The following is an 82081-nucleotide window of genomic DNA, read 5'->3' as shown; positions in this document are numbered from 1 at the left end:
ATTCCCGGGCGCTGGGCAACAAACCGCTCAGGTCGGGCAATGAGGTCTGCTATGCGAAACTCGAAACTGAAAACTCTTTTAGCGCCGACGCTGCTCGGGCTGGCGATTTTCGCCGGCACCGCGCAGGCCGCCGCGCCACTGCGTCCACCTCAGGGCTACTTCGCGCCTGTGGATAAATTCAAGACTGGCGATAACAGCGAAGGCTGCGATGCGATGCCGGCGCCGTACACCGGGCCACTGCAATTTCGCAGCAAATACGAAGGCTCAGACAAGGCCCGTTCGACGCTGAACGTGCAGTCGGAGAAAGCCTTCCGCGACACCACCAAAGACATCACCACGCTGGAACGCGGCACCGCCAAACGCGTGATGCAGTTCATGCGCGACGGTCGTCCGGAGCAACTCGATTGCACGCTGAACTGGCTGACCGCGTGGGCCAAGGCTGATGCGTTGATGTCGAAAGACTTCAACCACACCGGCAAGTCGATGCGCAAATGGGCGCTGGGCAGCATGGCGTCTTCTTACATTCGTCTGAAATTCTCCGACTCGCATCCGCTGGCGCAGCATCAGCAGGAAGCGCAGTTGATCGAGGCCTGGTTCAGCAAAATGGCCGATCAGGTGGTCAGCGACTGGGACAACCTGCCGCTGGAAAAAACCAACAACCACTCGTACTGGGCTGCCTGGTCGGTGATGGCGACTTCGGTCGCGACCAACCGCCGCGACCTGTTTGACTGGGCGGTGAAGGAATACAAGGTCGGCGCCAATCAAGTCGATGCCGACGGTTACCTGCCGAACGAACTCAAGCGCCAGCAACGCGCCCTCGCCTATCACAACTACGCCCTGCCGCCGCTGGCGATGATCGCCAGTTTCGCTCAGGTCAACGGTGTTGATTTGCGCCAGGAAAACAACGGCGCGCTGAAGCGTCTGGGTGATCGGGTGTTGTCAGGGGTGAAAGACCCGGATGAGTTCGAGAAGAAGAACGGCAAAGAGCAGGACATGACCGACTTGAAAGAGGACATGAAATTCGCCTGGCTCGAACCGTTCTGCACGCTCTACACCTGCGCGCCGGATGTGATCGAGAAGAAGCACGGCATGCAGCCGTTCAAGACTTTCCGGCTTGGCGGCGACCTGACCAAGGTCTACGACCCGTCGCATGAGAAGGGCAACAGGGGTTCTTGAAAGGCGAAAAGCAAAAGCCCCTCACCCTAACCCTCTCCCGGAGGGAGAGGGGACCGACCGAGGTGCTTTTGAGAAATCCGCCGACCTGATACATCAAGTCGATCTCGATATTGGTAGCACCAGAGATCAGGCTCCCTCTCCCTCCGGGAGAGGGCGGGAGGTGAGGGAAAGATTTCAAGGCCCTGCACAACCCTGACAGAAACACCGTTTCACCCCTCCACGACCACGGGGGGTTTGGGGGGGCTTTGGCCCTTGACTGTTGGTTCAAACATGGAGAGATCGGGATGGTATTTTCATCCAACGTGTTCCTGTTTCTGTTCTTGCCGATCTTTCTCGGCTTGTACTACTTGAGCGGGCAACGCTATCGCAACCTGCTGCTGCTGATTGCCAGCTACGTGTTCTACGCCTGGTGGCGTGTGGACTTCCTCGCGCTGTTCGCTGCGGTCACGCTGTGGAACTACTGGATCGGCCTAAAAGTCGGTGCCGCCGGTGTGCGGACCAAACCGGCGCAGCGCTGGCTGCTACTCGGTGTGGCAGTCGATTTGTGCATCCTCGGCTACTTCAAGTACGCCAACTTCGGCGTCGACAGCATCAACGCGATGATGACGTCGGTCGGTCTGTCGCCGTTCATCCTCACTCACGTGCTGCTGCCGATCGGTATCTCGTTCTACATTTTCGAATCGATCAGCTACATCATCGACGTGTATCGCGGCGACACCCCGGCCACGCGCAACCTGATCGACTTCGCGGCGTTCGTGGCGATCTTCCCGCACTTGATTGCCGGCCCGGTCCTGCGTTTCCGCGACCTCGCCGACCAGTTCAACAACCGCACGCACACCCTCGACAAGTTCTCCGAGGGCTGCACGCGGTTCATGCAGGGTTTCATCAAGAAGGTCTTCATCGCCGACACCCTCGCGGTGGTCGCCGACCATTGTTTCGCCCTGCAAAACCCGACCACCGGCGATGCCTGGCTTGGCGCGCTGGCGTACACCGCGCAGCTGTATTTCGACTTCTCCGGTTACAGCGACATGGCCATCGGTCTGGGCTTGATGATGGGTTTCCGCTTCATGGAAAACTTCAAACAACCGTACATCAGCCAGTCGATCACCGAGTTCTGGCGTCGCTGGCACATCAGCCTGTCGACCTGGCTGCGCGACTATCTGTACATCACCCTCGGCGGTAACCGTAAAGGCACGCTGATGACCTATCGCAACCTGTTCCTGACCATGCTCCTCGGTGGTCTGTGGCACGGCGCGAACATCACGTACATCGTCTGGGGCGCCTGGCACGGCATGTGGCTGGCGATTGAAAAAGCGCTGGGCCTGAACACTTCGCCGCGCAGCCTCAACCCGATCCGCTGGGCGCTGACCTTCCTGCTGGTGGTCATGGGCTGGGTGATCTTCCGCGCCGAGAACGTGCACGTTGCCGGGCGCATGTACGGCGCGATGTTCAGCTTCGGCGACTGGTCGCTGTCGGAACTCAATCAGGCCAGCCTCACCGGTCTGCAAGTGGCAACTCTGGTTGTGGCGTACGTGACGCTGGCGTTCTTCGGCCTGCGCGATCTGTACACCAATCAACCGCCAGCCAAAACCAAACCCGAAGTCAACGTCGAGGCCAACGGCCCTGCCACCGCGACCCCGGGAATGATCAAGGCCGCGCCTGGCGAAAATCCGGCAAGCATCCACGAGCCTGGCTACACCGTCGGCGTCGAAGCCCAGGTGCAACCGGCCTACTGGAGCGCGGACTGGTCCCGCTACGTGATGCGCGGCTTGATCCTGCTGCTGTTCATCGCCTCGATTCTCAAACTCTCGGCGCAAAGCTTTTCGCCGTTCCTTTACTTCCAGTTCTGAGGGATCTGACATGACCCGCTCATTACGCATCTTCTACATCGCCCTGTTCCTGGTGACCCTGTTGGTCTTGGGTCTGTGGTCGGTTCGCAGCTTCTTCGGCTTCAGCACCAACGCCGACGCGACGGTGCTCAACGGCCGCTGGACCAAGGCTGTGGAAACGCACTACGACGATGAGTTCCCGATTAAGCGTCTGGGCACCAACCTCTGGGCCGCGCTGGATTTCAAACTGTTCAACGAAGGTCGTCCGGGCGTGGTGCTCGGTCGCGATCAGTGGTTGTACAGCGATGAGGAATTCAACCCGATCGTCAACGAAGAGCTGAACCTGCAAGGCAACTACGCGCTGGTCGAAGGCGTGCGCCAGACCCTGAAAGCAAAAGGCGTGAAACTGGTGATGGCGATCGTGCCGGCCAAGGTTCGTCTGTACCCGGAGCATCTGGGTGAAGTGAAACCGGCGAGCATTCACGAAAATCTCTATCAGGATTTCCATGCTCGTGTAGCCGCCGACAAGATCCTCGCCCCTGACTTGCTCAAGCCGTTCCAACAGGCCAAGCAAAGCGGTCAGCAAGTGTTCCTGCGCACCGATACGCACTGGACGCCGGAAGGCGCGGAGATTGCCGCCAACACCTTGGCGAGAACCATCGCCGACAAGTTCCCGCTCAGCGGCGAGCCGCAACGCTTCGTCACCACCCCGGCGGAGAAGGTCACGCACAAGGGCGATCTGCGCTTGTTCCTGCCGCTCGATCCGCTGTTTGAAAACCTGATGCCGGCACAAGAGCCGCTGCAAAAGCGCAACACCGTCGCGGCCGGCGATCAGCCTGCCGGTGACGACGCGCTGTTCGCCAGCAACGAAGTGCCGGTGGCACTGGTCGGCACCAGCTACAGCGCCAACCCCAACTGGAACTTCGTCGGTGCGCTGAAACAAGCGCTGCACAGCGACGTGGTGAGCTACGCCGAAGATGGCCACGGCCCGATCCTGCCGATGCTCAGCTACCTGAAAAGCGATGACTTCAAGAACAGCCCGCCACAGGTGCTGATCTGGGAGTTTCCTGAACGATATCTGCCTGTGAACAACGAAATCGGCGACGCCGACCCGCAGTGGGTCGCAGAGCTTAAACAAGCCGGCGCGCGCCAACAAAACGTAGCAATCAACACTAAATCCGAGACGCCCGATCGGGCGCAAAACTGAAAGAGAGGTACACCATGACTTTCACTACTACTCCTCGTCGTCTCGCTAAAAGCTTCGCTCTGGTTGCTGGGCTCAGCGTGCTTTCCGTCCCTGCGTTTGCCGGTGGCGATGCCGCGCTCTACGGCCCGACCGCACCGAAAGGCTCGACCTTCGTGCGTGTCTACAACGCCAGCAACGCTGAAGTCAGCGCCACTGTCGGCAGCACCAACCTGAGCGATGTTGCGCCACTGGCCAGCAGCGACTTCAGCTTCATGCCGGGCGGTGATTACAGCGCCAAGGTCGGCAGCCAGACCCTGCCGGTGAAACTCGCCGGTGACCATTACTACACGCTGGTCAACAACGCTTCCGGCGCGCCGCAACTGATCGAAGAACCGCCGTTCAAAAACAAGCAGAAATCCTTGGTGCGCGTGCAGAACCTCAGCGACAAGCCGCTGACCCTGAAGACCGCCGACGGCAAGACCGACGTGGTCCCGAACGTGGCCGCCAAGGGCCGTGGCGAACGTGAAATCAACCCGGTGAAAGTCAGCCTGGCGCTGTACGAAGGTGACAAGAAAGTCGGCGACGTAAAACCGGTCGCCCTGGAGCGCGGTGAAGCCGCAGTGCTGTACGTCACCGGCAGCGGCAGCAGCCTGTCGCCAGTCTGGGTGAAACGCCCGGTGTCGACCCGCTAACAAATTTCCCGATGAGACGCTGATCCCTGTAGGAGCTGCGGCACGCTGCGATCTTTTGACTTTGCTTCTAAAAATCAAGATCAACAGATCGCAGCCTTCGGCAGCTCCTACAGAGACCGCCTCTCGGTACGAGACAAAAACAAGAGTGAAACGACACAGCGTTCGTGCCTCTAACCAATCGATTTTATGGAGTAAACAATATGATTCCGGTGATCTTGTCAGGTGGTAGCGGTTCGCGTCTCTGGCCGCTTTCGCGTAAGCAGTTCCCTAAGCAATTCCTAGCCTTGACGGGCGAACACACCCTATTCCAGCAGACCCTCGAGCGCCTGGTGTTCGAAGGCATGGACACACCGATCGTGGTCTGCAACAAGGATCACCGCTTTATCGTCAACGAGCAGCTGAGCAACCGCAATCTGGAAGTGCAGCGCATCCTCATGGAACCGTTCGGCCGCAACACCGCGCCAGCCGTGGCGTTGACCGCCATGATGCTGGTCAATGAAGGTCGTGACGAACTGATGCTGGTGCTGCCGGCTGACCACGTCCTCGAAGATCAGAAAGCCCTGCAACGCGCCCTCGCTCTTGCCACCGTTGCCGCCGAAAACGGCGAAATGGTCCTGTTCGGCGTGCCAGCGACCAAACCGGAAACCGGTTACGGCTACATCAAGTCCACCGGCGATTCGCTGCTGCCCGAAGGCGTCAGCCGCGTCTCGCACTTCGTCGAAAAACCTGACGTCAAACGCGCCACCGAATACGTCGCGTCCGGCGGTTACTACTGGAACAGCGGCATGTTCCTGTTCCGCGCCAGCCGCTTCCTCGAAGAACTGAAAAAGCACGATCCGGACATCTACGACACTTGCCTGCTGACCCTTGAACGCAGCGAGCAGGATGCCGACACCGTGACGCTGGACGAAGCCACCTTCGCCTGCTGCCCGGACAATTCCATTGACTACTCCGTCATGGAAAAGACCCAGCGTGCCTGCGTCGTGCCGCTGACCGCTGGCTGGAGCGACGTCGGTTGCTGGTCGTCGCTGTGGGAAGTCAACGAGAAAGACGCCAACGGCAACGTCACCAAGGGCGACGTGGTGATTCAGGACAGCAAGAACTGCATGATCCACGGCAACGGCAAACTGGTGTCGGTGATCGGTCTGGAAAACATCGTCGTGGTCGAAACCAAAGACGCGATGATGATTGCCCACAAAGACAAGGTTCAGGGCGTCAAGCAGATGGTCAACACGCTCAACGAGCAGGGCCGCAGCGAAACCCAGAACCACTGCGAGGTCTATCGTCCGTGGGGCTCATATGACTCGGTGGACATGGGCGGGCGTTTCCAGGTCAAGCACATCTCGGTGAAACCGGGCGCGTGCCTGTCGCTGCAGATGCACCACCACCGCGCCGAACACTGGATCGTGGTCAGCGGCACTGCCGAAGTGACCTGCGATGAAAACGTGTTCCTGCTCTGCGAAAACCAGTCGACCTACATCCCGATCGCCTCGGTACACCGCCTGCGCAACCCGGGCAAGATCCCGCTGGAAATCATCGAAGTGCAGTCGGGCTCGTACTTGGGTGAAGACGATATCGAGCGCTTCGAAGATATCTACGGTCGTTCCACCCCGATCGAGCGCGGCGTGTCGGTGAAAACCATCGCGCAATAACTGATCGATAAAACAAGAAGCCCCCGTCCAACCCGCTGCGTCCCCTATCCGCAGCGGGTTGGGCGGGGGCTTTTTTAGAAGCGAAAGATCGCAGCCTTCGGCAGCGCCTACAGGGCAAACGCGTTCCAACTGTAGGAGCTGCCGCAGGCTGCGATCTTTTGACTTTGCCCTTCCCATCGCCAACCTCACCTACGCTTAGGTAGGATGACCCTCTCTCTCCTCGAGGTTGTGCGCATGTTCATCGGCATTCTGCTGGTCATCACCTGGTTGATCCTGCTGTTGCGCTATCCGGCCAAGGCCTTGCCGGTTTCGGTGGCGGCGGCGATTGGCCTGGGTTTTGTGGCCATGTGGGTGGTGTGGCTGGACAACCGCGAGGTCAAGCAACTGGCGCGCCTTGAGATGCGCATCAGCTATGCCCCGGAACAATGCCCGGCGGATCGTCCGCTGCAACTGAAAATGAAAAACGGCAACGACGTGCCCCTGACTGAACTGCGCTGGCGTATCGCCGCCTACGCGCCGGGCGATACGGTCAACTTGGCCGACAATCAATACACTGCCCCGCGCTATCGTGGCCCCGGCGAATTGCAGGCCGGTGGCGACTGGGAAGACTGCCTGCCGATGCCGCCGCTACGCCCCGGTTACCGCCCGCAAACCCTGGAGTTTCGCGCCGAGCGCTTGCAGGGTAGTTTCTCCGACTGATCCCCCCTTCCCCACTCTTTTGCACAAGGAATGCGCCATGCCCGTTGCGTTGATTACCGGTTGTTCCAGCGGCATCGGCCGCGCCCTCGCCGATGCGTTCAAAGCCGCCGGTTTCGAAGTCTGGGCCAGTGCGCGCAAGGCTGAAGATGTGGCGTTGCTGGCGTCTTCCGGGTTCACCGCCGTGCAACTCGATGTCAATGACAGCGCGGCGCTGGAGCAACTTGGCGAGCGGATCAACCAGCAACACGGCGGCCTTGATGTGCTGATAAACAACGCGGGGTACGGCGCCATGGGGCCGCTGCTCGATGGCGGTGTCGCGGCCATGCAGCGCCAGTTCGAAACCAATGTATTTTCGATTGTCGGCGTCACTCGCGCGTTGTTTCCGGTACTGCGCCGGGCCAAGGGGCTGGTGGTGAATATCGGCAGTGTGTCGGGTGTGCTGGTCACGCCGTTTGCCGGTGCTTACTGCGCTTCGAAAGCGGCGGTGCATGCGTTGAGCGATGCACTGCGCATGGAACTGGCGCCGTTCGGCATTCGCGTGATGGAAGTGCAGCCGGGGGCGATCCAGTCGAGCTTTGCCAAAAACGCCGGGCAAGCGGCCGAGCAATTGATCAATGAACAATCACCGTGGTTTCCGCTGCGTGAGGGCATTCGCGCGCGGGCCAAGGCGTCGCAAGACAAGCCGACGCCGGCCAGGGAGTTTGCTGCTGAGCTGCTGAAGGCTGTGCAGCAGAGCAAGCCGCCAAGGTTGATCCGCATTGGCAACGGCAGCCGCGCGTTGCCGTTGTTGGCGACGTTGTTGCCCAAGGGCTTGTTGGAGTCGACGTTGATGAAGCGCTTCGGGCTGCGTGGGAAGCTCTGATTCACTTCGGTGAAATTGCCAAATCAGCCGATCAACGTAGAATGCGCCGCACTTGAAGCAGCCAATGCTTCAAGTGAACCGGATAGCGTATGGAATCGCTGGCGCATGCACCGAAGCAAGGGAATTGCTGAACACTGATATCCCCCTCCCCCGACCTTTCTTTGCGGAAACGTCGCTGCTTTGTTTGCCTGCCTGACGTCGCCCTGCGTACGCTTCAATTCAGATCAGGACCAACTTTTGAAAGTTCTCAACGTATTGCCTGTGGCATTGCTCGCATGGCTAGCGGGCTGTTCCACTCAAGAAGTGCCCCTCAACGACACCCTGCCGAAATTGACCGCGCAAGCGCTCTTGCCAGCCGTCACTGCAAACGAATACTGCAATCCGCAGATGGACAGCGACATTCTGTTTGGCACAGGTTTGCTGATGTTCGAAGACGGATCACGCGATGTCGCCCAGACTTGCCTGGTCATGGCAGCGCCGAAACACCCTCGGGCGTTTTGCTACCTGTCCAGAATGGTGATGCAGTCCGGTGACCTGAGCAAAAACAAAGACCTGGTCTTCAACTACACAGGTTATGCGGCAAAGCAAAATGACTGGTGCGCGGAGTACGGCATGTACGATATGTACAGTTCCGGCACTCTCGGGGCGAAGAAAGATGCCGCAATTGCCATGCGTTGGCTGCTGCGCTCCTCGCAACACGGTTATCCCGATGCCCGGAAGCAACTGATCAAGCATTACGAAGAACAGGGCAATCTGGCCGAAGCATACGCGTGGAGCAAATTCCTCACCGACGCAGAGGACGCCCGCATCGGTGCCACACTCAAAACCCGGATGTCTGCGGCGCAAATTGCCGAGGCCGACAAACGCTACAACGAGCTCGTCCCCCAGGTCGCCAGCAAGGCTGCCTTGGATGCCGAAGAACGGGCAGAGGACGTCGCCCGCTACTCCGCCCAGATCTATCAGGATTATCCGGATACCTTCAAGGGCCTGACGTCCGCCGAACGTTATGCCTACATGAGTCAGTCGATCGGCGATGCCATGGACCTGCCATTCATCAGGAACCGTGATCATGTATTGATTTACATCGTGATCAATCGCGCCGCTCAGTTGAAAAAACCTGACGCAAACATCGCCAATGACCAGCGGATTGTCACCCTGATTGAAGACAAACGGTTAACAGTCGATGAGACCATCGAGTCTGGACTGCGGGTGGTCAAAACGTTTTACCGATAACTCCGATCGCGAGCAGGCTCGCTCCTACAGAGGATCTTCGGTGCAACACCGATCCGATGCAGGAGTGAGCCCTGCTCGCGATTCAGTCAACGCGGTCGGTCAGTTATCCACAGCATCCTGCTTCACCACCACCGTGCAAGTAATCCCTGCCGCCAACAGAACGCCTTCCGGCACTTCATCAATGTGAATCCTTACCGGCACTCGCTGCGCCAGCCGCACCCAGTTGAACGTCGGGTTCACATCGGCGATCAGCTCGCGGCTTTCCGGGTTGTCGCGGTCATAAATGCCGCGCGAGATGCTCTCCACGTGGCCCTTCAAGACTTCGCCGCTCATCAACTGCATGTCGGCTTTGTCGCCGACTTTCACGTGGGGCAGTTTGGTCTCTTCGAAGAAGCCGTAAACCCAGAACGAGTTCATGTCGACCACGGCCATTTTCGCCTCGCCGATGCGCGCGTAGTCACCGCGATGCACGTTGAGGTTGGTCACGTAACCGTCGACCGCCGCGCGCACTTCGGTGCGTTTGAGGTTGAGTTCGGCAGCTTCCAGTTGCGCCTGCGCGTGTTGGTAATCGGCGAGCGCGGCATCGGCGATGTTGCTGGCGTCGTCACGGTTTTCCTTGGAGATCACCAGGTTGTCCAGATCGGCGCGGCGATGGGCGTTGACCTTGCGCATCTCCCACGTCGACTTGCGCGAAGCGACCAGCGACTGCGCCTGTTTGACCGCGATGCGGTAGTGCTCGGGGTCGATCTGCATGAGCAAATCACCCTTCTTCACCCGTTGGTTGTCGCGCACCGGTACGTCGACCACTTCACCAGTGACGTCGGCGGCGACGTTGATGATGTCGGCGCGAACCCGACCATCTCGGGTCCACGGCGTGTTCATGTAGTGCTCCCACAACGTGCGGCCGATCCACAACGCCAGGGCCAGCACCAGCAGGGTTGCGAGCAGGCTGAAAAACTTTTTCATCACGATGTTCTCAACGGTAGACAGTCAGCGCCATGGCGCCGAACAGACAGGTAAACAGACTCAGACGCAGCAGCGCCGGGTGCCAGAAGAAGCGGTACAGATCGAACCCGGACAAAAACCGGTCCACCGCCCAGGCCAGCGCCGCAGCGATGAAAAACATCAAAGTCATGGTCGGCATGTACACGCCGTGGAAGGCGATTTCACGAGGCATGGGCAAGTCCTTCGGGCTTGGCGATGGCGTAGGCGGCGAGCGGTGATTGCGGGTCGAGCAACGAGGTGCGGATGAAGTGCAGATAGCTCTTCACCCGACGCAGCGCCGAGGTATCGAAGTGCGGGGCGAACGGCTCATCGGTGGCCGCGACTCGGCTGATTGCGTGATCGACAGCGACCAGTGCGCGTTCGAGATTGCTGGTGTTCGGTTGCAGAAACAGTCGCACAAGCGCGCGGCCCATCACGCGAATGGCTTGTCGCCACGGCTGTGATTCGGCATAGGCCGGGTGCACCGGCAAAATCGCCTGTTCCTTGCGCAACTCGATGATCGCGTGGCCGACTTCGAGCACCACGAACATCCAGCGCAGCAGATTCTTTTGCACCTTTGGCTCACCGGCCGCGAGACCGTAAGCCTGATGCAGCAAATCGCGGGTGCGACTCTCGAAACTGGAGGCCAGGCCTTTGAGTTTGCCGCTGATCGCATAGACCACCTGGCCGCGCAGATCCTGCTCCAGACGCTTCCACAACCAGCGGCTATTCGGCGGCAAAATAATTGCCCCGGCGGCGGCACAGACCAACATGCCCATGACCATGGCGATGTAGTCGTTGATGAAGGTGTAGGGGTTGTAGATGGTCAGGTTATCCGGAACCGAACCGGTGCTGAAGAAGATCAGCAAACCGAGGCCGACACCGGCGTATTGCGGCCGCGACGTGAGGAACGAGCCGAGCACGATCACCGGCGCGAGCATCACGCACAGCAACGGAAAACCGTCGATCCACGGGAAGATGAAAAACATTTCGACGAAGCCGATCAGCGCGCCGAGGAAGGTCCCGCACGCCATCTGGAACGCCATGCGTTTCGGGTTCGGCGTAGCCGCCGAGAGGCCCACGGTGGCGGCAGCGATCAGCGTCATCGTCGCGCCGCTTGGCCAAGCAGTGGCGACCCAGTAACTGCCCAGTACAACCAGAATGAACGAGGCGCGAATGCCGGACGCGGCGGCGGCCCACCAGTTGGTTTGCGGGGTGAACGGTTCGTCCCAGCGCTCGCGTTCGTGGCGGTGATCGGCCAGGGAAGCGTGGGTCTGTGCATAACTGTGCAAATCATCGACGAAGCGATAGAGCAGTTCGTACGCGGTGTGGAAATCCAGTTGTTCGGCGTCGCTTGGGGCGGTTTCCTGGAAGATGGCGCGCAGGCTGCGCACCCGTGCCGGCAGGCCTTCCTTATAGCTCGCCAGCGCAGTCGCCAAGCGCGCGGCATCGGGGCTGGTCAGGGCGCGACCACTGAAGCCGTCGAGTACTTCGGCGAGATCCTGCAGGCCCGGTCTGATCGCTGCCACGACGTGCTCTTCGCCATTGCCACGCAAGCGCTCGAGCAACTGATGCAGGGCATTGAAGCGCGTGGTGATGCCCATGAATTCGCTGTTCAGACGACTGAGCCGGCCGTTGCGCCGACGCATGTGCGGGTCCTCGAAAACGGTCACGCTGCGCAAGCCTTCGAGGCCCACGGCTTCGGCGATGAAGCGCACATTGCTCGCCTCGAAAGACTCGGCCTTGCTGCGCCCGCGCAAGCCATCGGTAACGAACAATGCGAATACGCCGAAACGCTGATACAGGGCATTGCGCATGGCGGCGCTGGCGGTTTGCGGCAAGATCGCGCCGCTGATCAGGGTCGAGCAGAGAATCCCCAACGAGATCTCCAGCACGCGCCAGACTGCCGCCATGAACGCGCCGTCCGGGTGCGCCAGCGCGGGCAAGCCGACCATCGCCGCGGTGTAACCGGCGAGAACAAAACCGTAGGCGCGGAAGTTGCGACAGCGCGCAGCACCGGCCGAGCAGATGCCGACCCAGATCGCCAGCGAACCCAGAAACAGTTCAGTGTTTTGCGCAAATAATGCGATCAGCGTGACCATCATCGCCGACCCGGTCAGCGTGCCGAGGAAGCGATAGAAGCTCTTGGCAAACACCTGGCCGCTCTGCGGCTGCATGACGATGAACACGGTGATCATCGCGGTGCGCGGTTGCGGCAATTCCAGGCGCATGGCCAGCCACAGGGTGAGGAACGCGGCGAGCAACACCTTGAAAATGTAGACCCAGGTCACGCCATCGCTGCGCGCCCAGTCGAAAAAACCCCGGCGCCATTCCAGGGAGTAGAGCCAGCGCAGGGGTGCGGGCAAGGGAGTCATTTAATTGTGCTCAAAGAGATTCGGTCTGGTCGCAGAACCTGTGGGAGCGAGCCTGCTCGCGAATGCGTTTTAATATTCAACGTTGACGTCGACTGATAAACCGCTTTCGCGAGCAGGCTCGCTCCCACATTGGGTTGTGTGTTCAACGCAGGAGAACCGGGGTTTTCGGGGCTTGGGTTTTCTCGGCGGTCGGCACGTCGTTGCCGGCACCCAGCCCTCCACCCAGCGCAGTCACCAGTTCGGCATGCGCACTCAACCGCGCCGCCTGCACCTGCTGCTGCACCTGCTGCTGTTTGAACAGCAAGGTCTGCGCATTGAGCACGTTGAGGTAATCGGTGAGGCCGCGTTGGTAAGCGATCATTGCGATGTCGTAAGTCTTCTGCGCCGCGGCCACGGATTCGGCGGCGAAGCCCTGCTGCTTGTCCATCGACTCGCGGCGGATCAACTGGTCGGAAATGTTCTTCAGCGCGTTGACCAGCGTCTGGTTGTAGTGCGCCACGGCGATGTCGTAACCGGCGGAGGCCTCACCCAGCTCTGAGCGCAATCGGCCACCGTCGAAGATCGGCAAAGAGATCGCCGGGCCGACGTTGTAGTTGAGTTTCTTGCCGGTCAAAAACTCCAGCGCGCCACCGCCGGTGGCCATGTAACCGAGGCTGCCAACCAGATCGACATTGGGATAAAACCCGGCATGCGCCACATCGATTCCACGCGCCTGCGCCGCGACCTGCCAGCGGCTGGCGACCACGTCAGGACGCTGACCAAGAAGTTCGGCGGGCAACGCCGACGGCAATTTCAGCGCGGCACCGAGGGACAGAGTCGGACGCAGCAACAGCGCCCCCTCCCCCGGCCCTTTACCCGCCAGCGCTGCAAGTTGATTGCGACTGAGGGCAATCTCTTCATCCAGCGCATCGATTTGCCGATGGGTTTCCGGCAGCGGCGTTTCCGCCTGGCTGACTTCAAAGTGCGTGCCGATCCCACCGTTCAAACGTTTCTGCGCCAGATCGAGAATCTGCTGTTGCTGCTTGAGCGTCGCCGCGACGATGTCGCGTTGCGCGTAGTGCAGCGACAGTTCGATGTAGGCGCGGACGATGTTGTTCTGCAATTCCAGCTGCGCCAGTCGCGCCTCAGCGGCGCTCATGTGCGCCAGATCCACCGCGCGCTCGCTGGCATTGCTTTCACGACCCCAGAGGTCGAGGGCGTAGCTGAAACCGAGCGCGGCATTGTTGTCCCAGGTGGTGGTGTTGGCCAACTCGCCCGGGCCGTAGAACTGATCGGTTGGCCAGTTGTGCCGCTTGAGCGTCGACTCGCCATTGATCTGCAATGACTCGGCGGATTCGGCGACGCCAGCCATGGCTTTGGCCTGCCGTACACGCGCAGCGGCCATGGCCATACTCGGGCTGCCCTGCACGGCGAGGTCGATCCAGCGATTGAGTTGCGGGTCGCCGTAGGCTTGCCACCATTGCGCGGTGGGCCAGTTGGCGTCACGGGCGGCGTGGGCGATGGCATCGTCGGTGGCCAGTGTATTGGCCTCCAATGCCTTGCCCCGTGGGGCGATTCCCTCCGTTGAGATGCAGCCGCCAAGACCCAGGGTAAAAGCCAGAACACTGAGCGGCAAAAGCGCTCTGTTGATGCGACGCGGCACAGCTGCGAATTCCTGAGAGAGGGGTAGATCGAGGACCCGTGTAGGAGCTGCCGCAGGCTGCGATCTTTTGATCTTGATTCCCTTAAAACAAAATCAAAAGATCGCAGCCTTCGGCAGCTCCTACACGGATCGGCGCAATTCTATGGAAGGCCCTGTACGGCGATAAGCTGGGATTTCTGTGAATCTTTGTTACGGTTAACGAGATAATCCCTTGGTCGGGGGTCTCGCCCCGGAAACTTCGTGTCACAATTTGCCATCTCCCTTGAGAGCACCCCATGGACACTTTGCAAAACATGCGCGCCTTCAGTTGTGTCGCCGAAGCCGGCAGCTTCACCGCCGCCGCCGTGCAACTCGACACCACCACCGCCAACGTCTCGCGCGCGGTCTCCAACCTGGAAGCCCACCTGCAAACCCGCTTGCTCAACCGCACCACGCGGCGCATTGCCCTGACCGAAGCGGGCAAGCGCTACCTGCTGCGCTGCGAACAGATCCTCGCCTACGTCGAAGAGGCCGAAGCCGAAGCCAGCGACGCCCACGCACGCCCGGCCGGGCAGTTGAAAGTGCACACCATGACCGGTATCGGCCAGCACTTCGTCATCGACGCCATCGCCCGCTACCGCAAGACCCACCCGGACGTGACCTTCGACCTGACCCTGGCCAACCGCGTACCGGACCTGCTCGACGAGGGCTACGACGTGTCCATCGTGCTCGCCAGCGAATTGCCTGACTCGGGTTTTGTTTCGCAACGGCTGGGCATCACCTACAGCATCGTCTGCGCCTCACCCGCCTACGTGAAAGCCAACGGCGCCGCGCAAAAGCCCAGCGACCTGCTCAACCACGCCTGCCTGCGCCTGGTCAGCCCGGTGATCCCCCTGGAGAAGTGGGCGTTCGACGGCCCGGAAGGCCAGGAAATGGTCACCATCAACAGTTCGCCGTTTCTGGTGAACTCCGCCGACGCGATGAAAACCGCGATCACCAGCGGCATGGGCGTGGGCGTGTTGCCGGTGTATGCGGCGATCGAAGGCTTGCGCAACGGCACGCTGGTGCGGGTCATGCCGAACTACCGCTCGCAAGAGCTGAATCTGTATGCGATCTACCCATCGCGGCAATATCTGGATGCGAAGATCAAGACGTGGGTTGAGTATTTGCGCGGCTCGTTGCCGGAAATTCTCGCGGCGCATCAGGCCGAACTGGCCGCCTACGAATTAAGCGGCAGCCTTGCCGGCGTGCGTGTTGCCAACTGATTTTTAAACACAATGCGTCTTCTGTAGGAGCCGCCGCAGGCTGCGATCTTTTGATCTTGCTGTTTAAAAATCAACAGATCGCAGCCTACGGCAGCTCCTACGAAAACGGCGATTTCGCGGATGTTTCCGACAGGTTTTGACGGTTGTTCGTCGGAAGTGCGGTGGCTAGGATTTGGGTGTCGCTGACGAATCAGCGACCGGACTTGGTCGTCCGGGTTTAGAATGGCGCACTTTTCAGCTTGCCTAATGGCGAACTGTGCGAGGGAGGGCTTTGGCCCTGCCGGGTTTCCATTCCCTGGTCGACCAACCCGCGTACAGTTCGCCACCCTACTGCTTGGTCGCAGTACGTGACGAACTCCACATCCCGAATGGAGTTTCACAATGTTCAAACCAACGCCTAATCCACCCGAAACCGACGACACCACCCCCTACGAATTCCCCGGCTCAAAGAAATTCCACGAAGCCGCCGAACGCGCCCTCGACCACTACCTCAAACCCAACGCCCTCACCCTGCGCTTCCACAAACCCAGCACCATGTTTCAGGTCGCCCCGGAACAGGACAGCGAAAGCCTGCTGGTCCACGCCTGCGAATCACTGGCACAAGCCAGCCTGATGACCAGCGACATCGCCGCCTACATCGACCTGCCGCAACGACGGACGATTCTGGCAATTCAGCAGATCATCATGCTCGCCGAACTGGCGGTGAACCGCGTGCTGGATAACCACGAAATCCCGCAATCCCCGGCACACAACTAAAAGCCCCTCACCCTAACCCTCTCCCGGAGGGAGAGGGGACTGACTGTGGTGTTTGGCAGAGTTACGCCGACGTGCGATACCGCGTTGAACTCAGATTCTGAAATGCCCACAAATCGGCCCCCTCTCCCTCGGGAGAGGGCTGGGGTGAGGGGAAAATCCACCACAAATCCAAAGCCGACCACGTCCCGCTCTTCACCACTCAATAGGCCGAGTGTCAGCTCGCCTGCTTTTGATCTTGATCTTGATCTTGATCCACGGGCGACGTCGGAAGGCTGAGTGGAGGGATTGATCCGGGCGTGGGAGCGCAGCGACCGTTTGGCGCAGCCAAACACAGCGAGAGGAGGTGCAGCGAAGCAAACCGTAGGCGCTGCGCCCGGATCGATCCCGCAGCGAAGGAACCCCGAGCCCCAGCGAGCGGGCCGCACGCAGGAGCAAGCGTTTTTTTGCTTACTTTTTTTAGGCGTTTGTAAAAAAAGTGAGTCGCCGTCAGGGCGAAACCCTAAGCCGCCGTTACCGAAGAAACGGATATACACCCCGAACAACCACAACATGGTCGGCCCAGAGGCCGCCAAGACAACCCCAAGCCAGAAATGTTAGCGTGCTTGGTATCAAGCCCGAACAAGAGCCAACAACGATGAAAAAGACCGTCCTGGCCTTCAGCCGCATCACCCCGCCCATGATCGAACGCCTGCAACAGGAATTCGACGTCATCGTCCCCAACCCAAAAGCCGGCGACATCAACGCCCAGTTCAACGAAGCCCTGCCCCACGCCCACGGCCTCATCGGCGTCGGTCGCAAACTCGGCGAGGCCCAACTCGAAACCGCCACCAAACTCGAAGTGGTCTCCAGCGTCTCCGTCGGCTACGACAACTACGACCTCGACTACTTCAACCAACGCGGGATCATGCTCACCAACACCCCCGACGTCCTCACCGAAAGCACCGCCGACCTCGCCTTCGCATTGATCATGAGCAGCGCCCGCCGCGTCGCCGAACTCGACGCCTGGACCAAGGCCGGCCAATGGCAAGCCAGCGTCGGCGCCCCGCTGTTCGGCTGTGACGTCCACGGCAAAACCCTCGGCATCGTCGGCATGGGCAACATCGGCGCCGCCGTCGCCCGCCGTGGCCGCTTCGGTTTCAACATGCCGATCATCTATAGCGGCAACAGCCGCAAGACCGACCTGGAACAGGAACTCGGCGCGCAATTTCGCAGCCTCGATCAACTGCTCGCCGAAGCCGATTTCGTCTGCCTGGTGGTGCCGCTCAGCGACAAGACCCGCCACCTCATCAGCCACCGCGAACTGGCCCTGATGAAACCAGGCGCCATCCTGGTCAACATCTCCCGTGGCCCGGTTGTCGATGAGCCGGCATTGATCGAAGCTCTGCAAAACAAGCGCATTCGTGGCGCCGGCCTCGACGTTTACGAAAAAGAACCACTGGCCGAATCGCCGCTGTTCCAGTTGAGTAACGCCGTAACCCTGCCGCATATCGGCTCGGCGACGAATGAAACCCGCGAAGCCATGGCCAATCGTGCACTGGCCAATCTGCGTAGCGCCTTACTCGGCGAACGCCCGCAGGATCTGGTCAACCCGCAAGTCTGGCGCCGATAAAAGAATACGGGCAAGTGCACCACTGCACTTGCCCGTTAGTTACGCCAATACACAACTTGAAATTGAACAACAAACAAAATCAAACAACAGCATTATAAGCTCTGCCTGGCCATCGAATTATCGACAAGCGCTATGGAGAGCAAAAACCTTGAACACCCTGACCACCGACAAACTTATACGTTACAGCAAAGTTATTTTGATGGCTTACATCAGTTTCTTTGGCGTGCTGGTGATGATCCACAACTTCACCGACTATGATTCAAACTACACTTACGTGGCGCACATCCTGAGCATGGACACCACCACCGCCAGTGAAACCATCAAGTACCGAGCCATTGAATCACCGATGATTCATCACCGGATCTACTGGTTCATCATCACACTGGAAGTCACGTATACCGTGTTGTGCCTGATCGGCACCTATCAGCTGTATCGCAACATCAACGCCTGCGCAGAAGTATTCCATGAGGCGAAGAAGTTTTCGATCATGGGAATACTGGCGGCCATCTTCATTTATTACGTCTGCCTGCAAACCGTAGGTGTCGAATGGTTCGACATGGACACTTCGCAATCATGGAATGCCAAGGACTGGGCGCGACATATCGTTGACTTCATCTTCCCGGTGATGATTTACATCACCTTGAAAGTCGAGCGCTGAAGTTCAGCGCTCGTTTATTTCAAGCCAACTTCCCCTGCACTGGCGTTACCACCACCTTCGGTTTGCGAAACACCAGCACATTGCCCAGCATCACCAATACCAGCCCGACCAGCGCCGGCGCTGTCCACTGATAACCTTCGGCAAACGCCGAGACGTTCAGCGCCACCACCGGAAACAGCACCGTGCAATACGCCGCGCGCTCCGGCCCCATGCGCCCGACCAGCGTCAGATACGCGGTGAAGCCGATGACCGAACCCGGGATTACCAGATACAGCAGCGCACCGACGTAGCGCGGGCTCCAATCCATGTCGAACGCAATGCCCTTGACCAGGCACCACACCGACAGCATCGCCGCGCCATAGGCCATGCCCCAGGCGTTGGTGGTCAGCGGTCTGAGTCCGGCCTTCTGCTGCAGACTCGAGAGCATGTTGCCCGCCGAGAAACACAAGGTGCCGCACAAGGCCAGGCCAAGCCCCAGCAAGGTCTGCGGGCTGGCCTGATGCCCGGCCAACTCCGGCCAGAACAACAGGCCCAGGCCGAACAGGCCCAACGCACCGCCCATCAGCACATTGCGCGCAATACGCTGGCCGAAGAACACCCGTGCATTCAGCGCGTTCCACAACGTTGCGGTCGAAAATACTACCGCGACCAGACCGCTGGGGATCCACTGACTGGCGGTCAGAAAGCACATGAAGTTGACGCAGAACAAACACAACCCTTGAGCCACGCAGATCAAATGCCCACGGCGGTTCATCGGTTGCAGCCGGCGACTGAGCAGCAACAACGCAAACAGCACTAGCGCGGCGAGACCGAAGCGATAGACAATCGACACCGGAATCGCCACCACACCCAGTTGCCATTTCAGGGCGATCCAGGTGGTGCCCCAGATCAGCACGGTCAGCAAATACAACGACAGGTTCATGGCACACACTCCTCGATAGGCCTTGAGTGTCTGCCCGGATCTGGTTTGTGCGCTTGCAGATTCTTGCGCTTTTGTCTGGCGGCAGGCTGGCAGCGCGGCGTCTACGGAGTAGGATGCAAGGCGTTGAAGAGAACCGATCATGGCCGCCATCGATACCCTGCAAGTCTTTCAAGCGCTAAACAGCTCGCCGAACGCACGCCTTCTGCACAGCGCCGAGCTCGGTGACGGCTTGTCTGCCGCTTTGTGGACCAACCACCACGATGCGCAGGATTATGAAGCGCCGAGCCATCACACCCTGTCCTGCTACATCGCCGGAGGTACCGGCACATTCCGTCGCGATCAACCCGGGCAGAAAGGCGGGCCGGACAAGCTCTGTATCCTGCCGGCCGATCACGAGTCGGGCTGGGTGATCAACGGCGATATCCGGCTGGCGCATCTGTATTTCAGCGTTGAACAATTTGCCCTCGGTTGCATCACGCTGCTTGATCGCGAACCCCGCGAGATGCAGTTGCGCGAGCAGACCTTTCTCGAAGATCCGCAACAGGCTCAACGCTTCCGGCAGTTGCTGACGCTGAATTGGCAAGAGCCTGCTGAGCGTCTGCTGACCAGCAGCCTCGCCCATGAATTGATCAGCCACACCTTGCTCAGTCAGGTCGGCGCACGCCAGGGTTTGCGTTTGAAGGGCGGACTGGCACCACACCAGCGTCGGCAACTGGTGGAGTTCATCGACAATCAGTTGGCCGAGCCGATCAGCCTCGGTCAACTGGCCGGGTTGTGTGCGCTGTCGGAATACCATTTTGCGCGGATGTTTCGCACCAGTTTCGGCCTGCCGCCGCATCAATACGTGCTGGCGCGGCGCTTGAGTCGGGCACGGGAATTGTTGCGCGGGACGGCGTTGCCATTGGGTGAAATTGCGCTGGCGTGCGGGTTTGCCAGCGCGAGTCATTTCACCAATCGGTTCAAGCAGGTTTTGGGTGGGACGCCGGGTGAGTATCGGCAGGCGTTTTTGCGTTGAGCCCTTTTCCCCTCACCCCAGCCCTCTCCCAGAGGGAGAGGGGGCCGATTGGGGGATGCTCAAGCATTACACCGACCTGAAAGTGCTTTTCTGAATCCATAATCGATTCAATGTTTCAGGTCGACGTATCGCGCAAGGCACCTCGGTCAGTCCCCTCTCCCTCGGGGAGAGGGTTAGGGTGAGGGGCTTTTGATCTTGCCCTAGAACTCCAAAGTGCTCGACAGCGAAACCTGCCGCGAATCCCCCATCGACACAAAGAACCGACTCGCAGCCGAAGTGTAGTAGGTGCGATCAAACAGGTTCTTCACATTGAGCTGAAACTTGACCTTCTGCCCTTCGACTTTGGTGTCGTAAGTGGCAAACGCATCGGCCACGGTGTAGCTCGGCAAGTCAAAATCATTCACCGCGTTACCCGCACGTTCACCGACATAGCGCGCTCCAGCCCCCACGCGCAACTGGTCACCACCGATCACACTGCCGAAGTCATACACCGCCGACAACGAACCGGAATTCTTCGCCACGTTTTGCAGACGCTTGCCTTTGTAGTCCGGGTCTTCGGTGACTTCGGCATCGGTGTAGGCGTAGCTGCCGATCATGCTCCAGCGCTCACTCAGTTGACCGGTCAGGTCCATTTCCAGACCGCACGAGCGCACCTCACCGGCGGCGCTGTAAATCGTCGTCGGGCCTTCAGAGTTGGCCACCAGCACATTGCGCTTCTTGATGTCGAACAAGGCGATGTTGCCGGTGACACGCCCCGGCATGTCCAGCCGCGCGCCCAGTTCCCACGACTTGGCTTCTTCCGGTGCGATGCTGCCGTCGAGCACGGTGCTGCTGCCACTCAGCGGGGCGATGGTCGAGTTGGGTTTGAACGATTCGGTGTAGCTGCCGTAGAACGACAAGGCATCGGTGTAGCGATACACCAGACCGGTGCGCGGGACGAACTTCTGGCCGTTGCTGTCGGTGTTGGCCTTGAACGGCACGCCTTTGCCGGCGTACTGGTCGTACTCCTGGAAGCGCCCGCCAGCGACCAGAATCCACTGGTCGTTGAGGTGAATCGAGTCCTGCATGAACACCGAATCACTGCGCAGCTCATCGGTCTGCGCGCTGTCGGGGGCGCTGACGGTCGTGCCGGCAACTTCACGACCGTAGACCGGATTGACGTAGCTGAAGGTGGTCAGGCTTTTCTGGCGGATCAAGTCTTCGCGGTAGATCTTGCGGTATTCGTCATCGACGCCGAACACCAGGTCATGCTGCATGCCCAGCACATTGACCTTGCCTTCGAGGCTGGCGGTGGTGAAACGGTCGGTGCTGATCGCGTTTTGCGTGCCGTCCATGCTGCGGGTCAGCGTACCCTTTTTGGTGTCGATGGCGGTCACGCGGACCTGGCTGGCGTCGTAGGTCTCACGGTTCCAGCTGTAGCCGAAGTGGGCTTTCCAGTCGTCGTTGAGCTCGTGATCGGCTTCGAAATGGTAGAGATCAGAACGGCCTTCCATGTTGTTGAACGGCTCGTCCAGGCGTTCTTTGCGCGAGATGTCCAGCGGGTGATTGGTGCGCGGATCGATCAACGTGCCACGGTCGAACGGCGTGAGAAATTCACGGTGCTCGTAGGCGAACAACAGCTTGGTGCTCTCGCCAAACCAGGCCAGCGACGGGGCGATCAGGGTTTCGCGGTGGGTGCCGAAGTTGCGCCAGTAGTCTTCGTCTTCGTGGTCGAGCACCATGCGATAGGCCAGCCCGGAATCGCCCAGCGGGCCGGTGCTGTCGAGGGTGCCGCCGCTGCCGTTCTTGCCGTCACCGTAAGTCGAACCGCGCAAGGTCAGCGCATTGTATTGCGTCAGTTCAGGCTTCTTGCTGACCAGGTTGACCACGCCGCCCGGGTCTTGGATACCGTACAACAGCGAGGCCGGCCCCTTGAGCACTTCGACGCGATCAACCGTGGCGTTCATGCCGCGGCCCTGCACGATCGGCATGCCGTCGCGCATGATCGAGCCGTTGCGGTTGTCACCGAAGCCGCGAGTCATCACCGAATCCTGAGTGCTGCCCAAGGTGTTGCCCTGGGTGATACCGCTGACGTTGGCCAGTGCGTCATCAAGATTGCGCGGCGCCTGATCGCGGATGACCTGCGCCGGGATGACGTTGACGGTCTGCGGGACTTCCTGCAACGACGCCGAAGAGCGCATCACCGAACTGGTTTGCGGTGGCTGATAGCTCATCGACTCGTCGCGCATCGAAGTGATGGTGGTGGCACCGAGGTTCAACGCGCCTTCGGTCGGCTTCGGTTCCAGTGCCAAGGTGTGGCTATCGGTGCGGCGGAAACTGAGGCCGGAACCGCTGAGCAGACGTTGCAGCGCTTGCTCGGCACTCATCTGGCCATTGACTGCCGGCGCCGTGAGGCCGTACGGCGCTTCGTCGGTGTAGACCACGCTCTGCCCGGTGACGCGGCTGAAGTCGCTCAAGGCTTGTGGCAGCGGTTTGGCGGCCAGGGAAAAATTGAACTGCTTTTGCGTCTGGCTGCTGACGGTTTCAGCGGCGAGCGCCACGCTTATCGGCAACAACGCCAGTGCCGAAAAACTCAATGCCGATACGCTTAACCACTGTTTGACCGAACCCGATTTTGCCCTGGACTTCATGACTCAATGACCTGTGTAGAACCGCAACGGATGCGAATGACTCGCAGTTTCAGTCACTACACGGATGGGGCTCGGGTTTACCTCACCATAAATTGAAAATATTTTTGCAGATCAAAAGATTGCAGCCTTCGGCCGCTCCTGCATTGGAATGCGATCCCTGCAGGAGCTGCCGAAGGCTGCGATCTTTTGACGTTGCCTCAACGCAAAATAATCAGATGCCCCAACACCTGATGCTGCTCAAACCCCAACACCCCTTGCAGGGAACTGAGCACCGCTTGCGGATCCTTGCTCGGAAAACTGCCACTGACCTTGCGCGCCGCCAGCTCATCGTTGAGCAGCACAATCCGCCCCGGGTAATAGCGCCGCAGATCCTCCACCACATCAGCCAGCGTCGACTTGTAATACGTCAGCCAGCCCTGACGCCAGGCCAACTGTGCCTCAGCGTCCGCCGCGTGCAGTTTTTCTGCCGTGCCTTCAGCGTAAGCAACCTGCTGGCCGGCGGTGAGAATCTGCTGTTCGCCACCACGATTCGCGGTCACGCCAACGCGCCCGGACAACACCGTCACCTGCGCGCCCTGCGGTTGCAGACGCACTTCGAACTGCGTCCCGAGCACCCGCGCCTCGCCCTTTTCGGCCTCGACCACAAACGGCTCGCCGGTGTGCGTAACCGTGAAAAACCCGGCACCACGACGCAGCTGAACATGCCGCTCGCCACGGTTGAAATCCACGGCAATCGCACTGTCGGCATCCAGCGTTACTTGCGATTGATCAGCCAGGGTCACGGTGCGAATTTCCCCCGGCGCTGAAACGTAATCCGCGCCCAGATCATCGATCCAGCGCTGCGGCTGCCAGCCGGTGCCGAGGCTGACCATCAGCAGCAGACACGCCGCCATTGCCAATGCCCCCGACCAACGCAAAAGCTGCGGACGACGCGGGCGATCCATCGCATCGATATAGCCCTGCAACGCCGAAGCCTCTTCATCGGCCAGCATGCGCGCCGGGCCTTCACTCAGTTCCCAGAGCACCTGCGCCTGCGCATAAGCCTCGGCATGCGCCGGATCAGCGCGCAGCCATTGGCTGAATGTAAGTTGATCGCCAGCGCTCGGCCCATCATGTAACAGGCTCAGCCAGGCAAAAGCGGCCTGCTCTTGAGCGGGCGTCGGGGTGACGTAATCGGATGGCTTCACGGTGCTTTCCCTGGCAGGCGTGGCGCGGGTTCGCGCAGGCTGGCCTTGCAGGCCTCGAGGGCGCGCATCATATGTTTTTCCACGGCACTTTGGGACAGGCCCATGGCCTTGGCGATTTCCGCGTACTTGCGGCCGTGGATGCGATTGAGCAAAAAGATCTGCCGGGTGCGCTCGGGCAACGCACGCAACGCCGCTTCGACATGGCGCAGATCATTGCCCGCTTCGAGCGCTGCTTGTGGTTCGCTGCCGTGGCTGTCCGGCGCGTCCGGTTGCCAGCCTTCGTTGACCCGCGTACGGGTGCCTTCACTGCGCAGATGATCGATGGCGATATTGCCGGCGCAACGCAAAAGATAGGTGCTGAGCTCTTCGACCTGCACCAGCGGCCGGCGCCAGAAACGCAGAAACAAATCCTGCACCAGATCGGCCGCCGTCGCTCGGCATCCGACGCGTCGGTTCACCAGCGCTTCCATTTGCGAACGCTGGGACAGAAACACCTGAAGAAAATGCGCACGCGCGCCACGCGGCTCGTCGTCGCGGGATTCCGGCGGCAGACCAATCAGCACCTCAGCACTGCGCCCATGCGGCGACCGGGCTGGCCAACAGGCTGACCCCGGCCAGCGTCAATGCGAAACGTGGGCGATACGGCAGCAACAAGACCAACGCCAGGGCGCTGAGCATCAGCACGGCGAACCAGTCGACCAGGCCGAAACTCCAGCCGTTGGCAGAAACGGCAGCCCACAGCGACAGACTCAGCATCAACCATCCGGCCAGCGTCAGACCCTGACGGCGGCGCGCGGAAGGTTTGTGGCCGAGCAATTCATCATGGTGACGTGGCATCGCCAGGCACAACGCGGTGAACCCGGCGTAGGTGAGCAACAGTGGCAACAGCATCAATTGGCGCCTTGCTCAAGGTTGATCGGCCGAGCCTTTTCGCGCCGTGGCTGTTTAACGCTGACGGTATTGCCGGCGCGCTGCATTTTCCACGCCGCCCAAGCCAGAAACAGACCCGTTGCGAGACACGTCAGATCAACCCCGGCCAACGCCCAATCGCCCTGCATCAGGGCGGCGCCGAGATTCCAAGGGGTGGTCAGTGCATTGACCAGCGGCACCGCGACAAACAATGCCGCGCTCAGGGTGAGTTGCTCAACCCAGGCCTTTCGTCCCGGGCGTAGCAGCGCGTGCAGCACACTCAAAACCCAAGCGATAAAGAACGCGTTCACTTCCCAATCGGCGCGCCCGACGAGACTCACCGGCAACAGACGATTGGCCAGGAAGAACACCGCCACCGCCGACAGCAGCCCGGCCATACTGGCGATATTCAGCACTTCCACCAGCCGCAGCTCGAACGGCATCACGCCGCTCTTGGCATGTTTGAGTTGACGCTTGCCGAGCCAGATCACCAGCCCGGTGCCGATCATCGCCGTACCCGCCAGCCCACAAATGAAATACAGCCAGCGCAACACCGGACCGGCGAAGTGGCCCATGTGCAAACCATAGAACGCTCCACCCACCGCCATCGCCATCGGCTGTTCCGGTGTGCTGCCGAGCATATGCCCGGTCACACCGTTGAAGGTCACGGCGCGGCCGAAATCATGCACCACGCGATCGCCCGCGCGGGACAACACCACGGTGGCATTGGCATCGCCCGGATTGCTCACCGACAGACGCGCCGTGTGGCCGCCCGACCATTGCTCGCTGGCCGTGCTCAACAGCGGCGCCATGGCCGCCAATGGCGCAGCGATATCGGCGCGTTCCGGGGTCTTCGACGCCGGGAAAACTTCGTCATAGAACTTGCGCACGTCATTGCCGTACGACGCGACGATGCTCGCCGGCATGACCATCGACATGAAAATCACCAGGCTGCTGTAGGTGATCATCAAATGAAACGGCAGCACCAGCACGCCGACTGCGTTATGCCCGTCGAGCCAGGAACGCTGGCCCTTGCGCGGGCGGAAGGTGAAGAAGTCCTTGAAGATTTTTTTGTGGGTGATGATCCCGGTGATCAGCGCGACGAACATCACCATCGCGGCAATGGTCGCCATCCAACGGCCCCACGGATAGGGCATTTGCAACTGGAAGTGGAAACGATAGAAGAACTCGCCGCCCATGCTTTCGCGGGCCTGCACTTCGGCGCCGGTTTGCGCGTCGAGGGTTTTCGATTCGAAACGCCCGCGCTCGCCGGGATTGGCCGGCGCTTGCTGCCAGCGCACGGTCAGGCCGGGGTCACGGGCATCGGGCAAATCGATCAGCCAGCGTGAGGCACCTGCCGCGTGTTGCTGCAGATAATCCTGGGCCAGCGTCAGGCTCGTCTCGGCGCTCACCGATCGTGCGGGAATTTCCGGCTGCATCCAGTGGCTGATTTCATCCTTGAAATACGCCAGCGTCCCGGTCAGAAAAATCGCGAACAGCAGCCAGCCGAACAGCAGCCCGGCCCAGGTGTGCAGCCAGGCCATCGCCTGACGAAAACCCTCTTTCATGCCAGACCCAAGCCGCGCGCCGCGCCGGAGATGGTTGCCAGAATCACACTCGGCACCAGCAAGCCGACCCAGGCGGACCACGCCGTGCGACAGGCAAAACACCACAACACAGCCACCAGATAGACCAGAAAGGAAATGGTCATGCCGGTCACCACCGCTTCGGCTCGGCTCAACGGCAGCCACAGTGTCAGGGTGACACTGGCCAGCGCCGCGACGAGATAGCCGCCAAACACCGCGGCCAACACCCGTGAGGTGACGGCCAGACGATAGGACATGGGAAGTGTGGCGAGTTTGCCTTTCATGTTTCGACCCTGAAACGAAAAACGTCCGACCGATGAGCCGAACCTACAGGCGAGCAATATTAATGATAAATATTCTCATACGCAAAAGCATCTGATTGCCGGCTGAGCACCTAGCCCCCTACAATGCGAACAGTTCTTGTTCTCTAACGCATACTCTCTACCGCGTCATCAGGCGCCCGGGGTAATACCGTTGTCCTCCGCCCATACCGTCGAATCGCTCTATCAGGCCCATCACGGCTGGCTCACCGGCTGGCTGCGGCGCAAGCTCGGCTGCCCGGACAGCGCGGCGGACCTGGCCCAGGACACCTTCATCAAGGTGCTGACCGCCCGCGAGGCGCCGGTGATCATCGAGCCGCGCGCCTTTCTGACGACGCTGGCCAAACGTGTTCTGTTCAATCATTACCGCCGTCAGGATCTGGAACGCGCCTACCTCGACACCCTGGCGCAGATGCCGGACATGGTCGCGCCGTCGGAAGAACACAAAGCGATCATCCTGCAAACCCTGATGGAGCTGGATGAGTTGCTCGACGGTCTGCCGCGTCAGGTCAAGCGCGCCTTTCTGCTGGCGCAGGTCGATGGCCTGAGCTATCCACAGATCGCCGCCGAACTGGGCATTTCCGTGGCCACAGTCAAACGTCATCTGAACAAAGCGGCCATGCGCTGCTATTTCGCCCTATGAACCGCGCGGCGGATTTTTCCTCTCAGGTGGCTGAGCAGGCCGTGCACTGGTTGATGGAGATGCAGCAAGGCGCACTCAGTCCGCGCCAGCAAATGGCGATGCAACAGTGGTTGGATGCGCACAGCGAGCATCGGCGGGCGTGGGAGCATATTCAGCGAGTCAATCAGCGTCTGCGCGGTGTGTCGTCGCCGTTGGCACACGCGGCGTTGAACGGGCCTAAGTCCGGCAACCGTCGTCAGGCACTGAAACTGTTGCTGATTCTCGGCGCCGGTTCGGCGGTCACTTGGGGCATGCGCGAGCACAATCCGTTGCCATCGCTCCTCGCCGATTACCGCAGCCCGATCGGGCAACGGCGCAAGGTGGCGCTTGGTGCCGGCGATCAGTTGCAGCTCAACACCGCCAGTGCGGTGGATGTCGACACTTCGGTGCGACTGATTCGCTTGCTCGAAGGCGAAATCCTCCTGACCGCCGCGCAATCGTTCGAAGTGCGCACAACTCAGGGGACGCTGAAAACTCAGGGCGCGCGCCTCAATGTGCGCCAATTTTCTGATCGCACGCAGGTTGCGCTGTTTGAAGGCCGCGTCGAACTGAACAGCAATGGCCGCGCGCCGATGCTGCTGCCGGTCGCGCGCGAATTGAGTTTCACCTCGATATCCGTCAGCGAAGCCAAACCGCTGGATGCCAACAGCGGTGCCTGGGCCGACGGCATGCTGGTGGCTGCGCACATGCGCCTGGGCGACTTCCTCGATGAACTCGGCCGCTATCGTCGCGGCCAACTCAATTGCGACAAAAAAGTAGCCGACCTGCTGATCTCCGGGACTTATCCACTGGACGACAGCGAGCGGATTCTCGATCTGCTGGAAATCAGTTTGCCGGTGAAAGTGAAGCGCTTTACCCGCTACTGGGTAACCGTCGAAGCGCGGGTTTGAAAAAAATCAGAAATTGATGAGCCGTTTTTCAGATCTGGCGTGACAGAGAAGGAAAGCCCCCTTGATTCAACCTTCTCAGGATCATCCACCATGCACCCCACTCGCCTCACGCCATTGGCTCGCAGCCTGCGTAATTTCGTCCTCGGCGCCAGCCTGAGTTTCAGCGCCCTGCCCGCCGCGTGGGCCGCCGATGCCAAGGCGTATCACATCGCGCCATCGCCGCTGGAAAACGCCCTCAACCAGTTTGGCCGTGAAGCCGGGGTCTTGATCTCTTTTGGTTCACAAGTCACCAGCGGCGTGCAAAGTCGTGGCCTGGAAGGCAGTTACACCCCAGAGCAAGGTTTGAATGCACTGCTTGAAGGCACCGGCCTGCAGGCGCGCGCCGAGGGCAACAATGCGTTCAGCCTGCAACCGGTGACGGACGCCGCGCTGGAACTGGACACCTCGAAAGTCGTCGGCGACTGGCTGGGCGACGCCGCGCAAATCAACGTGTTCGAACATCCCGGTGCTCGCGACGTGATCCGCCGCGAAGAATTCGAACGCCAGGGCGCGACTCAGGCGCGTGATGTGCTCAATCGCATCCCTGGCGTCAACGCCCCGGAAAACAACGGCACCGGCAGCCACGACATGGCGCTCAACTTCGGCATTCGTGGTTTGAATCCACGCCTGGCCGCGCGCTCGACGGTGTTGATGGACGGCATCCCGGTGCCGTTCGCACCTTACGGTCAGCCACAACTGTCGTTCGCCCCGATCAGCATGGGCAACATGGATGCCGTGGATGTGGTGCGCGGCGGTGGCGCCGTGCGTTACGGCCCGCAGAACGTCGGTGGCGTGGTCAACTTCGTGACCCGGGCGATTCCCGACGAGCCAACGGTCAAGGGCGGCTTCCAGACGGAAACCAGCCCATCGTCGAGCCATGACGGCTTCAAGACCAGCGCCAACCTGCTGGCCGGTGGCACCAATGCCAATGGCCTCGGCGGCGCGCTGCTGTACTCCGGCACCCGCGGCGGCGACTGGCGTGAGCACAGCGACACCGAGATCGACGACCTGATCCTCAAGGGCAAATACCAGCTCGACGAAGCCAACAGCTTCAACGCCATGGCGCAGTATTACGAAGGTAAAGCCGATATGCCCGGCGGTCTGAACGTCGCTGATTACGACGCCGATCCGTATCAATCGACACGCCCAAAAGACCAGTTCTGGGGCCGACGCACGATGTTCAATTTCGGCTATCGCTATCAGGAAGATCGCCGCGAATTCACCGCCAACACCTTCTTCACCAAGACCCTGCGCAGCGGCTATCTCGATCAGGGCACATTCCTTTCGCTGTCGCCGCGCGAGTATTGGGTACGGGGTCTGGAAACCCGTTTCGCCCAAGGCTTTGACCTTGGCCCGACCAGCCATGAGGTCGGCGTCGGCTACCGCTACATCAACGAGGCTGGTCACGAACTGCGCTATCGCACGCCGATCAGCAGCAACGAATACCCGACCACCGGCAGCCGCAATGACCGCGACACCCGTGGTGGCACCGAGGCCAATGCTTTCTTCGTTGACGACCGCATCGACATCGGTAAATGGACGATCACTCCGGGCGTGCGTTACGAGATGATCGAATCGCAGCAGACCAACAACCTGACCAACGTCAAATACAAGGGCGACTACAACACCGCGCTGCCGGCGCTGAACGTGCTTTATCACCTGAGCGACAGCTGGAACCTCTACGCCAACACCGAAGGCTCGTTCGGCAGTGTGCAATACAGTCAGATGCCCAACCGCGTGAGCAGCGGCGAAGTGAAACCGGAAAAGGCGCGCACCTGGGAACTCGGCACACGCTATGACAACGGTGCGTTACGCGCGGAGATCGGCGCGTTTCTCATCAACTTCGACAACCAGTACGAAAGCAACCAGACCAACGATTCGGTGATTGCCCGTGGCGAAACCCGTCATCAAGGTATCGAGACCAGCATCAATTACGCGCTGGATGACTTGAGCCCGGCGCTCGCGGGTTTCGACGTGTACGCGACCTACGCCTATGTGGACGCGACCATCCGCGAAGACGGGCCGAACAAGGGCAATCGCGTACCGTTCTCGTCGAAACACAAAGGCACGATTGGCGTCGGCTACACCGAAGGCCCGTGGAAACTGAATCTGGATAGCAGCTTCCAGAGCGACCAGTTCGCCGACAACGCCAATACCTCCAAGGAAAGCGCCGACGGCAGCACCGGCAAGATCCCGGGTTACATGCTGTTCAGCAGCCGCGCCGGGTATGACTTCGGCCCGCAGTTGTCGGATTTGAACGTGGCGGTGGGCGTGAAGAACATCTTCAACACGCAGTACTTCACGCGTTCGTTTGATGACAATAACAAGGGCAAGTATGTGGGTGAGCCGCGTACGGTGTATGTGCAGACATCTGTAGCGTTTTGAGGATTGAAAAGCCCTCACCCTAACCCTCTCCCAGAGGGAGAGGGGACTGATTGGGGGATGCTTGCGAGCTACGCCGACCTGAACGTGCTTTGCCGAATCCATAATCGACTCGACCTGAAACCGCTTTGCCGAATCCATAATCGACTCGGTATTTCAGGTCGATGTACCACGCCAGACACCTCGGTCGGCCCCCTCTCCCTACGGGCGGTCCGACGTTTCGGGAGGGCTGGGGTGAGGGTTCTCAGCTACAGTGAAATATCAAACCCACTTCACAAGGATCGTGAAGCATGCAAACTCGCCCCAACCTCGCCCAATTTGCCCGCCAGTTACGCGTTAATCAAACCGACTGTGAACATCTGCTCTGGCAAAAGCTTCGCTCCCGGCAAATCGCCAATCTGAAATTTCGTCGGCAGTTTCCCTGCCGGCCTTACGTCCTGGATTTTTATTGCGCTGAGCTGAAATTGGCGATTGAGCTGGATGGAGGTCAGCATTATGAAACGCCGGGATTGACGTACGATCAGCGCCGAACAAACCATCTGTACCAGCAAGGCATTCAGGTCGTACGTTTCAGCAACCTGGAAATACTTCAGCAGATGGACAATGTCCTAGAGCAGATCATACGAATTGCGTCAGTTCGAAGATTGCCCTCACCCTAACCCAGAGGGAGAGGGGACTGATTGGGGGATGCTCATGATTTCCGTCGACCTGAAATTGTTTTGCTGAATCCATAATCGACGCCGTCTTTCAGGTCAACGTACCTCTTCAGACACCTCGGTCGGCCCCCTCTCCCTCCGGGAGAGGGCTGGGGTGAGGGGCTTTTCTGCTACAAACAAAAAACGGGCCTGCTTCCGCAGGCCCGTTCTCATTGGGTGGCTTGTGAAATCAGCGGATCAACTGTTGATCGCTGCCTGTTCATTCTCGTCAAACTCTTCCGCCAACAGCTTGTCATTGGCTTTGCCGGTGAACGGCACCACAGCGGCCCGTGGTTTACCTCGCAGTTTGCCGAAAAGGTGCTCCAGGGCGTGCTCGAGTTTTTCGGCAGCACCGTCGATCGCCTGTTCCAGCGAATCGGCCTTGTGGGTCACGGAAATCGGTTGATGGCCTTTTGGCCGCGCTTCCAGTTGGCAGCGCAAGTCATGGGGACCTGGTTTGTCACCGTTCTCGTCGCTCAGGTGGACTTCGACACGGGTCAGGTCTTCTTCATAACGTTCGAGCGTGCTCTCAATGGTTGTACGTACCCACTCCTCCAGTCGTTGACTACTTTGAATATGGTTATCGCTGTTGACTTGGATTTGCATAGTTCATCCCTTATTTCAGCTAGCTCGTGAGAGGCCTTGAGTTGAATTTCCTGACCTCCTGGTTACAACAATCGGCCCGACTGGCGAACATTTCAACCCCTGGAAAAAGATAAATATTCATTCGCAAAAAAAGCCGGACAACCGAGCAAAGCGCTGGTAAGGTCGGGAGTTGGGTCGCCTTGCAACCCAGCAAAATCCGCTCACAATTGCCCGTCGTTCAACGGGTGCAAACCGCGAAATATCCCCGCCTCCTCGACCAGCCAATCATGCACCGCACGCACGCCCGGATGGCTCAAGGCCCCCGGCGCATACAGCAACACGTAGCGTTTGTGATTGGGCACCGACAGGCCGAACGGCACAATCAACGTTCCCCGCTCCAGCTCATCGTTAAGCAAGGTGCGGCGGGCAATCGCCACGCCCATGCCAGCAATCGCCGCTTCAATGGTCAGGTGATTGCGGTTGAAGGTGTGTCCGCGCCGTACGTCGGCGCCCTCAAAGCCGATCGCATTTAAATAGAATTCCCATTCCGCGTATTCATAACTGCCACGCCACGCAGTGATGTCATGCAACAACGGAAAATGCACCAGATCCGCCGGCCCATGCAGCGGCGGCCGCCCGCGTAGCAGGCTCGGCGCGCACACCGGGAAAATCTGCTCGTCGAGCAAGGCTGTGGATAACAGTCCCGGGTAGCTGCCGTCGTTCAAATCGATCGCCAGATCAAAGTCGCCTTCGTGCAACGGCACGCTGCTGTCCTCGGCGACGAGCCGCAACTGAATATCCGGATAGCGCTGTTGCAGGCGTGGCAAACGCGGCGTCAGCCACTTGCTGAGGAACGACGGAATCGAGCGCACACGCAAAATCCCGCTGATCATTCCGGCATCAAGTCGACGCAATTCCGCATCGATGCTGCCATACGCCTCATTGACGGTAATGGCCAACCGCTGCCCTTCTGCACTCAATTCCACACCGCGCGCACGTCGGTGAAACAGGCGAAAGCCGAGGCGTTCTTCCAGTTGGCGAATCTGCTGACTGACCGCCCCCGGGGTGATGTGCAGTTCCTCGGCACACCGAGTGAACGACAAATGCCGGGCGGCACAGGAAAACACCTGCAGCCAGACATAGGTCTGGGCATGCAATTGACGACTCATCGTTTAGTCCTGCTAAAGGCTTACTTAGGAAGTTTCGTTAGTCACGTAGGACCGAGGTAGGCAGTATCGCCGACATTGCGCTTGTCCTACAAAAAATGGCAGCGATTCCCACTCCATTGCTTGTAAGGGTTTAGCATGGCTATCAGTGTTTTCGATCTATTCAAAGTCGGTATCGGCCCGTCCAGTTCTCACACCGTCGGCCCGATGCGGGCAGCGGCGACTTTCGCTCAGGCGCTGATCGATCAACATCTGTTGAACGATGTAAGCCGTATGGAAATCCGTTTATACGGCTCGCTGTCGGCCACCGGCGTCGGTCACGCCACTGACCGCGCCACGGTGATGGGCCTGATGGGCGAATGGCCGGACAGCATCGATCCGGCGACCATCGATCCCCGCATCCAGCAACTGCGCGAGACAGGCCAACTGTCCCTCGCCGGTCAAAGAGTAATTGCCTTCGACTGGCAGCGTGATCTCCTGCTGCTCGACGAGAGCCTGCCCTACCACCCCAACGCCATGTCGCTGACAGCCTTTGGCGAAACCGCCCAGCTGTTCGAGCAAACGTACTACTCGGTCGGAGGCGGTTTCATCATCGAAGCGGCGGAAGCCGAGTCCGGTGTCGCCCCGGCCGGCGACGTGGTGTTGCCGTACGATTTCTCCAGCGCCGCCGAATTGTTGTCGCTGTGCAAACAGCACAACCTGCGCGTTTCCGAACTGATGATGGCCAACGAGCGCGCCTGGCGCACTGACGCGGAAATCCGTCAGGGCCTCCTGCACATCTGGTCGGTGATGCGTGAATGCGTTGAACAAGGCCTGCGCCACGAGGGGATTCTGCCCGGCGGCCTGAACGTGCCGCGCCGCGCGGCGAAATTGCACCGCAGCCTGTTGGAAATCGGCAAACCAAACGTGATCAGTTCAACGCTGTCGGCGATGGAATGGGTCAACCTGTTTGCCCTCGCCGTCAACGAAGAAAACGCTGCCGGCGGGCGTATGGTCACCGCGCCGACCAATGGTGCAGCAGGGATCATTCCGGCGGTGCTGCACTACTACATGAAATTCAATCCGGACGCGTCTGACGATGATGTCGTCAATTTCTTCCTGGGCGCGGCCGCCGTCGGCATTCTGTGTAAGAAAAATGCCTCGATCTCCGGCGCCGAAGTCGGCTGTCAGGGTGAAGTCGGTTCGGCCTGCGCGATGGCCGCTGCGGGTCTGGCGGACGTGCTCGGCGCCACCCCGGAGCAATTGGAAAACGCCGCCGAAATCGGTCTGGAACACAACCTCGGCCTGACCTGTGACCCGGTCGGCGGCCTGGTACAAGTGCCGTGCATCGAGCGCAACGCCATCGCTGCGGTGAAGGCGATCAACGCCACGCAAATGGCCCTGCGCGGCGACGGCAAACACTTCATTTCCCTCGACCGGGTCATCCGCACCATGCGCGATACCGGCGCCGACATGCATGACAAATACAAAGAGACTTCACGGGGCGGCCTGGCCGTGAGCTGGGTGGAATGCTGAGGCGCATTCCCTGACCGCCCCGGCAGACCGCACCCGACGGTCTGCCAACCGTGAGCCCGAGCAAAAATAATAACGAGGCGATACCGATGACCGATGTACGTACACCTGCTGCCGAAAATCCCGCTGTAGACCGCACACGCAATGCAGAAACGGCCCACAAGGGCTGGAACAAATTCGACACCACCTGGATGCTCGGCCTGTACGGCACCGCGATCGGTGCCGGCACCTTGTTCTTGCCGATCAATGCCGGCGTCGGCGGTTTCTGGCCGTTGCTGATTCTGGCTGTGCTGGCCTTCCCGATGACGTTTTTTGCCCACCGGGGCCTGACCCGCTTCGTGCTGTCCGGGCGCTCCGGGGACATCACCGAAGTGGTCGAAGAGCACTTCGGCATCGGTGCCGGCAAGCTGATCACGCTCCTGTATTTCTTTGCAATCTTCCCGATCCTGCTGGTGTACAGCGTGGCGCTGACCAACACCCTGAGCAGCTTTCTCGAGCACCAACTGCACATCGCCCCGCCGCCACGGGCGATCCTCTCGCTGGTGTTGATCCTGGGTCTGATGGCCATCGTCCGTTGCGGCCAGAGCGTGATCGTCAAAGCCATGAGCGTGCTGGTTTATCCCTTTGTTGCGGCGTTGCTGCTGCTCGCGCTCAGCCTGATTCCAAACTGGAACGGCGCGTTCTTCGCGAGCGCCAGCGACGCGATGCCGATGTCTGATTTTTTCAAGACGCTGTGGCTGGCAATCCCGGTGATGGTGTTCTCGTTCAACCATTCGCCGATCATCTCCGCGTTTGCCGTTGATCAAAAACAGCGCTACGGCGAACAGGCGGAACGCAAGAGCAGCGGCATCCTCGCCATGGCTCACGGCATGATGGTCGTGACGGTGATGTTCTTCTGCTTCAGTTGCGTGCTGGCGTTGTCGCCAGCCGATCTCGCAGCGGCGAAAGCGCAGAACATTTCGATCCTGTCGTACCTGGCCAACCACTTCCAGACCCCGGTCATCGCATACGCCGCGCCGCTGATTGCACTGGTGGCGATCACCAAATCCTTCCTCGGCCACTACATCGGCGCCAGTGAAGGCTTTCAAGGCATGATCGTGAAAAGCCTGCGCAGCCGTGGCCGGGTGATGTCGGCGAGCTGGCTGAACCGCGCGACCGCTGTGTTCATGATTCTCAGTTGCTGGGCCGTGGCAACATTCAACCCGAGCATCCTCGGGATGATCGAGGCTTTCGGTGGGCCAGTGATTGCCTGCCTGTTGTTCTTGATGCCGATGTACGCCATCCGCCGCGTGCCAGCCTTGCGCCAGTACTCTGGCCAAGCATCCAACGTGTTTGTGGTGTTGATCGGCCTGATTGCACTGTCAGCGATCATCTACCTGGTTCTGCCCTGAAAACGGGCCATTAAAAAAGGCGAGCCCTGTGGCTCGCCTTTTTTATCCCCGTGTTCATTGTTCGACAATTTTCCCGGCACAGCCCTTGCTACACCCCTGTAGGAGCTGCCGCAGGCTGCGATCTTTTGATCTTCATGACATTCATGAGCTCATGACCGAAATCAAAACATTGAAGAGCAAAAGATCGCAGCCTGCGGCAGCTCCTACATGAGTAACCAGTACAGGACACGGAATGGCCGATGGTCTGGTATGGCGAACCAACCCGATCATGGCCGGTCAACAACTGCACGTTCAATCAGGCGGTGACGCATCATGGACAATCCTTTTCAGATCATTACCGATGCCTTCGCGCCGGACTATCAGATCAACCTGAGCATTCAGGGCCTGGACGGCAGCATCATGCTGACCCTGTCCAACAGCGGGCGAATTGTGGCCAAACGCATGATCAGTGCCGAACAGCGCAACGATCCCGCGCGGCTCAAACGGCTGGTGCAAAGCATCCAGTTCGGCATCGCTATCGAACAGGGCCACAGCGCCATGGCGATTCTCGAAGCGATGACCAGTGGCGCCGGGCTGACCCCGCCACCGCCAAGCGTCAACGGCCAGCCCCGACCAGCGGCCGGGCTTTAAAGCTCGCCTTTCTCGACCTCGGGATGCTCGCTGGAACCGGCGCCGAGTTTGCGTTGCGGTTTCTCGATCTTCACCGAGGGAAATTGTGACGAGGCGTAACGCACCACCAGAATCGAGAACGCCAACAGCAGAATGCCGCCGCACAGGTAGATGATGCCCATGTCTGGCGGGTTGTGGTGCGAGACGTTGGAGATCAGCAGGCGGGTCAGCGCGGTGATCGCCACGTAGATCAGAAAGCGCACCGGCATGTGGTTGGTCTTGAAGTAAATCCCGACCATCGCGCCCAGTTCGAGATAGATGAACAGCAACAGAATGTCATCGATCTTGATGTGGCCTTCTTCGAGCATCCCGAGAAACTCCATCACCGCGGCCCACGCCGTCACCGCACCGATGGCGAACAGCGCCAGATAGTGGAAGGTTTCGACGAACAGGTTGCCCAGGGACTCGGCCAGTTGATGCACGTTTTGCCGCAGTTTCTCGGCCCAGTTGATTTTCACGATGATGTTCCTTAGCTCGAATGCGAGCGGATGATGCGTGTTGGACGTGACGGTTTTCTGCACGTAACGGTTTTCATGCAGAAAAGAGGCCACGCCATCATGGCGAGCCGCCGCCAAACCCGCGCCGTGGCGTTTGGTCGCAGGTGTAAGCTTCGCGCTGAACCTGTGGGAGCGAGCCTGCGCGCGAATGCAGACGATAAGGTCCATCTGACAAACCCGAAATCCGGTCTACATTGAAAAGCCACTACCCATGGCGCAGGGATTCGCTTATCCTTTTCGCTGTATATGGATACAGTAGTCGTCAAGACAACTTAATGTGAAGGCATGTGAGGTGGTGAATGGCCGTCGAAGTGGTATACCGCAGCAGCCGAGATCTGGAGCGTTTGTTCATGGATAAAGCCGAAGCTGACCGTCATGACAAAATGCTCGAACTGGCCGAATATCTGGCCGATGTGCTGCAAAAAGCCGTTCCGTCGCTGACTGAACAGCAAGTGGAAGAAGCCGGGATCTACATGGCGAAGAATCGCGATGTATTCGCCCGGGCGTTCAAGAGCCAGCCGGATGCACTGTCCGAGCTGCTCAATGCACCGGCAGAACCTGCTGAACAAGCTGAAGTGGCGGAACCTGCTGAAGCACCGGCCAAACCTGCCAAAGCGGCAAAAGCTGTAAAGTAAGCGATGACCGAATTGAATAGGCCCTGAGTCGAATGGCTCAGGGCCTTTTTCATGCCTGTGAAACTCAGCGATACAAAACTTTCTCCGCCAACTCATCCGCCACCCGCGCCGGTGAACGTTTTTCGGCCTGTGCATGGGCAAATACTTCGGTGAGTCGAGAGCTGATCTTCGACAGATGCGCGGTAATGGTGGTCAATTCTTCGCCGCGATGCTTGAGCGAAACGTAGATAAGGCCTCCCGCATTGATCACATAATCGGGGGCATAAAGAATCCCGCGTCGCTCCAGCTGATCGGCCACGTCCAGATGTGTCAGTTGATTGTTCGCCGAGCCCGCCACCGCCGAGCAACGTAATTGCGTGACGGTATGGCTGTTGAGCACTCCGCCCAGACCGCACGGCGCAAGAATGTCGCACGGTGTACTGAGTAATGCATCGTTGGCAATCGGATGCGCGTTGAGCTGTTCCATCGCCAGTTGCACCTTGCCGTGGTCGATATCGCTAACCAGCAGTTCAGCCCCGGCGGCGTGCAGTTGCTCGGCCAAGGAAAAACCGACATTCCCCAGGCCCTGAATCGCAATGCGCAAGCCTTCGAGGTTATCGCTGCCCAGCCGGGCCATCGCCGTTGCGCGAATGCCGGCAAACACGCCCATGGCGGCATGTGGTGCCGGGTCGCCAGCCGATGTCGTGCTGGTGACATGTTGGGTCTGCTGGGCGATGCAATCCATGTCCGCCACCGAGGTACCGCTGTCGATGGCGGTGATGTAGCGACCATCGAGCTGATTGATGCAACGGCCAAACGCTTCGAACAGTGCGCCGCGGTTTTCCACATGTACCGGACGCACGATCACTGCAACGCCACCGCCTTGCGGCAGCCCCGCCAGCGCGGCTTTGTAGCTCATGCCCTGAGCGAGACGAATGGCGTCCTCGACGGCGGACTCGTCATTGGGATAGGCAAGGTAACGACATCCACCCAAGGCTGGCCCGAGGCGACTGTTATGGATGGCAATGACCGCCTTCAACCCGGAGACCGGGTCAACGCTAAGGTGCAGCGATTCCAGGCGAGTGCTTTGCATGAGCGCAAACATCGTTGGGCTCCCGAATCACTTCTTGTAGAACGCCAGTATAGGCCTGCGCCTGAAAATTGCTGGAGCACACAGGAATAAGCGCCCGCGCAGACAATGGCTTTGCGGCATAACCCGACACTCTCGTAGCTGGGCACTGGACGAATCTCGCGCACGGGGCTAAAACGAGGCATTCCACGGAGATTTCAATGAGTGCGCGTCAACGTTTTTTCGAATGCCTGCACCGTTCACCGCCCGCGCTGTTCGAAGCCGCGCTGTGGATGGCGGCCGAGCACGAAAAAGCGGTCGATCCCGACGCGTTGTTGCAGGACTTCAAAGACCTGCAACAACGGGTCAGCTACGGCTTGCCGATGCTGCCGGTGAGTGAGCTGGCGCAACCGTTGTTACGCCGCATGACCGATCTGGGTTTTGCACAGGACGATTTTCTGCCACTGCGCCCGCAGGCGGCGCTGCTGCACAAAGTGTTGCAAACCCGTCGCGGCCAGCCACTGGCATTGGCGTTGATTGCCCTGGAACTGGCGCGGGGCCTGGAGATTCCCCTGGTCGGGGTCAACTTCCCCGGACACTTCCTGTTGCGGGTGCCCGGGGCCGATCATTTGCTTGATCCGTGCGGAGGCCGGCGTTTGTATCCCAATGACTGCCGCGAATTATTGCAGCGCCAATACGGGCCGAACATGAAACTCAATGCCGAGCATCTACTGACCGCCTCACCCCAGCAGATGCTTCAGCGATTGTCGCGCAACCTGCGGCAGTTGTACCTGACCCATGATGATTTCATTGCCGCGCTGATCGACGCCGAACGCGTGCTCGAACTGGGTGACGCTGGCGTCGCTGATTATCTGGCCCGCGCCAGCCTGTATCAGCGGCTCGACTGCCCGAATGCCGAGCGCTTCGATCTGGAGCGCGCCTTGTTGCTGAGTGACGACCCGATTCAACGCCTGCGCCTGACTGAGCGCCTCGGTCACCTGCCGCCCAACTCCGTCGTCCACTGAAAACGCTCGCGATAGCGGTGTGTCAGGCAACGAATGTACTGACAAAAACACCGCCTTCGCGAGCAAGCTCGCTCCCACAGGTTTGGTGTGGACCTAAATTATCGGCTCGGCACACATCACTGTGGGAGCGAGCTTGCTCGCGAAGCAGGCGACTCGGTCTTTCAGTTAAACCGCGTTATCGTTCTTCCCGAGCAGGCTCGCTCCCACATTAGATAGGCGTGTGTCATTGGGTGAGCGCACCTGAATGATCAACAGTGCAGCCATCACCGCCGGAATCGCACAGAAGAAGAAAATCTGCGCCACCGGAATGTGCATCGCCAGCAGCAGGCTGCCAAACAGCGGCCCGAGAATCGAACCAAAACGCCCCACACCCAACGCCCAACCGGTGCCCGTCGCACGCACATGCGCCGGGTAGAAATTACTGGCAAACGCATTCAGCGTCAGTTGCCCGCCGATGATGCAGAACCCGGCGGCGAAGACACAGGCCACCAGATAACGCGGATTGTCGTGATTGAGCCCAAGCACAATCGTGCACAGTGCCGCCCCTGCCAACACCGCGGACAACAGACGCACCTTGCGTTTCAAACGATCGGCAAACCAGGCCATGCAGATCGCGCCCAACGTGCCGGCGAACAGGAACATCGACGTCACCAGATTGGCTTCGTTGAGTTTCAGACCGCTTTCCAGCAGCAGCGTCGGCAACCAACTGATCATGAAATACAACAGGATCAGGCTGACGAAAAAAGTCGCCCAGATCAGCAAGGTCGGCCGCGCGTAGCCATTGCGGAACAGTTCGACCACGGTCAGTTTGCTGCCCTGCTCACGTTCGTTCTGCTCGACAGTCGCCACCGGCGGTTGCCAGTCCGGCAGCATGCGTGCGGTGACTTTGCGCAGGCGCGCATACGGTGGCGCATCACGCAGCAGACGAGGCAGCGATTCCGGCAGCATCCACCAGAGAAACGGAAACAGCAGCAACGGCGTGACGCCACCGGCGAGGAACACCGCTTGCCAACCGAACTGGTCGATGAAACCGGCGGCGACGAAACCACCCGCCGCACCACCGAACGAGAAGCCACAGGCCGCCAATGTCACCATCAAAGTGCGTAAACGCGGGGGCGAATATTCCGACATCAACGCCATGGCACTGGGCATCGCCCCGCCCATGCCGATGCCGCAGATGAAGCGGGCAATCATCAGCGTGTTCAGCGAGTCGGCGAAGACCATCAGCACCGTCAGCGTGGCGTAAATCAGTACGCAGGCGAGCAGAATCCGTCGCACGCCAAAGCGGTCAGCCAGCGGTGTGACTGCGAGCGAACCGAGGGTGAGGCCGAGCAGGTTGGCGCTGAAAACCGGGCCGAACGCAGACTTTTCAAGCCCCCAGTCCTGTGCCAGCGCGGGCACCACGTAACCGAGCACCTGGGCGTCATAGCCGTCGGTGACCAGCAACAAGGCGAGCAGGATCAAGAGCAACCACTGATAGCGGGACACAGGACGGGCGTCGAGTGCAGCCCGAAAGCTGGCAATCTGGTTGTGCATCGCAAGGTACCTGTTTTGTTTTTATGATTTTTTGCTGTGGCAACCGGATCGTTCCCACGCTCCGCGTGGGAATGCCGCCGGGGACGCTCTGCGTCCACTGTGACGCAGAGCGTCACGGGATGCGTTCCCACGCAGAGCGTAGGAACGATCAGTTACGGGGTGTCTGATTGATTGGCCGGATGCGCCTTGATGAACGCCGGATGTTCAGCTGCCAGCGCGGCAACGCGACGGACTTTCGGGTAGGCATCCAACGAGACATTGAACCGCTCTGCCGCATACAACTGCGGTATCAGGTAAACATCCGCCACGCACGGCCACTCGCCGAAACAGAAACCCTCGTCGCCAATCAACTGCTCCACCGTCGCCAGCCCTTGGCTGATCCAGTGACTGATCCACTCCACCACTTGCGACTCGTCGTGCCCCAGTTGTCGCAGCCGATTGAGCACGCTGACGTTGTGCAGCGGATGCACATCGCAACCGATCACCGCCGCCACACCCCGCACTTGCGCACGGGCAAGCAGATCTTCAGGCAGCAACGGCACCTGTGGATAACGTTCCTCGAGGTACTCGATGATGGCCGGCGATTGAATCAGCAAACCGCCTTCGTCTGTGCGCAAGGCCGGCACCCGGCCCTGTGGATTGATTGCCAGATACGCCGCTTGCCGATGCTCGCCACCCGGCGGAGCGATCAGGTTGACCGGCAGTGCCTCGTAGTCCAAACCTTTGAGCGCCAGCGCAATTCGCACCCGGTACGACGAGGTCGAACGGTAATAGGTATAAAGATCCATAACCCGCTCCTGTCAGCGCGCCGCCAGCACTTTGCCACGGCATTCGCCGAAGCCGATCGAGGCAAAACCTTCGCGAGCGCAACGTGCGCGCAGGATGATTTCGTCGCCGTCCTCGAGGAATTTACGCACCTCGCCAGACGCCAGCTCAATCGGCTTTTTGCCGCCTTCGGTAATTTCCAGCAGGCTGCCGAACTGACCGTTTTCCGGGCCGGACAGCGTGCCGGAACCAAACAGGTCACCGGCCTGCAACTGGCAACCGTTGACGCTGTGGTGCGCGACCATTTGCGCGACAGTCCAGTACATGTAACGGGTGTTGCTCAGGGTCAGGCGATGGGCGGGCAGGTTCTGCTCGCGCATGGCGTCGGTGAGCAGCAACACCTCCAGTTCGATGTCGAAGGCACCGCCCTCCTGATCACGCTTATCGAACAGGTAAGGCAGTGGCTGCGGGTCACCTTCAGGACGCTTCGGTTGCGCGGTGCGGAATGGCTCCAGCGCTTCGGCGGTGACCACCCACGGCGAGACGCTGGTGATGAAACTCTTCGACAGGAACGGCCCCAGCGGCTGGTATTCCCAGGCCTGGATATCCCGCGCCGACCAATCGTTGAGCAGGCAGAAACCGGCAATGTGCTCAGCCGCGTCACCGATGGCGATCGAGTCACCCATCTCGTTGCCCTGACCGATCCAGATGCCCAGTTCCAGCTCATAGTCCAGGCGTGCGCACGGACCAAAAGTCGGCTCGGTCTGACCGGCCGGCAAGGTCTGGCCTTTCGGACGGCGCACGTCGGTGCCGGAGGCTCGCACAGTGGAGGCGCGACCGTGATAGCCGATCGGCACGTGCTTATAGTTCGGCAGCAGCGGGTTATCCGGACGGAACAGTTTGCCGACGTTCTGCGCGTGCTCGATGCCGACGTAGAAGTCGGTGTAATCGCTAATCCGCGCCGGCAAGTGCAGTTGGCAATCGCTGGCCAGTGGCAACAGTTTTGCGCCTTGGGCTTCGATGCTGCCACGGTGCGTGCTGCCTTCACTGAACAGTTCCATCAGACGTGCGCGCAGCGCCACACGCGCCTCGCGACCAAGGTCGAAGAACGCGTTCAACTGGCCGCCGTGCATGGCCTCGACGGCACTGCGTGCGACGCCGTCGAACAGCCCGGCCTCCAGCGCTACTTGCAGATCGAAGATGTGTTCGCCAATCGCCACGCCAGCGCGCGGAACCGAACTGTTGCTGCTGAACACGCCCAATGGCAGGTTCTGCAAAGGAAAATCAGCATGGCCGTTGGCCGAAGCGACCCAACTGCGGGTGATGGAATTCTGCGTCATGGGTTATCTCCGGGTCGGGTCGAACGTGGCGGGCAACGTGGCCCAGCAGGCGTCGTAAGTGGATTGCAGTTGCGGGCAGTCGAGGGCGAAACGGCTTGGGCGCAGCACCTGACTGGTCTCGAACATGAAGGCCATGGTGTTGTCGATCTTCGCCGGTTTCAGTTCGGCGTTGATCGCTTTGGTGCAGGTTTCGCCATCCGGGCCGTGGGCGCTCATGCAACTGTGCAGCGAGGCGCCGCCGGGCACAAAACCTTCGGCCTTGGCGTCGTATTCGCCCTGGATCAGGCCCATGAACTCGTTCATCAGGTTGCGGTGGAACCACGGTGGCCGGAAGGTGTTTTCGGCGACCATCCAGCGCGGCGGGAAGATCACGAAGTCGAGGTTGGCCAGACCGTGCACGCTGGTCGGCGAGGTCAGTACGGTGAAGATCGACGGATCGGGGTGATCGAAGCTGACGGTGCCGATGGTGTTGAAACGGCGCAAGTCGTATTTATACGGTACGTTGTTACCGTGCCAGGCGACCACGTTCAGCGGCGAGTGATTGAGTTCGCTGGCCCACAACTGACCGAGGAACTTCTGCACCAGTGTGGTCGGTTGCTGGAGGTTTTCGTAAGCGGCGACCGGGGTCAGGAAGTCGCGCGGATTGGCCAGACCGTTGCTGCCGATCGGCCCCAGATCCGGCAGGCGCAGTGGCGCGCCATGGTTCTCGGCGATATAGCCGCGTGCCTGCGCGTCGAGTAATTCCACGCGGAATTTCAAGCCACGCGGCAGCACGGCGATTTCCAGCGGAGCGACTTCCAGCACGCCCAGTTCGGTGGCGATGCGCAGGCGGCCGAGTTGCGGTACCAGCAGCAGTTCACCGTCGGCGTTGAAGAACACGCGCTCCATCGAACGGTTGGCGACATAGTTGTAGATACTGATCCCTGCGGGTTTTTCCGCGCCGGAATTGGCCGCCATGCTCACTAGTCCGTCGATGAAATCGGTTGGCTCAGCGGGAATCTCCAAAGGATTCCAGCGCAGGCGATTAGGCGTCACTTCACCCAACGGGCCACCGGCCAATTGCCGTTCCAGTTTGACGAAAGCCGGGTGATTGGCCGACGGCTGAATCCGATACATCCAGGTGCGCCGCGCTTCACTGCGGGTCATGGTGAACGCGGTGCCGGAAAACAATTCGGTGTAGAGACCGTACGGGGCTTTTTGCGGGGAGTTCTGGCCGACGGGCAGCGCGCCGGGCAACGCCTCAGAGCTGAATTCGTTGCCGAAACCGGACTGATATGCCAGCGCCTGGGCGGTTGAATCGAGGTTCATGGAGCCTCCTGAACAGGGAGTCGGCAGTGGCCCATCGCTCTGGCTCAGAGGTTTCGGCACGCCGGGGTTGTTATTATCGTAATTCGATTACGCATAACGTAATTTGCTCGCTATCCAGCGTCAAGTTATAAAGACGCCCATTCGTTTCGGAACCCGGCCGCACCATGGAAAAAACCAGCGACAGCAACGGCAAACAGAAAGTCCGCTCCGCCGAAGTCGGCACCGACATCCTCAAGGCTCTGGCCGAGTTGTCGCCATCGACGTCGTTGTCGCGCCTGGCCGAACATGTGCAGATGCCGGCGAGCAAGGTCCATCGCTACCTGCAAGCGTTGATCGCCTCGGGGTTTGCCGAACAGAACGCCGCCACCAACCACTACGGTCTCGGCCGTGAAGCGTTGCGCGTGGGCCTGGCTGCACTCAACAGTATGGACGTGCTGAAAGTCGCCGCCCTGCCGCTGGCCGAACTGCGCGACGAACTCAACGAAACCTGCTTTCTGGCGGTGTGGGGTAATCAGGGCGCAACGGTCGTGCACATCGAACCGGCAGTGCGCGCGGTGACGGTGGTGACGCAACTGGGTTCAGTGCTGCCGCTGCTCAGTTCATCGACCGGACTGGTCTTCAGCGCCTACCTGCCGCATCGGGAAACCGACGATTTGCGCGAACTGGAAATCGCCGCTGTCGATCATCCGTTGAAGGACGAAAAAGCCTACGCGACGCTGTGTGAACAGATCCGCGAACGCGGTCTGCATCATGTGCATGGTTTGCTGATGCCGGGTGTGGATGCGTTATCCGCACCGGTGTTCAACGCCGTCGGCCAGGTCGCAGCGGTGCTGACCATTGTGGGCCCGACCTCACTGTTCCACGCCGACGAAAACGGCCCGGCGGCGCAGCGGTTGCTGGCGGCGACGCGGGCCGTGAGTTGGCGGATGGGGTATGAACGATAACTCCGGACTATGAGCGCTCGAAACGGCTCAACGAACCGTTGTCTTGCTCAATGCGGAACCAGCATCTTCCATCAGTGACTTGAAGAAACCGAGCAGCTCATCCTGAGGGTCCTGGTGGCCGGTGTAATACATAACGAGTTCCGCGACCGTTCGGGCGTCTCCAAACAAATCGAGAAACGAGCGTTGCGCACGGGTAACTTCTTTAGCAGGTGCGCCCGCCGCCGCAGCCTTGCCCAATGTCACCAGTCCGAACAATGCGTCCTTTACATGCCCCAGCGCGGCAGAATAATCACCCCGTCGATGCGACTGCGAAGCGTCGTAGATGCTTTTCATCAACTGCACAGCGACCACGACAGTGCCCACGGGTGGCACCAGCAGGCTCACGATGTTCGCGGCCTTCAACAGGTTGTCGTAAACGAGACCGGCGATTATTTCATTGAGGCTGATGGTGCGTTCATCGATATCACTCAATACACGGCGCACTCGCTCGTCATGGAAAGTGAACAGATCAGGCAATAACGAACGCTGCTGCGTGCCAATGACCGGTCGGGTATCAACGGTTGCGACCAACCTGTCGAAATAGTCGTTGATCACCTTTTGGTCGACGAGCAGTATCCGCCCGCTGTAGTAGGTCCTGAACGGGCCGTATCGAAAACGAATCGAAGGAATGAAATCAGCGATTGGCCGGAAGCTGACCCGATCCGGCGCGTCAGGCGTATAGAGCACATCGAGAAGCCCTGCAGACAACTTCAGTCGAAAAATATAAACGTCGCCAACCGTGCGGTCCCCGGCAGCGGTCAAACCCAGCGCGCCGATATTGAATTTATATAGCCCGACACCCCCTTCGGAGACGCTAGCCACAATTGACTGATAGCCGCCACTCTCTTTCAGATTATCGATAACCTGTTGGATAGCGGAGAAAGACTCTGTTGATAATCGGCCATTGGTGAAGTCGGTAAAAGCATTGCAGTACATTTCACTGCGGATTCGTCGGGCGTGTACCGCGCGTTTGAAGGCGTAGTCAGGATGAGCCTTGTTTTGATATTGCGCTTTCAACATCGCGGTATATCTGTCGCCGGGACGGAAAGTTTTCGACAGCGAGGACAGGTCTCGGATATCCAGTTTTTCAACGATGGGATGGCCATTCACCAAATAGTATTTTGGGCTGAATTTCGTCGCGTAGGCCGGATGTGCCGCTTCAAAGGCGAGTCCCTCGAGCAGAACGTCGGTAACGCTCTTACGAAACTCTTCGGTTTGAACAATGATCTGGTCTGGATTGACCGAAATTTTGCTCCCGCGATTACGCAAAATGTCCTCTATCTGAGCTTTTACCGAGTCATAAGTGAACTGCTCGAATGTCGGAAAACCATTGTCTCGCGCATCAACCGTGGTTAGTGCCTTGAGCTCGGTTGTCAGGCGCGAATAGCGCTTGCGGCCTTCGACGCCCAGCGCCCGATACCCTACCGGAGCAATAGCCTTGTGCAGCGCAACTTCGGCCCGGTACGCGATATTTACGTAGTCCGCCAACGGTGCCTTGAGATTCAGGCCAAGATCGACTGGCCGGCCATCAAGCGTGTAGCGGTAGCTGAGTTGTGCTGGATCGCTACCGAGCAACTTACCTGCATCGTGCAGGTAGTCGGGATGGATCAGCAATGCAGCGTATTCGCGATCTGCGGACAATGCTGTCTCCAGCCAGCGGTTCGCCGCGTAAACATCGGAAAATTTCAGCAGTTCAAATTCACCGCCAGGCGTTTTGACCAGCATCAGCGACGGTACATATTCTCTGGCTGAAATAATCAGGACGTCTTTTAACGCGGGTACTTGATCACTGATTCTCAATCCCTTAATAGTCACCGAAGGGTCATTGGCCATGGCACGCGAGATGATATTCGCATCGTTGGAATCCAGCTTCCCAGATTGGCGAGCAACAAAAACTGCAAACTCCATCTGGCTGAAGAGGTAGTTACGATAAGCCTCCTGGTAATCAGCCGAGGCCGAGGATGCAAGGCTGCCGGTAAATTCCAGTCGCAGGTTACGGCTCTCCAACCACTGCTCGAGGGCCGCCGTCGTCAGCCGACTTCCGTCGGGAGCGCCGATAATAGTCAGGGTGGCTTTGTAACCATTGTCATGTAGACCGAAGACAATAAATTCCGTCAGCGTGCGGGTTTCTTCCTGTTCGATAGTACGTCCGGCAATTTGCAGTTTGTAGGAGCTATGGACACTTATCGCTTCTGGATCCAGGTGTTCACCGAGCACCCGGTCCGCCCATTCAGCGAAGGTACGCAGCACATAATCTTTAAAAGAAAAACACGCATCGAATGCACTTGAAAACGCAGCCTGATATTGATCCTTGGATTCTTCAAGCTGGTTATACCGTTGTTGAATATCACTACCGGCGGCCTCCAGCCAAAGTGGCCAGTCGGTACGTTTCAACGCAGCCAAAAGCAGAGAGAAACGGGTGTTGATACCGTAGCGCAGCACATGCAGGCGTTGATTCTCCTGCAGCATGGCGGCGAGCGATTTTTCAAGTTGTCCCCGGCCACTGAACAAGGACGCCACGCTTTCAAGTTGGCCTTTGAGATGAGTCTCGACAGAAAAGGCGTGAGGACTTTGCGTGGCTTTCAAGTATCTGATCTGGTCACTATTCAGGGATAACCGCTGCTGAAGTTTGCGGTGCAAATCGGTATTTTTTTCAAAAAACTCAAAGCCGCATTCCGGCGTGTGCAGGAGATAGGAAGTCGACTCGTTGACCAACGACATTTCTGCGTGCGGACGCTCGGCGTTGTCCAGAACGAAACAGGGCTGGCGTGACAGAAGGTAATCCTGCGACGGTTGCAGGTTGACTTCAAACGCGCCGCGCCCGGCGCCTGCATCGAGCAGATGAGCGAATCGCTCACCCAATCGGGCGTCAAAATTATTGGCCATGACTGACAGGGACAACTCTGCACTCGTGACCACGGCGTACGCTTCGATCAAAGCCTGCTTGTTTGACAGCGATGCATTGTCCGGGCGAATGGGTTTCGCTGGCGCCGCCCAGAACTTTGCGATCTCGGTTCGCAACGTTTTTTCCAGTCCGGCAGATACAGCAGCGATCAGATCTTCGACAACAAGGGTATTGAGGGTATTGACTTTGAATTGTGCGCTGAACGTGTCTGGCAGAAAAAAAACACCATCGCCGCCGATAATGTAGGCGGGACTCACATTGTTATTCAGACAATAAACAGCCACATCCCAAAGAGAGCCGGAAGGCCGATTCTCATTGGCAGGAAAAGCAGGATCCGTATTGACATAGACCTTATCGATATCGACCGTTTTGCCCAAACGTTTCAGTTAGCGCTCAAGCATATTGCGAAGAATATGCAGCACGCTTGGCATGGCGTCGCAGATCTTGAAAAGATCTGCTTTTGCCTGGTCTGCCTTTTCCCACTCTTCAGCCCAGGTAACTTGTTCACCCAAGGAACCACGCATCAAACTATTAAATAACTTAGCCACAACATTTCCTTATTTACCATCCAGAGCAGCGAGTGCAGCTCTGCAGATAGTCGCAAGGTAGTTTTTTTATCAACCAACATGAAGCACGAACAATTTACAAAACATGCCACACAACAACTACAACCATTTTCACCCGCCGAAAATCACAAGGCTAAACCAATATCCCCATCAACTTCGCTTTCGCCACAGCCTGAGTTCTGCGTTCCACACCCAACTTTCCGTTAATCCGTCTCGCATGCGTTTTTACTGTATGCAATGAAATAAAAAGTTGTTCTGCAACTTGCTGATTCGAAGCACCTTGAGCAATCAACATCAGCACTTCGCACTCGCGCCGACTGAGGCCTGACGCAAGATCACGGTTGTCACATTGCCCGGCAGGAAGCGGTTTCTCAGACACTGGGCCTCGGCGTAACTCCCACTCTCGCATGGCTTGCTGCAATTGGCAGCGTTCCACCAGCGTTCTGGCTCGCTGAAAAGCTTGCTGCGCCGCCACCGCGTCACCGTTCGATTCGGCCAACTGGGCGAAGGCCAGCAGCAACTCCGTTTCCGCCGCCAACATGCCGCTGGCCTGGGCCTGATTCAACAATCGTTCAATGGTCGGCAGACCGTTTTCATCCGGATTCAATTGCGCATGCGCGCAGGCCAGCAGGTATTCAATGCGGATAATCAGCTCGAACGTCGCAGGCGGCGCCTGGAGTGCAGAGGGTCCGCGGTAATGCCGTAACAACCGGCCCAACGCCTCTTGAACCAATTGTGGTCGGCCCTGCTGCAACCAGAACTGGCTGCTGACCTGAAGCACGACACCGCGGTAGACGGTATCGGGAATCTGCCGCTGCTGCATGACCCTTTCGGCCTCGCGCAGGCGTTCGAAAGCGCAAGCATAATCGCCTCGATTGCCGGCCAGTTGAGCCTGCCCCAAGTAGCCATACAAAGCCCGTTTGTCTTCACTGCGCAAGCAATCTTCAAGGCCTTGGCGGAACAGCTCCGCAGCCTGCTGTTCACGCCCCATGCACAGCGCCAGCCGTCCTCGTCGCAGAGCAATACGGCCCAACAGCGGCGTGGGCACCTGGGTGCGCTGGCGCAGCAAATGCTCAATGTCCACCAGCAGACTTTCGGCACGCACTGGCGCTCCTCGCTGCTCGAGCCATTGCGCATGATCAAGCTCGAGCAACCCTTCGAACAACAGGGAGCCATGCGCACGCGCCAGGCACAGCGCCTCGCGGTTGAGGGCATGGGCCTGATCGAGTTCACCGCACAGTAACGCCTGCTGCGTGAGTCCCGACAGACACATCAAACGGGCCTGCCAGGCATCATCAGCCAGCGCTGACAATGCCGCGCGAAAACAGGCACGCGCCGGCTCCATTTGCCCTTGCAGGTGGCACAGCCAACCTTGTTGCGCCTGCCAACGCGCCAGCAATTGCTGCTCCAGGGCCGCCGTCGGTTGTGGCATGAAGCGGGCGAGATGGGCCATGCATTGCGCGGCCTGTTCGAATCGGCCCGCGAACAGTAATGCCCCCGTGACCAACCCGATCAGTTGCGGTGTCATCAAGGTCAGTTCCCGACTCGGCTGTTCATGCAAGCGCAACAGCAGGACGACCGTCTGATCCTCCAGCAAGTCCTGGAAGCTCAAATGCTGCAACAGGCTCACGGCAGTTTCGTATTCTTCGGCCAACAACGCTTGCTCGAACGCTGCTCGCCAATCCTGCGCCGCAGTGAACCACTGACAGGCGCGCCGGTGCCACGAACGCGCACATGGCCAACGCGACGCCTGCATGATTCGCGACAGCGGGCGGAAGACCTGCAGCCAATCGGCAGACTCCTGCCATGGCTCGATAAAGCAGCCCAGCATTTGCAGATCATGCAACAGCTGTGCGCCTTCGCCGGGGCCGAACAACTGCTCGCATAATGGCGCGTTAAACCGTGGCAGGTGAGCCAGAACACGCCATGCCTCGTCCTGCTCGGGGGTCAGGTTGTTGAAGAGTTCGTGTTGCAGATAATCGAGCAGGGTGTCGACACGCTGCTGCGGCTGCAGGTTTTGCGACCAATCGCACTTTTGCAGGAGCGCCATGCGGACCCCCGCGCACCAGCCGCCGGTACGCTGGATGATACGGGCGGCGACACGGTCTGCCTGGTCTGGCGGCAAATGGCGCAACACCGGTACAACCTCATCATGGGTCAGCGCCAGGCTGACGCGCTCGGATTCGTAGAGTTCGTCATCGAGCAACAGACGCGGCCAGTTGCACTGCGGCCGGCGGCGAGTGCTGATCCACCAGGTGAGCGCCGGGCTGCTGACCGCCAGCAAACGATCCAGTAAAGCATCCAGAGCCGGATCCGGCAGACGACTGTAATCGTCGATAAACAGCGAAGTCGGCCTGGACCAACCTGCCAGTTCCGCCATCAGCTGCGTAACGTCAAGGCCTTCACCCAGCCCGAGTGCCCGAGTCAGCCGCTGGCAAAATTCCTCGCGGCTGAGCGCTGCTCCCGCCAGCGGCAGCCAAAGCGCCTCGCAGTCTGCACGCACCTGCAGAAGACATTCGGTGAGCAGTGCGGTTTTGCCACTGCCAGCGGGTGCGCACAGCAACCTGACCCGCGCGTTCGATGCCAGCAGCGGTGCACTCAAGCGACTGCGAAGCTGATGGTGTGAAGAAAGCCTCGGCAGAAATCCGGGGCGATCCAGGCAGGCAGTCATGGCGGTCATCGGGTGAGCCTTTTTATCGTTGTGCCCTCACCCTAGCCCTGTCCCATGCACTTGTTGACGAGTATTCAGCGCGCTGATTGGCGCCCATAAAAAAGGCGACCGAGCGGTCGCCTTTTGTCCAACCGATGTATCAGAACCGTTACCGCACACCCTCTGCACGCAAGGCCGATGGCGTGTAGTCGGCAGCCTTGGCTTCGAAGCCGAAAATATAACTGTGCTTCTCTTCGTTCTTCATCCCCAGGGCAATGTAACGGCCGGCAATGATGTCGTAGAGCGCTTCGAGGGTGTAAGCCTGTGCCTGATGCTCGTAGTGATATTCAGAGTGGCCTTCGGCGACGCGCCAGAGTTGTCCGCGACCGTCGTAGTGGTCGGCCAGTGCAACCTGCCAACTGTCCTCGTCGATATACATGTGGCGTTTGGCGTAGATATGCCGCTCATTCGGTTTGACGGTGCCGATCACTTCCCAGACCCGGTGCAACTCATAGCGCGTCAGGTCCTGATTGATGTGCCCGGCCTTGACGATGTCGTCGTACTTGAGGCTCGGCGAATCGAGTTTGTAGCTGTTGTACGGGATGTACATTTCCTTCTTGCCGACCAGTTTCCAGTCGTAACGATCCGGCGCGCCGGAGAACATGTCGAAGTTGTCCGAAGTGCGCAGGCCATCGGCGGCGGTACCCGGACCGTCATAGGCCACTTGCGGCGCACGGCGCACGCGGCGCTGACCGGCGTTGTAGATCCACGCCAGACGCGGCTCCTTCACCTGATCGAGGGTTTCGTGCACCAGCAACACGTTACCGGCCAGACGCGCCGGCGCGGTCACCGACTGCTTGAAGAAGGTCAACACGTTGGCGGCTTTTTCCGGATCGATATCCTTGATCAGTTGCGGCACGGCGATCTCTTCTTCGAAGCGGATCGGCGTGTAGCTGCCGTTGGTCTGTGGGGTGACCTGGGTGATGATGCGCTTGACGTTGCCGCCGTGATACCGGGTGATGTGGTTCCACAACACCTCGACGCCGTTCTTCGGAATCGGGAAGGCGTAATAGCGGTTGCCGGTGAAATTGGCCAGACCGTTACCGTCGTTGATGGTCGTTACGTTGAGCGCACTGCGCTTGGCTGACTCGTAGATTTGCGCGGGTGCGGCGACCGTACGGTGGGTCGGGTAGACCGGGATCTTGTAGGTTTGCGGGTAACGTTTGAACATCGCCACCTGGCCGTCGGAGAGCTTGTCCTTGTACTTGTCGACGTTGGCCGCGGTGATGGTAAACAACGGTTTTTCATTGGCGAAGGGGTCGGCGAGGAACCCTTTGCTGTCCACCGCCGCGGCATTTTTCGGGATGCCGCCGGTCCACGCCGGAATCGAACCGTCAGCGTTGCCGGCCTTCTCGGCGCCCAGCGGGGTCAGGCTGGTGCCAAGCTTGTTGGCTTCGTCCGGCGACACCGCCGCCATCACGTTGGCGGCCAGCAGACTCAGGGCCAGCACGCCACATTGCAGAATCATTTTGCGCATTGCAGTCATCCTTCTCGGGCAGATCAGAAGTTCACGCCGAAGCTCAGCGCCACGAAGTCACGGTCTTCGAGGACGTTGTAATCACCACCGAAAAAGTCGGTGTAACTGAGGCTCGCGGTGTAGGTGTTGCGGTAGTCGGCATCGACGCCGACGCTGATCGCTTTCGCGCCTTCGTTGAACAGGCCGTTGGGGCCGTAACCGGCGACGTCATGCGACCACGACAGGTTGGGTTTGAGGTTGATCCCGCCGATCACGTTGGCGTAATCGAGGATCGCCCGAGCGCGGTAACCCCATGACGTAGAGGTAACGAAACCGTCGGTGTCGCCACCAAAACCGTACTGCCCGTAAACCGAGTCGCGGCCATAACGCAGCTTGTCGCGCGACTCCAGACCGCCGACCCGCACCACAGCGGCTTCACCGACCAGGGTCAAACGTTGAGCGCCCCAGACCTGATCGAAAAAGTGCGTGAGGGTGCTCTGGATTTGCGTGACTTCTTTGCGCCGATAGCCTTTGTTGTCCGCACCCGGTGACGTCGAAAGTGGCGACGCCGTGCCACCCGCAATAGGGTTGAGCAGTGCCAGCGTCAGGTCGTTGGTGTTGACCTGCACCGGAGCGTTCGGACGGTAGCTGATCTCGCCAGTCCATGCCGTGCCGGTGGGTAATGTGGTGGAAAAACTCGCGCCGTAGAGACGAATGTCCTCCGGGTACTCAAGGTAGTACCCACCGCGTCCAAGCATCACGCTCTGCGCCAGACCGGAACCGCTGCCGGGGGCCAGGCCATTGGCGATGCCGACCATGCCCGGCAATGCCGCCAGCGTCGACAGTCCGGCGGTAGTGGTGCCGACGGCCGGCGTACGGCTGTGGTAGTTCATGAAGTACAGGCCATATTCGGTGTCATCACCGAGCCAGCGCAACGCCGTCCCCCACTGCCCGGAATCCCGCGCATCACGGTCGCCGCCACGAGGAATCACCACGCCTTCGCGAGTCACCTGAATGCCTTGTCCAAAGGCCTGGGTCAGCGGAACAAACGGTGCGATCGCCGGGTTGCCGACGGTGTAGCCGTTGTTGCACCCGTCCGCCGCCACGTCGACACCGAAGAAGGTGCCGCAGTTGTCGAGAACGGTCTGGTCCCATTCCAGTTGATAGAAGCCTTCAACGGTCAGTTGATCGGTCAGGCCCTGCGAGCCAAACAACATGTTGACCGGAATCAGGCCCTCCTTGATCTCCGCACCGGGGCGCCGAAACGCCGAGACGTCGATCGGGTTGATGCTATTGATCGAGTTGCCGATGAAGGTGCTTTCGCCCCAGCTCACTACCTGCTTGCCCGCGCGCACGGTGCCCGGCAGGTCGGCGATGGAATAGTTGTGATAGACGAATGCATCAAGAATTTGTGCGCCGGAAGACTTCGCGCCTTCCTTGCGGCCGCTGTCGCTGATCGGTTTGAACTCGCGGTCTTCATCCTTCAGCTCGAAGTCATACCAGTACTTGCCGCGCACGAAGACACCGGTGTCGCCGTACTTGAGTTCGAGGTCGTGAATGCCTTTGAAGATTTTCGAGAAGGTCTCGCCCTTCTTGAAATTCAAACGTCCGTCATCACCAGTCGAAGATTGCCCGGTACCACCATTGACCGTGCCGACCAGCGACTTGTCGGCATCGCGCATGCCCCAACTCGCACCGATCGACAGCGACGAGTCGAACGTGCCCTCGATTTCGCCAATGTTGAACGCAACCGCTTGCGCCTGGGCGCAGCAACCCAGAGCCACCGCGGCTGCCAGCGCCTGCGGTGTGAAGATGGCGCGCATTGTTGTTTTTGTCATGCGTCTTCCCCGGTGAGTGACAGAAGGCCCCACCCTACTGCCGGGCAACCGCGTCGATAAGCGCACCAAGGAGGTATTCGTGTTGTCGCTCGAAAGGATGAATGGCCTTGCACGGCGGGGCTTTGCGCCGGTCATGGATCGGCTGGATGGAGGATCATCAGTGCAGCGCATGGAGCGCTTCGGATCACGGGACTGTTGCATGCCCCGCAACAGTGCATGTCCGGAATCGGTATTTTTCCTACGCACTCTAGACCTTATTCTGAACGCGCTTTCACGGGACACGCCGTGAAGCACGAAGCACTGGCCTTTGAGCAACTCAGGCCATTGCTGACAGATTTCAGATAAATCGAAGACTTCGGTTTATCGCCCCGGTGTTCACTGACGTTGATTTGTAGCTCCTTGATCCAACGTCTTACCTTGGCCGCTGCGTTTGCAGCGGCCTTTTTTATGGCTGTTGAAAACAGTATTCCCTACGACCTGCAAACACTCTCAGAGAACAACGTCGGACCTTTCCTGCTGCGCAGAAGAATTCTCCCCGCTTTGTTATTAGTCCGCGAAAAATCTCTCAAAACAACACCCTGTTACTTACGGGGTTCTCAGATTTTGTAACAGCAACTCTGATGTAACTTGAAACACCTCAACCCCTCGCTGGTGACACGGACGTCACTATCGGCCGCGCTGACTTGCCAGCGAGTTATCACGCACATTCAAAAGGACATGAATATGCAAAGACCTCCATTCTTAGAACTGGATGAAACACGTATCGAGGCACCCGCCCCCGATAATTACGAGCCATTCAAAGAAAGCAATGTGGGTTACACCTACAGTGGAACGTTCGGACCTGCCGGCGCCAATGCGCAAACCCGCCAATTGATGTTCGAGACGCAAACCACCGTTGAACAAGAGTTCAACGCAAAATCCGTCTCAATACCTCAGTCCATCGAAGTGGAACTGGCGGCAACCAGACTGGAAGGCCCGACAAATCCTCTTCCGCCCGCTGCTGCACTGGCCCGCGAAGTGGGCGTCAGGAATACGCTGATTCACCGCAAGACCGCAGAGTTTCAGAGGCAGACCGCGATCGCAAACCGCTTTTTTGGCAGCGATCCGCTGGGGAAAACCTTCCAGGATTACCTGAATCAGGCCTCCGCTATCCGCCGAACCAGCGGCGCGGGGGCCAGGAGTAGAGCGTTGTGGAGCGAGTCCTTTCGAGCGGCTCACGAAGCGCGCTTGCTTGGCCAGACACTGGCGCTTCTCAACCAGCAACAGGTCGGCGTACTCAATTGGCTGGCCGCAGTGCAAGCTCAGGATCAAGCGCAGGCGGTAGCGGCTGAGGCCCAGCGTTTGGCTGCAGAACACGCGCGGGTCGCAGCCGAACAGCAACGACACAGAGAAGCTGCAGAAGCAACACGTCGAGAGCAGGAACTGATTCGCATACGTGAACAGACACGACTGGCTGGATTGGCGGAGAAACAACGTCAGGAAGCCGAAATCGCAAGAATCAAGGCTGAAGATGAAGCACGGGAACAAGCACGCATCGCCGCATTGTTGAGCGCGGAGGCCGAAGCAAAGGCAAAGGCCAAAGCCGAAGCCGCGAAACGTGCGTTTGCCGCCGAGCAGGCACGTCTGCAAGCAGAAATGGAGCAGCGTATCGAGGCGTTACAACGGCAGGAGCGCCTGACACCAGAGGTCCAGCATGTTTACCCGGCTTCAGGCGCGACGGCCTCAACCAGTCCGGTGTTGTCCTTAGCCTCACAAGCCACTCGTCTTTCTCCAGAAGCATCATCCGCAATTCTCAACGGACTGCGGACAGGAATACAGACCCTGAAAGCGGCAGGGTCGGCGCTGATCAGCGGTCCGGTACTGGTAGGTTTCGCGGCGCTGCTGATGCCTTCACGCCTGGGCAACGGCGAGCGCTTTTCCCTAAGTGTTCCCCTGGCCGAGTTGTCGCCGGAGTCTGCACAGATACTGCGCGAAATAGCAGATCGGCAAGGCACGCTGGAGCTGCCCGTAGGCTTGGGTGTAAGGCCGCTGGGTGCGGGCGCGGAAGTCTTCGTCGCCACCAGCGATGACTTCCATATCCGCTCGAGTGTGCTGGTTCTGAATGCGGCCTATGACTTGCTGAATGATGTTTATGAAGTAGCGCTACCAGATTCGCCGACGGACTTTCTGACCTGGACACCCGCTATCTCGCCGGGTAACAGTTCGACTGCATCGCCCATTGCCGAGACTGATTCGCCAGCCTATTCAGGCGCTCCTATTGTTCCGATTGAAGGACGACTGGATCTACATCCCGTGCTGATTGAGGGCTGGGAACGATTTATCATCGTGTTTCCCGATAATTCGGGGATTGCACCGCTGTATGTGGTGTTCAGCAGTCCTTATGCGGGGGCAACCACCAAGGGTAAATACAGTGGCCGCGATTTCAATCCAGAGCAGGCAGGTGGCCCAATACTTGATCTGGATTGGCGAACAGCGGTTATCACTCAAGCCGGAATTGATGCTGTGAAACTGCATATAGCTAGACTTGACCAATCAGATGCCAACGAAATCATGATTCAACGTCTGGAAAAAATTCTCAGCGGGCACTGGATGCTCACCGATACGGATTTACGCTATTACACCCATGAGGTTCGCGAGCTCGAAAGGTTTCGCGCACTGGGACTTGGGGACGATTTCAAGCCAGACAAAGATTCGCCTCTTTGGAACAATGCGCATACAGCTGCGCTAGAAGATTTCAAGCTTCGCGACGATGAGTCTTTGCTCTATTCCAAAGACGCCATTGCCGCTGCAGACAAGCAAGATGAAGTGTTTTTCAAGAATCTGTTGAAAGGAGGTCAGCAATGAGCATCGTCGAGCAAATAGTAAAAAATGAATCTGTAGAAGATGTACTAACCGTGTTCGCACTCGGCTCCGCTATACCATCCCTAGACAGAATGTTCGGGCGCTACAGGTCCGAAGTTATTGCAAGCGGCGAATTGCTTGAAACCTATGCACGACTCTTCGAGCAAGGCATTTTAGCCAATGGCAGCGGACCAGTTGCCGTCAAAGGGCCTAACTGGCGAGCGCCCAGATTCATGACTGACAACACGTATTCTTAAGTAGCAATGCAGGCCACCAAGCCCAAGCTTGGTGGCCTCATCACTAAAGCGAATACTTCTGCAAATTCGCCATCATCTCTTTCAGCGCCTCAATGTTGTCCTTCGGATGCGCCGCCCCTTCGAAATCACAAATCTGCTGCCAGTGCGCCGCGACATCTTCCGGCGAGAAACCTACGCGCGGATCAAAACCAGCACCGAGGCTGCGTTCCCAACGCACCTTGCCCATCCAGCCGCCACCCACTTCAAACAGTCCGGACGTTTCCTGGCATTGCTCACTGGCCAGATACACCACCAGCGGGCTGACCAGTTCCGGTTTCAGTTGCTCGAATACTTGCGGCGGAATCAGACCTTCAGTCATACGCGTGCCGCCGGTTGGGGCGATGGCGTTGACGAGGATGTTGTTTTTACGGCCTTCGATGGCCAGGGTGCGGGTCAGGCCGTAGAGGCCCAGTTTGGCCATGCCGTAGTTGGACTGGCCGAAGTTGCCGTAGATGCCCGAGGTCGAGGCGGTGAAAATCACCCGGCCATAGTTTTGCTCGCGCATATGTGGCCACGCGGCGCGGGTGACTTTGTAGGCGCCTTCGACGTGGACGCGGTAGACCAGATCCCAGTCGGCGTCGTCCATTTTGTGGAAGGTCTTGTCGCGCAGGATGCCGGCGTTGTTGACGACAACGTCGACGCGGCCGAAGACATCGAGGGCGTTTTGCACCAGTTTGTCGCCGTCGGTGACCGAGTCATGGTTGGCTTCGGCAATGCCGCCGGCCTCGCGGATCTCGGCGACGACGCGGTCGGCAGCCGACGCATTGGCACCCTCGCCCTGCGTCGAGCCGCCGAGGTCGTTGACCAACACCTTGGCACCCTGTCTGGCAAACAACAATGCGTGGGCGCGTCCGAGGCCACCACCGGCTCCGGTGACGATGACGACTTTATCTTCGAAACGCACAGACTCATTCATCGCAGCAACTCCAGCAGGCCAGTATTGATCCTGAGTGTCAGGCACTGGGCTTTGGGTCACAACGAATACGGCTGAGGCTGAATGGTGCGCGATAAGGTTGGGGGATGATGAGGGCGTCAAAAGATCAAAAGATCGCGGCAGCTCCTACACAAATCTAATGTAGGAGCTGCCGCAGGCTGCGATCTTTTGATCTTTCAGGAGCAGGCGACTTTGCGCGGTGGCAGCACAAAACGCTCGCGAAACGCCAGATAGTGCTTGAGCACCTGCACCGGCGCTTCGGTCTGTGGATAGTGGCCGATGCCCGGCAACAACACCGTGTCCGCGTCAGCGATCAATTCGCGGTAACGCTCGACCATGTGCGCCCCGGAAATCGGATCGACCTCGCCATCGATCACCCGCAACGGAATTTCACCGCGCTGCATCGCCGTCACCCAGCGATCGCGTTGCACCCGGCGTTCGGGAATGTAGCTGATCAATTTGTGCATGATCCGTGGCCCGCGATTGCTGTCGACCAGGCTCCAGAAATCGTCCAGCTCACTTTCAGTGGGACGGGTCTGCGGGCCAAAGATCTGCCGGAAACTTTTCACCAAAGCATCGCGGGTGAACGCGCGGCCGATCATCCAGCCCAACGGACTGAGCAGCAATTTCTGCATCAATACCGGGCGATGGGTTTCCGGGAAGAGACCACCGTTGAGAAACACGCAACTGGCGACCTCGATCTTGTCTTCGTAGTGGCGAGCGAGCAGTTCCTGGGCAACGCTGTCACCGTAATCATGCGCCAGCACATGCACCGGTTGTTCAACGTGCAAGTGTGCGAGCAATGCCTGTTGCAGGTCAGCCTGTTCCAGCAGGCTGTAGGTGTGATTGAGCGGTTTCGCCGAATCGCCAAAACCGAGCATGTCACAGGCAATCACCCGATAACGCTGGGCCAGTGGCTGCCACAGGTAGTGCCAATCCCAACTGGCGGTCGGGAAACCGTGGATCAGCAACAGCGGCTCACCTTGCCCCGCCGTCCAGTAACGAATCGGCTGGCCACGAAAGACAAACGTCTGGCTGCGTTTACGCCAGACACACAGAGGAATCTCGGCAAGAGGCATTAGAGTTTATATCCGGGGTCTTGTTTATCGAGTTTGCGCAGCAACGCCGGCCAGGCCAGCGCACCACCCATGCCTTGAGCACTTTTGGTGACGCCGGCGATCATCGCTTTGGCGCCCGCCAGTATGTGCGGTTCGATGGCGATGAGCTCAGCACCACCGGTTTGCGCCATGACCTGAATGTCGCAGGCGCGCTGGAAGGTGAACATCATCAGAAAGGTGTCGGCGATGGTGCCGCCACAGGTCAGCAGACCGTGGTTGTGCAGCATCAGGAAATTGTTCTCGCCCAGATCAGCCTGAAGGCGCGCCTTCTCTTCGTGGTTCAGCGCCACACCTTCGTAAGCGTGATAGGCCAGGCTGGACAGCACGAACAGCGACTGCTGACTGATCGGCAACACCCCCTGCTTTTGCGCCGACACCGCGACACCGGAAGCGGTGTGCGTATGCAGCACGCAAACCACATCGTGCCGCACTTCGTGCACGGCGCTGTGGATCGTATAACCGGCGGGGTTGATCTCGTAGGGGCTGTCCATGAGTTTGTTGCCGGCCTGATCGACTTTCACCAGGCTCGACGCGGTGATCTCGTGAAACATCAGACCGAACGGGTTGATCAGGAAATCTTCGGTGCCCGGCACCTTGGCGGAAATATGCGTGAAGATCAGATCGTCCCAGCCATGGGCGGCGACCAGACGATAACAAGCGGCGAGATCGACGCGGGCCTGCCACTCTGCGGCGCTGACCTGGTCTTTGACATTAAGGGACGATTGGACGGGGGCTACGCTCACTGTATGCACCTCTGCGTTCTTATTGTTCTGCACGTGTCAGCAGTCTAGTCAGGCGCAGAGGATCGCGTAGTTGCATTGGCAGCCAGCTTGATGACTGACCGAGTCAGCAACGCAAACACCTTGGATCCATGTCAAAGCAACGACGCCAACAAAGGCGCGGCGAACAGATTGAGCAACCCGGTCAGCACCATCACCAGGCCGGCGACAGAGCCTTCTTCGCCGCCCACCTCATGGGCCCGGCTGACCCCGGCACCGTGCGCGCCAACCCCGAACAAGGCACCGCGCGCCAAAGCACTGCGCAACGGCAACCACTTCAACAACACGCCGCCGAGCATCGCGCCAAACACACCGGTGAACATTACAAAGACTGCCGTCAACTCCGGCACGCCACCCAGGTTCTGTGCCAGCGGCATGGCGAAGGGTGTGGTGATCGAGCGCGGCACCAGTGACATCGTCACCGAGCTGTCGAGCGCCAGCGCCTTGGCCAGTCCGAATGAGGTGCCGATCGATGCAGCACTACCGGCAACCATACCCAGCAGCAGTGCCGACCAGTGCCGTATCAACAAACGGCGTTGCTGCCAGATCGGCACGGCGAAGGCGACGGTCACCGGGCCCAGCACTAGCATCAGCCAATGGGTGTTGCTGGAATATTCGGCATAAGCGGTGTGCAGAGGCACGGCGAGCGCCAGCAGCAACGCCGGCACCAGAATCAGCGGCGACAACACGTAGCGCCCGGTGCGTCGATACAACCAGCGGCTGAACAGGTATGCCAACAGGGTGAAGGCCAGCCAGAACATCGGCATCCATTCAAGCTTCATGAGACCGCCTCATGCGCACCGCAAGTTCGACGGTGAACGCGGTGACCAGCATCACCATCAACGTGCTGGCGGCGATCACCAACAAGATCCGCCAGCCGTCATTGCGCAACAGCGCGCCATAGTCGAGCAGACTCATCAGCGCCGGAATAAAGAACAACAGCATCTCGGCCATCAGCAATCCTGCGCCCAATTGCAGCGCCGCCGGTTTGACCCAGCCAAAGGCAAATGCCAGCAACAAAAGCGCCATGCCAATCACGCCCCCGGGAATCGGCCAGGCTAGCCATGCGGCGAGTTGGCAGCCGAGCAAGTAGAGACCGAGTAACACGGCGAGTTCGACGAAGAGACGGGAAAGATGTTTGAAGCGGGCGGCGTTCATGAGGTTGGCTCCTTACAGAAGCCCATTTTACGAAGTGACCTGCCATCCCCGAAGCGAATTGTTAGACTCAAACCCATTCCAAAATGGAATCAGGCAATGGAATTCAAACAGCTGCGCAGTTTCGTCGAAGTCATGCATCAGGGCGGTTTCACCCAAGCCGCAAAAACCCTGCACATCAGCCAATCTGCGGTGAGCAAACAAATCGCGCAACTGGAGCAGAGCCTCGGCACGCCGTTGCTCGAACGGCTCGGTTCGCAGTTGCGCCTGACCGCCGCTGGCAGCGTGGTGCTGCAACGGGCCGAGGGCATGCTGCGCCTGCGCAATGAATTGCTCGCGGAACTGGACGACCTCAGTCATTTGGCGCGTGGTGAACTGCGCCTCGGCCTGCCACTGCTGGGCAGTGACGCGCTGTTCGCCGGACTGTTTGCCGAATACCGGCGGCGCTATCCGAATATCAGCATCCAGCTGCTCGAAGGCGGCAGCCGCAATATCGAGCAAGCTGTGCTGAGCGGTGAACTGGAATTGGGCGGCAGTCTGTTGCCCAAGGATCCACAATTCGACTGTCAGCCGTTTTGCGATGAGCCACTCGACGCCCTGCTACCAGTGGATCATCCACTGGCCGATCGGGGCGAGATTGGTCTGGAGGAATTGGCCGAGACGCCCTTTCTGCTCTATCAGCGCAGCTTCGTGCTCAATGACCGCTTGCTGCAGGCTTGCCAGCAACTGGGCTTCACGCCGAAGGAAGGCGGACGCAGCGGTCAGGCCGATTTTCTCGCGGCGCTAGTGGCCGCCGGGCAAGGCGTGGTGCTGTTGCCCAGCGTGGTCGCACGGGGTCTGGTGCGGCCAGGCGTGGTCCGCCTGACCTTGCGCGCGCCGGATTATCTGCGTTGGGATATCGCGTTTATCTGGCGGCGCGGCGCGTATCTGTCGAAAGCGGCGCAGGCATGGCTGGCGCTGTTGGGTGAGCGCGCAATCAGCCCTTGAGCGCGGCAATCAACTGCGCCAGCCAAGGCTCGGCGTCGGTTTCCGGAGTGACGCTTTCGCTGGCGTCGATGCGCAGCATCTCTTGCACTTCACGCACGCCCAGTTCGCCGAACAGCTCACGCATTTGCTCGCCACCGCCGCAAAAAGTGTCGCCATAACTGGCATCGCCCAAGGCAATCACGGCGCCCGGCAAGCCCCGCCACGCGGCTGGCAATTGGTCGCGAATCGTTGAGTACAGCGGTTGCAGGTTGTCGGGCAATTCGCCCATGCCGGTGGTCGACGTCACCGCGAGAAACGCCTCGGGACCGAAGGCTTGAATGTCCGCCAGGCTGGAGCGCGAGTTGTAGAAGGTTTCAAAACCAGCGGCCTTCAACAGGTTCTGGGCGTGACGGGCGACTTCTTCGGCGGTGCCGTAGACCGAACCGGAGAGGATGGCGACTTTCATCAATCTGATCCTGAAACTGGAAAAAAAGAGCGGCGATAGTAACAGCCTCCAGCGCAAAGCTGCGACTGGATCTCAATTGGCGGTAATGGCCAGTAGACAGCGCCTACGGTTCTTCTAGAATGCGAGCCACTGACAACTCTGAACGGATTCAAAGATGATCAACGCCAATCTGCTGCAAATGGTGATCAATGCGTCGAACGACGGGATCGTGGTCGCCGAGAAGGAAGGTGAGCAGGACAATATCCTGATTTATGTGAACCCGGCGTTTGAACGTCTGACCGGTTACACCAGCGAAGAGATCCTCTACCAGGACTGCCGCTTTCTGCAGGCCGGAGACCGTGACCAGGAGAGTCTTGAGCTGATTCGCAATGTGTTGCGCAACAACGGGTCGTGCCGGGAAATCCTGCGTAACTATCGCAAGGACGGCACGCCGTTCTGGAATGAACTGTCGCTTTCAACGGTGAAAAACGCCGATGACGGGCAGACTTATTTCGTCGGCGTGCAGAAGGACGTCACCGTTCAGGTCAAGGCTCAGCAGCGCGTGGCGCAGCTTGAAGCCCAAGTCTCAGCCCTTGAAGCAGAACTGGCTGCACTGAAAGCGACAAACGGTCAAAACAAAATCGCGAACTAATTGTCATTAACTACAATCACCAATGACTTTGTAACTATATCTTTCGAGTTAGCCATGCAGCGCGACGCCCTCCTTACTCAGGATGAGCTGGATTTCATCCAGACCATGCAGCACAACCCGCAACTGAACGTGCGGGATGCGACGTCGAGTCTGCTGGTTAACGGCGGTTCGCAGATTCGCGATTTGCTCACGCGCCTGGCCGCTCACGAGCAAGTGACCATTCAGGCCAACTTCGAAAATCAGCAGATGACCTTCCCGTTGCATCTGGTGGAAGACGAGTTTCACGCGTTGCATCTGCGTCTCGGCGTGCCGAGCATTTATGAGGACGGCCCGATGGTGCGGCCATGGCGGTTGGCCCTCGAAGAGCCGGTAGCCCTGGAAAACGCCAAGGGTCAGCCGGGCACGTTGTGGGTCCACGAGGTTTCGCACAAAGGTGTACTGCTGGAAGTGCGCAACAAGACCAAACCGCCCAAGCATTTCGCGCTGTGGTTCAGCCCTTCGGGTTACGAGCGGATTTCATTGCGGGGCAATTTCGAACGGGAAACCGAGAGCGGTTTCTACGCCTACGAATTGAGCCAGACCGACACCGATGAAACCGAGCGTCTACGCCAGTTCATCCTGCAGCAGCATCGCCTGACGCATCCTGCCCTTCACACCTGAGTTTCAGGTATCCAGATTCCCGGCCAGAAACTGCAGCATGCGCTGACGCATGTTCGCCCCTTCATTGCCCAGACACGCAACAGAAGATCCGGCCAGACTGTCCTGCGCCAGATCTGAAGCATCGCCCGCCAGCATCAACTGGCAATCGAGGCTTAACGCCAACCGGCTCAATCGCCGAGGCAAATCGGCGCCAGGCGCGTGATTGGAAAACAGGACGAGTGCATCAGGTTTGATCTTTTCGCACACCAGCGTCAGTTCATCGAACGGCTGCCCCGTGGTCAACACCCTGACACCGGCATTGCTTTCGCTGAGAAACAACGCCGCCACCAGCAACTCCAGCTCTCGACATTGCCCGGCCAGCGCGCTGACGATCACCCGGCGCGGTTGGGTGCCACGCAGCATGACGATCCGTTGCAACACCCGCGCCCGCAGGAATCCATCGAAGAACAGCCACTCGCTGGTTTGCCCGAACGCCTCCTGGCGCTGCAACAATTGCAGCCACAGCGGCATGAGGATGTCCTGAAACACCACGGGCAATGCGTAGGAAGAGAAAATCTGTCCATAAACCCGATCCAGTTGCTGGTCATCGAATGCACTGACCGCCTGCTGGATCTGCTCCTGCCACTGCAGGTAATCCGCTTGTACAAGATCATCCGGGATGATGTGTGCCAGCACTTTCATCGGTTCGGTCCTGGCCAGAATCTTGCCGACTTTGCTCACGGCAACACCACGATCAATCCAGTCGACAATGCTGCGCACGCGCTCGATATCGGTCATCGAATAGAGTCGATGCCCACTTTCGGTGCGTGTCGGCTGAATCAAACCATAGCGCCGCTCCCACGCGCGCAAGGTCACCGGATTGACACCAGTCAGGCGTGCGACTTCACGGATCGGGAAAAGATCAGCGCGTTCAAGCGCAACAGAGGCCTGCGTAGCGGGGTTAGCGTCCGTGATGACAGGCATAAGGCGTTCAACGTCCATGTCGGTTTGATTGGATCCCATTCTAACGCTTATGCCCCGACTGGATTCAAGTACTGAAATGCGACGAAAGTCGCTGGTTTAATCGTGAAAAACCGGAATAATCCTTGCTTGGTAAAAAACGCAGGCCCTCTACCCCGGCCCTGCGTCAGGCGAAACTCCTACCCGGAGCGACGCAATCGAAATACGGAGATACATAATGTCTACTTCCCCCGTCACGCTGATGGTTGCCCGTCGCGTCGCTGATGGCCGCTATCAGGATCTGATCGCCTGGCTGCGCGAAGGCGAGCAACTGGCCACTGACTTTCCCGGTTATCTCGGATCTGGCGTACTCGCCCCGCCGCCCGGCGATAACGAGTTTCAGATCATTTTCCGCTTTGTCGACGAACACACTCTGCATGCGTGGGAACATTCGGCATCACGCACCGCGTGGTTGAGTCGTGGCAGCGATCTGTTCGCCCACCCGAAAGAGCACCGGGTCAGCGGTATCGAAGGCTGGTTCGGCGCTGCCGGCCAGCGTCCACCGCGCTGGAAGCAGGCCGTCGCGATCTGGTTGGCGTTCTTCCCGGTGTCACTGCTGTTCAACTTTGTCCTCGGCCCGTTGCTGGCTGAAATGACTCTGTTGCCGCGCGTGTTGATCAGCACGGCGTGCCTGACGCCGTTGATGGTTTACTTCTTTATTCCATTGTCGACCCGATTGCTGGCGAACTGGCTGAACAGTACGCCGGCACGCCTGCCCGTTTCGGCGACACCTCAGAAACATTAAAGATCGCAGCCTCGTTGCACTCGACAGCTCCTACAGGACTGAACACAGACCAGGGTAGGAGCTGCCGCAGGCTGCGATCTTTTCAGGCTCGTCGCTGTTATAGTTTTTGCTCCCACCGCGATGCGAGCCGTTCATGCCTGATTCCTCAGCCCCGATCCTCATCACCGGTGCCGGCCAGCGTGTCGGTCTGCATTGCGCGCAGCGGTTGCTCGAAGAAGGCTATCGCGTCATCTTCACCTACCGTAGCGAACGCCCCGGCGTGCAGACACTGCGCGATCTGGGCGCCATCGGCCTGTTTGCCGATTTCTCCAGCGAAGCCGGGATTCTCGCGTTCATTAGTGAACTGAAAACCCACACCGACAGCCTGCGCGCCATCGTGCACAACGCCTCCGAATGGCTGGCCGAAACCCCGGACAGCGAGGCTGAAGCCTTCACGCGCATGTTCAATCTGCACATGCTCGCGCCGTACCTGATCAACCTGCACTGCGTTGAATTGCTTAAGCGCTCGACGCCCGCTGACATCATCCACATCAGCGACGATGTCACCCGCAAAGGCAGCAGCAAGCACATCGGCTATTGCGCGACCAAGGCCGGACTCGACAGCCTGACCCTGTCCTTCGCCGCCCGCTATGCGCCGGCCATCAAGGTCAACGGCATCGCGCCAGCCCTGCTATTGTTCAATCCCGACGACGACGCGGCGTACCGCGCCAAGGCCCTGGCCAAATCCGCGCTGGGCATCGAACCCGGCAGCGAAGTGATCTACCAGAGCCTGCGCTATCTGCTCGACAACCCTTATGTCACCGGTACGACCCTGACCGTCAACGGCGGAAGGCACGTCAAATAACACCTGCCTGCGAGGTTGCCCATGAGCCGCTCACTGCCCGAGAACTACCGCGAAATCCTCATCGGCCTCGGTGAGGATCCCGACCGCGAAGGACTGCTCGATACACCAGCGCGCGCGGCCAAGGCCATGCAATACCTGTGTCACGGTTACGAACAGAGCGTCGATGACATTGTTAACGGCGCGCTGTTTGCCTCGGACAGTGACGAAATGATCATCGTCGCCGACATCGAGTTGTACTCGTTGTGCGAACATCACCTGTTGCCCTTCATCGGCAAGGCCCATGTGGCTTATATTCCGACAGGCAAGGTACTGGGCCTGTCGAAAATCGCGCGACTGGTGGACATGTTCGCCCGGCGCCTGCAGATTCAGGAAAACCTCACCCGGCAAATTGCCGATGCGGTGCAACAGGTCACCGATGCTGCCGGCGTCGCCGTCGTCATCGAGGCCAGACACATGTGCATGATGATGCGCGGTGTCGAAAAACAGAATTCGACCATGAACACCTCGGTCATGCTCGGCGCCTTCCGCGAGTCGAGCAACACCCGCCAGGAGTTCCTGCAATTGATTGGACGGAGCAAGTAAATGCCACAACTTCAGCCGGGAATGGCGCGCATCCGGGTCAAGGATCTGCGCTTGCGCACCTTTATCGGGATCAACGAGGACGAAATCCTCAACAAGCAGGATGTGCTGATCAACCTGACCATTTTGTACGCGGCGCAGGAAGCGGTGCGTGACAACGACATCGATCACGCGCTGAATTACCGCACGATCACAAAGGCAATCATCGCCCACGTCGAGGGCAACCGTTTTGCGCTGCTCGAACGCCTGACTCAGGAATTGCTCGATCTGGTGATGAGCAACGGTTCGGTGCTGTATGCCGAGGTCGAAGTCGACAAGCCCCATGCGCTGCGATTTGCCGAATCGGTATCGATAACGCTCGCGGCGAGCCGCTGAGCTTCAGGCTTCAGGCTTCAAGCGGTAAGCTAACGGCCGACCCCGATCCAATCTTGCAGCTTGAAGCTTGCCGCTCAAAGCTGTCTCGCAGAGACCCCCATGACTGATCAACAACGCCTCGAACTCGAAGCCGCCGCCTTCCGCCGGCTGGTCGCCCACCTGGACAGCCGCAAGGACGTGCAGAACATCGACCTGATGAACCTCGCCGGCTTCTGCCGCAACTGCCTGTCGAAGTGGTACAAGGCCGAAGCGGACGAGCGCCAGATCGAGGTCAGCCTCGACGACGCCCGCGAAGTGGTTTACGGCATGCCGTACGCCGAGTGGAAAGCCCAATACCAGCAAGAAGCCAACGCCGACCAGCAAGCGGCGTTCGCCAAAGGAAAAACCCATGAGTGACCTCAACACCCTGCGCGTCAGCCTCAACAGCGGCGAACACACGTTCGCCGACACCCTGGCGTTCATCGCCGCCGGTTACGACTACCAGCCTCAGGCGTTCAACAACGGTGGCGTGGAAAACGCTGCCGGGCAGAACGAAGGTTCGTGCAAGACTTTGGGTCTGGCGCTGCTGGAAGGCCTGAGCGATGAAGAAACGCTGTTGGCGTTTGGCGAGCATTATCGCTCGGTGGTGGCGACGCCTGAGGGCAGCGATCACGGCAATATTCGTGCGTTGATCGAACATGGTCTCGCTGGCGTGAAATTCACCGCGCAACCCTTGGCCCGCCGCTGATCAAGATCAAAAGATCGCGGCCTTCGGCAGCTCCAACACCCTGATCGTTCCCACGCTCCGCGTGGGAATGCAGCTGGGGACGCTCCGCGTCCCAACGGACGCAGAGCGTCCAGATGAGGCATTCCCACGCAGAGCGTGGGAACGATCATCACGTAGCTGAAACTGCGGGCACAAAAAAACCGGCCAATCTGGCCGGTTTTTTTATGTCTGCGATTTAGAACGAAGCGTTCTGCAGACCATCGAGGTAACGCTCGGTGTCCAGTGCCGCCATGCAGCCGGCGCCGGCTGAGGTGATCGCCTGACGGTAAACGTGGTCAGCCACGTCACCGGCAGCGAAGATGCCTTCGACGCTGGTCGCAGTCGCATTGCCTTCACGGCCGCCGTGCACCACCAGATAACCGTCTTTGAGGGTCAACTGGCCTTCGAACAGCGAAGTGTTCGGGGTGTGGCCGATGGCGATGAACACGCCGTCAACGGTGATTTCGTCGAAGCTGCCGTCGTTGTTCTTCAGACGCGCACCGGTCACGCCCATGTTGTCGCCCAGGACTTCGTCGAGGTTGGCGTTCAACTTGAGGATGATCTTGCCTTCGGCGACGCGAGCGTTGAGCTTGTCGATCAGGATCTTCTCGGCGCGGAAGGTTTCGCGACGGTGGATCAGGGTTACGGTGCTGGCGATATTGGCCAGGTACAGTGCTTCTTCAACAGCGGTGTTGCCGCCGCCGACTACAGCAACAGGCTTGTTGCGGTAGAAGAAACCGTCGCAGGTCGCGCAGGCCGAAACGCCTTTGCCCATGAACGCTTCTTCCGAAGGCAGGCCCAGGTAACGCGCGCTGGCGCCAGTGGCGATGATCAGCGCATCGCAGGTGTAAGTCGCGCTGTCGCCGGTCAGGGTGTAAGGCTTGGCGGCGAAGTCGACGGCGTTGATGTGATCGAAAACGATCTCGGTTTCAAAACGCTCGGCGTGCTCGCGCATCCGCTCCATCAGTGCTGGACCGGTCAGACCGTGGACGTCGCCCGGCCAGTTGTCGACTTCGGTGGTGGTGGTCAGTTGACCGCCAGCCTGCATGCCGGTGATCAGCAGTGGCTTGAGGTTGGCACGGGCCGCGTATACCGCAGCGCTGTAACCGGCAGGGCCGGAACCGAGAATAATCACTCGCGAATGACGGACTTCAGACATGACCTGCTCCTGTTGACCGGGCCGAAAAAATGGCACGGATCGCCGGACTGCCGGCGGGAATAAAAAAGGACTGTGGATAACCTTGGGGAAGGCTTGAGCTCGACAGTCCTGTAAAAAGTTGGGTGCAGCGTATCGAGGGGGGCAAGATTAAGGAAATACGGTTTAACAATCCAGCTCATAGGTGGTCTCTATGCCGACACACTGACGAGATGGACGTCTTTGTTACAGTGAATGTCGATCGCTCTGCCGCGCTTTCGCAGCCGTTGCAAAGCCGGTAAGGTCGGCGCGTTTTCCCTTGCTCGGAGCACCCTATGCCCGCCCCTGTTCTGTCCGGCCCGCAATACCTGCGCGAAGGCCTCAAACTGGTCCTCAGCCCCGGCCTGCGCCTGTTCGTGTTGTTGCCGCTGGCGATCAACCTGGTGCTGTTCGTCGGATTGATTTATCTGGCCGGCCACCAGTTCAGTCTGTGGGTCGATACGCTGATGCCGTCGCTGCCCGACTGGCTGAGCTTCCTCAGCTACATCCTCTGGCCATTGTTCGTGGTGCTGGTGGCGTTGATGGTGTTTTTCACCTTCACCATGCTGGCCAACGTGATCGCCGCGCCGTTCAACGGCTTCCTTGCCGAGAAAGTCGAAGTGGTGGTGCGCGGCACTGATGATTTCCCGGCGTTCAGCTGGGGCGAACTGATCGCCATGGTCCCGCGCACACTCGCCCGGGAAATGCGCAAACTCGGTTACTTCCTGCCCCGCGCCATCGGCTTGTTCATCCTCTCGTTCATCCCGGTGGTGAACATTATCGCCGCACCGCTGTGGCTGCTGTTCGGCGTGTGGATGATGGCGATCCAGTACATCGACTACCCGGCGGACAACCACAAACTGGGCTGGAACGAGATGCTCGCCTGGCTGCGGCAGAAGCGCTGGCAAAGCATGAGCTTCGGCGGCATCGTTTATCTGGTGCTGCTGATTCCAGTGGTCAATATCCTGATGATGCCCGCTGCTGTCGCTGGAGCGACGCTGTTCTGGGTGCGTGAGCGTGGCGCCGAGAATCTGGTGAATCAGCGCTAACGCGACGTCACAAATCCATCATCCGAACGTCACAAGCACGACATGGCCTCAGCCGACACTGAGGTCATGACGACAGCTCTACACATCACCCTGATCAGCGAAACCTTCCCACCTGAAATCAACGGGGTGGCCAATACCCTTGGCCGCTTGTGCGATGGATTGCGCGCGCGTGGTCACCAGGTCGAACTGGTGCGCCCGCGTCAGGCCGGTGATCCGCTGCGCAGTGAAGATGAAGCGCTGCTGCTGTGTCGGGGCTGGCCGCTGCCGGGGTATCCGGGGCTGCAATGGGGGCAGTCGTCGATGCATAAACTGCTGCGGCGCTGGAAGCGTCAGCGTCCCGATGTGCTGTATATCGCCACGGAAGGCCCGCTCGGGCTGTCGGCGCTGCGGGCGGCGCGGCGTTTGGGGATATCAGTGGTCAGCGGGTTTCACACCAACTTTCAGCAATACACCAGTCAGTACGGCCTCGGTCTGCTGACGCGGATGCTCACGCATTATCTGCGCTGGTTTCACAATCGCTCGGCCATGACCTTGGTGCCGAGCGTCAGCCAGCGCCTGGAGCTGGAGCGCCGGCATTTCGAGCGGTTGGCGCTGTTGTCTCGAGGCGTGGACAGCCAGTTGTTTCATCCGAGCAAGCGGCTGAATGCCTTGCGTGAACAATGGGGCCTGTCCGAGCAGGACATTGCCGTGATCCACGTAGGAAGACTCGCGCCGGAGAAAAACCTTGGCCTGCTCAAACGCTGCTTCGAAAAACTGCGGGGCACTTATCCACAGCACAATCTGAAACTGATCGTTGTCGGCGACGGGCCACAACGGCTGGCGCTGGAGAAGGATTTGCCAGAGGCCATTTTCTGCGGCTCACAGCGCGGCGAGGCGTTGGCGGCGCACTACGCGTCGGGCGACGTATTTTTGTTTCCGAGCCTTACCGAAACCTTCGGCAATGTTGTGCTCGAAGCATTGGCGTCAGGACTTGGCGTGGTGGCTTACGATCAGGCTGCGGCAGCGCAACATATTCGCCATGGCTACAACGGCGTGCTGGCGATGCCCGGTGATGAACAGGCGTTCTGCGAGGCGGCGGCGTGGTTGCTGGAAGAGGATGAGACGTTGCGTTGCGTGCGCCTGAATGCGCGACAGCATGCGAGCCGCCAGGGCTGGCCGGCGGTTATCGAGCAGTTTGAAAAGCATTTGCGTGGGGCTTGTGTGGGGGAGCAGGTTGTCCCGAATGCGCAGACACTTCCCTGAATTATTGTTGCGTTTGAAACCGCCATCGCTGGCAAGCCAGCTCCCACAGGGATTTCCAGTGACCACAGGTCGTGTGAACACCCATAAAACCTGTGGGAGCTGGCTTGCCAGCGATAGCGTCAGTAAGGGCGCCGGTTAAACCAGCGTCATCAACGCCTCACGGCTGAACGGCAGGATATCCTGTTCACGCCCTTCACGGACTTTCTGCGCCCAGTCCGGGTCGACCAGCAGTGCACGCCCCACCGCCACCAGATCGAATTCCTCTTTGTTCAGACGCTCCAGCAGGTTCTCCAGACTGGCCGGTTGCGCGACCTTGTCGGTGTTGACCATGAACTGCAGGAACTCACCATCCAGCCCCACGCTGCCGACGGTAATGGTCGGCTTGCCGGTCAATTGGCGTGTCCAGCCGGCCAGGTTCAAGTCAGAGCCGTCGAACTCCGGCTCCCAGAAGCGACGCGTCGAGCAGTGGAAAATATCCACGCCGGCATCGGACAGCGGCTTGAGGAATTCGCCCAGTGCTTCCGGGGTTTGCACCAGACGCGCGGTGTAATCCTGCTGCTTCCATTGCGAAAAACGGAAGATGATCGGGAAACCTTCGCCAACCGCAGCACGCACGGTTTGAATCAGTTCGATGGCGAAACGCGAACGGTTGGCCAGGCTGCCGCCGTATTCGTCGGTGCGCTGGTTGCTGCCTTCCCAGAAGAACTGATCGACCAGGTAACCGTGGGCGCCGTGGATTTCCACGCCGTCCATGCCGATGCTCTGTGCATCTTTGGCCGCTTGAGCGAACGCGGCGATCACGTCCTGAATGTCTTGTTTGCTCATGCCGTGCACCACGACCTGACCGTCCTTGAGTTTTTCCGACGGGCCATAAGCCGGCACGCTGGCGTCCGGCTCGGTGCCGATGCGGCGCACGCTACCCACATGCCAAAGTTGCGGAACAATCTTGCCGCCCTCGGCGTGAACGGCGTCGACGACTTTCTTCCAGCCGGCCAACGGCGCTTCACCAAAGAATTGCGGCACATTCGGGTAACCGTTGGAGGCGATGTGGCCGACGGTGGTGCCTTCAGTGATGATCAAGCCAACACCGGCCGCCGCGCGACGACGGTAGTACTCGATGACTTTCGAATTAGGCACGCCACCCGGGGAGAAAGAGCGAGTCATCGGCGCCATGACCACACGGGTCGGCAGTTCGAGGGCTCCGAGGCGGAACGGTTTGAACAAGGCTTGAACGGGCATCGAAGGGCTCCACAGAGAAGGCTTTATGACGGCGATAATATGGAGGAGCGAAGCCTTTGAACAGCACTATTGATTTGGGTGATTAAGGATTAAAAGACGTAAAGCAAAAGATCGCAGCCTTCGGCAGCTTCTACATGGGTTTTGAGGTCACCTGTAGGAGCTGCCGAAGGCTGCGATCTTTTGATTTTGCTTTTCAGCCCAGCGCTTTTTCAATCGCATGAACAATGGTCGGATCATCCGGCGCCATACGCGGCGAGAACCGCGCCAGCACCCGGCCATCCTTGCCAAGCAGGAATTTCTCGAAATTCCAGGTGATGTCACCGGGGAACTCCGCGCCCTCGCCCGCCAGCAAGCGGTAGAGTTGATGCCGTTCGTGACCGTTGACTTCAAGCTTGCTCGACAACGGAAACGTCACGCCATAGTTAAGGCTGCAGAACTCCTGAATTTCCTTTTCAGAACCGGGTTCCTGACCGGCAAACTGGTTGCACGGCAGGCCCAGCACGCTGAACCCTTTGCCTTTGAATTGCTGATAGAGGTTTTCCAGCGCCGCATACTGAGGCGTCAAGCCGCACTTGGAGGCGACGTTGACCACCAGCACGACTTGGCCCTTGAACGGCGCCAGCGGTAGCTCCTGACCATCCAGGGCTGTCAACTTAAGGTCGTGAAAAGCACTCATGACGAACTCCAGGATTCCGATGTTCTACTCGAAACAGCCACTTGGCGAGGCCACCAAGGACAGCCGCGGACTAAAAAGGCGCCCGCAGGCGCCTCTCCAGTACTCGAAGCTTAGCGCAGAAAATCAGTGGTGATGGCCACCTTCGCCATGGACGTGGCCATGAGCGATTTCTTCCTGGCTGGCATCACGGATATCAACGATCTTCACTTTGAAGTTCAGGCGCTGACCGGCCAGTGGGTGGTTGCCATCAACCGTCACGTCGTCGCCGTCGAGGTCACGGATGGTGACGATTTGCATCTGGCCGTCCGGCGCCGAAGCGTGGAACTGCATGCCGACTTCCAGCTCGTCAACGCCTTCGAACATGCTGCGGCTCAGGGTGCTGACCAGCTCGGCGGCGTATTCGCCGTAAGCGTCTTCCGGTTCAACGGAAACTTCCAGCTCGTCACCAACAGCTTTGCCTTCCAGCGCTTTTTCCAGGCCTGGAATGATGTTGCCTGCGCCTTGCAGGTAGACCAGCGGAGCGCCGCCGGCGGAGCTGTCGATGACCTCACCAGCGTCGTTGGTCAGGGTATAGTCGATGGAGACAGCCTTATTGGCGGCGATCAGCATGGGGCGAGACCTTTTGCATAAGAATATAGAAAGACCAAGTTTAGCGAAGCAAACGCGCGAAAGCGAACACAACCCGGACAAACGGGTTTCGACGATCGCAGGCTTTCATCAAGACGAAGAAGGCCATTGGGTGGCCGAGCTTTCTTGTGGCCACACCCAACACCTGCGCCATCAGCCGCCGTGGCAATCGCGCGCCTGGGTGCTCGACCCGGCGCAACGTATTGAAAAAATAGGCCAACCCTTTGCCTGCGGTTGGTGCGCACAAGGCTCGGTTAACGATAACCTTGGCGACTGAATTTCGGCAGATTGTCAGAGATAGATGATCGCCATTGCCATGCAACTTTAGAGAATTCGCATGCAAACTTTTTTTATCGCACCCACCGATTTTGGCGTGGGTCTGACCTCCATCAGCCTTGGGCTGGTGCGTACGCTGGAGCGAGCGGGCCTGAAAGTCGGCTTCTTCAAACCGATTGCGCAGCCGCACCCCGGCGACACCGGCCCTGAGCGTTCGACCGAACTGATGGCGCGCACCCACGGTCTGAAACCGCCGCAGCCACTGGGTCTGGCGCATGTCGAGCGAATGCTCGGCGACGGTCAGCTTGATGAGCTGCTCGAAGAAATCATCGCCCTGTATCAGCAAGCGGCCATCGGCAAAGACGTGCTGGTCGTTGAAGGCATGGTGCCGACCCGCAGCGCCAGCTATGCCGCGCGAGTCAACCTGCACTTGGCGAAAAGCCTTGATGCCGAGGTGATTCTGGTCTCGGCGCCGGAAAACGAAGTCCTCGCCGAACTCTCCGGCCGTGTCGAATTGCAGGCGCAATTGTTCGGTGGCCCGAAAGACCCGAAAGTCCTCGGCGTGATCCTCAACAAGGTCAAGACCGACGAGAGCATGGACGCCTTCGCTGCGCGTCTGAAAGAGCATTCGCCGTTGCTGCGCAGCGGCGATTTCCGCTTGCTCGGCTGCATCCCGTTCCAACCCGAACTCAACGCACCACGCACCCGCGACGTCGCCGACCTGATGGGCGCGCAAGTGCTCAATGCGGGTGATTACGAAACCCGCCGGATGACCAAAATCATCATCTGCGCACGGACCATGCGCAACACCGTCGAGCTGCTCAAGCCCGGCGTACTGGTGGTGACGCCCGGCGATCGCGACGACATCATCCTCGCCGTCAGCCTCGCGGCGATCAACGGCGTACCGCTGGCCGGCCTGCTGCTGACCAGCGACACCCTGCCCGACCCGCGCATCATGGATTTGTGCCGTGGCGCCTTGCAGGCCGGTTTGCCGGTGTTGTCGGTGAGCACCGGTTCCTACGACACCGCCAACCTGCTCAACGGTTTGAACAAGGAAATCCCGATCGATGACCGCGAGCGTGCGGAGATCATCACCGACTTCGTTGCCAGCCATCTCGACGCGAAATGGCTGCACCAACGCTGCGGCACGCCACGGGAAATGCGTCTGTCGCCGGCGGTGTTCCGCTATCAATTGATTCAGCGTGCGCAAGCGGCGAACAAACGCATCGTCCTGCCCGAAGGCAGCGAACCGTTCACCGTGCAAGCGGCGGCAATTTGTCAGGAGCGCGGGATTGCCCGTTGCGTGTTGCTGGCGAAACCGGAAGACGTCGAAGCCGTCGCTCGCGCTCAAGGCATCGTGTTGCCGCCGGGACTGGAGATTCTCGATCCGGACCTGATCCGCGAGCGCTACGTGGAGCCGATGGTCGCCCTGCGCAAGACCAAAAGCCTCAATGCACCGATGGCCGAGCAGCAGCTGGAAGACACCGTGGTGATCGGCACCATGATGCTGGCGCTGGATGAAGTCGACGGATTGGTCTCGGGTGTGATCAACACCACCGCCAACACCATCCGCCCGGCCCTTCAGTTGATCAAGACCGCACCGGGCTGCACGCTGGTGTCGTCGGTGTTCTTCATGCTGTTCCCGGAAGAAGTGCTGGTGTACGGCGACTGCGTGATGAACCCGCACCCGAGCGCCACCGAACTGGCCGAGATCGCCCTGCAGAGCGCTGATTCGGCGGCGGCATTCGGTATCACTCCGCGCGTGGCCATGATCAGCTACTCCAGCGGCGAATCGGCCACCGGCGAAGAAGTCGAAAAAGTCCGCGAAGCCACCCTGCTCGCCCACGAACAACAGCACTCGCTGCTGATCGACGGCCCACTGCAATACGACGCCGCAGCCAACGCCGAAGTCGCCCGGCAACTGGCGCCGAACAGCCAGGTGGCCGGTCGCGCCACCGTGTTTGTGTTCCCCGATCTCAACACTGGCAACACCACCCACAAAGCCGTACAACGCAGCGCCGATTGCGTCAGCCTCGGGCCGATGTTGCAAGGCCTGCGCAAACCGGTGAATGACTTGCCGCGCGGCGCGCAGGTCGATGACATCGTCTACACCATCGCCCTCACCGCGATTCAAGCCGCCAACCGACCTATGGATGTGTAAATGCTGGATTTTCTACCTGCACCGCTGCGCGGCGTGATTGCTTCGCTGCTGTTGGCACTTAATACGATTCTGCTGTGCTCGTTTCTGTTCTGCGTGGCGCTGATCAAAGTGTTGCCGTTCGATTTCGCCCGGCGGGCTTCGCGCTGGCTGATGAGCCACACCCACGAGGCTTGGATCAGCAATAACAAGGGCTGGATGAACCTGGTCCGGCGCACCCGCTGGCACGTCAGTGGTCTGCAAGGCCTCGACTATCAGCACTCGTATCTGATCACCAGCAATCACCAGAGCTGGGTCGATATTCTGGTGCTGCAATACGTGCTCAATCGCCGGATTCAGCCGCTGAAATTCTTCCTCAAGCAGGAGCTGATCTGGGTACCGGTGATTGGACTGGCGTGGTGGGCGCTGGGCTTTCCGTTCATGAAGCGCTACTCCAAGGCGTACCTGGCCAAGCACCCGGAGAAGAAAGGCAAAGACCTGGAGACTACTCGTAAGACTTGCGCGAAGTTTCGTAATAACCCGGTGGGGATTTTCAACTTTGTCGAGGGCACGCGGTTTACCGACGGCAAGCATGCGCAGCAGCAGTCGCCGTTCAAGTACCTGCTCAAGCCCAAGGCCGGCGGCATCGCGTTTGTACTGGATGCGATGGGCGAGCAGTTGGAGTCGATCGTCAACGTGACGATTCACTATCCGACCGGGCGTCCGGGGTTCTGGGATCTGCTTTGCGGCAATGTGCGCGACGTGGTGGTGCACTTTGAAGAGCTGAAGATTCCGCAGCAATTCATCGGCAAGAATTACGATCAGGACGGTGAGTATCGTTTGCAGTTTCAGGGCTGGATCAATCAGCTGTGGCTGGATAAGGATGCGTTACTGGAACAGATGCACCGCGAATATCCTTCCGTATGATCGTTCCTACGCTCCGCGTGGGAATGCCTCACTGGACGCTCTGCGTCCGCTTTAGATGGGACGCGGAGCGTCCCGGGCTGCGTTCCCACGCAGAGCGTGGGAACGATCACGAATCGCCTATGCCCGAATAAAAAAGCCCGCCGATGATCACTCATCGGCGGGCTTTTTCTTGCAGCTTGAAACTCGAAGCTTGCCGCTGCTTTATCGCTTAAATCGCGCCACGCTGACGCAGCAGATCCAGCACTTGCTTGACGCTTTCTTCCACACTCAATGTCTGCGTGTCGATCACCAGATCGGCATTCAGCGGCACGTCGTACGGGAAGGATTCGCCCGGGATGTTGTCGCCGGCGGCGGCATACAGACCTTGCGGATCACGCTCGGCGCACACGGCCGGCGAGGCCTGCACGTAGACCGTCAGCAGACGATCCTTGCCGATCAGGTCCTTGGCCTGCTCACGCCCTTCAGCGCTTGGCGCGACGAACGAGGCCAAGGTCAGCAGACCCGCTTCGTTGAACTGACGCGCGACGTGCGCGGCACGACGCCAGTTCTCGGTACGCCCGGCGCGATCCTGTGGCAGACCTTTGTTCAGATCCTGACGCAGGTTCTGCCCATCCAGCACAAACACCGCACGGCCCATGTCGAACAGCTTGCGCTCGACCGCGTAGGCCAGGGTGCTCTTGCCCGCGCCCGACAGGCCGCTGAACAACACGGTGGCCGGTTGCTGACCGAAACGCTGAGCGCGTTCTTCAGTCGCTACGTGCGCCAGTTTGCCGTGGTGCGTGGCAGTGCCATGGGTCACTGGCTGCGCGACGATCATGCCGGCGCCGACGGTACCGTTGGTCAAGCGGTCGATGATGATGAACGCGCCGGTGGTGCGGTTGCTTTCGTAACCGTCGAGGGCGATCGGCGCGTCGAGCGCGATCTTCACCTTGCCGATTTCGTTGAGCTGCAACGCGCTCGCCGGGCCTTCTTCCAGGGTGTTCACGTCGACCTTGTTGACGATGCTGGCAATCGAGCCCGGCACGTAACTGGTGGCGCGTTTGATGTCGTATTTCTTGCCCGGCAGCATCGGCTCTTCAGCCATCCACACCAGCATCGCTTCGAAGCTGTCGGTGACCGGCGGCACGTTGTCGGCATGCACCAACAGGTCGCCACGGGAGATGTCGATTTCGTCTTCCATGGTCAGCGTCACTGCCTGACCTGGACCTGCATGTTCCAGCTCACCTTCGAAGGTGACGATGGATTTCACGCGACTGCTCTTGCCCGACGGCAGCACCACGACTTCATCGCCTTTGTGCACGATGCCGCTGGCCAGCGTGCCGGCGAAACCACGGAAGTTCAGGTTCGGACGGTTGACGTACTGCACCGGGAAACGCAGATCGGTGAAGTTGCGGTCGCCCGCCACTTCCACGGTCTCGAGGATTTCCATCAGCGACTGGCCTTTGTACCAAGGCGAGCGCTCGGACTTGTTCACCACGTTGTCGCCCTTGAGGGCAGACATCGGCACGAAGTGCATGCTGGTCGGCTTCATCTTCAAGCCTTCGGCGAACTTCAGGTAGTCAGCCTTGATCGACTCGAACACGCCTTCATCGAAGCCCTTCAAGTCCATCTTGTTGATGGCGACGACGATGTGTTTGATCCCCAGCAACGAGGCGATGAAGCTGTGGCGACGGGTCTGGGTCTGCACGCCGTAACGCGCGTCAACCAGAATGATCGCCAGGTCACAGGTGGAGGCACCGGTGGCCATGTTGCGGGTGTACTGCTCATGACCGGGGGTGTCGGCGATGATGAATTTGCGTTTGGCGGTGGAGAAATAGCGGTAAGCAACATCGATGGTGATGCCCTGCTCACGCTCGGCCTGCAGGCCGTCGACCAGCAATGCCAGGTCGATGTCGTCACCGGTGGTGCCGACTTTCTTCGAGTCGCGGGTAATCGCTTCGAGGTGATCTTCGTAGATCATCTTCGAGTCGTGCAGCAGGCGCCCGATCAGGGTGCTCTTGCCGTCATCGACGTTACCGCAAGTCAAAAAGCGCAGCAGTTCTTTACGTTCGTGCTGGCCCAGGTAGGCGAGGATGTCCTCGCTGATCAAATCAGAAACATGCGACATGACAGCCCCTTAGAAATAGCCTTGACGTTTTTTATCTTCCATCGAGCCGGCGCCATCGTGGTCGATGACTCGGCCCTGGCGCTCGGAAGTTCGCGTCAGGAGCATTTCTTGAATGATGTCCGTGAGGCTTTCGGCCTCGGACTCCACGGCGCCCGTCAACGGGTAGCAGCCAAGGGTACGGAAACGCACTTTCTTTTTGACGATGCGCGCTTTGTCTTCGTCGGACAGGTGCTCGAGGATGCGCTCGTCGTCGATCATGATCAGCGTGCCATTCTTCTCGATCACTTCGCGTTCGGCGGCGAAGTACAGCGGCACAATCGGGATGCCTTCGAGGTAGATGTACTGCCAGATGTCCAGCTCGGTCCAGTTCGACAGAGGGAATACGCGGATGGATTCGCCCTTGTTGACCTTGCCGTTGTAGACGTTCCACAGCTCTGGACGCTGATTTTTCGGGTCCCAGCGGTGCTTGCTGTCGCGGAACGAGTACACGCGCTCTTTGGCGCGGGATTTCTCTTCATCGCGACGGGCGCCGCCGAATGCGGCGTCGAAACCATGCTTGTCGAGTGCCTGTTTCAGGCCTTCGGTTTTCATGATGTCGGTGTGCTTGGCGCTGCCGTGGGTGAACAAATTGATCTCGCCTGCCGCGAGTGGGGTTTCTTCTACATCAAGGGCCATCCGATTTCAACGCAGCGCATCAACACCGTG

General features: G+C 59.3%; 75 protein-coding genes and 2 pseudogenes. 40 read left to right on the top strand and 37 right to left on the bottom strand.

What is annotated here, in order from left to right; genetic code table 11:
• Nucleotides 1-51: 51 nt before the first annotated feature.
• The 8 genes from ACIF4X_RS17280 to ACIF4X_RS17245 all read left to right on the top strand — a co-directional run bounded on the left by ACIF4X_RS17280 (nt 52) and on the right by ACIF4X_RS17245 (nt 9329).
• Nucleotides 52-1176: a mannuronate-specific alginate lyase gene (locus ACIF4X_RS17280; RefSeq protein WP_397483069.1), complete on the top strand. Its 1125-nt coding sequence runs from the start codon at nt 52-54 to the stop codon at nt 1174-1176.
• 284 nt (nt 1177-1460) lie between these two features.
• Nucleotides 1461-3026: an MBOAT family O-acyltransferase gene (locus ACIF4X_RS17275; RefSeq protein WP_397483068.1), complete on the top strand. Its 1566-nt coding sequence runs from the start codon at nt 1461-1463 to the stop codon at nt 3024-3026.
• A 10-nt stretch (nt 3027-3036) separates the two neighbouring features.
• Nucleotides 3037-4212 (top strand): alginate O-acetyltransferase, encoded by a 1176-nt coding sequence (locus ACIF4X_RS17270; RefSeq protein WP_397483067.1) that lies wholly within the window; start codon nt 3037-3039, stop codon nt 4210-4212.
• Between the two features lie 14 nt (nt 4213-4226).
• Nucleotides 4227-4883: an alginate O-acetyltransferase AlgF gene (locus ACIF4X_RS17265; RefSeq protein WP_007914291.1), complete on the top strand. Its 657-nt coding sequence runs from the start codon at nt 4227-4229 to the stop codon at nt 4881-4883.
• Nucleotides 4884-5083: 200 nt separating this feature from the next.
• Complete coding sequence (locus tag ACIF4X_RS17260) at nt 5084-6535, top strand: mannose-1-phosphate guanylyltransferase/mannose-6-phosphate isomerase (protein ID WP_129389410.1); 1452 nt, start codon at nt 5084-5086, stop codon at nt 6533-6535.
• A 234-nt stretch (nt 6536-6769) separates the two neighbouring features.
• Nucleotides 6770-7234, top strand: coding sequence for a multidrug transporter (locus tag ACIF4X_RS17255; protein WP_397483066.1), 465 nt, complete (start codon nt 6770-6772; stop codon nt 7232-7234).
• A gap of 37 nt (nt 7235-7271) precedes the next feature.
• Nucleotides 7272-8096, top strand: a complete 825-nt coding sequence (locus ACIF4X_RS17250) for an SDR family oxidoreductase (protein ID WP_397483065.1) — start codon at nt 7272-7274, stop codon at nt 8094-8096.
• A gap of 237 nt (nt 8097-8333) precedes the next feature.
• Complete coding sequence (locus ACIF4X_RS17245) at nt 8334-9329, top strand: sel1 repeat family protein (RefSeq protein WP_397483064.1); 996 nt, start codon at nt 8334-8336, stop codon at nt 9327-9329.
• A gap of 99 nt (nt 9330-9428) precedes the next feature.
• Here the strand turns inward: ACIF4X_RS17245 and ACIF4X_RS17240 are convergent, their stop codons facing one another.
• The 4 genes from ACIF4X_RS17240 to ACIF4X_RS17225 all read right to left on the bottom strand — a co-directional run bounded on the left by ACIF4X_RS17240 (nt 9429) and on the right by ACIF4X_RS17225 (nt 14330).
• A complete protein-coding gene (locus tag ACIF4X_RS17240) occupies nt 9429-10295 on the bottom strand; it encodes an efflux RND transporter periplasmic adaptor subunit (RefSeq protein WP_397483063.1) in 867 nt (288 codons plus the stop codon).
• 10 nt (nt 10296-10305) lie between these two features.
• Entirely contained in the window at nt 10306-10506 is a 201-nt protein-coding gene (locus ACIF4X_RS17235; protein ID WP_007914106.1) for a DUF1656 domain-containing protein, read from the bottom strand.
• On the bottom strand, nt 10496-12688 hold the full coding sequence (locus ACIF4X_RS17230; protein WP_397483062.1) for an FUSC family protein: 2193 nt from the start codon (nt 12686-12688) through the stop codon (nt 10496-10498). Before ACIF4X_RS17230 ends, ACIF4X_RS17235 begins: the two co-directional genes overlap by 11 nt.
• Before the next feature lie 142 nt (nt 12689-12830).
• The gene (locus ACIF4X_RS17225; protein ID WP_397483061.1) at nt 12831-14330 is read right to left on the bottom strand and encodes an efflux transporter outer membrane subunit; all 1500 of its coding nucleotides are present in this window, start codon (nt 14328-14330) and stop codon (nt 12831-12833) included.
• A gap of 275 nt (nt 14331-14605) precedes the next feature.
• On the opposite strand from ACIF4X_RS17225, the gene ACIF4X_RS17220 reads away from it, so the two are divergent.
• The 4 genes from ACIF4X_RS17220 to ACIF4X_RS17205 all read left to right on the top strand — a co-directional run bounded on the left by ACIF4X_RS17220 (nt 14606) and on the right by ACIF4X_RS17205 (nt 18597).
• Nucleotides 14606-15574, top strand: a complete 969-nt coding sequence (locus ACIF4X_RS17220) for a LysR family transcriptional regulator (RefSeq protein WP_102900633.1) — start codon at nt 14606-14608, stop codon at nt 15572-15574.
• Nucleotides 15575-15955: 381 nt separating this feature from the next.
• Nucleotides 15956-16330 (top strand): DUF6124 family protein, encoded by a 375-nt coding sequence (locus ACIF4X_RS17215; protein ID WP_077571200.1) that lies wholly within the window; start codon nt 15956-15958, stop codon nt 16328-16330.
• A gap of 634 nt (nt 16331-16964) precedes the next feature.
• Nucleotides 16965-17939, top strand: a complete 975-nt coding sequence (locus ACIF4X_RS17210; RefSeq protein WP_397483060.1) for a 2-hydroxyacid dehydrogenase — start codon at nt 16965-16967, stop codon at nt 17937-17939.
• A gap of 148 nt (nt 17940-18087) precedes the next feature.
• Nucleotides 18088-18597 carry a DUF2165 family protein gene (locus ACIF4X_RS17205; protein WP_397483059.1) on the top strand — a complete coding sequence of 170 codons (510 nt, stop codon included), beginning with the start codon at nt 18088-18090 and terminating at the stop codon, nt 18595-18597.
• Between the two features lie 19 nt (nt 18598-18616).
• On the opposite strand, the gene ACIF4X_RS17200 is transcribed toward ACIF4X_RS17205, so the two are convergent.
• Nucleotides 18617-19519 carry a DMT family transporter gene (locus ACIF4X_RS17200; RefSeq protein WP_397483058.1) on the bottom strand — a complete coding sequence of 301 codons (903 nt, stop codon included), beginning with the start codon at nt 19517-19519 and terminating at the stop codon, nt 18617-18619.
• A gap of 139 nt (nt 19520-19658) precedes the next feature.
• Here ACIF4X_RS17200 and ACIF4X_RS17195 point away from each other — a divergent pair, with 139 nt between their 5' ends.
• Nucleotides 19659-20534, top strand: coding sequence for a helix-turn-helix domain-containing protein (locus ACIF4X_RS17195; RefSeq protein ID WP_397483057.1), 876 nt, complete (start codon nt 19659-19661; stop codon nt 20532-20534).
• A 200-nt stretch (nt 20535-20734) separates the two neighbouring features.
• Here the strand turns inward: ACIF4X_RS17195 and ACIF4X_RS17190 are convergent, their stop codons facing one another.
• The 6 genes from ACIF4X_RS17190 to ACIF4X_RS17165 form a co-directional block, all read right to left on the bottom strand.
• The gene (locus tag ACIF4X_RS17190; protein ID WP_397483056.1) at nt 20735-23164 is read right to left on the bottom strand and encodes a TonB-dependent siderophore receptor; all 2430 of its coding nucleotides are present in this window, start codon (nt 23162-23164) and stop codon (nt 20735-20737) included.
• 197 nt (nt 23165-23361) lie between these two features.
• Nucleotides 23362-24351, bottom strand: a complete 990-nt coding sequence (locus ACIF4X_RS17185; protein WP_397483055.1) for a FecR family protein — start codon at nt 24349-24351, stop codon at nt 23362-23364.
• Entirely contained in the window at nt 24348-24914 is a 567-nt protein-coding gene (locus tag ACIF4X_RS17180; RefSeq protein ID WP_016986983.1) for an RNA polymerase sigma factor, read from the bottom strand. Before ACIF4X_RS17180 ends, ACIF4X_RS17185 begins: the two co-directional genes overlap by 4 nt.
• Nucleotide 24915: 1 nt before the next feature.
• On the bottom strand, nt 24916-25242 hold the full coding sequence (locus ACIF4X_RS17175) for a DUF3325 domain-containing protein (RefSeq protein WP_397483054.1): 327 nt from the start codon (nt 25240-25242) through the stop codon (nt 24916-24918).
• Complete coding sequence (locus ACIF4X_RS17170; protein WP_397483053.1) at nt 25242-26828, bottom strand: PepSY-associated TM helix domain-containing protein; 1587 nt, start codon at nt 26826-26828, stop codon at nt 25242-25244. The genes ACIF4X_RS17175 and ACIF4X_RS17170 overlap by 1 nt, the downstream gene beginning before the upstream one ends.
• A complete protein-coding gene (locus tag ACIF4X_RS17165; protein WP_016986986.1) occupies nt 26825-27130 on the bottom strand; it encodes a DUF3649 domain-containing protein in 306 nt (101 codons plus the stop codon). The genes ACIF4X_RS17170 and ACIF4X_RS17165 overlap by 4 nt, the downstream gene beginning before the upstream one ends.
• Before the next feature lie 190 nt (nt 27131-27320).
• Here ACIF4X_RS17165 and ACIF4X_RS17160 point away from each other — a divergent pair, with 190 nt between their 5' ends.
• The 4 genes from ACIF4X_RS17160 (at nt 27321) to ACIF4X_RS17145 (ending at nt 31818) form a co-directional block, all read left to right on the top strand.
• The gene (locus ACIF4X_RS17160; RefSeq protein WP_397483052.1) at nt 27321-27809 is read left to right on the top strand and encodes a sigma-70 family RNA polymerase sigma factor; all 489 of its coding nucleotides are present in this window, start codon (nt 27321-27323) and stop codon (nt 27807-27809) included.
• Nucleotides 27806-28738 (top strand): FecR domain-containing protein, encoded by a 933-nt coding sequence (locus tag ACIF4X_RS17155; protein WP_397483051.1) that lies wholly within the window; start codon nt 27806-27808, stop codon nt 28736-28738. The genes ACIF4X_RS17160 and ACIF4X_RS17155 overlap by 4 nt, the downstream gene beginning before the upstream one ends.
• 90 nt (nt 28739-28828) lie before the next feature.
• Nucleotides 28829-31162 carry a TonB-dependent Fe(3+) dicitrate receptor FecA gene (gene fecA, locus ACIF4X_RS17150; RefSeq protein WP_397483050.1) on the top strand — a complete coding sequence of 778 codons (2334 nt, stop codon included), beginning with the start codon at nt 28829-28831 and terminating at the stop codon, nt 31160-31162.
• 287 nt (nt 31163-31449) lie between these two features.
• The gene (locus ACIF4X_RS17145; RefSeq protein WP_397483049.1) at nt 31450-31818 is read left to right on the top strand and encodes an endonuclease domain-containing protein; all 369 of its coding nucleotides are present in this window, start codon (nt 31450-31452) and stop codon (nt 31816-31818) included.
• Nucleotides 31819-32052: 234 nt separating this feature from the next.
• On the opposite strand, the gene ACIF4X_RS17140 is transcribed toward ACIF4X_RS17145, so the two are convergent.
• Nucleotides 32053-32460 carry an HPF/RaiA family ribosome-associated protein gene (locus ACIF4X_RS17140; protein ID WP_397483048.1) on the bottom strand — a complete coding sequence of 136 codons (408 nt, stop codon included), beginning with the start codon at nt 32458-32460 and terminating at the stop codon, nt 32053-32055.
• Nucleotides 32461-32660: 200 nt separating this feature from the next.
• Nucleotides 32661-33608 (bottom strand): LysR substrate-binding domain-containing protein, encoded by a 948-nt coding sequence (locus ACIF4X_RS17135; protein WP_397483047.1) that lies wholly within the window; start codon nt 33606-33608, stop codon nt 32661-32663.
• A gap of 135 nt (nt 33609-33743) precedes the next feature.
• Here ACIF4X_RS17135 and ACIF4X_RS17130 point away from each other — a divergent pair, with 135 nt between their 5' ends.
• From ACIF4X_RS17130 to ACIF4X_RS17120, 3 genes are all read left to right on the top strand, one after another.
• Nucleotides 33744-35120 carry an L-serine ammonia-lyase gene (locus ACIF4X_RS17130; protein ID WP_397483046.1) on the top strand — a complete coding sequence of 459 codons (1377 nt, stop codon included), beginning with the start codon at nt 33744-33746 and terminating at the stop codon, nt 35118-35120.
• 86 nt (nt 35121-35206) lie between these two features.
• Nucleotides 35207-36508 (top strand): serine/threonine transporter, encoded by a 1302-nt coding sequence (locus tag ACIF4X_RS17125; RefSeq protein WP_397483045.1) that lies wholly within the window; start codon nt 35207-35209, stop codon nt 36506-36508.
• A 312-nt stretch (nt 36509-36820) separates the two neighbouring features.
• Nucleotides 36821-37138, top strand: a complete 318-nt coding sequence (locus ACIF4X_RS17120; RefSeq protein WP_397483044.1) for a DUF3509 domain-containing protein — start codon at nt 36821-36823, stop codon at nt 37136-37138.
• Here the strand turns inward: ACIF4X_RS17120 and ACIF4X_RS17115 are convergent.
• Nucleotides 37135-37635, bottom strand: a complete 501-nt coding sequence (locus ACIF4X_RS17115; protein ID WP_026000737.1) for a phosphate-starvation-inducible protein PsiE — start codon at nt 37633-37635, stop codon at nt 37135-37137. The two genes, ACIF4X_RS17120 and ACIF4X_RS17115, sit on opposite strands and share 4 nt — an antisense overlap.
• A gap of 338 nt (nt 37636-37973) precedes the next feature.
• Here ACIF4X_RS17115 and ACIF4X_RS17110 point away from each other — a divergent pair.
• Nucleotides 37974-38228: pseudogene (locus ACIF4X_RS17110) on the top strand (YebG family protein); the annotation flags it as partial.
• Nucleotides 38229-38373: 145 nt separating this feature from the next.
• Here the strand turns inward: ACIF4X_RS17110 and ACIF4X_RS17105 are convergent.
• Nucleotides 38374-39393, bottom strand: coding sequence for a Leu/Phe/Val dehydrogenase (locus tag ACIF4X_RS17105; RefSeq protein ID WP_397483043.1), 1020 nt, complete (start codon nt 39391-39393; stop codon nt 38374-38376).
• A gap of 185 nt (nt 39394-39578) precedes the next feature.
• On the opposite strand from ACIF4X_RS17105, the gene ACIF4X_RS17100 reads away from it, so the two are divergent.
• On the top strand, nt 39579-40382 hold the full coding sequence (locus tag ACIF4X_RS17100) for a SirB1 family protein (RefSeq protein WP_397483042.1): 804 nt from the start codon (nt 39579-39581) through the stop codon (nt 40380-40382).
• A gap of 165 nt (nt 40383-40547) precedes the next feature.
• Here ACIF4X_RS17100 and ACIF4X_RS17095 read toward each other — a convergent pair whose 3' ends face one another.
• The 4 genes from ACIF4X_RS17095 to hmgA form a co-directional block, all read right to left on the bottom strand.
• Nucleotides 40548-41918 (bottom strand): MFS transporter, encoded by a 1371-nt coding sequence (locus ACIF4X_RS17095; protein ID WP_397483041.1) that lies wholly within the window; start codon nt 41916-41918, stop codon nt 40548-40550.
• Nucleotides 41919-42070: 152 nt separating this feature from the next.
• Nucleotides 42071-42706, bottom strand: coding sequence for a maleylacetoacetate isomerase (maiA, locus tag ACIF4X_RS17090; protein WP_397483040.1), 636 nt, complete (start codon nt 42704-42706; stop codon nt 42071-42073).
• A 12-nt stretch (nt 42707-42718) separates the two neighbouring features.
• Nucleotides 42719-44023 (bottom strand): fumarylacetoacetase, encoded by a 1305-nt coding sequence (fahA, locus tag ACIF4X_RS17085; protein WP_397483039.1) that lies wholly within the window; start codon nt 44021-44023, stop codon nt 42719-42721.
• Nucleotides 44024-44026: 3 nt separating this feature from the next.
• Complete coding sequence (hmgA, locus tag ACIF4X_RS17080; protein ID WP_397483038.1) at nt 44027-45331, bottom strand: homogentisate 1,2-dioxygenase; 1305 nt, start codon at nt 45329-45331, stop codon at nt 44027-44029.
• A 164-nt stretch (nt 45332-45495) separates the two neighbouring features.
• On the opposite strand from hmgA, the gene ACIF4X_RS17075 reads away from it, so the two are divergent.
• The gene (locus ACIF4X_RS17075) at nt 45496-46275 is read left to right on the top strand and encodes an IclR family transcriptional regulator (protein WP_397483037.1); all 780 of its coding nucleotides are present in this window, start codon (nt 45496-45498) and stop codon (nt 46273-46275) included.
• Between the two features lie 27 nt (nt 46276-46302).
• On the opposite strand, the gene ACIF4X_RS17070 is transcribed toward ACIF4X_RS17075, so the two are convergent.
• The 5 genes from ACIF4X_RS17070 to ACIF4X_RS17050 form a co-directional block, all read right to left on the bottom strand.
• Nucleotides 46303-49596, bottom strand: a complete 3294-nt coding sequence (locus ACIF4X_RS17070; protein WP_397483036.1) for a dermonecrotic toxin domain-containing protein — start codon at nt 49594-49596, stop codon at nt 46303-46305.
• Nucleotides 49597-49605: 9 nt separating this feature from the next.
• Nucleotides 49606-49767: a hypothetical protein gene (locus ACIF4X_RS17065; RefSeq protein WP_397483035.1), complete on the bottom strand. Its 162-nt coding sequence runs from the start codon at nt 49765-49767 to the stop codon at nt 49606-49608.
• Nucleotides 49768-49918: 151 nt separating this feature from the next.
• Nucleotides 49919-52465: a LuxR C-terminal-related transcriptional regulator gene (locus ACIF4X_RS17060; RefSeq protein WP_397483034.1), complete on the bottom strand. Its 2547-nt coding sequence runs from the start codon at nt 52463-52465 to the stop codon at nt 49919-49921.
• A 139-nt stretch (nt 52466-52604) separates the two neighbouring features.
• Entirely contained in the window at nt 52605-53972 is a 1368-nt protein-coding gene (locus ACIF4X_RS17055; protein WP_397483033.1) for a DUF1329 domain-containing protein, read from the bottom strand.
• A gap of 23 nt (nt 53973-53995) precedes the next feature.
• Nucleotides 53996-55789 carry a DUF1302 domain-containing protein gene (locus ACIF4X_RS17050; protein ID WP_397483032.1) on the bottom strand — a complete coding sequence of 598 codons (1794 nt, stop codon included), beginning with the start codon at nt 55787-55789 and terminating at the stop codon, nt 53996-53998.
• Between the two features lie 723 nt (nt 55790-56512).
• On the opposite strand from ACIF4X_RS17050, the gene ACIF4X_RS17045 reads away from it, so the two are divergent.
• Both ACIF4X_RS17045 and ACIF4X_RS17040 read left to right on the top strand, forming a co-directional pair.
• Nucleotides 56513-58633: an S-type pyocin domain-containing protein gene (locus tag ACIF4X_RS17045; RefSeq protein ID WP_397483031.1), complete on the top strand. Its 2121-nt coding sequence runs from the start codon at nt 56513-56515 to the stop codon at nt 58631-58633.
• Nucleotides 58630-58887 (top strand): immunity protein, encoded by a 258-nt coding sequence (locus ACIF4X_RS17040; protein WP_267804456.1) that lies wholly within the window; start codon nt 58630-58632, stop codon nt 58885-58887. The genes ACIF4X_RS17045 and ACIF4X_RS17040 overlap by 4 nt, the downstream gene beginning before the upstream one ends.
• Before the next feature lie 43 nt (nt 58888-58930).
• On the opposite strand, the gene ACIF4X_RS17035 is transcribed toward ACIF4X_RS17040, so the two are convergent.
• The 5 genes from ACIF4X_RS17035 to ACIF4X_RS17015 form a co-directional block, all read right to left on the bottom strand.
• Nucleotides 58931-59842: an SDR family oxidoreductase gene (locus ACIF4X_RS17035; protein ID WP_116254651.1), complete on the bottom strand. Its 912-nt coding sequence runs from the start codon at nt 59840-59842 to the stop codon at nt 58931-58933.
• A gap of 194 nt (nt 59843-60036) precedes the next feature.
• A complete protein-coding gene (locus ACIF4X_RS17030; RefSeq protein WP_397483030.1) occupies nt 60037-60939 on the bottom strand; it encodes an alpha/beta fold hydrolase in 903 nt (300 codons plus the stop codon).
• Nucleotides 60939-61721 carry a class II aldolase/adducin family protein gene (locus ACIF4X_RS17025; protein ID WP_397483029.1) on the bottom strand — a complete coding sequence of 261 codons (783 nt, stop codon included), beginning with the start codon at nt 61719-61721 and terminating at the stop codon, nt 60939-60941. The genes ACIF4X_RS17030 and ACIF4X_RS17025 overlap by 1 nt, the downstream gene beginning before the upstream one ends.
• A gap of 131 nt (nt 61722-61852) precedes the next feature.
• On the bottom strand, nt 61853-62539 hold the full coding sequence (locus tag ACIF4X_RS17020; protein WP_397483028.1) for an LrgB family protein: 687 nt from the start codon (nt 62537-62539) through the stop codon (nt 61853-61855).
• Nucleotides 62529-62915 (bottom strand): CidA/LrgA family protein, encoded by a 387-nt coding sequence (locus tag ACIF4X_RS17015; protein WP_397483027.1) that lies wholly within the window; start codon nt 62913-62915, stop codon nt 62529-62531. The genes ACIF4X_RS17020 and ACIF4X_RS17015 overlap by 11 nt, the downstream gene beginning before the upstream one ends.
• Nucleotides 62916-63011: 96 nt before the next feature.
• Between ACIF4X_RS17015 and ACIF4X_RS17010 the strand changes: the two genes are divergently transcribed.
• Nucleotides 63012-63899: a LysR family transcriptional regulator gene (locus ACIF4X_RS17010; protein ID WP_397483026.1), complete on the top strand. Its 888-nt coding sequence runs from the start codon at nt 63012-63014 to the stop codon at nt 63897-63899.
• Here the strand turns inward: ACIF4X_RS17010 and ACIF4X_RS17005 are convergent.
• The gene (locus tag ACIF4X_RS17005) at nt 63889-64344 is read right to left on the bottom strand and encodes a flavodoxin (protein WP_397483025.1); all 456 of its coding nucleotides are present in this window, start codon (nt 64342-64344) and stop codon (nt 63889-63891) included. The two genes, ACIF4X_RS17010 and ACIF4X_RS17005, sit on opposite strands and share 11 nt — an antisense overlap.
• A 154-nt stretch (nt 64345-64498) precedes the next feature.
• Between ACIF4X_RS17005 and ACIF4X_RS17000 the strand changes: the two genes are divergently transcribed.
• Together ACIF4X_RS17000 and ACIF4X_RS16995 are read left to right on the top strand one after the other, a co-directional pair.
• Nucleotides 64499-64975, top strand: a complete 477-nt coding sequence (locus tag ACIF4X_RS17000) for a PAS domain-containing protein (protein WP_397483024.1) — start codon at nt 64499-64501, stop codon at nt 64973-64975.
• Nucleotides 64976-65029: 54 nt separating this feature from the next.
• Complete coding sequence (locus ACIF4X_RS16995) at nt 65030-65635, top strand: hypothetical protein (protein ID WP_122606005.1); 606 nt, start codon at nt 65030-65032, stop codon at nt 65633-65635.
• Nucleotides 65636-65638: 3 nt separating this feature from the next.
• On the opposite strand, the gene ACIF4X_RS16990 is transcribed toward ACIF4X_RS16995, so the two are convergent.
• On the bottom strand, nt 65639-66598 hold the full coding sequence (locus ACIF4X_RS16990) for a MerR family transcriptional regulator (RefSeq protein ID WP_397483023.1): 960 nt from the start codon (nt 66596-66598) through the stop codon (nt 65639-65641).
• 214 nt (nt 66599-66812) lie between these two features.
• Here ACIF4X_RS16990 and ACIF4X_RS16985 point away from each other — a divergent pair, with 214 nt between their 5' ends.
• The 6 genes from ACIF4X_RS16985 to ACIF4X_RS16960 all read left to right on the top strand — a co-directional run bounded on the left by ACIF4X_RS16985 (nt 66813) and on the right by ACIF4X_RS16960 (nt 69904).
• Nucleotides 66813-67379 carry an antibiotic biosynthesis monooxygenase gene (locus ACIF4X_RS16985; RefSeq protein WP_397483022.1) on the top strand — a complete coding sequence of 189 codons (567 nt, stop codon included), beginning with the start codon at nt 66813-66815 and terminating at the stop codon, nt 67377-67379.
• 133 nt (nt 67380-67512) lie between these two features.
• The gene (gene folM / locus ACIF4X_RS16980) at nt 67513-68223 is read left to right on the top strand and encodes a dihydromonapterin reductase (RefSeq protein WP_397483021.1); all 711 of its coding nucleotides are present in this window, start codon (nt 67513-67515) and stop codon (nt 68221-68223) included.
• 21 nt (nt 68224-68244) lie between these two features.
• Nucleotides 68245-68805, top strand: a complete 561-nt coding sequence (gene folE, locus ACIF4X_RS16975; RefSeq protein WP_397483020.1) for a GTP cyclohydrolase I FolE — start codon at nt 68245-68247, stop codon at nt 68803-68805.
• A complete protein-coding gene (gene folX, locus ACIF4X_RS16970; protein WP_007914273.1) occupies nt 68806-69177 on the top strand; it encodes a dihydroneopterin triphosphate 2'-epimerase in 372 nt (123 codons plus the stop codon).
• Between the two features lie 99 nt (nt 69178-69276).
• Entirely contained in the window at nt 69277-69573 is a 297-nt protein-coding gene (locus ACIF4X_RS16965; RefSeq protein WP_016987026.1) for a DUF1244 domain-containing protein, read from the top strand.
• Nucleotides 69566-69904 (top strand): HopJ type III effector protein, encoded by a 339-nt coding sequence (locus tag ACIF4X_RS16960; RefSeq protein ID WP_397483019.1) that lies wholly within the window; start codon nt 69566-69568, stop codon nt 69902-69904. Before ACIF4X_RS16965 ends, ACIF4X_RS16960 begins: the two co-directional genes overlap by 8 nt.
• A gap of 214 nt (nt 69905-70118) precedes the next feature.
• On the opposite strand, the gene trxB is transcribed toward ACIF4X_RS16960, so the two are convergent.
• Nucleotides 70119-71081, bottom strand: coding sequence for a thioredoxin-disulfide reductase (gene trxB / locus ACIF4X_RS16955; RefSeq protein ID WP_007912350.1), 963 nt, complete (start codon nt 71079-71081; stop codon nt 70119-70121).
• A gap of 311 nt (nt 71082-71392) precedes the next feature.
• Here trxB and cysZ point away from each other — a divergent pair, with 311 nt between their 5' ends.
• On the top strand, nt 71393-72145 hold the full coding sequence (gene cysZ, locus ACIF4X_RS16950) for a sulfate transporter CysZ (RefSeq protein WP_397483018.1): 753 nt from the start codon (nt 71393-71395) through the stop codon (nt 72143-72145).
• A 42-nt stretch (nt 72146-72187) separates the two neighbouring features.
• Nucleotides 72188-73387 carry a glycosyltransferase family 4 protein gene (locus ACIF4X_RS16945; RefSeq protein ID WP_397483017.1) on the top strand — a complete coding sequence of 400 codons (1200 nt, stop codon included), beginning with the start codon at nt 72188-72190 and terminating at the stop codon, nt 73385-73387.
• Between the two features lie 135 nt (nt 73388-73522).
• Here ACIF4X_RS16945 and ACIF4X_RS16940 read toward each other — a convergent pair whose 3' ends face one another.
• The 3 genes from ACIF4X_RS16940 to ACIF4X_RS16930 form a co-directional block, all read right to left on the bottom strand.
• Nucleotides 73523-74626: an NADH:flavin oxidoreductase gene (locus ACIF4X_RS16940; RefSeq protein WP_397483016.1), complete on the bottom strand. Its 1104-nt coding sequence runs from the start codon at nt 74624-74626 to the stop codon at nt 73523-73525.
• A gap of 193 nt (nt 74627-74819) precedes the next feature.
• Complete coding sequence (locus ACIF4X_RS16935; RefSeq protein ID WP_397483015.1) at nt 74820-75302, bottom strand: glutathione peroxidase; 483 nt, start codon at nt 75300-75302, stop codon at nt 74820-74822.
• A gap of 123 nt (nt 75303-75425) precedes the next feature.
• Nucleotides 75426-75911 (bottom strand): peptidylprolyl isomerase, encoded by a 486-nt coding sequence (locus ACIF4X_RS16930; RefSeq protein WP_007912368.1) that lies wholly within the window; start codon nt 75909-75911, stop codon nt 75426-75428.
• Between ACIF4X_RS16930 and ACIF4X_RS16925 the strand changes: the two genes are divergently transcribed.
• From ACIF4X_RS16925 to ACIF4X_RS16915, 3 genes are read left to right on the top strand one after another with little or no spacing between them, the layout of a single operon-like run.
• The gene (locus ACIF4X_RS16925; RefSeq protein ID WP_277760605.1) at nt 75880-76206 is read left to right on the top strand and encodes a DUF3565 domain-containing protein; all 327 of its coding nucleotides are present in this window, start codon (nt 75880-75882) and stop codon (nt 76204-76206) included. The genes ACIF4X_RS16930 and ACIF4X_RS16925 overlap by 32 nt on opposite strands.
• A 60-nt stretch (nt 76207-76266) precedes the next feature.
• Complete coding sequence (pta, locus tag ACIF4X_RS16920; protein WP_397483014.1) at nt 76267-78366, top strand: phosphate acetyltransferase; 2100 nt, start codon at nt 76267-76269, stop codon at nt 78364-78366.
• Nucleotides 78367-79269 carry an acyltransferase gene (locus tag ACIF4X_RS16915; protein ID WP_397483013.1) on the top strand — a complete coding sequence of 301 codons (903 nt, stop codon included), beginning with the start codon at nt 78367-78369 and terminating at the stop codon, nt 79267-79269. It abuts the gene before it with no gap.
• Nucleotides 79270-79477: 208 nt separating this feature from the next.
• On the opposite strand, the gene cysN is transcribed toward ACIF4X_RS16915, so the two are convergent.
• Nucleotides 79478-81376 carry a sulfate adenylyltransferase subunit CysN gene (gene cysN, locus ACIF4X_RS16910; RefSeq protein WP_397483012.1) on the bottom strand — a complete coding sequence of 633 codons (1899 nt, stop codon included), beginning with the start codon at nt 81374-81376 and terminating at the stop codon, nt 79478-79480.
• Between the two features lie 9 nt (nt 81377-81385).
• Nucleotides 81386-82018: pseudogene (gene cysD, locus ACIF4X_RS16905) on the bottom strand (sulfate adenylyltransferase subunit CysD); the annotation flags it as partial.
• Between cysD and ACIF4X_RS16900 the strand changes: the two are divergent.
• The coding region (locus tag ACIF4X_RS16900) for a 2-oxoglutarate and iron-dependent oxygenase domain-containing protein (RefSeq protein WP_397483070.1) at nt 81977-82081 on the top strand (105 nt) is incomplete at its 3' end. The pseudogene cysD and the gene ACIF4X_RS16900 sit on opposite strands and share 42 nt — an antisense overlap.

Origin of the sequence: Pseudomonas sp. NPDC085632 (assembly GCF_044541255.1) — a bacterium.
Classification (GTDB): Bacteria; Pseudomonadota; Gammaproteobacteria; order Pseudomonadales; family Pseudomonadaceae; genus Aquipseudomonas.
This window is presented reverse-complemented; position numbering and strand designations above follow the sequence as displayed.

Coding starts and splice junctions, on each gene's coding strand:
- ACIF4X_RS17280 (WP_397483069.1), top strand. CDS start 52: ATGCGAAACTCGAAACTGAAAACTCTTTTAGCGCCGACGCTGCTCGGG.
- ACIF4X_RS17275 (WP_397483068.1), top strand. CDS start 1,461: ATGGTATTTTCATCCAACGTGTTCCTGTTTCTGTTCTTGCCGATCTTT.
- ACIF4X_RS17270 (WP_397483067.1), top strand. CDS start 3,037: ATGACCCGCTCATTACGCATCTTCTACATCGCCCTGTTCCTGGTGACC.
- ACIF4X_RS17265 (WP_007914291.1), top strand. CDS start 4,227: ATGACTTTCACTACTACTCCTCGTCGTCTCGCTAAAAGCTTCGCTCTG.
- ACIF4X_RS17260 (WP_129389410.1), top strand. CDS start 5,084: ATGATTCCGGTGATCTTGTCAGGTGGTAGCGGTTCGCGTCTCTGGCCG.
- ACIF4X_RS17255 (WP_397483066.1), top strand. CDS start 6,770: ATGTTCATCGGCATTCTGCTGGTCATCACCTGGTTGATCCTGCTGTTG.
- ACIF4X_RS17250 (WP_397483065.1), top strand. CDS start 7,272: ATGCCCGTTGCGTTGATTACCGGTTGTTCCAGCGGCATCGGCCGCGCC.
- ACIF4X_RS17240 (WP_397483063.1), bottom strand. CDS start 10,295: ATGAAAAAGTTTTTCAGCCTGCTCGCAACCCTGCTGGTGCTGGCCCTG.
- ACIF4X_RS17235 (WP_007914106.1), bottom strand. CDS start 10,506: ATGCCTCGTGAAATCGCCTTCCACGGCGTGTACATGCCGACCATGACT.
- ACIF4X_RS17230 (WP_397483062.1), bottom strand. CDS start 12,688: ATGACTCCCTTGCCCGCACCCCTGCGCTGGCTCTACTCCCTGGAATGG.
- ACIF4X_RS17220 (WP_102900633.1), top strand. CDS start 14,606: ATGGACACTTTGCAAAACATGCGCGCCTTCAGTTGTGTCGCCGAAGCC.
- ACIF4X_RS17215 (WP_077571200.1), top strand. CDS start 15,956: ATGTTCAAACCAACGCCTAATCCACCCGAAACCGACGACACCACCCCC.
- ACIF4X_RS17210 (WP_397483060.1), top strand. CDS start 16,965: ATGAAAAAGACCGTCCTGGCCTTCAGCCGCATCACCCCGCCCATGATC.
- ACIF4X_RS17200 (WP_397483058.1), bottom strand. CDS start 19,519: ATGAACCTGTCGTTGTATTTGCTGACCGTGCTGATCTGGGGCACCACC.
- ACIF4X_RS17195 (WP_397483057.1), top strand. CDS start 19,659: ATGGCCGCCATCGATACCCTGCAAGTCTTTCAAGCGCTAAACAGCTCG.
- ACIF4X_RS17190 (WP_397483056.1), bottom strand. CDS start 23,164: ATGAAGTCCAGGGCAAAATCGGGTTCGGTCAAACAGTGGTTAAGCGTA.
- ACIF4X_RS17175 (WP_397483054.1), bottom strand. CDS start 25,242: ATGCTGTTGCCACTGTTGCTCACCTACGCCGGGTTCACCGCGTTGTGC.
- ACIF4X_RS17170 (WP_397483053.1), bottom strand. CDS start 26,828: ATGAAAGAGGGTTTTCGTCAGGCGATGGCCTGGCTGCACACCTGGGCC.
- ACIF4X_RS17165 (WP_016986986.1), bottom strand. CDS start 27,130: ATGAAAGGCAAACTCGCCACACTTCCCATGTCCTATCGTCTGGCCGTC.
- ACIF4X_RS17155 (WP_397483051.1), top strand. CDS start 27,806: ATGAACCGCGCGGCGGATTTTTCCTCTCAGGTGGCTGAGCAGGCCGTG.
- fecA (WP_397483050.1), top strand. CDS start 28,829: ATGCACCCCACTCGCCTCACGCCATTGGCTCGCAGCCTGCGTAATTTC.
- ACIF4X_RS17145 (WP_397483049.1), top strand. CDS start 31,450: ATGCAAACTCGCCCCAACCTCGCCCAATTTGCCCGCCAGTTACGCGTT.
- ACIF4X_RS17140 (WP_397483048.1), bottom strand. CDS start 32,460: ATGCAAATCCAAGTCAACAGCGATAACCATATTCAAAGTAGTCAACGA.
- ACIF4X_RS17135 (WP_397483047.1), bottom strand. CDS start 33,608: ATGAGTCGTCAATTGCATGCCCAGACCTATGTCTGGCTGCAGGTGTTT.
- ACIF4X_RS17130 (WP_397483046.1), top strand. CDS start 33,744: ATGGCTATCAGTGTTTTCGATCTATTCAAAGTCGGTATCGGCCCGTCC.
- ACIF4X_RS17125 (WP_397483045.1), top strand. CDS start 35,207: ATGACCGATGTACGTACACCTGCTGCCGAAAATCCCGCTGTAGACCGC.
- ACIF4X_RS17120 (WP_397483044.1), top strand. CDS start 36,821: ATGGACAATCCTTTTCAGATCATTACCGATGCCTTCGCGCCGGACTAT.
- ACIF4X_RS17105 (WP_397483043.1), bottom strand. CDS start 39,393: ATGTTTGCGCTCATGCAAAGCACTCGCCTGGAATCGCTGCACCTTAGC.
- ACIF4X_RS17100 (WP_397483042.1), top strand. CDS start 39,579: ATGAGTGCGCGTCAACGTTTTTTCGAATGCCTGCACCGTTCACCGCCC.
- ACIF4X_RS17095 (WP_397483041.1), bottom strand. CDS start 41,918: ATGCACAACCAGATTGCCAGCTTTCGGGCTGCACTCGACGCCCGTCCT.
- maiA (WP_397483040.1), bottom strand. CDS start 42,706: ATGGATCTTTATACCTATTACCGTTCGACCTCGTCGTACCGGGTGCGA.
- fahA (WP_397483039.1), bottom strand. CDS start 44,023: ATGACGCAGAATTCCATCACCCGCAGTTGGGTCGCTTCGGCCAACGGC.
- hmgA (WP_397483038.1), bottom strand. CDS start 45,331: ATGAACCTCGATTCAACCGCCCAGGCGCTGGCATATCAGTCCGGTTTC.
- ACIF4X_RS17075 (WP_397483037.1), top strand. CDS start 45,496: ATGGAAAAAACCAGCGACAGCAACGGCAAACAGAAAGTCCGCTCCGCC.
- ACIF4X_RS17060 (WP_397483034.1), bottom strand. CDS start 52,465: ATGACCGCCATGACTGCCTGCCTGGATCGCCCCGGATTTCTGCCGAGG.
- ACIF4X_RS17055 (WP_397483033.1), bottom strand. CDS start 53,972: ATGCGCAAAATGATTCTGCAATGTGGCGTGCTGGCCCTGAGTCTGCTG.
- ACIF4X_RS17050 (WP_397483032.1), bottom strand. CDS start 55,789: ATGACAAAAACAACAATGCGCGCCATCTTCACACCGCAGGCGCTGGCA.
- ACIF4X_RS17045 (WP_397483031.1), top strand. CDS start 56,513: ATGCAAAGACCTCCATTCTTAGAACTGGATGAAACACGTATCGAGGCA.
- ACIF4X_RS17040 (WP_267804456.1), top strand. CDS start 58,630: ATGAGCATCGTCGAGCAAATAGTAAAAAATGAATCTGTAGAAGATGTA.
- ACIF4X_RS17035 (WP_116254651.1), bottom strand. CDS start 59,842: ATGAATGAGTCTGTGCGTTTCGAAGATAAAGTCGTCATCGTCACCGGA.
- ACIF4X_RS17030 (WP_397483030.1), bottom strand. CDS start 60,939: ATGCCTCTTGCCGAGATTCCTCTGTGTGTCTGGCGTAAACGCAGCCAG.
- ACIF4X_RS17020 (WP_397483028.1), bottom strand. CDS start 62,539: ATGAAGCTTGAATGGATGCCGATGTTCTGGCTGGCCTTCACCCTGTTG.
- ACIF4X_RS17015 (WP_397483027.1), bottom strand. CDS start 62,915: ATGAACGCCGCCCGCTTCAAACATCTTTCCCGTCTCTTCGTCGAACTC.
- ACIF4X_RS17010 (WP_397483026.1), top strand. CDS start 63,012: ATGGAATTCAAACAGCTGCGCAGTTTCGTCGAAGTCATGCATCAGGGC.
- ACIF4X_RS17005 (WP_397483025.1), bottom strand. CDS start 64,344: ATGAAAGTCGCCATCCTCTCCGGTTCGGTCTACGGCACCGCCGAAGAA.
- ACIF4X_RS17000 (WP_397483024.1), top strand. CDS start 64,499: ATGATCAACGCCAATCTGCTGCAAATGGTGATCAATGCGTCGAACGAC.
- ACIF4X_RS16995 (WP_122606005.1), top strand. CDS start 65,030: ATGCAGCGCGACGCCCTCCTTACTCAGGATGAGCTGGATTTCATCCAG.
- ACIF4X_RS16990 (WP_397483023.1), bottom strand. CDS start 66,598: ATGCCTGTCATCACGGACGCTAACCCCGCTACGCAGGCCTCTGTTGCG.
- ACIF4X_RS16985 (WP_397483022.1), top strand. CDS start 66,813: ATGTCTACTTCCCCCGTCACGCTGATGGTTGCCCGTCGCGTCGCTGAT.
- folM (WP_397483021.1), top strand. CDS start 67,513: ATGCCTGATTCCTCAGCCCCGATCCTCATCACCGGTGCCGGCCAGCGT.
- folE (WP_397483020.1), top strand. CDS start 68,245: ATGAGCCGCTCACTGCCCGAGAACTACCGCGAAATCCTCATCGGCCTC.
- folX (WP_007914273.1), top strand. CDS start 68,806: ATGCCACAACTTCAGCCGGGAATGGCGCGCATCCGGGTCAAGGATCTG.
- ACIF4X_RS16965 (WP_016987026.1), top strand. CDS start 69,277: ATGACTGATCAACAACGCCTCGAACTCGAAGCCGCCGCCTTCCGCCGG.
- ACIF4X_RS16960 (WP_397483019.1), top strand. CDS start 69,566: ATGAGTGACCTCAACACCCTGCGCGTCAGCCTCAACAGCGGCGAACAC.
- trxB (WP_007912350.1), bottom strand. CDS start 71,081: ATGTCTGAAGTCCGTCATTCGCGAGTGATTATTCTCGGTTCCGGCCCT.
- cysZ (WP_397483018.1), top strand. CDS start 71,393: ATGCCCGCCCCTGTTCTGTCCGGCCCGCAATACCTGCGCGAAGGCCTC.
- ACIF4X_RS16945 (WP_397483017.1), top strand. CDS start 72,188: ATGGCCTCAGCCGACACTGAGGTCATGACGACAGCTCTACACATCACC.
- ACIF4X_RS16940 (WP_397483016.1), bottom strand. CDS start 74,626: ATGCCCGTTCAAGCCTTGTTCAAACCGTTCCGCCTCGGAGCCCTCGAA.
- ACIF4X_RS16935 (WP_397483015.1), bottom strand. CDS start 75,302: ATGAGTGCTTTTCACGACCTTAAGTTGACAGCCCTGGATGGTCAGGAG.
- ACIF4X_RS16925 (WP_277760605.1), top strand. CDS start 75,880: ATGGAGACAGCCTTATTGGCGGCGATCAGCATGGGGCGAGACCTTTTG.
- ACIF4X_RS16930 (WP_007912368.1), bottom strand. CDS start 75,911: ATGCTGATCGCCGCCAATAAGGCTGTCTCCATCGACTATACCCTGACC.
- pta (WP_397483014.1), top strand. CDS start 76,267: ATGCAAACTTTTTTTATCGCACCCACCGATTTTGGCGTGGGTCTGACC.
- ACIF4X_RS16915 (WP_397483013.1), top strand. CDS start 78,367: ATGCTGGATTTTCTACCTGCACCGCTGCGCGGCGTGATTGCTTCGCTG.
- cysN (WP_397483012.1), bottom strand. CDS start 81,376: ATGTCGCATGTTTCTGATTTGATCAGCGAGGACATCCTCGCCTACCTG.